We start from the raw sequence: 112,112 nt of genomic DNA on the forward strand, positions 1-112,112 counted from the left end.
AATCGGCCACAACACCCACCACGAGGCGCCGCTCTCGATGACCGGGCTCAAGGCCCTCGGCTGGTATGGGCATCCGTTGCCATTACGGCTGGTACAACACCCAGCGCATCCAGAAGAAGCTCGGTTGGCGATCACCCGACGAGTACGAAGCCAGCTATCATCACCGGGTTCCTGCTGGAACCAGATAATCCGCTCTCCGGATTAGCGGGGGAACCTCACGCTGATAAGTGGCAACACCCCGAGGGTGGCATAGGCGTCATCGAAGGCGCGTTCGTAGACATCCATAGACACTGACCTGGCCAGGAATCAGCGGGGTGAACTCCCGCGAGCTTCGGGTGGCGGTGTCGAACAGGCGCAGCGTCACGGGCGGCGATGACTTGTCGGTCCAACGGATGTTCCGCGCGGACCGCGTATCAACGATGCTCGTTGTCGCAGTGAGGTTTTCGGGTGACCCACCTTCAATGAATTCGGCTCGGCCACCGCACAATCCAACACCACGCCACGATCTACCAGCACTACTCACCCGAGAGTCGTTGTAGTCCTAACTCAGCGATGCCAGCGCAATCAGGATGATCGGTCCCACAAGGATGACTGCGACGGCCAGCAGAAATTCGACACGTTGGAACAGCGGATTGCCCGGCTGCATGGGGGTGCGCGGTCCGCCAGGTATCGGCGGCGGCAGTTTGGTGAGCGTCGAGCGGGAGCCGAGATTCATCAGCATGGTAACGGGATTGATCGCGGCTGACAGGAAGCCCCACCAGCCGATCCACATGCTCTCGACCGTCATTCTGCGATAGGTCGCGAGTCCGCAATCGCGGCAGAACGGGCCGGGGGACTTCAGGAACTGCCGTTGGCGGTAGACGCGAAATAGCCCGATGCTTGTGGTGCCGACATGGATATTCCCCCGGTGCGATGATGTGGCCGTCCCCGGTCATGGTCCGACGGCAGTGTGCAGGCTAACGGCTGCGCGAGACCCAGGCGAACCGGTCACACGCACAGCTGGATGGGCCCGTCAGGCCAGAATTTCGCCGTGGCCGCAAGCCGGACGAACCGCCTCAGCGCTTGTCGGCGATGGCCGCCACGATGAGTTCCTCCCACACGGACAACTCGTGATCAGGTGAAACGATCGGTGCCGAACCATCAGCGACTTCGGGGTCCTGATTCCAGCGGGCTGCCGGGATCACGCCGGGTTCCCGCACGGCGAGATCGCCGAACAAGGCCGTGATCTCGTCGTCGGTGCGCCAGCGACCACGCCCGAATGTCGCCTGCAACTTCGCCTCGGCCTTGATGGTCTCGGCATTGTCACCGGAGCGGAAGTGGGAGATGAACACGCTGCTACCGATTGGCACCTGGTCAGCCCAGTACGCGACCACCGCCTGCGGGTCCTCGTCATCGTTGAGGTGGTGCAGGATCGCACTGAAGATCATCGCGATCGGCTTGTCGAAATCGATGAGCCGCGACACCTCGGGGTTGGCCCGGATGCTGGTGTAATCACGCACGTCGGCGTGGATGACGGTGGTGTTGTCGTTGGTCGCCAGCAGCGCACGCCCGTGCGCGAGCACGATCGGGTCGTTGTCGATGTAGACCACCCGTGCGTCGGGATTGATCCCCTGCGCGATCTGATGCACATTGTCGGCGGTGGGCAGGCCACTGCCGAAATCGAGGAACTGGGTCAGTCCGGCTTCGGCCATGGTGCGCACGGCGCGGATCAGAGCCTGGCGGTTGGTGAACGCGATGGCCACCGATCCGGGCAGATCAACCTTGAAGTGGTCACCGATCGCGCGGTCCACTTCGTAGTTGTCCTTGCCGCCGAGAAGGTAGTCGTAGACCCGGGCAATGCTCGGCTTCGACTGATCGATCACATTCGCGTTGTCGCCCATCGTCATCGACCCCTCATCCCGTGCTGGTATCTGCCGCCGTCCATCGTAGGAGAACTCCGGCGTGTCGGCGCGGCTTCGGTGCGCGGCACATGCGAAATCGTCTCGGGGCGTGGCGGTTTCAGAGGTGTTGATCTGCGAGGAGAACACAGGCCCCGCTGCCATCTTGCTGCAGACATGACGCCCGACGATCAACCGTAAGAGACGTTTGGGGTGTGCTCATGCACGCTGACCTCAGTCACGGCGAGTGCACGATAGTGCCGCGATCGACGCCAATCCCCTCCTCAGGTGCTGTCGCCGAGGTCGCGGTTCGGACGATTCCTCACCGCTGCTGCGCGCTACTCGCTGATGACGACAGCTTTCCGACATCGCCCTCCACGGCGGGAGTGGCTCGAACGCCGTACTTCCGACCGACATTGCACACGTGGGTGCGCCGTTTTCTCACCGTGGACCAGGGTGGTGATGTCCTCGGCAAGGCGCGCTTGGACTCTCGTTGAGCGGATCGCTCCTGGCGAATTCCTCGAGCACCGCGATTTCGCCCTGGCTGCGAAAGGAAAATGAAGATCTCGAGGTAGTCGCCGGCCTTGGCGTCCTCGGCGTTGAGCCAGATTGCGCCACCTCAGGTTTTGCCGAACTTGGTGCCGTCTGGTTTGGCGATTATGGCCGGGCGGCCGGTGCGTTCGGCCGCATGACGTGTTTGTCCAAGACCACAGTGCACGGCCCTTATACGGTGAAGGCACTCGACTATGGGAGTCGCAATAATGACCGGATACATTGCCACCGCAGAGATCGATATCAGCACCTCCTCGACGCACGTGTGGGCCGTGATGACCGATCCCGAGCAGCTCCGCGAGCTCTGGTTCGGGGCCGAGGTGCTTACCGACTGGGAGGTGGGCGGCCCGATCGTCTGGAGGGGCGAGTTCAAGGGGCGGCAATACGAGGACAAGGGTGAGATCCTTGAATTCGAGCCCGGCCGATTGCTGAAGATGACCCACTTCAGCTCGCTCTCCGGCCAGCCGGACGTGCCGGAGAATTACCACACGCTCACCTACGAGCTGACCGAGAACGGCGCGACGACTCATCTGCTGCTGAGCCAGGACAACAATGCCGACGCGGACGAGGTGGAACACGCTCGCGGCATGTGGGAGAGCCAGGTCAGCGGTATCAAAAAGGCCGCCGAACACACCTGCTGACGCGTCCAGGAAGTTTGATGCTGTAACTGCGAACTGTCCCAGCTCGTGCGATGCAGTAAGTATCCGATCCGCACCGGACTGATTGGCCGACCTCGGTGCGCGGACACGCTGTGTCGATCAGTGCCCGAGCTCCAGCAGCGTCCGGCCCGGGCGGCCTCCGGACTCCGTCGGAGTCGGGGTGGGTATCGATCGGCATGGTGAAACGCTGGTTTAGCGCTGCTGACAACATGTGTTGCACGATTTCGTCCCCCAGTGGAGTGACTGAGCAGACCGCCCGGTTCAGACTTTCCTAACCACCGCCATGCAGCGATGCGCATCACATTCTCCAGTGATTGTGGTTCGCCTCACAGCAGCTGCGGGCTCGTGGATGATCAGATGGGACTTGCACATATGTTTGCAACGAAGCAACGAATTCGGCGGACTGCCATAGCCACTGCGATCGTCGCCGGGCTATCGGTCGCCGGACTCGCGCCTATATCGGCGAGTGCGGCGCCTGCCGCCTCGGACCTGCAGGCACTTGCCGATTCAGTTACTGCCGGCCTGATGCCTGCCGCTGACGGCCGACAACCCACAGCGATCGTTGACTCAGGGAGCGGCGCGGGCAGTGGAACAGGTGGCGGTTCCGGTGGCTCGTCGGGCAGCGGCACCGCATGGGGGCAGAGCACTGCGGCTGCCCCGACAGGCGAAGGTCCGGAATTGACTGCCCCTTTGGCCGCGTTCGCCTACGGGCTCGCCAATCCTGATGTCGCACCGGTCGGCGCCAACAAGTGGGATTGCAAGCCCAGCGCTGCCCACCCGCGCCCAGTAGTGCTGCTGCACGGCAGCTGGCTCAACGCTTTCGACACCTTCAGCGCCCTGTCACCGCAGCTGTCCCGCGCTGGCTTCTGCGTCTTCGCTCTCAACTTCGGACGCTCCGGGCTCATCGAAGGCGGGGGTCTTGCCGGCGTTCTCCCCGGTCGCTACGGCGTGGGCCCCATCGAGGACTCCTCGCGTCAGGTCGCCGACTTCATCGAGCGTGTTCGCACGACGACCGGGGCGAACCAGGTCGACATCGTGGGCCACTCGCAAGGTGGCACAGTCGCGAACCACTATTTGAAATTCGAAGGCGGCGCCGACAAAGTCGGCAAGCTGGTCACCTTCGGGGCAACCCACCACGGCACGACCCTTATGGGGATCGCTGCACTCGGCCGCGCCATCAACAACCTCGGAATCGACATCCTGGGCTTCTACGAACCGATCATCGGGATCTCCAACATCCAACAGGTTATCGGCTCCCCGTTCTACGCCACGCTCAATGCACAGGGCGATACGGTTCCCGGGGTCGACTACACAGCAGTCGGGTCTCGCTACGACGAGGTCACCAACCCCTACGACCTGACCTTCCTCAACGCTGGAGTGGGCGCCACCGTTCGCAACATCACCCTGCAAGAAGGGTGCGAACAGGACCTGTCCGACCACCTCACCATCATGTACTCGCCGCGCGCGGCATCGATCACTCTCAACGCCCTCGATTCCGTCAACCACCCGAAGCTGGACTGCACGTTCAACCCGTGGTTGATCGGTGGCACCGGCAAACTGTGAGACCGCGATGAGTCCCACACAGCTCGAGTCGCCCGCGAGTTCACCGCGGGCGACGCAGCACATCGTCGACGGGGTCCTCAGCGCCATCCCTGCTCGCAGTATCCAAGGCAATGTCTTGCGTGAGGAGATCCGAGCCGTTGTCGTGGAGTACCTCGAACATGCCGATGGTGCGCGCAAGCTCGATTCGCGAGCGGCTCTTTACCCCGCCGCTGCGCGTTGGGCAGCCACCGGGGTACCGATCGAAACCGTCCAACACCTCGTCCATACCGGGTTCCGACTTCATCTGGACGACCACGCCACGAAATTCTTGCGCCACAACAACATCAACCACGTCATGGACGCAATGCACACGGTGAACGCGACGGTCTCCAGGGCATATCTCGAGGTCGCATCCTCGGCGACTCAACGCAGCGGACACCAGGCCGTCGCCCGTGCGCTCCTCAGCGGACGCCACGCCATCAGCGTTGCCCGAGAATGCGGCATTGCACTCACCGACCATTACACCGTTCTCGCGGTGGCTGCTGATACTTCTGTCCGAGGCGCGGTCTCACCCGGCAGCTTCCTCGAGATGCTGGTCGGCCGTGTGGGACAACCGATGTCCGCACTGCACAGCGACCTCGGGGGCACAATCCTGATCCAAGGCTGTCCCGACACCGAGGAAATCGGTGATCTTGTCAGGCAGACAGCACTGGTTGTTGTGGCGATCGAGGTAGATCGAGACCGAATCCCATCCGCGACCGAAGACGGACACGAATTGCTCGACGTTGTACGCCGACTCCATCGACCGCCCGGCCTCTACCATTTCGACGACCTCGCTATCGAGTATCAGCTGACTCGACCCGGACCCGGTCGCGATCGCCTCGAAACCGCCCTCGACGCGGTGGCAGAAGATCCGGAACTGGTCGCAACCCTCCGTGCGCACATCAACAATGGTCTGAATCGTCGACTCACCGCACGGGAAATGCACATCCATCAGAATACTGTCGACTATCGACTGAAGCGGATCTACCGGCTCGCCCGCCTCGATTCCCACGATCCGGGGCTCATCTGGAAGTTGAGGGCAGCGCTGACTGTACGCGATTATCTCGGCCTGGAGAATAACGAGGAGGAAGCATCGCCTATCTGAGCAGCCGGTTCAGTGCGACTTGACCTAGAGCTTGTGGATGCCTCACTTAAAAGCATCGACTTTCTCGCGGCACACGTTCTATCGCTTTTCGCCGGCCGTCACGCAAGCCTGCACAGTATCTCGACGCACTTCTTTTGGCATAGCTGTCGAAGTCAATTCGCCCTCCTGCACTGCGAGAACCGGCCGACCGCACAGGATCACTGGCCGACGGCACCGGTCTCACAAATATTGCAGCCTAGGACTCGGGTTGATTTTGAGAGGATCCGAGCCGGTGTACGGTGAGCGCCGCTGCCAGCATGCGCGAATCCGTGGGTTCGGCCGGGTCGAGACCGGTGAGTTCAGCGATGCGGCGCAGCCGGTAGGTGAAGGTATTGGGATGGACGTGGATGCGGCGCGAGGCTGTTTTGCGGTCGGCCCCATGTCGTAGGTGGGCCTCCAATGCCTCGAGCAGATGAGGGCTGGCCAGTAGCGGAATCACGCGCTGCGCCAGCCGTTCTCGCGCCGGCCCCGGGCGGGTGAGCTGGTACTCCAGCAACAGATCATCGAGCCGGTAGCAGCCCCCGGGTTGACCGCAGAGACGCGCCAACTCGGTCAGTTCGCCCGCATCCTTGGCCGCCGCCGGAATCCCGTCGCGGCTTACTCCAGAGAATTCCGCGAGATACACCGTGACTCCGAACTGCTGCGACAGCCGGACGGCCAGCTCATCGAACCGCTCGGCGTCGATGATGTCGGACTCGGAGCTGTTGCCCACCAACGCGATCCCGCTCGCGCCGTCGAAAGTCGCGGGAGTGATGGCTCCGGTGAGCTCGTAGAGTGCGCGTTGCAGCAATCGAATCCGGCGCCGGGTCACCAGGTTGACCGCGCTGCCGGTGCGCGCCGGTTCGCTGACATGGATCGCCAGCACCGTGTACCGGTCAGCGAGGATGGTGTCCGCGCGCACGGCGAGTTCTTCGGCGGGCAGCCCGCGTACCAGCGCCGAGCACAGTTCGCGCCGGGCTTCCCGCTCGGCATGGTAGATCGACTGTTCGACCTCGGTGTAGGTCTCGACGACGGTCATATTGATGCGTCGCAGCAATTCGAGCAGTCGGTTGAACACCTGGACGAACTCATCCATCTGCGTGGGGTCAGCGACCGCCGCGGCTTCTGCGAGCACGGCCTGTGCTGATCGATGGATCGCGCTGATCAGCATCGACAGCGGCAGTCTGTCCTCGGCATGGCGCTCGGCGACCGGCGCCACGAACGCGGTGACCTCGGCACGGGTGAACTCACGGTCGGCGCCGATAGCTTCGAGGACAGCCCTGCCACAGGCATAGATCGTCGGCAAGACCTCGGCGGTGAAGTGACCGTCGGGCAGTTCGGCGGGTGCGGTGGCGTCCAGGCCCTCGGCCAGCATCCGCTCGGCGATCTGTGGCCAACGACTGAGCAATCGAGCTGTCAGCGGGGGCGAGGCAGAGACGGGTTGTTGCACGAGCATGGCTCCGATTGTGTCTTCACACAGCACGACAGGGAACAGTCTGGTGAATACAGCGAAGAACTTGGTTGCTAAGACAATCATAGGTGCGCTTTCTCGGTTCACGAGTGCAGGTAAAGACCGGGCAGCAGCTGCGACAGATTCGGTTTCGGCTTGCCATGCAGCCTGCGCTCACGGCTGTCGGCCAAGCGCTGGCATCGGCGCGGCTATATCGCCAGAGGTAGAAGACCGAGCTCAACGCATAGGTGTCGGCGAGGACTACGCCGCCCGTGGCGGCGAACGCATACACCGGGTTCGCCCCGAACGGGCCGGTCGAGTGGGCAAGGACTACCCCGATCGTCTCGTTGCTTAGCGCAAGTAATGTAATGTATAGTTGCATTCTGCAAGTAAATTTCGTCCGTCTGGGAGCAGCCATGGCAGTGTCACCCGATACGGCTCAGAGCCTGATCAGAGAGCTCTATTTCATAGGCCGGGCCATCCGCGCTGCCCTCTCCCACCCGGACGAAGGTGACCTGCTTCCCGGCGGCATCGGCGTGCTGGGCTCGCTCGAGGCCAGAGGTCCGTGCCGGCAGGTGGATCTCGCGGTGGACTTGTGCATCAGCCCATCGACACTGAGCAGGCATGTTGCCGAGCTGGTGCGATCGGGCAACATCGCCCGCCACGCCGATCCCGACGATGGCCGGGCCACGCTCATCCAGATCACCGACGAAGGAAGCGATCTGCTGCGGCGCGTCCGAATATCGCGGGCACGGGGATTGCAGACCGCTCTCGCCCATTGGAGCGAGGACGAAGCAGAACAGGCCACCTCGGTTGTTCTCAAGCTCAGGAATTCACTGGCCACGGTTGCGCCCCACAGCGCGGTGGGCGCGCGTCGGCCGGATTCGACAGGAAGTCAGGAAGCGGATGTCTAATTCAGTCGACGCGGGGACGGGGCGGACCCCGGTCGCGATGACCCATCGTCAAATCCTGGAAGCCATGACCGGGCTGCTGGCGGCGCTGTTCACAGCACTGCTCAGCACCACGATCGTGGCGACCGCGCTGCCCACGATCATCGGCGACCTGGCAGGGTCGCAGACCGCATACGCCTGGGTTATCACCACAGCATTGCTGGCCAACGCCGCGTCCACCCCGATCTGGGGCAAGTTCGCCGATCTGTTCAACAAGAAGCTGTTGGTCCAGTCGGCCATCGTCATCTTCGTCATCGGTTCGGTGATCGCGGGCGTGGCGGGCAATGTGCCCATGCTGTTGGCGGCACGAGTCATCCAGGGCATCGGCATGGGCGGATTGACCGCGCTCGTGGTCGCGATCATCGGTTCCATCGTCTCGCCGCGTGAACGCGGACGCTATTCCGGCTACATGGGTGCGGTGATGGCGGTGTCGATGTCGGGTGGACCCATCCTCGGCGGCGTCATCGTCGACAGTCCGCTCGGCTGGCGCTGGTGCTTCTTCGTCTGTGTGCCCCTGGCCGTGATCGCCCTGGTGCTGCTGCAGCGGACCCTGCGGCTGCCGACCGAACGCAAGGACGGGGTGTCGATCGACTGGCTCGGCGCCGCCCTGATGACGGCCGGTGTGTCGGTGCTGCTCATCTGGGTGTCGTTCGCGGGAAAGGCCGATTACTACGCGTGGTTCTCCCGCGAATCGGCCCTGTATGTCGGCGTGGGCGTAGTGCTGCTGCTCGCGACCCTGCTGGTCGAATCCCGAGCCAAGTCGCCGATCATCCCGCTGTCGATCGTCACCGAGCGCACCACCGGTCTGGCGATCATCGCCTCGATCGCCGTCGGAATCGGCATGTTCGGAGCGACCACCTTCCTCGGCCAGTACTTCCAGACCTCTCGCGGATACTCACCGACGGTGGCCGGAGTGCTGACCATCCCGATGGTCGCGGGCATGCTCGTCGCGTCGACCGGTTCGGGACAGCTGATCACTCGGTTCGGGAAATGGAAGGCGTTCGTCGTCACCGGCGGTGCGCTGTTGGTGGTCGGGTTCGGGCTGCTCTCGACGATCGATCACGCCACCAACCTGTGGCTGGTCGGCACCTACATCGCCGTTGTCGGGCTCGGTGTCGGCATGATGATGCAGAACCTGGTGCTGGCCGTGCAGAACACCGTGAGCGTGCACAATATCGGCGCGGCATCGAGCAGCGTCGCGTTCTTCCGCACGTTCGGTGGCGCGATCGGCGTCTCCGTACTGGGGTCGGTCCTGGCTACCCGTGTGAGCGAGCTGTCGACAGAAGGTTTCGCGAAGATCGGTGTGACAACCAGTTCCTCCGGCGGCAGCAATCTGAACCTCCACGGACTACCCGCACCGATCGCGACGATCGTGCGCGCCGCCTACGGCGATGCGACCGGTCGGATCTTCCTCATCGCCGCGGGGGCGGCGGTCGTCGCCCTCCTTGCGACCGCGTGGCTTCCGAACCGTCCGTTGCGTAGCACGATCGATATCGATCCGGCCCTCGACCCGACCGCGAAAGAGTCCGCGTCGCAGGACAATCCGACCGACGCCGACGCAATGGCGGCGCTGGATGCCGAATTGGCCGTACTCGCGGACTCGAGGTGGGAAGAAGACCGGGTCTGGGAAGGCGCTGAGCGAGTGCTGTCCGAGTCGGAGCTGGTGCCTGCCTCGGCCGGACGTGCACCGGTAGATCAGAACGGTCATCGGGCGTACCAGGTCGACGCGTCGGCGCAGTCCGCTCCGTCCACCCGCGAGTTGTCCGGGTCGGGCATCGGCGGTGGAGCGGTGGACGGTCACGTACGCCGCGAGGATGGTCATCCGTTGCCGGGCGCGGTGTTGACGTTGATCGATCAGCGTGGGCGTCAGGTCGCGCGAGCGAGCAGTGCCGCTGATGGTGGCTATGCGATCAGTGCGCCGGAGTCGGGTGCCCATGTGTTGATCGTGTCGGCGATGGGGCACCAGCCGACCGCGGTCAATGTGTCGGTGGGTCAGCGGACCCAGCCGATGGATCTGACCCTGGTGGGTTCCGGTGAGTTGTCGGGTGTCGTCCGTACCGCGGTCCAAGGGTCGCCGTTGTCGGGTGCGACCGTCACAGTGACCGATATGCGGGGTGAGGTGGTCGGGGCCGCGGTCACGGGCGGCGACGGCGCCTACCTGTGCCACGGTGTGGTGTCGGGTGTCTACACCTTGGTCGCGGCCGCTGAACACATGCGTCCCAGCGCGATCACATTGACGATGCCCGACAGTGGCGTCTTGCGTCATGACATCGAGTTGACCGCGATGGCGGTGCTCGCCGGATCGGCGCGGGCCGACGGCGATCGGGCGGTGCCGGACGTGCTGGTCACGGTGCTCGACTCTGCGGGTGAGGTGGCCGCATCGGTGCGCACCGATGAGAACGGTCGCTACGTCGTGACCGATCTTGTCGAGGGGCAATACACCGTGGTCGCTCGTGGTTATCCGCCGGTGACCGGGCAGGTCACCGTGACCGGTGGCGAGGCCGCCTACGACGTGCGGCTCGGTCACGAGCTCGGGGATCGTTGATGAGCGGGTTGACCGGTCGTGTTCGCACCGCGGAAGGGTGGCCGGTGCCGGACGCGGTGTTGACGGTGACGAATATGACAGGCCGCCAGATCGCCCGTGCGGTTGTCGACGAAACCGGAGCGGTGAGCACCAGCCTGCTGCCCGCGGGTATTCATACCGCGGTGCTCACCGCTGTCGGTTTCGAGCCGGTGGCGCGGATCGCGCAGATCTCTTCTACGGGGACGGGCACGCTCGGTGAGGTGGTGTTGGTGCCGGCGATAGGGGCAGTGGCGTTGCCCCCGCCGGGGCCATGGACGATCGATCCGGCACATTCGACGGTGATCGCCACCGCGCGTCATCTGGGAATCGCGAGTATCAAAGCCCGATTCGCCGACGTGAGTGGGCGACTCGATATCGCCGAGTCGTTCGAGCGGTCCACCGGGCACGCGGAGATCAAGGCAGCGGGTATCGATACCGGTATCTCGATGCGTGACAATCACCTGCGCTCGCCGGAGTTCTTGGACGTCGACAGGTATCCGATGATCACTTTCACCGCTCACGGGTTTCGTCGTACCGGGGGTGACACCTGGGTGATGCCCGGTGAGCTGGTTATGCACGGGCAGCGCCGCTCGGTCGATCTCGAGGTGGCCTTCGGTGGGTTCGGGCCAGATCCATGGGGTGGTGTACGCGCCGCGTTCCACGCCGAAACGCTGTTGCACCGCAATGACTTCGCCATCGATTACAACGCGGTTGTGCGCGCGGGAGTGGCCGCGGTCGGCACCACCGTCAAGATCGAACTCGACATCGAAGTCGTACAAGGCGAGCAGATACCCGCGATCTAGCGGCTCGCCCACACTGGGCCCCACCGCTCGAGTAGACGGCATCGTTGGACCGCTGGCTCCGACGAACACGCGTTTCTGCCGATGGCAGGTCGTGTCGACTCCCTCGAATAGAGGGAGGCCCACGACGATCTTCGATCAGGACTTGCCGTCGTCGACTGGCGTGGTGGGGTTGGGTCGGTTGGATTGATCGCCGAGGCGCGCGTGCAGCCGTTCGCGGACCTGGTCCGGGGTGTACGCGCGACGTTTGCGTTCGGCCCGGACGATGACCACCCCGGTCGCCGCGACACCCGCGGTCCCGGCCAGACCCAATATCTTCCACCAGCGCATGCGCCTAGGCTAGTCGCTGTGCCAGACGAAACGCCGATAAGTATCGGCTTGGATGAAGCGGTAGAGCTAACACGAACGGGGGATCTTTGGCTGTTTCGCGGGCATTCTCGCGCCGATCGCGCGATCCGGGGGTTGACCAACAGCCCGGTGAACCACGTCGGCATGGCAGTGGTCATCGATGACCTACCGGCGCTGATATGGCATGCCGAACTCGGTCGGGCACTGCCGGATATCTGGTCGGGTAGCCATCATCGCGGAGCACAGCTACACGATTTGCGGGCCGCGGTCATCCGATGGAGCCAGGAATACGGGCAACAGGCATGGCTGCGTCAGTTGGATCGGCCGGTGACCAGCGAGATGGAGGATGCAGCGCTGCGGGTGGTGGCCAGGCTGGACGGCATGCCCTTCCCCTCCACCGGCGCGCTCGCGGGGCGCTGGTTGCTGGGCCGGGTGCCGGTACCGAAGCGGTCGAAAGAGCGCCAATCCGATCAGGCCGGTCTGGAGAACGCCTACTGCGCGGAGATCGTCGCCATGACGTATGAGGCCATGGGCTTGTTGCCGAACAGACGTCCGAATTGGTATGACCCGGGCAGATTTTGGAGTGGGGACAATCTGCGATTGGCCGAGGGGTATCACCTCGGCGGGGAAATCACGGTACACATTCCCGACCACTGACCTCGGCGACTTCCGCAGCTTCGACACCGTCCTGCTACTCGGACCGCTGTACCTCCCCTGCCGGGTCGGTTCGTCGGCGATGGTCAGACGAATACACATCAAATCCGGCTTCTCACCTATGGAATTGCCCGATCCGGCTGCGTTGACTGGGCAACAACACCCCTCACTCTTCGGAAGGATCACGATGGGCACCGCACCACATTCGTTGACCGCCAAGGATATCGAGTTTCTCGAACGCCCCCTGTACGGGTTTCTGTCCGTAGCCGACGGACCGACACCGCCCCAACCCCGGCCGGTGTGGTTCGAGGTCACCACCGAGGGCACAATCCAACTGTTCACCGACCCGGACTCGGTGAAGGTCTCGCGATTGCGGCGCGACCCCCGCTCCTCCATCGTCGTCGCTGCCCCCGTAGGTGAACGCGAGCGCTGGGTTTCCGTCGCCGGCCACACCACCATCTCACCCGACGGAGCCCACGAGCTGCTCGCCCGCCTGGCGGCTCGCTACTGGGACCTCGACGACGAGAGTCGAGCCGACGAACTCAACAAGATGCTGGCCGACAAATGGTTGCTCATCACCATCGAGCCCGAAACCGTGAGTCGATTCTCGATATGACGGCTCTGTCAGATACCTCGACCGAGGATCATTGCGCCAACGTCGCGAGATCCTCTGTGGCGTCAGTGCAGTGAATCCGTAGCCGAATCCGCGCGGAACGGCCCAACCGCTGCCAGTGCGCTGGCACTGGACGCGCTCGACCGGCCTCCAGCTACTAGCATCCGTGTGAAACCTTCCGCACTCGAATGAAAAGGATTCCCATGGCTCGCAAAGTCGTTGTCAGCCTTATCGACGACTTCGACGGCACTTCCGACGCCGACGAGACTGTTACGTTCGCATTGGACGGACTCACCTACGAGATCGACCTGTCCGATACGAACGCCACCAAGCTGCGCGAAACGTTCGACCAGTGGCTCCCCTACGCCCGTCGAATCGGCCGCGCCAAGACTTCCGCCGGTCGTCTCGCCGGAAAGAAATCCGCGAGTGCAACCACCCCACGCAGCGATCTCACCGCCATTCGCTCGTGGGCCAGCGAAAACGGTCACACCGTCTCTACCCGCGGACGGATCGCCGCAGACGTCATCGCCGCGTATGACGCAGCGTCGGCATAGAATTGGTTCCTATTCCTCGCTTACGGCACGATTCGGCATGCGCCCGGTGATCGGCCCACAGCCGCGCTGACCAGCGAATGATCGCGTTCGGGATCGCCGAGCGCGGTTGCTCGATAAGGTCGGCTGAAAGATCGAGCGGGAGGTGGACGTGGGAGTCAAACAACGGGCTACGGTGCAGATGAGCGCGGAGGAGATCGCGCAGTTCCTCGACCGCAGCAGGGTGCTCACCTTGGCCACCCTCGATGCCGAGGGGAAACCGCACCTGACAGCGATGTGGTTCGGGCACATCGACGGCAAGATCTACTTCGAGACCAAGGCGAAGTCGCAGAAGGCGACCAACCTGCGCCGCAACCCGACCCTGACCTGCATGGCCGAGGCGGGCGACACCTACGACCAGCTGCGCGGCGTTTCGATCGAAGGAACAGCGCACCTGATCGAGGATCCCGAGGATGAGGAGTACTGGAACGCCGGAATCGACGTCTTCCGCCGCTACGTCGGTCCCTACACCGAGCAGGCTCGTCCCCTGGTCGAGTCCATGATGCACAAACGCATCGTCGTTCGGGTCGAGCCGACGCGGATCCGCTCCTGGGACCATCGCAAACTCGGTCTGCCCGCCATGCCGCTCGGCGGCAGTACAGCTGGCGTGCAACCCTGATCGGTGTTCATCGGGTCGGCCGAGGCGACCGACGGGTCGTCCCGGCTCCCTCGACGATGCCACCGTGCGGGCCTACAACGAGCCGATGGTCGACCCGAGCGGTACACCGACACCATGGGAGCCGGTGTACCGACAGCTCAGCGACTCCGTGGACTTCCGGTCACATTGCTTGCGCGGACCCGTAGCCGTAGGTCGAGCGGTCCTCGTCGCGGGCAACCAGTTTGCCGTTCACATAGATCGCGGCGAACACGTAATGGGCGTCGGTGTGACTTATCGCCGACCAGACGAACGACTTTTTAGGGAACAGCGCGTCGACGTTGCGGCACCACCGGTCACCCTCCATGGGCTCGGTCAGCGTGACGACCTCGTCGCGCTCGAGTTGTCCTCTCGAGAAACGATGCACCGGCGGAATCCTCCCGTCAGTAGCAGTCCGCACGATGTACACGCGTCGAGCGAACCGATCATTCAATCACACTGCGGCGCTTCTCTTTTCAGGGACCGCGGGCGCGGATGATCTGCCGACGCGGGGTACTCGACCTCCGCTCCTGGTCACCCTTCGGACTTCGCTGCGTCGGGAACGGTCATCCCTGCTCCGATCGGCAGGGCCCGGATCGCACATGCGGGGAGGGTGTCGCCGGGGAAGCCATGGCATGGGTGTACCTCGCAGCGCAGCATTTCGGCGCGAACGCAGGGTCTGCGGCCATGATCTCCGCCGCTTGCTCGGCCGACACAGTCATGATCGCGACACCGGCCACGGTGTCGGAGACGACCGGGCACAGGACAGCGATCACCCCCTCGGCGCGCAGCGACACCACGCGGCGCTGATGTTCGAATTCGATGGCGTCCGCTCCGTCCATCGACCGCTTGGGCCCCCAGTGCAGCAACACCACGCTGTAAGGTTTCGCGGTCGCGGCCAACGTCCGGATCTGCTCGTCGGTCACCGTCGAGCCCATGATGTCTCCTCAGTCCTGGATGCGCTCGGCCAGCGAGACGATGATCCCTTCGGGTCCGCGCACGTAGGCCATCCGCCACGCGCCCTCGTATTCGCCGATACCGCCCACCAGGCCGTAGCCGCCGGCTGCCGCGTGCTCGACCGCGGCCTGGAGGTCGGTTACTTCGAAGGCGACGTTGCGCAGCCCCAGTTCGTTGGCCGGTGCGACCGGCGAACCCGGAAGGTGATCTGGGCGTGTGAAACTCGACAGCTCCAGCGTTGTCCCGCCGCCGGGCAAGCGCAGCATGACGATCTCGGTGGCGGCACCGCTCATGCCGATCACGGTGTCCAGGAACTCACCTTCGACAGCCATCTTCTGATCGGCCTGCAGACCCAGGCTGACGAAGAACGCGAGATCGGCAACGGTGATGACGCTCACCGTAGTCGGCCACCGCACACCGTCAAGGAAAGACCCAGCGGCCCGGCCCCCGTGGCCGCGCACGAAAGGCCGTGGTCGTGGCGTTCAGCGACGAGATCGCGATTCGTCCAGTGGTGAAACACCATCCATGATCTCGGTCCACCACGTGTCGAGAGGGCTGGGTTCGGGCCACCGGACGACGGTGGTCTCGGTCTGCGTGGCCGGTTCTTGTCTGTCAGTGGCGTAGTCGGTAGGCATTGCTGTTCCTCGCAATAGGTCGAACTGCGTGCGCTCAGTGGCTGCGGGTTGCGCGAGCCCGCAGCAGCGATCGCACCCAACCCCCAGGTCGGGATGAGGCGATCGCGGTGTCAGTGCCGGACTCGTCATAGGTCAGTACTCGGCCGGCTTCGGGCCCACGACCGGTGTCGGTCACGGTGAAGATCACGCGCTGTCCGGCGTGCAGGTGCTTGTAGCCCGGGGTAGCGATGGCGGTGTAGTCACAGAACACCGCCGGTCCGCCCCGGTCGGAGCTCAAGAACCCGAACCCTTTCGCCGCGTCGAACCAGCTCACGCGACCGGGCTGCCAGTATCGGCATTCCGCTGCCTCGTGCTGGTGCGGGTCCAGATGCGTGCAGTGTTCAGCAGGCAAGACAGGACAGGTCATCGTCGGCATCGGGGACGCTCCAGGCTTGGTCGATACAGTCGGTCGGATCGGCGCGGCGCCCAGGCTCCTGGGCGTGCACGGCGGCGACGTCGGGGCCTGATTCGCGGTCCGAATCCGAGACGAAGGTCTCCTGTTCGACGCGATCGGCCTCGGAACCACTCGGTAAGACGGTCATCGGGTCCTCCTCGAATCGGCTCGCGGACGGGATGGAGGCGGTGGCCGGGTCCGCAGGCCCGGCCACCGGACTGCAGGGAGTCGAATTCAGCTCATTCGCAAGGGTTTCGGAGATCGTTCGAAACGCACCACATCGCCGACCTCTCCCATGGACTCAGGCGTTGATCACCTGAGGTTCGCGGTCGTGATCGCGGGCGATCTCGATCTTGCGGGGTTTGGCCTTCTCCGCGACCGGGATCGACAGGCGCAGCACACCGTTGCGGTAGTCGGCGCGGATCTGGTCGGTGTCGAGGCTCTCGCCGAGGAACAACTGACGGCTGAACACCCCACGCGGGCGCTCCGCGGCGATCATCGACCGATTCGCGTCGAGACCGGGCCGCGACGCGCGCACCGTCACCACATTGCGTTCGACGTCCAAATCCAGCGATTCCGGGTCGATTCCGGGCAGATCGAACTCGACCACGAACTCATCGCCGTCGCGCCAAGCATCCATCGGCATCGCCGCCGGCTGTGCCGCTGTGCCGAACATCTGCTGGGTCCACCGGTCCAGATCACGGAAAGGATCGGTGCGCATCAACATGGTCGCCACCTCCAACTCACTCCATTCTCACTAGTACGATGTTCAGATAACCTCTGTCATCTGACATAGATATTTTCTAGCACTCTACCTAGATGAGTGCAAGTACTGGAAACAAGTAATCTAGGAGAGAATCGTAGTAATCGAGAGGACGCCGATGGTCTCCCCGCACAACTCAGGGCCGTCACCAGCACAGGCGGTGTATGCGATCTCCGTTGCCGCGGAGCTGGCCGGCATCGGGGTCCAGACCCTGCGCCTGTACGAGCAGCACGGACTGGTCACGCCCGCGCGTAGCGCCGGCGGCACCCGCCGCTACAGCGGCGAGGACCTGACGCGCCTGCACCGCATCACCACCCTTACCGGCGACGGGGTCAATCTGACAGCGGTGGCTCGCATACTCGAGCTCGAAGACACCGTCGCTCGCCTACGCGCGGAACGCGATCGACTACGCGCCAAGTCGACCTAGCCCGCGTACACATCAGCCAGGCTGCGGCGTTCAGCCCTGCCACCTCGCCGTTCCGAACTGCTCGGTGCCGGCGACGCAGCCGAGTCGTCGCCGAGTCTTTCGCCGCAGCGGCCTCCGGTCATGCAGCGGCTGTGCGGATTACGCGGCGGCCCGCCTGCGCGGTCACGCCGAGAGTGATGCCCGTACCGACAGCGATGGCGAGCGAATACGGCAGCGGTGCCAGCGCTGCGAGTGGGTCGCCGGTCTTGGCGATCGCGAAAGGTACGGCGCCGGCGACAGCGCCGAGGCTGCCCGCGACGGCGCTGACAGTGATGGCTGCGACGGCTTCACCGATCAACATTCGTCGCGATTGCTCGACCGTTGCCCCGATCAGGTGCATCGAGGCGAACTCGGCATGGCGGCCACCAGATAGTTCACGGCGGCCATCAGTTGCCCGTCACCGCCCTCAGCGCCGTACCGGTTCTCGATGCCCTGCACGGAAAGTGTGCCCGCCGCGACGCCGATGAAGAGGGTCAGGAATGTGACTGCGGGGCGCACCCGCTCGGGCGCGGCGGCGAGAATGAGCGCCGCGAGGTGCCCGGCCGCGCCCGCGCACAGAGCTGGGACCTTTCCGAAGACGAACTCCGTCAAGGTGATCAGCTCCAGCGCGACCCGGCGGGTGCGGTTCGTGCGACCCCGCGCCCGCGTCTGCGATCGGGCTGAGGGCAGCGATCTCGCAGCTGCCGATCCAGGCGGCGGCGATACCGGCTCCGAGCATCAAGGCCGCCCGAGCAGGGGTAGGCCAGGATCATCTTCTTGCCCCTGCGCCGACTCGGCGGGCGATGGCCTGACCGACTCCACCGACGCGGCGGTAAGGACCTGTCTGCGTGTTCGACTACGATCTCCCCATCGACCACGAGCCCGGGTTCGGCCGGTGCCAGTGCGGCGAGTCGACTATCGGCCTGCGACGTCGTCGGTGAAACTACCGTGGAAACCAGGAAATACATGGCCGGTCATACGTGCGATCGCCAATGGCTCGCGTTCGATGTCGGTGGCATCCAGGACAACCAGCGCGGTGCAATGTTCGGCGGCTAGATAAGTTATAGCCAGAATCCATCCGTCGTCCTCTGCGGCAGTTTTCGACCGGGGAACAAATATCGGTTCGCCGGGGAACTCGCCCTCGAGGAAGACGTGACGACGTTCACGACCCGTCCGATGGTCGAATTTCACGATGGCGCCGGAAGTTTCAGGATGGTAGGCAGCGAAGTAGCTGAACCGATGTGGTCGCCCGGTACGTCGTTCATCATGCATGGGAAACTCCACCGACTCGAACTCACCGATGATCGTGCGCTCGACGTGCCCCGACTTGGTGATCCGCACGCGGGCCGGACGTCCGACGGGTGGCAGCCCGTCGCGGAAGGACTTCAACCCGCTGGTCAAGAATGCGAGCGAGTCGTGACACACGACGTCGAGGACGACATCGCCACCGTCGTCGTACGCGTTGTCGACGTGCACGTAAAGAAATGGGTCGCACTCAACGATCCGGTGACGGCCGCCATCACGCGGCACGAGCACGATCTGCATCCCCTTCTCCGGCCGATAGTCCGCTGCATCGCCATAGGTTCCCCGTCCGAGCACCGCCAGTCCGGCCCGCACCGGGTCGACGACCAGCGGCGCCAAGGCGAATACCAGGTAACGTTCGGTGATTGCGAAGTCATGCTGCACGACAACGTGATCGAGACCGATGGTGCCGATGCGATGCAGCCGACCCGATGGGTCTACCCGAAAACAACGCAGGCCGGCCGGAGTTCGGCGGCCGACTGTCACATCCAGACCGAAGTTGAACATTTCCCCCGTTGCCGGATCGATCTTCGGGTGCGCCGAGAACCGAGACGAGCGGGGCAGTTTCCCGCCGAAGTCGCACCGCCCCACAGTGCGCAGATCATCCAGATCGATCTCCCAGGGCCTTCCCACATCACTGAGTGCCAACAGGCGCTGCGCGTGCACCACCGCGTGGGTGTTGGCACTGTCGGCGGGCGGCCGTCCCGCATTCGCCAAGATGCCGGATGCCTGCGTGTACAAGCCTCGCACCCTCGCGCCTCGATCACGTTCCTCTGCAATGAATTTCGGCGTCCGCACGTACCGCGACCGGAACCGCACCTCGCCGCCGTCGATGACGAACTTCGAAACCAACCCGTCGCCGTCGAAGGCGTGCCCGGCCCAGAACCCCCCGGCCTCCCACCTACTCGGGCCATTGCGATACAGCGTGCCGCGCAAGCCATCCGGCATGTTCCCCGCGACGTTCAGCACGACTTCGTCGGGACACTCCACCGCGGCTTCGAACGCACGATTCAAGGAAATGGGGGTATCAGTAGTTGGCGCCATCGGCTTCCTCCACCGCGTCTCAGATTGAGTGAATGAGAGCTTGATACATTTATTCTCTCAGCATCCATCATCGGCGTCAATGGAGCGACGCGGTCTGGGGTCGGCCCAACATCGCTGAACACGGTCGGCACACGCCCCGGCCCGGGTAGGCAACGCACGCCACGACATGTTCGCCGCCAACGCCTTGGCACGAGCGCTCTACGCACCACTGCTCGCCGATGACCGTCGACCAGCCAACACCGCCCGCTTCGTCCACGTCGACCCCGCCTCCCAGGACTTCTTCGTCGATTGGGAACGCGCCGCCGACGACATCGCCGCCATGCTCCGCTCCGAGGCGGGCCACAACCCCACGACAAGCACCTCATCGAATTGATCGACGAATTGTTTACCCGCAGTGAGGAATTCCGTACCCGATGGGCGCGCACAATGTGCGCTTCCATCGCACCGACCACAAGTCCCTGCACCACCCCACCGTCGGCCGCCTCGATCTCGAATTCGAAGCGATGGAGTTCCCCGCCCGCCCCGGCCTCACAGTGCTCGTCTACACCGCACCCGCCGGTACCCCGCCGCGGACGGACTCAAACTACTCGCGAGCCTGGCCGCCACCACCGACCGGGCCGACGACGACTCCACCTCGAAACGACGAGCACTGACCTGGAAGTCCCTGCACTGCAAGACAACTCGCCATTCGCGCGGTTGGCGCGGTACACACCCGAAGTCGCGATCGCGATCCTCACCATCACGACTTTCCTGGACTCGACGGCGTGCTGATGGCTCCATGAATGGCGTTCAGGGACAGCAGGACTGCGGCGCGCGTAGCGACAAGGGTGCGCCGTTCGTCGGGTGGTATGCGGACACGAACGAGCGGGCGGCACCCAGTAGGGCGCGCACCCGCTCGATGGCAGCGACAGAACTATCGGTCAGCTGCGGAAAGCATCCTTGACCTTCTCACCCGCGGCCTTGAGATTGGACTTGACCTGGTCGCTCTTGCCCTCGTTCTCGAGGTGCTTGTCGTCGACCGCGCTGCCGAACTTCTCCTTCGCCTGACCGGCGAGTTCTTCAGCCTTGTTCTTGGCCTTGTCAGCTGTGCTCATTGTCTAACCCCTTCCAGTCGGGTCCGACCGCCCTGCTTCTGTCGGGCCAGTCACGTAACGGATAACCGGCCTGAGCCGAGACAAACAGCCGCAAGCACTCACCGGTGCCACCGGTAACCTCGGTCCGGTCTCTGAGCTGGGACTCAGGCGTGAAGTTCGAGTTGAAATCGCTCGGAGCGGATCCCAATGACACGTGGCCGCCAGCGTTAGTCGAGTGGACTTCGGTCACCTCTGGCGTGAATTCGCGTGGTGCGTGCTAATGCGCGAACGGACGCAGCCGGTCGAAGTATCCGTTGGGCTTGAGCGCGTCGAGGTGTCCGAGCGCGGTGGTCATGTCATCGCTCAACGCCCTGGCCATGTCCGCGGAGAACCCTTCCCGCACCACGATGCGTAATACGGCGATATCGGTGGCGTTGTCCGGCATGGTGTATGCGGGCACCTGCCAACCGTAGGCGCGCAACGCTTCCGAGACGTCGAACTCGGTGTAGCCGGGGTTGCCGGACAGCCGGAAGCTGATCACCGGGATCGCCGAGCCGTCGGTGATCACCTCGAAGTGCTCGCCCTTGCGCAACTGGTCGCCGAGCCATCGCGCGGTCTGTGAGAGGGAATGCATGACCTGGCCGTAGCCGGCGCGGCCGAGCCTCAGGAAGTTGTAGTACTGGCCGATGACCTGATTGCCGGGCCGGGAGAAATTTAGTGTGAAGGTCGGCATGTCGCCACCCAGATAGTTGACCCGGAAGACCAGGTCGTCTGGCAGGTACTCGGGGCTGCGCCACACCACGAACCCGATGCCGGGATAGGTCAGCCCGTATTTGTGACCACTGACATTGATCGACACCACGCGCGGCAACCGGAAGTCCCACTCCAGCTCGGGATGCACGAAGGGCACCACGAAGCCGCCGCTGGCCGCGTCGACGTGCACCGGGATGTCCGGTCCCCCGCCGGCGGCGAGCTGGTCGAGTGCCGCGCAGATCTCGCTGATCGGTTCGAGTTCGCCGGTGAATGTCGTGCCCAATATGGCCACGACGCCGATGGTGTCCTCGTCGACGTTCTCCAGCACCTGCTCGGGCGTGATGACGTAGCGGTCCTTCTCCATCGGCAGATACCTCGGCTCGACGTCGAAGTAGCGGCAGAACTTCTCCCACACCACCTGGACGTTAGAACCCATCACCATGTTGGGTGTGCGGCCCTTCCACCCGTCGCCGACCTTCTCGCGCCACAGCCACTTCATAGCCAGCCCGGCCAGCATCACCGCCTCGCTGGATCCGATTGTCGACACACCCGTGGCGCTGGACGGGTCGTCGTCGCGCAGACCCTCGGCGTGGAACAGGTCGGCGACCATGCACACACACCGCTGTTCGATCGCGGCGGTCGCGGGGTATTCGTCCTTGTCGATCATGTTCTTGTCGAACGTCTCAGCCATCAGCTTCTCGGCCTGGGGATCCATCCACGTCGACACGAAAGTAGCCAGGTTCAGTCGGCTGCTCCCGTCGAGCATCAGTTCGTCGTGGATGAATCGATAGGCGACATCGGGATCCATACTGTCCGCGGGCATTCGCAGCGCGGGTACCGGATTCATCGACAGCCGCCCGGTATAGGCCGGGGCGATCTGCGGAGCGTGCGTGCGTTTGCGCGACATGGAGATCCCTTCGGTTAGAGACCGGCGATGGCGGCTCGGACATGAGTCAGAACGCCGACGCGAACCTCGGCTCCTTCCAAGACGGCGACAACACCCAGGCGCCGGATGTGCTTCGAATGATGCCGTCGGCGAGTCCCGGCTGCTTCACCCGATTCGGATGAAATAGCGTGGGTGGCTCACCACGGAGCTACTCCCGGCCGACATTCGTCAGGTCGCGAGTATCAACCGATTGCGGGTAACGGCCGTTCGTGATCGGGCGTGGGCTCGGGTGCGAGGATCTCGGACAGAAACCGCAGTTGATCGCCGAGCGCCTGCAGGCATCCAGCCGGACTGGCGCGCTTCTACCGGGAACTGCTCGGCGGCACCGTCGAGGACACCGACGAGACATGGGCGGTCCTGACCGATTCGCACGGGCGGCGTCTCGCATTCCAGCTCGCACCCGAATACGAGCCGCCGCAATTCCCGGACCCACGGGGATCGCAACAATTCCACCTCGACATCGAGGTCGACGACATCCAGTCGGCGCAGCGAAATGTGCTGAGTCTCGGCGCTACTCGTGTGACCGACGCTGTCGGCGAAGACAACTTCCGGGTATTCCGCGACCCCGCAGGTCATACGTTCTGCCTCGTGTGGGGAATCACGGCAGCCGATAACTGAGCGATCGGGCAAACGGCCGCGGTTTCCGAGAGCGAGCTCCGTGCCGCAGGCATTCAAATCCCCAGGCCGCATTCCCATTGACGGTGCGTGCCACTTACCACCGAGGCCGTTCAGGTGCTGTGCGTCGGCCGTTCTGGATCTTCTTTCGCATGACTCGGCTTGCTATCGGGGTCGATCCTGTCCGCGCGCTCCCATTCTTTGTCCAGGTCGGCGCGCGATTCCGCGGCGTCGCTGTGGTGCGCCTGCGCCTGCTGGGCGAGCTGGTCGGCATGAGCAGCTTTGGCGTCGGCTTCGGCCTGTGCCGCACGGCTTCGCGCGGCGATCTCCTCCGCCCGCGCTTCCCGCTGTCCGACTTCGAATTCTTGTTCCGCCGCCCGATCGCGGATTTCCGCCGCGTCGACCCGCCGGTGTTCACGCCGACTGCGCATCAAAGCCACAATGACGGCAGCAAGCACAATGACGACTACGACTGCGACGACGATAGTCACGACTACACTGGCGGTGCTCATTCCGCTACTCCTCGCATCCCCCGTGCTGTCCTTACTCAATCGGAATACCCCCGATTGGAAAGACAAACGATGAGCACCTAACCGCTTCCATCCGACATCTCATCCCGAAATGTTGATGTGAAGGGGCGAGGCGCCTCAGGCCAGTGCTACATCGTCGGGGCCGACCAACTGATGCTGGGCCAGGACTCGGGTAGATGGATAGATCCATCGAGGATCAATCGCACCATATCTTCGTAGCCTTCGCGCATTTCGGCGAGATGGTTCCACGCTCGGTGCCGTTGATTGGTGTCCTGGGTGTTGTGTAGCGCCCAGTGAGCGCAGGCAGCGGCCTCGGCGACACGACCGATCACCCCGCCCACCGAATCGATGCCGCGCGGAACACCTGGGCGCGGACGCGGAAGCCGGGCGGTGATCCAGACGTCGATGTCGTGCACGACCTCGACGATCTGTTGGCCGACGCGAACAGCAGTGGGCTCGGCCAGCCAGTCCCGATACAACGATCCGAGAGTGCGAGCCCATCGCGCCAACGGCAGATCACAGTCGGTACGCCCATGGATCGCGGCCACCAACTCCTGTGGCGAGAGGAAGGGCCCGTGTTGGGATGAGATCGAATAGCGAGGAATCGGTGCACTCACCGGCGCGCACCCGACAGACCTGCTCCGGCATGACCGTCCGGGATCTGGACGAAATTCAGATTACCTTCACCGAACAAAGCAACTCCTGACCAGGCAGCACAGGTAGGCGCATGTCCGCCGGGCTCCGCACCGACGCGACGGGCTTTGACAGATTGCGACACACGCCACAACAAGCTACCAGCGGGTAGCCCATGGTGGCCGTGACCAGTCGGCACTCTCAGCAAACCCTTAAATCTGACGCCGGCCTGGGAACCTCTCCCGAATCCCAACCTTGACAGCTGCCGGTCGCAAACGGCCGGCAGCTCGAGATCACAGATCCGATGTCAGCGGGTTGCCCTCGGGGATCGTCCCGCAGCTCGACCCGGCGGACTCACCCGCGAAGCGGGCATCGATCCACGAGACAGCGCCGACGCTCCACACACCCAACGTCGGAATGTGGCTGAGCTCGTCGTACTGCCGGTATTCGACGAAAGGGTTTCCGTCCGCGCAATACTGTCGGGCGAGGCTGCGGACATCACCGGCGACCATGACACCGTCACCGGCGCCGACCGACGGCTTGCTCCCGTCCGTGCCTTCCAGACCTCCGTTGGCGCCCTGGGCGATATAGAGCGGGATGGTCGGTGTCGGCGCGTTCGCGAGGTTGACCTTGCCGACCGCTTCGACAAGGGGCGCAACGGTATTGGGGTCGAGGTACTCGGGCTTGACCATCTGCTGCCAGCTCAGGCCGGGGTACTGGAACAGCACGTTGGCGATCGATGCAGACCGGAGTGCGGCGACTACCTGTGCGCCGTAAGGGCTCAGGTAGGTCGAGAAATCGATGTCATAGGAGCGGGCGACACCGATGATCGCCATGGCGGCCACACCGGACCAGCCGACGCTGCCGCTGACGTAGCGCAGGTTGTGCGCGGGATTGACCAGCAGACCACCCTGGGTCGCGCCGACGAGGTTCGCGGTCACTTCCGGGGCGTATTCCGGTGCCAGCGCCGCGGCCCAGTCGGTCGCGATCGCGCCGCCGGAGTAGCCGACCAGGCCGATTCGCGTCTGAGCCGTGAGCCCAGTGGCCTCGGAACGGACTGCCGCCCGGATCGAGTCGAGTGTGTTCATGCCGTACTCGGGGCCCGCCGCGAAATTCGCCTGCTGCCCTTCGGTATCGGCGATGATCACCGTGTAACCGCGGGCGAGGATGTCGGCGATCACCGTGGCCTCCGAGGTGAGCACCATGCCACCGAAGCTGACATCACCGGCGATCGAACGCGAGGGACCGTGCTCCGGGTCGAGCGAGTCGTAGAAGGACTGGTAGGCGACCGCCCGTGTCGGGTCCACTCCACCGGGCGGGATCAAGATGGAGGTGACGTTGGCACTGGGTCGGTACCGGGCGTCGGTCGTCCGGTACAGCAATTGCACCGCGGTGATCGGCGTGGGGATGCCGGCGAGGTGATAGGTCGTGGTCCGGCTGTCCAGGACGGTGCCGGGCTCCACGTCGGCCAGCGACAAGCTGTCGCGGTAGCTGTAGAACGGGTCCGATACCGCATACACCGGTGGTGCGAACACTGTTGTCGAGGCGAACGCCACCGACAGCGCGGCAATCGCCGACATCATCGGGGCGATCGAGCGTGCATTCTTCAAGAATTTCCCCTGAAATCTGATACCTGACACCGGATGAAATCCAGCAGCCATTTCGAACGAGGCCGAGCGCGGGATCGACACGAATACTCGACCACAACCGGACACAGATATCCGGTTGCTGGAACGTATTCTTAACGCAATCGTCTCGCTAGTCAAGTACGCGAGTTCTAGTCACATAGGGCGCGCTGCAACAGTCCCCAACATTTGCGCGCCACCCATGCTCGTTCCGATTCCGGCGTTTTGTTCAGCAGCGCTCCCAGCATTCCCACGGCCAGGAAGATCTCCTCGGCCGTGACGCCACGGCGCACACTCCCGCGACGACTGTCGTCGGCGAGCTTCTCGTCGAGCAAGGCATACAGGCGGCCGATGATGCCCGCCAGGCGCGGGTCGCTGCTGTCCGCGAGACGAAACAGGTCGAACAGCACCGCGACCTCGACTATCTGGTCGACGATCTCGGCCAGCAGTTCGTCCAGAGTCGAGTCGACATTGGCGACCATCGACTCCAGCTGGCCGAGGTTCTCCTCGAAGACGGCGAGAATGATCGCCTCACGGCTCGGAAAGTGCCGGTACAGGCTGCCTTGACCCACCCCCGCCGTGCGCGCGATCAGGTTCAGCGGAGCGTCCAGCCCGTGCTCGGCGAACGTGGCCTTCGCCGCGACGAGCAGGGCGACGCGATTCTCCGCGGCAGCAGCAGGTCCCCTGTTGGCACGACGTGGCGAGCTCATCCGGGCAACGTTACCCACCAGCCGATCCAGTCCGGCACCGAACTGCGCCGCAAGTGTCGGCAATCTGCGCGCCCAGGTGCCCGACAACGCGGGCGGATCACCCCGACATCGAGCCGTTCACTCCCCCGGTCACCTACCGAAGTTCTATTCGAATACCGAGAATTGGCAGCCGACGAACTAATGTATTTCGAGTATCAAACAATTAAGCCGACGCCAGACGGATTCCGGGACGACGCTGTCCGGAGTATTTACGCCGCCCGGCGTTGACCGATTCGAATGTAGCAGCGACACCCTGACCTACCAACTGAATATTTCAAATTTGTTCGCCTTTCCAAGCACGAATGCACGATTCGTACGCCCCCACAATCCCTACCGTCGAACATCGCAGACCAGGAATTATCCGGACATGACAGTCCGGTTGCGCTAGGGTGCAACTATGCTGGTATCCGCTCCCTCCGACACCACATCCGCGCAGCCCGCACGGCCCGACTACCACCTGACCGTGCGGTGAAGACGGCGATCCCGCGCACGGAACGCCACGGTGGCGAGTCGACGCCCACCCCTGTGGCGAACAAGGCATCGGCGGTCGAATGGCTCGCGGCTTTCGCGCTGCGGATGCGGTCGGAGTCCGAGTCCGAACTGATCTTGTCCGCTGTCGACTCCGCGATCCAGGAGACGTTCCCGCACTACCTCGCCGATGTCGAGGTCCATCGGGAAGTCCGGGCAGCCACCAGAGCCCATTGGTTGGGCTTCCTCGCGGTGATAGGGCGCACGCAGTTCGAGGCACGTCCACCCACCGAGGCCATGGACGGCGCGCGGACCGTGGCGCGCCGCGGCTACGGCGTCGACATGCTGCTCAAGACCTACCGAGCCGCGCAGCGGGGGTTGTGGCGATACATCACCCAGGTGCTCCACCAGCAGATCCCCGATCCTGAGCTGCGCGGGGCCGTGCTGGTCATCTTCTGGGAACACAGCACGCAGTGGCTCGATACCTGCCTCGACGGCATCGTCGCCGCGTATATGAACGAGCGTGAGCACCACACCCGCAACTTCGACGCCCAGCGCACGGAGATCGTTCAGGCCATACTGCGCGGGGAGCCGGCGCCCTCAGCCGATTCGCCCGACTATCTCGGATACCCGATGGACAACTCCCATGTCGCGATCGTTCTCTGGACCGACCGCGAGGTGCCCGCTCGACACGCGACCGGTCTGCTTCGCGAGCACGCGTCCCATATCGCCTACGCCCTCGGGGCGCCACCGCCGCTGCTGATCAGCAGCGGCGTCCACGGCCTGTGGGCCTGGATGGCAACCTCGCATCTCCCGGACATCGCTGATGTACCGGTGCCGCCGATCGCGCACATTCATCTCGCGATCGGTACCCCGCGTTCCGGACTGGCGGGCTTTCGGCGCAGCCACCTGGAAGCCGGTGCCGCTCAGCGGATCGCGACCAGCGCGCGCAATACGAGCGCGGTCACCTTCTACCGGGACGTCGACCTGGTCTGCTTGCTCACCGGCGACGGAGATATCGACTCCGTGCGCGCGCTCATCGAGCGCGAACTCGGCCAACTCGCCGATCGGAGCGAGCCGACCGCCCGTCTTCGCGACACGGTGCTCGAATACCTGTGCGCCGGAGGCAATATCGACGCGACCGCGAGTCTGCTCGGAGTGCACGGCAACACCGTCCGGTATCGGCTCAGACAGGCGGAGCGCCGCCTGGGTCATACGATCGAGAGCCGACGGGTCCACATCGAGCTCGCGCTGCGCTGCCTCAGCGTCTACGGCGACGAACTACTCCCAGCGTTGTAGGCCGACAGGTGCCGGGCGGGCGGCGCCGTGCCGCTGTGCGACATGGTCGTCCCAGACGGCGCGACGTTGCTCGTCGCTCATCGCCAACAGCCTGGTCAGTCTCGCGCCCTGTACCTCGTCGACCGGAGTGAAGATCTGCACCCAGGCACCGTCGATCAGTGGCAGGGACAGGTTGGTGAGATGCAGGGTGATCGATCCGATGGCCAGGTGCCGGGCCTCTTTGATCAAGCTGATCGGCACCGCCACATCGTTGCTCACCCACAGCGTCGCGAAAGCGGGCCTGTCGGTACACAATCCGTGGACCAAGCCCTGCCATGCCGGGTCGTCGAAGTGCGCCGATCCCGGTATCCAGGTGGTACTGGTACCCGGATCGGCGTGGGCGCCGGTCGTCAGCGGGCGATGGCCAGGTACTGCACCTCCTGGTATTCCTCCAGCCCGGTGCTGCCGCCTTCTCGGCCCAGCCCGGAGGACTTCATCCCGCCGAAGGGTGCGGCCGGGTCGGAGATCGCGCCGGTGTTGACGCCGACCATGCCGGTCTGGAGTGCTTCGGCGAAATCGAGGGTGTCGCCGAAGTTTTCACCGAACACGTAACCGGCCAAGCCGGAATCGGTGTCGTTGGCCAGGTGCAGCGCTTCTGCCGGGTCGGTGAAGGTGCGGATCGCGGTGACGGGGCCGAATACCTCCGAATTCCACAGGCGGGTCCGGGTGTCGACGTCGGTCAGGACCGCGGGTCGGAGGAAGTGCCCGGATCCGTCGATCTCGGCGCCGACGGTGTGCAGGTGTGCGCCATGGCTGACCGCTTCCTCGATGAGCGCGGTGATCCGCCGCACCGCCGCGTCGTCGATCACGGGTCCGATGCGGGTGGATTCGTCGAGGCCCTCGCCCACCGGCAGCGCGGCGACGGCGGTGCGGAATCGTTCGGTGAACTCCGCTGCCAACGAGTGGTGAACCAGGAAGCGGTCGGCGGCGACGCAGGTCTGTCCGGCGTTGCGCAGTTTGGCGAGCACCGCGCCGTCGACGGCCTTGTCCAGATCGGCGGACTCCAGCACGACGAAGGGCGCGTTGCCGCCGAGTTCCATCGAGGCCCGCAGGACTCCTTGCGCGGCTTGTCCGAGCAGGGTGCGGCCGACGGCGGTGGAGCCGGTGAAGGTGACCTTGCGTAGCCGCCGGTCGGCCAGAATCGGCGCCGACACCAGCGGCGCGCGCGAGGTCGTCACACAGTTGACGACTCCCGGTGGCAGTCCTGCTTCGACTAGGATCCGCATGAATTCCAGTGCGGTGAGCGGGGTCTGGGGCGCGGGCTTGAGCACGACGGTGCAGCCCGCGGCGAGCGCGGGGGCCACCTTGCGGGTGACCATGGCCAGGGGGAAATTCCACGGTGTGATCGCGTAGACCGGGCCGACCGGCTGTTTCCGGACAGCGATGCGGCGGCCGCCGCTCGGTGCCGGGAAGTAGGCACCGCTGCCGCGGGTGGTCTCCTCGGCGAACCAGCGCAGGAACTCGGCGCCGTAGGCGACTTCGCCGCGTGCCTCGGCGAGCGGCTTGCCCATTTCCAGGGTGATCGTGCGCGCGATCCGCTCGGCGTCGGCATGGAGCAGGCGGAACGCGCGCAGGAGGATGTCGCTGCGGTGGCGCGCATCGGTGGCCGCCCAGTCCTGCTGCGCGGCGGCCGCGGCGTCCAACGCGGCCAGGGCTGTCACGTCGTCGCCGTCGGCGACGGTCGCGATCTGTGCGCCGGTGGCGGGGTTGTGCACGGGCATCGTCGTCGTGCTGTCCACCCAGTCGCCGCCGAGGAACTGCGCGACCGGGAGGTCGGAAAGAGTGGATGTCATCGGGTGGGCCTTTCCGGTGCGAAGACGATCACCTGGCGCACAGCCGCACCGTCGGCGAGCTGATCCATCGCCTCGTTGAGGTCGTCGAGTCCGATGCGGGCGGAGATCAGTTTCTCGACCGGCAGCCGACCTGCCCGCCACATCTGCTCGTAACGAGGGATGTCGCGCGCCGGTACGGCCGAGCCGAGGTAGCTTCCGACCACGGTGCGGGCCTCGGCGGTGAACATCAGCGGTGACAGTGTCACGGTGGCCGACGGGGCGGGCAGGCCGACGGTGACGGTGGTTCCACCGGCAGCGGTGGCCAGAAAGGCGGTTTCGAAAGCGGCAGGGTGACCGGCGCACTCGATCACGTAGCGCGCTCGAATTCCTTGCGCCGCAACCTGTTCGGGTGTGTACGTTTCGGTGGCGCCGAGGTCGCGGGCGGCCTCGAGCTTGGCGGGCAGGCGGTCGACCGCCACGATGCGCCGCACGCCGATCGCGGTCGCGGTGAGCAGCGCGGCCATTCCCACACCACCCAGCCCGACCACCATCAGGTCGTCCTCGGGGCCCGGGTCGGCGACATTGAGTACGGCGCCACCGCCGGTGAGCACGGCGCACCCCAACAGTGCCGCCACCTCCGGGGGCACATCAGCACCGACCGCGACGACCGAAGCCTGGTCGATCACGGCGTGCGTCGCGAATCCGGAGACGCCGAGGTGATGGCGCACCGGCTGTCCGGCCCTGGTCAGCCTGCCGGGGTGGTGCAGGAGTTCACCCGCGGTGTTGGCTCGGGTTCCTTCGGTGCAGGGCAGCGCCCCGCCGCGGGCGCACGCCGCACAGCGCTCGCAGCGCGGCAGAAACGACATGACCACCCGGTCGCCGACGGCCAGATCGTCGACCTGCTCGCCGAGAGTCACCACGATGCCCGCCGCTTCGTGACCGAGCAGCATGGGTAGCGGCCGCAACCGATTGCCGTCGACCACACTGAGATCGGAGTGGCACACACCGGCTGCTTCGATGCGGACCAGCACCTCGGTCGGACCCGGTTCATCGAGTTCGAGGTCGTAGACCCCGATCGGTCGCGACGACGCGAAGGGCCGCGGCCGGTCGGGGTGGTCCAGGACCGCGCCACGGATGCGCATCAGATCTCCGCCTTCTCGGGCTCGGCCAGCAGACCCGACAGGTAACGCAAGTGATCGCTGGTGTCGCCGAGGGTGTGCTCGATGGTGGTGAGCCTCGCGGTGTAGTGGCCGACCGGGTATTCGGCGGTCATGCCGATGCCGCCGTGCAGCTGGATCGCCTGTTGGCCGATGTGTTTGCCGGAGAGGTCGATCCGCCGCTTCGCGCGAGAGGCCACCGTCGGGTCGACTACTCCGTCCGCCAGGGACATCGCCGCGTACAGGCTCATGCTGCGGGCCAGTTCCAGCGAGACGTACATGTCCGCGGCTCGGTGAGTGAGGGCCTGGAAGGTGCGCAGTGCGACACCGAACTGCTTGCGGGTCTTCAGATATTCGGTGGTGAGGCGCAGCGCCTCGGCCATCGCACCCACCGCTTCGGCACCCAGTGCGGCTTGGGTGGTGATCACGGCTTCGTCGATGACGGCACCGGCGTCGAGGCTGGTGCCGAGCAGTTCGGCGGGCGCATTACGCAATTCGATATCGGCACCGCGACGCCCGTCGTAGGTGCGGTAGGCGGTGCGCACGACCGCCGGGTCACGGGCCTCGACCAGGAACAGTGCGGTCTCGCCGGTGGGCACCACGGCCGAGACGATCAGCCGGTCGGCCCGATCCCCATAGGACACAGGGCTTTTGCGCCCGGTCAGCGTCCACTGGGTTCCGCTGTCCAGTGCCAGGGTTTCCACCTGCGTGTACGGCCAACGGAGGCCGGGCTCGGCCTGGGCGAAGGCGAACAGCTGCTCGCCCTCGACGATGCCGGGCAGCAGGGCCGCGCGCTGGTCCGGGGTGCCTGCCCGGCCGATCAGGAGGGCTGGCAGCAGAGCACAGTCGAAGACCGGTTCCGGCGCCAGGGTGCGGCCCAGTTCCTCCAGGGCGAGCATGGTTTCGATGGGGCCGCCGCCGATGCCGCCGTCCTCGGCCGACACGGTCAGCCCGAGCAGTCCGATCTCGGCGAAGGCCGCCCACACCTTCGGATCCCAGCCGGGATCATCGGCGATCACCTCCGCGCGGCGTTCGTGGGTGTAGTGGCGGGTGAGCACGCTGCGCACGGTGTCGCGCAGCATGGTCTGTTCAGTGGTGAAGGTGAAATCCATGGCGAGTACTCACAGTCCGAGGATGGTCGAGGCGATGATGGTGCGCTGCACTTCGTTCGATCCTCCGTAGATGGAGGTCTTGCGGTAGTTGAGGTATCCGGCGATGGTGCGGCGCGCCCAGTCGTCGGTCTCGCCCACCCGGGCCACGGCGGCGGGGCCCGCGATGTCGACGAGCAGTTCGGTGACGGCCTGCTGCAGTTCGGTGCCGCGCAGTTTGAGAATCGAGGAGACGGGGTTGGGGGCACCGCCGCTCGAGCTCGCCGCGACCCTCAGCTGCACCAGCTCCAGCGCCAGCAGCTCGTTGTCGAGGTCGGCGATCCGGGCCGCGAAGGCCGCGTCGTCGAGGAGCGTGCCGGTGCCGAGCCTGGTCTGGGCGGCGTATTCCTTCGCCAACTCCAGGCGAACCTTGGTCTGCCCGACCGCGGCGATGCCGGTGCGTTCGTTGCCGAGCAGGAATTTGGCGTAGGTCCAGCCCTGGTTCTCCTGGCCGACCAGCTGGTCGGCCGGGACGCGCACGTTCTCCAGGAACACCTCGTTGACCTCGAAGCCACCGTCGATCAGCTCGATCGGCCGCACCGTCACCCCGGGGGTGTCCATGGCGAACAGCAGCATCGAGATGCCCGCCTGCTTCTTCGGTGCGGTGGGGTCGGTGCGGACCAGGCAGAACATCCAGTCCGCGCTCTGAGCGGCGGTGGTCCAGGTCTTCTGCCCGTTGACCACGTAGTCGTCGCCGTCGCGCACCGCGACGGTGCGCAGCGAGGCCAGGTCGGATCCGGCGTCGGGCTCGGAGAAGCCCTGGCACCACCAGATGTCGAGATTCGCCGTCGCGGGCAGGAATCGCTGCTTGAGCTCGGGCGAGCCGAACTCGGCGAGCACCGGTCCGATCATGTTGGCGTTGAAGGTGAGCGGCTCCGGCACCGAGGCGAGCTGCATTTCGTGATGCCAGATGTGGTGCTGCACCGCCGACCAGTCCCGCCCGCCCCATTCGACGGGCCAGTTCGGGACGGCCAGCCCGGCGCTGTTGAGGATGCGCTGGGTGCTGACGTAGTCGTTCTTGCTCAGCTCGTGCATGTGCCGGTTCCGCCGACGGATGTCCGCGGGAATCTCTCGGTCGAAGAAGGCACGCAGCTCGTCGCGGAAGGCGAGCTCGTCCTCGGTGAAGGCCAGTTGCATGGTCCAGTATGTTACATAGAGTTCCTCGTGTATCAAATGGAAGCAGGATCCGGCACATGAGCACTTCCTTCGCGACGGCCCGATCCGGCACCCGTCACAGCACCCAGCGCGGTCGGCTCGTCACGGCCGCGCGGGCGAGCTTCACCGCGCACGGCTATCACGGCACCACGATGGACACCGTGAGCGCTGTCGCCGACGTCACCAAACCCGTTCTCTACCGGTACTTCTCGACCAAGAGCGCGCTCTACCTCGCGGTGATTCTGGAGTACCTGGCCGAGCTCACCGACCGGCTGAGTGAGGTCCGCGACGCGGCGAGCTCCGACTTCGACCGGGTGTGGCGCACCGTGGAGGTCCTGTTCGACCTCGTCGAATCCGGCCCGCATTCCACACCGACGCTGGTCTTCAATTCCGGCGCTCTCGGCGACCACGCTGTCGAGGCCCGAATTGCCACGGCCCTGGCCGAATTCGTCGCCACGCTGGCCACTCATCTCCATCCCGACGACGTCGGTCGGCATCGGACCCGGCTGCTCGCCTACGGCCTCATCGGGGCGACACTGGCGGCGGCAGACGAATGGCACCGCACACGGCAACCGATACCGCGACGGTCGGCGCTGGACGCCATCGCCGGGTGGTACTGCGCGGGCGTGCGGGAGACGAGCAGCTACACCTAGGCCCGCAGCAGGGCGACCTGGACACGACTCAGTCGCTCCACGTCACCTTGGAAACCCGCCACGGCGTCGTTGTACAGGAACGCTTCCCACAGCCGGACCAGGGCGTACGCGAGGGTGGCGCGATCGATGGGCGGCTGATAGCCCTGCTCCTCGGCACGTTCGAGCAGACCCTCGACGATCGAGACCGCCGCCGGGTGCACCACCCCGTCGCTGCGGGTGATCACGCGCAATGCCGCCGTGGATTCCTGATCGAAGTAGGTGCGCAGCGAACCATCCTCGACCAGCCAGTGAATGGCGTTGTCGAGAATCTCGACGAGCCGTTCCCCGCCGGTGGCGGTGCTGCGCCGTTCGGCGTAGGCGACCATCCGCTCGAGCTGGCGCGCCAACGCCGCGCCGACCAGTCCGTCCCGGGAGCCGAACCACCGGTAGATACTGGTGCGGCCGAGACCGAGTTGGGCGGCAATGGCATTCGCGTCGACCCGCTTACCGGCCAGGAAGGCCTCGACGGCCGCGTCGAGCACGGCGTCACGGCTGGCCCCGGCCGGGCGGCCGGGCGCTCGAGTTCCTTCGGTGCGTGCCACGCCCGACAGCATAGGGCGCGCTGCGGCTATCCGATCTCAGCCCTCCGCCGACCCGGCCCGGATCGGCGTGACCGTCTAGGGTTTGCGGCCGACGCCGGCGACGATGCAGTTGCGAACGTCAGAGAGCGGGGTGAGGTGGGGGCCGTCGGACCACCAGTCGTCGCAGCGGACGAGGCCGGGTTCGATCATCTCGAGAGTGCCGAACATCGCCTGGATTTCGTCGCGGGTGCGGAAGCGCCCACTGCCCATCGGGCTGTGGATGAACTTCTCTTCCATCTTCTTGGCGAGCTCGCTGTACTCGGCGGTCTCCGGGTCGTGGAAGTGGGCGATCGCCACGAATGAACCCGAGGGCAGTGCGTCGATGTAGGTCTGCATCAGGGCGGGGCCGTCCTCGCCCAGGTAGTGGTGCAGCGTGCCGATGTGGAACAGGGCCAGCGGACGGGTGAAGTCGAGTTCGCGGCGCACCGTGGGGTTTCCGAGAACTTCCAGGGGCCGGAAGATGTCGGCTTCGGCGATGCGGGTGCGGCTGTTGCTCGCCAATAACGCCTGCGCATGCACGAGAACCGAGGGGTCGTTGTCGACGTAGACGACCTTGGACCCGGGGTTGACCCGCTGGACCACCTGGTGGGTGTTCTCCGCGGTGGGCAGACCCGATCCGAGATCGAGGAACTGGTCGATGCCCGCCCTGGCCAGGAACCGGCAGGCGCGGATGAGGAAATCACGGTTGGCCCAGGCCAGATCGTTGACCTGCGGGGCGACGGTGCGGACCTGTTCCAGCACTTGGCGATCCACGTCGAAGTTGTCTTTGCCGTTGAGCGCGGCGTCGTAGACACGCGCGATACTCGCACGGGTGGTGTCGACCCCGACCGGAACAGCGCTGGGGTAGGCGGCAGAAGAATGCGACATCGGTAGCGCCTTTCGAGCATCGGAGCCGAGGGAGACGATTTCAGCCTAGAGCATCGGTTGCGTTGGCAGACAAGCTATTCCGACCCGCGCCCGGCCCGGACGCGAAGCCGGGTACCCGGAGTACCCGTATCGGTGGGCTCCTATTCCTCCAGCACCTGCCGGTCCCACGATCAGAGCATGATCCAGATGCTCGAACCGGCCCCGGCGCCCGATTCGGTGGTGGGCAGGCGTTCGATCGCCGTGCTCGTCGTGATCCTCACCGGCCAATTCATGGCGGTGCTCGGCGGCTCCATCGTCAATGTCGCCATTCCGTCTATTCGCTCGAACCTCGATACCGGCGGGGCCGCACTGCAATTGATCGTCGCCGGCTATGTGATCGCCTACGCGGTGTTGCTGATCGGTGATGCGCGCCTGGGTGACCGGTTCACTCAGCGGCGCACCTTCATCGCGGGCCTGGTGGTGTTCACCCTGGCCTCACTCGCCTGCGGGTCGGCGTGGAACGAGCAGTCGCTCATCGTGTTCCGGTTCGCTCAGGGCATCGGCGCGGCCGGTATGGCGCCACAGGTGATGACGCTGATCCAGCGCACGTTCACCGGAGCGGCACGGGCCAGGGCGCCGAGCATCTATGCGGCGATCGTCTCCGGAGGCCTGCTGGCGGGCCAGATTCTGGGCGGGTTGATCGTCGACGCGAACCTGGGCGGCACTGGTTGGCGTGAGGTGTTCCTGGTGAATGTGCCGATCGGGCTCGCCCTGCTGGTGCTGGCGCCGCGCGTGCTTCCGGTGGCCGTCGCGCGCACCGACCGGACGATCGACGGGCTGGGTTCGGTGACGCTGACAGCCACCGTGCTGTTGTTGGTCGTGCCGCTGGTGCTCGGGCGAGAACTCGGGTTTCCACTGTGGTCGTGGCTGTGGCTCGGGGCGGGGCGTGCTGGGGCTGGTCGTGTTCGTGCTGGTCGAGCGGTCGGTCGCCAGGCGAGGTCGAGATCCGCTGTTCGCGCCGCAGGCGCTCGGCGCGCCCGGTCTGCTCGCGACGGCGGCGACCCTGCTCCTGGTGATGGGGGCCTTCGGCGGGTGGCTGTTCGTGAGCGCCATTCACATGCAGAGCGATCTCGGTTACGGCGCGCTGCGAGCGGGCGCGCAGTTCTTGCCGATGGGTGCCACGTTCGCGGTGGTCGGCCTGTCCTGGCATCGGGTCCCAGTCCGCCTGCACGCGAGGATGATTCTGTTCGGGCTGGTGGTGAGCGCGGCCTCACTGGGCTGGCTGGCGTGGTTGCTGGGCGACGGTGCGGGAATCGGATTCGTGGCATCGATCGCGTTCGCGCTGTTCGGCCTGGGTAACGGGCCTGCCTTCAGCCCCTTGATGACACGGGCCCTGGCCGCGGTGCCGGTGACGCTCGCCGCCGACGCCAGCGGCATTCTCGTCACCAGTGTGCAGCTGGGGACCGTGGTCGGAATCGCAGGCCTCGGGTCGGTGTTCTTCGAATTGGCCGGAACGAGCGCGTCATCTGCTGCCGATGCGGTCGCGGTCGTCTATCTGATCGGCGTCGCGATCACGCTTGTCGCTGCCGCTTCGGCCGCGCTCGCCGTGCGCAGGGTCACCCACTGAACGTGCCGATCGCGTGGTCACCGGTCCTGAGCTAGCGTGGCACCATGCACGAGCTCGGGCCCGGTGACGTCGTCGCCGGTTATCGCATCGAGCGGGTGCTCGGGTCGGGTGGGATGGGCAGCGTCTACGCCGCCCGGCATCCGCGCCTACCGCGACTGGTGGCGGTGAAACTGCTGCACTCCTCGTTCTCGGCGGATCCGGTGTTCCGTGGACGGTTCGAGCGCGAGGCCGATCTCGCGGGCCGCCTCGATCATCCCAACATCGTGGCGATTCACGATCGGGGCAGCGAGGACGGGCGGCTGTGGATCGCGATGCAGTATGTCGCGGGCAGCGATGCCGAATCAGCGCTGCGAACAGGGGCTTTGGCACCGGATCAGGCGTTGCGGATCGCGCGGGCGACGGCGGACGCGCTCGATTGCGCGCATGCGGCCGGTTTGCTGCATCGCGACGTCAAACCCGCAAATATTCTGCTGAGCGAGAGTGCCGGTGCCACCGGTGAGCGGGTACTGCTCACCGATTTCGGGATCGCGAAGGCCATCGATGAGTCCACCGCGCTGACCCGGACCGGGACGCTGGTGGCGACGCTGCGGTATGCGGCGCCCGAACAACTGGACGGACACACCGCGGGCCCGCGATCGGACCAGTATTCGTTGGCGTGCACACTGTTTCACCTGCTCGCGGGTCGGCCACCGTATAACGCCTCCAACGCGGGTGCGTTGGTCGGTGCGCACTTGATGCAACCGGTGCCGCGGATCAGCGCGCTGGTGCCGGGTCTGCCCGACGCGCTGGATGTGGTGTTCGCACGGGCACTGGCCAAGGATCCCGATCACCGATTCGCCAGTTGCGCGCAGATGGTCGCGGCGGCGACCACGGCGCTGACGACAGGACTCGCTCCGACGCGTCCGGTGACCGACTCCGCCGGAGTCCTCGGGCCTGACAATCGAGGTCCACAGGTCACCCCGATGAGCAGGCAACCAGTGGCGGAAGCCGGTGTCGCGGGCGGCCGAATGTTCGGTGCGGACAATCGGACCGGCTTCGACAGCGCCACCGAGGCGGGCACTGGTCGAAGCAATGCGATGTGGTGGACCGTAGGCGCGATCGGGTTGGTCACGGCGCTCGCGCTCGTGACGGCAGTCCTTCTGAGCCGAGGGTCCGGAAGCACCGGTGCGGGGCCGACGACAACCACCATCGCGCCGACCACCACCACGATCGATGCGTGGGCGGCGGCACGACCGACGATCGCGATGTTCCCCGATCTGCTGCCCGCAAGTCCCGACAGCGAGGGGTATCGGGGGTTGCGGTGCAGTTTCGCGACGAAGAGCCCACAGGCCGTGTGGGACACGGGGTTCGACTGCACCGATCGCGAGGCAGTGCAGCTGCAGGTGATGGCGCACTCCGACGCCGAGACCGTCGGGCGGTTCGTCGCGACCCTGCCCGCCGGGGCGACCCAGCAGCTGCGGTCGAGGTACGGCAGGTCGCTGACCGTGCACAGTTTCAACGGCTCCACCGGACCATGGCTGCTGGTGCGCTTCGACGCCGCGCCGTATTCGACTGTGCTGCTCCAGGTGTACTGGAAGGGCCACACCCATCAGGAGATGATCGACCAATGGTTGAGCACCGCACCCCTGTGACCGCGCGATTGGCTCTGGGCGCACTCGCGGTTCTGCTCGTCGGCTGCGGCACCGTCGACGGCACCGCCACTCCCAGCGAGATCGACGTCCGGTCCCTCGATGTGGGCAGCTATACGACGGTGCCCGCCGATATCGAGATCGGCCGAAAGCCTACGGACGGGCCGATTCTGGAAGGTCTGCGGATGGCGGGGGCGGTGGTGTTTCCGCACGAGGTCGATCCGGCGCTGACCCATAACTGGGGCACCGATGTCCTGGACACTCCGCGACGGGCCTCGGATGCCTCGGCGATCTCCACTGTCAATCTCGGTGTGCTGGAACGGCATCGGATGATCGTCGGCTTCGACATCGCCGAGGGCTCCCAGGCCTTCGACAAGGCGAAACCCGCGATCGAGACCGACGCGCGGATCACCAGGGTCGTGCTGTTGCGGTTTCCCGGCGCGAAGATCGCCGAAGAGGCGGCGCGCGAACTCGCGGCGACCGATTTCGGGGTCAGCCCGGACAACCGGCCGGTGCCGATTCCGGGTTACCCTGCCGCACACGCGCATTGGCGACCGGGCATCAAGACGATCGGAGCGACCTTCGCTCGCGGCGAGATCGTGGTGAGCCTGTTCCTGCAGCATCCGTCACCGGACATCGATGCGCTCGCCAAGCGCGTCGCGGTGGTCCTCGACGCCCAGGTACCCCTGCTCGACACGTTCGCCCCCACCGCACCCGATCGGATCGCCGACCTGCCCCGCGATCCCGATGATCTGTTGCGGCGCACCTTGATTCCCGGTCCGGCCAATCAGCAGATCGCCATCGCCTCGCGCGAGTTCGCGTCGTGGACGGGCCGCGCCGGCTTGCACTACCGCCCCACCGAACCCGCCGAACTCGGTGCGGCTTGGGATCGCGGTGGGGTGGACAGCGTGGCGCATTCCTACAGCACCACGCTGTTCCGGTTCCGTGACGATGCCGCGGCCATCGGGTTCGGTGGCACCTGGCAGGACACCCTCAGCGCGGCCGCGCACCCTGTCGCAGCGCCCGACGGCTTGCCGCAGGCGCGGTGTGTGGAGCGCCGGGCGGGCAGCGCGCCGGCGCTGACCCGCTGCTATGTGAGCTACCGCCGCTACGGCGCCTTCGTCAGCGGCGCCGAACCCGCGGGGGTTCGACGCCAGGCTGCGGCGCAGTACGCGCTGCTGGCGAACGCTCAGTAGTTCAGAGCTGGGCTTCGATCGCCTGGACGACCTCGGCGGCATCGGGGGTGGTGCGGGGGCGGAACCGGCCTGCGACCGTGCCGTCGCGACCGACGAGGAACTTCTCGAAGTTCCACTGCACATCGCCCGCCGCGCCCTCGGCATCGGCCGTCTCGACCAGTGCGGAGTAGAGCGGGTGCCGCTCGTCGCCGTTGACATCAGCCTTGGCCAGCAGCGGGAAGTCGACGCCGTAGGTGACCGAGCAGAATTCCTGGATCTCCTCGGCGCTGCCCGGCTCCTGGCCCATGAACTGGTTGCTCGGGAAGCCGATCACGGTGAAACCGCGCTCGCCGTAGGTCTTCTGCAGCTCCACCAAGGCGCTGTACTGCGGGGTCAGGCCGCACTTGGAAGCCACGTTGACCAGCAGCACTGCCCGCTCGCCCGCCAGCTCGCCCAGTGTGGTGTCCTCGCCCGCCAGGGTCTGCACCGCAATGTCTCGAATGTTCGCGCTCATCACATCACCACCAGATCTCGTCTATGTAGGTTCGATCGCCACCGTACCGGAGCCCGAGGGGCGCGCAAGTATCCCGCTGGGCGGGAGAATCTGTAACACGTTCTTGTTTTGTCGCGCTATTGGCGGCACCATTCCAGGGACGGGCGGTAACGCCCGCACCCCGAGCACCGGAGGAAGCCCGTGAGCAACCAGCCACATCGGATCGATACCGTCCGCCCGCTGCGTGCGAGCGAGGTGACGCACTGGGATTTCGAGGCCGATGTGGTGGTGGCCGGTTTCGGCATCGCGGGCGTGTGCGCGTCGATCGAAGCCGCGCGGGCCGGTGCGAAGGTGCTCATCCTGGAACGAACCGGCGGCTGGGGCGGCGCGGCGGCATTGGCGGGCGGATTCGTCTACCTCGGTGGCGGCACACCGCTGCAGAAGGCGCTCGGATTCGACGACACCCCGGAGAACATGGCGGCGTTCCTCACCGCGGCGCTCGGGCCCGGCGTCGACGAGGCCAAGATCAACGACTACTGCGCGGGCAGCGTCGAGCACTACAACTGGCTCGTCGACTGTGGTGTGCCGTTCAAGGAGTCGTTCTGGGGTGAGCCCGGCTGGGAGCCCCCGCACGACGAAGGTCTGATGTACTCCGGCGGCGAGAACTCCGCGCCGTTTCTCGACATCGCCGAACCCGCTCCGCGCGGCCATGTTCCGGAGCTGGCGGGCAAGAAGATCGGTGAGCGCAGCGGCGGCTACATGCTGATGAAGCCGCTGGCCGACACCGTCGCCGAGCTCGGCATCGACGTCGAGTACGACACCCGGATCCGTCGGCTCGTCGTCGACGAGCAGGACCGGGTGGTGGGCGTGCTCGCCACCACCTACGGCAAGCCCGTCGCCGTGCGGGCCGCGCGCGGTGTGGTGCTGGCGACCGGCAGCTTCGCCTACGACACCGAAATGATCGACCGCTACACCCCGCGGCTGAGCGGCAGGCCCGGTGCGGCCATCGAGGAACACGACGGCATCGGCATCCGGCTGGCCCAAGCGCTCGGCGCCGAACTCGCGCACATGGACGCCAGCGAGGTGGCCATCTTCGGCGATCCGCAGATGATGGCGCGCGGCATCCTCGTCAACGGACGCGGTCAGCGCTACGTCACCGAGGACACCTACCCCGGCCGGATCGGTCAGGCGACGCTGTTGCAGAACGACAACCAGGCGTTCCTGATCATCGACGAGACCTCGCTCGAGGAGGCGCTCGCGACCGAGAGCGCCACCCCGTTCTTCCGCTTCCAGCCGAAGTGGGTCGCCGAGACGGTCGCCGAACTCGAGGCCGAGATGGGGCTGCCCGCACAGACATTGCAGACCACCGTCGCCACCTACAACCAGCACGCCGAGCACGGCACCGATCCGGTGCTGGGCAAGAAGCCCGAGTGGGTGCGCCCGATCACGGGGTCGCTCGCCTGCTTCGATCTGCGCGGGTTCACCGCCGGGTTCACCCTCGGTGGACTGCGCACCGACCTGGATTCGCGGGTGCTGCACGTGAGCGGTGAGCCGATCGAGGGCCTGTTCGCGGCGGGTCGCTGTACCTCGGGACTGTGCGCCTACGGCTACGTCAGTGGCGCCTCGCTCGGCGACGGCAGCTTCTACGGTCGTCGCGCGGGCAAAGCCGCCGCAGCGGGCTGACCGACGCACAACCCACCATCGGCCTTCTGTCAGTACTCTGCTTGCAGCGTCACGCCAGACGACGAGTCCGGCTGGGCTCGCGGTCTTTTCACGCCCGTGAGCAGGCGCGCCGAACGACAGACGCAGTGCAGATCGGAGTTGGACAGTGCAAGCAGGTGGGACGTCCGCGGATTACGTGATCGTCGGCTCCGGATCCGCGGGGGCGGTGCTCGCGAATCGGCTCAGTGCCGACCCGAGCACCACGGTCGTTCTGTTGGAGGCCGGTCCGGCCGACGACGACAAATTCGCCCATATTCCGGCCGCGTTCTCGAAGCTGTTTCGCAGCGAGCGCGATTGGGACTATCTGACCGAGCCGCAGGCCGAGCTCGGCGACCGCCAGATCTACTGGCCGCGCGGCAAGACCTTCGGCGGCTCGTCGTCGATGAACGCGATGATGTGGGTGCGCGGTTTCCGCGCCGACTACGAGGAATGGGGGCTACTGGCAGGCGAGAAGTGGAACTTCGCCGCCGCGGTGGAACAGTTCCGCAAAATCGAGAACGTCCAGGACGCGCAGTTCCCCGACGAAGGTTCCAAGGGACCGCAGCACGTGCAGCGCCAGCGCAGCCCGCGCGCGTCGACGCACGCGTTCCTCGAGGCCGCGCGCCAGGCGGGCCACGACCTGGAATCGGCGAATCGGCCCGCGCCCGAGGGCTTTACCCAGACCATGGTGACCCAGCGTGACGGCAGGCGCTGGAGCACCGCCGACGGGTACCTGCGTCCTGCGATGAAGCGGCCGAACCTGACCGTGCTGGCCGAGTCGCTGGCCACCCGCGTGCTGTTCGAGGGCACCAAGGCCACCGGCGTGGAGTACCGCAACGGCGAGCAGACACTCACCGTGACGGCGAATCGCGAGGTCGTCCTGTGTGGTGGCGCGGTGAACAGTCCTCAACTGCTGCAGCTTTCGGGCATCGGCGATCAGGACGAGCTCAAGGAACACGGCATCGAACTGGTCGCTCACTCCCCCGAGGTCGGCGCGAACCTGCAGGACCACCTCATCTCGGCGCTGGGCTACAGCGTGGATTCGGACTCGCTGTTCACCGCGGAGAAGCCGCTCGAGCTGGTCAACTACCTGGTCCGCCACCGCGGCATGCTCACCTCCAATGTCGGTGAAGCCTACGGTTTCGTGCGCAGCGAACCCGACCTCGAGCACCCCGATCTGGAGCTGATCTACGCACCGGCGCCGTTCTACCACGAGGGTCTGGTCGAGCCCACCGAACACGGTGTGGTGCTCGGCGCGATCCTGCTCCGCCCGCGCAGCCGCGGCAAGATCAGGCTGGCCTCGGCCGATCCGACCGCCAAGCCGGTGATCGATCCGCGGTATCTGTCCGATCCCGACGGTGCCGACCGGGCCGCGCTGACCACCGGGCTTCGGGTGTGCGCCGGACTCGCCGGGCAGCCCGCGCTCAAGAGCGCGCTCGGCGCGCTGATCTACCCGCCCGAGGCACCCGAGGATCTCGAGGCCGTCATCGCGTTGACCATCGAACAGTTCTCGCACACCCTCTACCACCCGATCGGTACCTGCAGGATGGGCACCGACGCCGCCAGCGTCGTCACCCCGGACCTGAAGGTCCGCGGCGTCGAGGGGCTGCGCGTCGCCGACGCCTCGGTGATGCCGCTGATCATCCGCGGCCACACCAACGCCCCCGCCATCTTCATCGGCGAACAGGCCGCGGATTTCATCCTGGCCGAGGCCTGACCCAGGTGGTGGTGGCGTGCCCACGACGGCGCGCCACCACGTGCCTCATGCCGCCGCGAGGCCCAGCGAAGCGGCCGCGAGCAGCAGATACGGCAGCGGGTAGCCCAGATCCGAGTACCGGCCCGAGCGTGCGACCGTGAATTCGGCGGCCACGAAATACAGCACTAGCCCGGCCGCGGCAGCCACCGCCAGCGGCCGATAGGCCAGGCCGGCGAGCAGAGCGAGCCCACCCACCGCCTTGATCAGGGCCAACGGCGTGAGCGTCCACGGGGCGATGCCGTAGTGGCGCATGTTCTCGCGCACCCAGTCGGCACGAACGACGTCGATCAGCGCGGCTGCCAAGGCAGCCACCGCGGCGAGCACGGTGACGACAACATAGGTGGTGTGCATCGAATCAGGTCCTCCGGTTTCGGGTGATCGGCTGCCTCTGCCATCGTGGAGACAGCCGCCGTGATCGGACAGCGAGTGCCGTCCATTCGATAGACGACCGGCGTGAGCGAAAGGTGACCGATGCGCGCGGACCGGAACCGAGTGTCGGCGGACGCGTTCGAACAACGGCGCGATCGCCTGCGCGGTGTCGCCTTTCGAATGCTGGGTTCCGGGGCCGAAGCCGAGGACGCGGTCCAGGACGCATGGTTGCGGTTGGCCGCGACCGACGCCGAGATCGCCGATCTCGACGGCTGGCTCACCACGGTGGTGTCGCGGATCTGTCTCGATATGCTGCGCATTCGTGCTCGCCGCGCCGAGGTCGCGACACCGAACGCGCCCGCGCGGGCGGCGACCGGCGCGGGCATCGACCCCGAGGCCGAAGCACTGCGGGCCGATTCCGTCGGACGGGCGCTGCTGGTGGTTCTCGACGCGCTCGGGCCAGAGGAACGGGTCGCCTTCGTTTTGCACGATCTGTTCGCCGTGCCGTTCGCCGAAATCGCGCCGATGCTCGGACGCACACCCGCCACCACCAAGAAGCTCGCCAGTCGTGCGCGGCTGCGGGTGCACGCGCCCGCCCGGATCGAGCCGATGGAACTGCTCGCGCATCAGGCCGCGGTGACAGCCTTCGTGCGGGCGGCTCGCGGGGGCGATCTCGGCGGACTGCTGGCGGTGCTCGCGCCGGATGTGGTGCGCACCGCCGACCCGGCGGCGCTCTCGCCCGGGATGGCCGTCGTCGTGCGCGGGGCCCGGGCCGTGGCGGAGGGCGCCCTCGCCCTGCGCCGCCGGTCGCTCGAGGCGGTGCTGGTCCTCGTCGACGGCAGGCCCGGCCTGGTGGTGGCGGGTGCGGGCGGCCCGGTGTTCGCGGTGACGTTCCTGGTGCGCGACGGGCAGATCGCGGCTTACGACGTGGTGGCCTCGCCGCAACGTTTGGCCGCGCTCACGCTGTCGCTGCTGCCGTGATCAGGGCCGCGAGAATGACCGAATCACGGCCATTGTGGCAGTCGATGCAATGATGCGGCCGATGCAGATTCGTCCCGGTCAGAGGGCGGGGACGCGGGCGAATCCCAACGGCGGGGTCGGTACGCGGCCGGACCGCAGATCGTGCCGGAAATCGGGCAGCAGCGGAAGCACGTCGACATTGCGGGCGGCATAGCAACGCACCATCGGCAGTGCGCGCGAGACCTCGGCGCGTTCGACCGGCTCGGCATCCACGAACGCGAGGGCGTCGAGGCCGAGGCCGAGGGTGCCTGCGACCCGGACGATCGAGGCGGACTTGCGACCCCAGCCGACCTCGACCGCGGAGAACATCTCGTACAGACCGTGGCGATAGAGCGTGCGCATGGTTCTGGCTCGGTCACCGCGTGCGGCGACAGCATGCAGTACACCGCGCTCGCTCAGTTTCGTCAGCGTGCGCAGTGCCGGTGGGCGCGGCGTGGTGCCGGTCTCGTCGTGGACGACACCCTCCCACAGGGTCTCGTCCAGTTCCCAGACCAGACAACGGACGGCAGGTCGCATGGCGCTGAACTCTACAACCACTCATAGCGAAGAACCAGACTTGTGACCGGTCACTACGCCGACCTCCAGTCGTGGGCCCCCTACCCAGAACCTGACAATCCATTCCGGTTTCCTTTGTAGTTCGTTAGGGTGAGGTTCGCTGGACAGCGGGGGGGGTACAGCCGAAACTGGCGAAGGGAAATAGATGTCCGTCCACAATCCACCCCGACCGTCGTTGACCGTCTCGGGCAGGCCGATGTCGTTGCCACTCAAGGACGTTCGCGCACTGTCGCGTCAAATGGTCGGCCATTTCGTCGCCAACGTCGCGCCGTGCGGCACGCTACCGGGTGACGCCATCTCCGGTGATGTGACCACGATCACCCGGATCTGCCTGGAATTCGCGGTCGGCATGCTCGATGGGCGCGATGTCCCCAGTCAGCTGCAGCGTCTGCAGGACGCGGCCAGCGCGTGGGCCCGTGAGGGCGTGCCGATCGACACGATCCACCACTCGATTGCCGAGGGCTTCAAAATGGGCCTCGACCTGGTGGTATCGAGTGCCTCCGGGAAGGACTTCGACAGTCTTGTCGGCGGCGTCAAGGTCGTGATGGAACTGCTCGACACGATCACCGCCCAGATCTCGATGGCCTACGTTCGTGAGCTCCGCGGCGTGGTCAGCGAACACCACACCGCCGTGCACACCCTCACCTCGGCGCTGCTCGGCGGCCACAGCACCTCGACGATGGCCCGCGAATGCGGCATCACGATCGCCGAGACCTACGCGGTCTTCGCCCTGGCGATCCCCCAGCACCGCGAGGAAGCCAATCCGGCGCTGGATTCGAAGGTCGTCGCCCGCCGCAAGCTGCGCCGGGTGCAGGCCGAGCTGGCCAAGCGTTGCGGCGACTCGGCGTTGTCGCTGCTCAGCGTCGACGGCGGAACCGTGCTCATCCCGGCCGAGACCTTCGACCGCGAGGGTCTGACCGCACTGGTCGCCCAGCTTTCCCAGGCCGCACAGGTCGGCATCACCGCCGCGATGGTCGAAACGACCACCACCGGGGTCCCCGATGCCGCCGACCAGGCCCACGAACTGCTGGACATGGTGCAGCGGCTCGAGGTGACCTCGGGTCTGTACCGCTTCGACGAGCTCGCCCTGGAATACCAGCTGACCCGCCCCGGCCCCGGCCGCGAATTCCTCGGCTCGCTGCTGGATCCGCTCGATCAATACCCCGAGCTGCTCGAAACCCTGCAGCGCCATATCGCCAACAACCTCAACCGCCAGCGCACCGCTCGCGTCCTGCACGTGCACACCAATACCGTCGACTATCGGCTCAAGCGGATCGGCCAGCTCACCGGGTTCGATCCCACCCAGCCTTCGGGGCTGTGGTACCTGCGCTCGGCACTCGTCGCGCGCAGCTACCGTTCCGTCCCTGCCTGATCCCGAACACGACGAAGGCGCTGTCCACATCACGTGGACAGCGCCTTCGTCGTTGTCAGCGCGAGCGGGTCAGATCGAACCGCCGCCACCGACGAGCCACGGGTTGAACGCGCAGGTCAACTGCGGGTTCTGGACCGGGTCGAGCGCACGAAGCGCGATCGACAGGGCGCGCGGGGAGTACATCATCGTCAGGTGATCGGAGATGTCCTGCTCGCAGCCGTCCTGCAGGGTGATGTTGGTGACGTGCGCCCCCGGGCCAGCCTTGATGAAGGTGAGCTCGTAGGGGTTGGTGACCTCGTCGTACCGGGTGCCGACCACGGTGTAGTCGACGCCGGCGACGGTGTCACCGTTGGCATTGAGGTTGTTGACGAAATCCGAGCCGATGGTCTGCTGGATACCCGCGTGCCCGACGAAGATCTCGATCGGACCCAAGATATCGATACCCAGGTTGTTGATCATGCGACCCAGCGCGCCGATGCCGTCGAGGCTGGTGCCGTGGTGGGTGGCGCCGAAGGTGATCAGCTTGTTCACCTTGGCCGCACCGCCCTCGAACTTGGTGTAGTAGTTCGCCATCGCCCCGCCCTGCGAGTGGGCGACGATGTCGACCTCGTCGGTGCCGGTGGCCGCGAGGACCCGGTCGACGAACGCGGCGGTCTGCTCGGCCGAATCCTCGATGTAACCGGTGCCCATCACGCCGGGCAGAAACGAACCGACGCCGCCGCCTTCCATGATGTTCGAGCGACCGTAGTTGAACGTGAACGTGCAGTAACCGGCGTCCTTGATCGGCTGACCCATGTAGGCGTAGCCGTTGTAGGCGTTCATCCAGGTGCCGTGCAGCAGCACGACCGGGCGGGGGTGCTCTGCGGTCGGCTTGCAGTTCCAGTCGTTCGTCCCGGGCGCGGCGGCATCGGGGTTGTTGAGGCCGTAGGCGAACGCGGCGAGGAACGCCGTCGACTCCGGTCCGTACGCGCCGGGATCGGAGGAATAGCCGCCCGAGGAACCCGAGCTGGAACCCGAACCGCCGTAGCAGTCACCGGACCCGTTACCGGAGCCGGCGCCACTGCCGGAGGTGCACGCCGAACCGGATCCGGCGACCTGTCGGCCTTCCGAGACGATAGTGGCGAGATCCTGCTCGGTCGGCGCCGCGGCAGGAGCCGCGCTCGCCCCCGGCCCGGTGAAAACCATGGAGAGGGCGCCGACTCCGGCGAAGACCGCCGTGTGCAGCGTGCGCCTGCGACTGGGAGATTTCATGTGTTGACTTATCTTCCTGTGCGATTCGAATATTCGTCGCCCTTTTCCTGCCGGGAGAACGAATGGCTTGTCGAAACCGCCCAAAACATAAGCCGCGGAATTCCTTACGAGACGTCAGTCACGTCCGGTCTGGGCAGGTCACCACGGCTTCTCGAAAACTGCCATGACGAGGCACAGGAAAATGTTCAGCTCTCCGACATCCCACGAATTCGAGCCACGAATGCCTTGCTGTGTCCGACCATCACGTTCCGCGAAATGCTCTGTGAAATATCATCTAGCCGTTCAGCATTCGCTCCGCGCGGCGACTCCGAGGAGTCGTTCGTCGAGCCACACCATAGCTTCCGGATAGCCGGTCGCCGCACCGATGATGTGTTCACCGAGCACACCGCGATATACCGCGTTCGCCCCGAGTTCGCACTGTTCGGTGTAGAGATTGTGAGCGCCCTCCGCGGGGATCCAGAATTCCTGGTCACCGTTGTAGATGTAGAGCGGAGTAGCCGACCGAAGACCTCGCATCCGGGTGATCTCGTAGATATCGGTGGCCAGTTCCGACCGCAGCGGGTCGGCGATATTGGCGCCGACGTCGATCGGCAGGTGCAGAATCCCTGGCACCGCGAACACGCTGGCGCACGTATCTTTCATGAACGAGGTCGTGACCCACCGCCCGAGATTGTTCATCGCGGCGAGGATTTCGGGGCGCTCGCGGCCGATCGCGAAGGTCGCGGCCATAAATATTCCGGAGGCGAGGTTGGCATTCATACTGCGCGACAGGATTTCGAAGTCGGCCGGTACGCCGCCCAGTGCCGCGCCGACGATCACGTCGGCGAGTTCCGGTGCGTAGGAGTCGATCAGCTTGGCCGCACCGTGGGTGGCGATCGCGCCGCCGGAGTAACCGGTCATCGCGAAGCGGCTCCGGCCGTAGGACACCGGGTCGATACCGCGCACCGCTCTGATCGAGTCGAGCACCGCGTGCCCGGCGACATACGGTTCGGCATAGGCCATCCACGGGCCCTCGTGGTCGGGCACCAGGACCGCGTATCCGCGCAGGACCGCCAGCTGGGTGGTGGGCGGAAGGAATTCCGTCGCACTCGACTGCGATGTCAGACCGTGCGTCAGTGAGTATCCCGGGGTGCACTTGCGGCCGAGCGCATCGATAGGAAGGTTGTTCACCAGCACAGGGCGGTCCCCCGGCCCGGTCCACTCGGTGGCGGGCACGATCAGGGTCGCGGTGGCGTAGGACGGCCGGTTCTGCGCGTCTTCGGTGCGGAACTTCAGCAGCGTCGCCGAGCGGATGGGCACCACCGTCAACCAGGCCGCGGTCGCGGTGATGTCGCGCGATTCGATCAGATCACCGGGCGACAACTCGTCCAGCCCGACAGGCCACTGGTCGAAGATCGGATCGCCTACCGCCGAGGGCAGCACCGCCGCGTGCAGCGCCGCGAGCTCGGCGGCCGGATCGGCGGCGTCGGGCTGGATCGGCGAGGGCAGCACCTGGTCGATCCAACGCTGTAGATCAGGCAGGAAGCCGGGTGTGCCCACCTGTGGCACCGGAAATTCGTGAGTCGGCGGCGGATCCGCGGCGGCGGTGCCTGCCGCGAGCGAGAAGAGCAGCAGCATCGAACCGACAAGTACTCGAACAGATCTCATGGCACACACGCCTTCGGGTGGCAACGGATTCGTCGATGACGTGCCACCATGCGGTGCTTCGACTCCCGCCGAAACTCCCCCACCGCGCCGTCGTCAGAGCAATTACGCTACGTGCAGGCACTCTCCGACTTCGGCGTTGTGCCCGAGTCGTGTGCGCAATGCCGCTGTATCGCAACAAGAATCGACCCGTCGCACCACGAAACGGTCCGGATCCGCTTCGGGGCGCGCGGATCCGGACCGATCGAAACCGGACTCAGCAGGTGCTGGGCGCCGGTTCCCCCTGCAGCCGTGCATCGAGCCAACTCAGCGCGGAAGGCAGTCCGAGCACAGCTGCGGTCAGGTGGTCCGGGGTGGGTGTCTGCTGGCTGACGACCTTGGTCCCCGCAGTGCACCACCGATGCGTCGTCGAGGTGATCGCGTCGACCGGGATGAGGCCGTCGATCGGCGAATGCCATTCGAAGACAGGCATTGTCGGCGCACCGGGATAGAGCTCGAGGCTGTTCTCCTCCACCACGGCGCGCGCCTGGGGATCCCCCACCAGCGAGGTGGTGGCCGCGAAGTCCAGAATGCCGCGCCCCGCGCCCGCGCCGAGAATGTCGTTGGTGCAGGCGTCCCGGATCGACGCGCGGGCCGCCAGGCCGCTGGCATTCATCTGATCGCTGATCGGAAACCGTTGCGGGTATTCACGTTCCAGGCCGATCCCCGCGGCCAGCGCGAGTCCGAACACCGGATGCGAACCGAAACCGAGCCCCTCGAGCATCGACACCAGGTTCATCGGCACCCCGCCCATCGCCGCCCCTGCGATCTCGAGCTCGGGTGCGTACTCCGGCTGCAGGGCCGCCGCCCACGCCGTCGCCATGCCGCCACCGGAGTACCCGGCCATCGCCACCCGGCTGCCGCCGACGCGCAGCTGCTCGACCTGGCGCACCGCCCGGATGCCGTCGAGGGTCACCTGACCACCTAGTTTCGCCGCGCCATAAGCGAAATTGGGCCCGAGGTGGTCGGGCACAGCCATCGTCCAACCGCGCTTCAGCGCGTAGTTCCAGGCCACCGCCTCGCGCACCATCAGGTCCGGATCGTCGGTGTAGAGGACTTTGGAGACCGAGCACCGCGTGCCGAGCCCGTTGATGATGTGCTGATAGGACAGCACGGGGGCATCGGTGCGGTGATTGTTCGGCTGCAGCACCGTGGTCGTCGCGGCGATCGGGTCGCCCGCGGAGTTGGTGGATCGGAACTGGATCAGGGTGATCGTGGTGTCGGGGAACATCGCCAGCAGCGGCATCGGCCGCACGCCGAGCACGTCTCCGGGCTGATGATCGTCGAGGTCGTCGAGCTGGCTGTAGAAGGGGTCGGGGTCGGCAGTCGGGTACAGGGGTGTGGCGTGGCCTGCCGCGGCGGAGGCGAGGGTGAGCACCGCCGCCGCCAGGCAGACCGACAGTGTCCTGCGTGGCCGAGCGCGTCCCCAGATCATGCGGCTGTCCCTCCCGTGTCGCTGCTGTCAAAAGCGATCCTCGCCGGTACCGTGGCTCCCCGTCGACGGGTCGCCGCGAACATCGGCGGAGCTCACAACCTGCTTGCCACAGGGTTGTGACCGGAGGCAGCGCGCCCATATGGGGGGCGCACCGCCGCGGCGACAGGTGGATTGTGAGATCTCCAAGCGAAATCGGAACGTGTTCCTCTCGATGGTGCAGGCCCTACCGTCGAGTAGGAAGGCGCTCATCAGTGCCGGGGCGAAAGGAGCACGCCATGATTCCCACCGACGAGAACATCGCCGCCACCCTCCACCGCATCGACCCGAACGAGATACCGACCCGGCGGATCACGGTGTACTTCGACGGCCCGACACCCGAGCAGGCACTGGTCCTCGAATATGCCGCGACCCAGGCCGAGGCGTGGGAGTTCACCTCGGCGGCCGCGCACTCCGGCCTGCAGGTCACCGTCGACGGCCAGGTCGCCCCCGGACTGCGCCGGTTGCCCTGCCGGTCCCTGTGGCACTGACGATCGCGACGCCTCCGCACCGACCGCATTAGGCTGTCCGGGCAGGCGCTCATCGGCCCGCTATGACAGAAAGGGCGTTCGTGACACGGTGGCAGCTCCCGCTCGTACTCGCCGCGGCGGCCGTGCTCACCGGTTGCGGCTCGGCCGACACCGCGCAGGTCGCGACCCCGGCCGCCACCGCCGCTCCGACGACGACCACCAAGCGGGTGCCCGCCACCATCGCACCGCCCACCGCGACGGTCGACCCTTATGCCGGCCTGCCTCTCATCGATCACGTGAGCTGGACCGAGAACATCGACGGCCCCCGCTTGCTCGTCGTCCCTACCCAGGCGGGTCGCAAAACGGCCGCTCCGGGCACCGACGAGCTGGCATGGCAGGAAGTGCGCGCGCTCGACGCCGATGCCGACGCCCCGGGCATGCGCGACCAGTTCCTGTGCCACTGGGTCTGGGCGAGGATGGTCGCGCCCGACAAACCGAGCTGGAATCTCGAGCCGTGGCGCCCCGACGTCGGCTATCAGGCTACGGTGGCGGCGAACTGCAATCCCGGAGGACCCGAACGCTGATAGGAGCACCATGCGCATCGTCATCGCCGGTGGACACGGCAAAATCGCCCTCCTGCTCGCCCAGTCGCTGACCCGGCGCGGTGACCACGTCCACGCGCTCATCCGCGACCCGGACCAGGCCGCCGATATCGCCGCGACCGGCGGCGTCCCGGTGATCTACGACATGGAACGCGACACCCCGGCCGACCTCGCGGCCGCCGTCGCGGGCGCGGACGCGGTGGTGTTCGCCGCGGGTGCGGGCGCGGGCAGCGGCGCCGCGCGCAAATACACCGTCGACCTCAACGGTTCGGTACAACTCGCCGACGCCGCCGAACAGACCGGCGTGGCGCGGTTCGTGCAGATTTCGACGATGGGCGCGGGCAGCCCACCCGCTGCGGGAACCGACGAGGTGTGGGCTGCCTATATCGACGCCAAGACCCGCGCCGAAGAAGATCTGCGGACCCGCGATCTGGACTGGACGATCCTGCGTCCCGGTCGGCTCACCGACACCGAAGGCAACGGTCTGATCACGCTCGGACCGCCGCCGATTCCGCGCGATTCGGTGCCGCGCGCCGACGTCGCCGCGACGCTCGCATCGATCTTGGTCGCGGACAACACTTTTCGCCATACTCTCGAGCTGGTCTCCGGATCGCAGCCCATTGATTCGGCCGTCGCGGCCATTTGATAGCCAGAAATTAACTATCACAGCATATTTCGCCCGGCGGACATGATCGTCATTCCTCGGGGACACCGCGTCGCCACCCGACGGACACCGCGAACCGCCGGTCACGCCACTATTCGAGCAGCACTCCCGGCGGAGGCGGTGCCGCCACCCCCGATTCGCCGCTCAGAAGCCGGGAAATACGCTGCATCGAGACGGAATCGATAGTGCAGATGTGCTTGCATCTGAAAGTGTCGCCGTCCTAAACTCAGGGCCGCAACACAATTGAGGGGATAGTCAGGGGAGGCCGCGAGCGGCACACCCGGGGTCAGGATTGCCTTGGGTTTGCCACTGCCTGAGAAGCACAGGGGCATTTATCATGAACAACACCAAGGGCCGGTCCGGCCTCGCTGATCGCGCAGCGGCCACCCACGCCGAGACCACCCAGTGGTCGAGGGAAAGCGCGGTCGCCTTCGTCATCGACGCCGTGGAATCCACCGGCGCGGCGACCCGCAATGATTTCGATATCGACCGGATCGTGACCACCGCGCACGACCTGGCCGACGATTGGGATCTGCAGATGCTGACCCCGGATACTTTCTGGCGAATCGCCGCCGGCTGTATCCGATACTGACTACAGAGTCGGTGCCCGACGATCGACTGCGCGATATTCAGTGCGGTCCGATCCAGTTCTCGGTGCCGAATCCGCTCGGCCGTCGATCTTGTTCGGCCGTCACTCCCGCTCGGCGTAGGACAACAGGATCTCGCGCGAGCGGTCCGGCCGTTCGGCCTGGACGCTGAGCTGATCCATCACCGTCAGATACATCGCGAGGTCCTGGCGACGCTCGAGGTAGAGCGCGCTGGTGAGTTGCTCGAGGTAGACGATGTCGGGCAGTTCCGGCTCGCCGAAGCGCAGAATGCTGAACGAGCTGCCCGCCGCCGCGTGCCCGCCCGCCGCATACGGCAACACCTGCACCGTCACGTTCGGCAGCAGCGACAGTTCGGCCAGATGACGCAGCTGGGCCCGGTGCACCTCGCGCCCACCGATCGGACGATGCAGCACGGCCTCGTCGATCACCGCCCACACCACCGGCGGGTCGATCCGGCGTAGGACATCCTGGCGCAACTGCCGAACCTGGACCCGACGGTCGGTTTCGGCGTCGTCGAAACCGAGGCTGACAATCGCCCTGGTGTACTCCGGTGTCTGCAGCAGGCCCGGCACCAGCTGTGCCTCATAGGTGCGGATCTGGCTGGCCGCCTGCTCGAGCCCGAGATAGGTACTGAACCACGACGGCAGCAGATCGCTGTAGCGGTGCCACCAACCAGGTTCACTTGCCTGCCTGGCCAATTCGAAGAACGAGGTACGTTCCACCGGATCGTGCACGCCGTAGAGCGTGAGCAGATCCCGGATATCGCGTTCCTTGAAACCGGTGCGACCCAACTCGAGTCGACTGATCTTGGCGTGCGAGCCACGGATCGCATCACCCGCGGCCTCGCGGGTGATGCCTTTGCTCTCGCGTAGCTTGCGCAACTGGCCACCGAGCGCAATGCGCAACACCGTGGGGCCGCGGTCCACCACAGGTTGCACGCGACCGATCTCGTCGGGTTCAGCCGTCATGGACCCAGATCCTACCGATTACCCGGTGAGGTAGTCGAACTCTCCGGCCTTCGCGCCGCGGATGAACGCGTCGATTTCGGGCCGGGTGTAGAAAATTACCGAGCCCTGCGGGTCGCGCGAGTTGCGCACGGCGACCGAGCCGTCGGCGGCTTCGGCAACCTCGACGCAATTGCCGCTGGGGTTGCTGTAGGTGCTCTTGCGCCACGCACCGTCTCCCGGGCGTTCACGCTGATCATGCTGCATTCCGGACATACCGCACTCCTCCTTCTCGAATGATGCCCATCGGTACGAAATTTGCAGATGCACGCACAAACGTTCTTGCATCTGCTTGCGCGAGGGGGACATTAACACGCTCGAGGCCACCGCGCACCGGTCGGTACTTACCCGATGTCATGACCCTGGAACACGCTCGGATAGAGCCGTCCAGTCCCCTGAATTCGTAAGCGCCGCAACCCCATCGCGAGCCGACACGGCCGAAACGAACGTGCAGATGTGCTTGCATTCGAAAACAGCCCGCCCGTAGACTCAGGCCGCAAGATCATCGGAAGGTTCCACGGCTCCACCCTGCCGGGCAAACCTTCCGTCGCCGGATGGGAGGGGACTTCGATGAGTAGTCCGTTTCAGCGTCACGTCGGTGCCGCGGTCGTATCGCCCACCGCGTGTAGCGACGAGCCGAACGGGCTGACCTACCGTCAGGCGCGCGAGATGCTGCGCCAGCACGATATCCACGGCCCACAGTGTCGCCAGTGGCTGGCCGCCGCCGCGTATCTGTCCGCGGGGCTGGACGACGAATAGTCCGGTCGTAACGTCTTCGTGCTGGTCAGGTCGGTTCCGACAGGTCATGCTGGTGGGCGACGATCGATCCGGACAGGTGGTGCGTGTATGCGGATAGCGGAGATCCTGCGCAACAAGGGCACGGCGGTCACCACGGTGACACCGCAGACCACGGTGCGCGATTTGCTGACGGCGCTGGCCGAGCACAATATCGGCGCGGTGGTCGTCTCCCCCGATGGCGTGGTGATCGCGGGCATCGTCTCCGAACGCGACGTGGTGCGTCATCTACACGCCCACGGGGCCGCGCTGCTCGATCGGCCGGTCAACGACATCATGACCGCCCGGGTTCGCACCTGTGGGCCCGATGAAGACGTGTCCTCGCTGCGAGATGTGATGACCGAGCACCGGATCCGGCACATGCCGGTGGTGGAGTCGGACCGACTCGTCGGCATCGTCAGCATCGGTGACGTGGTGAAGAGCGAGATCACCGAACTCGCCGCCGAGCGTGAACACCTCGTCGAGTACCTCCAGGGCAACTACTGAGTCCGGCAACGCCCCGCGCTGCCGAAAAGCCTTGCGGCTGAGAATTCTTCGCGAGCCGCGCCACAAACGTGCGTATCGTTGAGCACGTGTACCCCGCCCGGCCCGAGCTCGCCGCCGCCTCGGTGATCCGGCACGCGCCCACGCCGGTGCCCGCCTCGATTCGCGCGCGGTTCCCCGCCCTGGCCGACCCCTCGGTGGTCTATCTGGACAGTGCCGCGACGACACAGAAGCCCGACACGGTCATCGCGGCCGTCACCGACTACCACCGCGAGCACACCGCCAACGCGGGTCGCGGCACCTACGGCTGGGCCACCTCGCTGTCCGCCCGGATCGACGCTGTCCGTACCCGAGCGGCCGGTTTCCTCGGCGCGCGGCACCGCGACGAAATCGTGTTCACCGGCGGAGCCACCGCCGCGCTCGGCGCGATCGCGCACAGTTGGGGCCTGGCCGAGTTGAACGACGGCGACGAGATCGTCTACAACCCCGCCGATCACGCCGCCAATGTGCTGCCGTGGCATCACCTGCGTGACACCCTCGCCCGGTTCGGCCGGCGCATCGTGTTGCGCCCCTATCGCAGCACCGCGACCGGCGAGGCCGATATCGAGGACCTCCTCACGCAGGTCGGTCCGCGCACCAGGCTGATCACCACCAGCCACCTGCATCACGTGTACGGCGGGCTCACCACCCTCGAGGAATTGCACGGCCGCATCGACCCGGAGATCCTGCTGTGCTTCGACTGCTCGCAGAGCGGTGGGCACCTGCCGGTCGACGTGAGCGCTCTGCGTGCCGATTTCGCGGTCTTCGCGGGGCACAAGATGTTCGGTGCGCCCGGTACCGGGCTGCTGTACTGCCATCGCCGGGTACACGACAGGCTGCGGCCCTTCCTGCCCGGCGGGCACTCCGGGGTGACGATCACCGACGCCGGTCTGGTCGGCACCGGGATGCCCGAACTGCTCGAGGGCGGCACCCACAATCTTCCCGGCATCCTCTCCCTGGCACCGGCTTTCGATCTGCTGGACGAACTCGACCGATTCGCTGTCGCCGCGCACAACCGGGTGCTCACCCTGCGGCTGATCGATGGTCTGCGTGAGGTTCCCGGGCTGGATTTTCTCCCCGGGCCCGCGCACGCCGCGTGCGCGGTCGGCTACGGCATCGTCTCGTTCACCCTCGACACACTCACCGCCGCCGACCTCGGGTTCGTGCTGGCCGATGCCGGGTTCCTGGTCCGAACCGGGGCGCACTGTGTGCCCTCGGCCGATGCCGGAAGCGGTTCGGTGCGGGTGAGTACCCACCTCTACAACACCCTCGACGAGATCGACCGATTCGTCGCCTGTGTGTCCGGCATCGCCGGGCACGGGCGCTGACCCGAGCTGTCCACCAAGCCCCCGACGCCGAGGAGGAACGATGGGCACGCCCACCGTGCAGCACTACGATCGTCGCGCCGCGTCCCGGATACTGGCCCGACTGGCCGCCCCCGGACTCTTCGCCTCGACCGCCCCGCCGGCTCCGGTGCGAATCACCTTCCGTACCCGCGCATTACAACCCGAACCCGGCGCCGCGCTGACGCAGTCCCAGCGGATGTATCTGGAACGGTTCATGCGACCGTGTCGCCCCGACCAGGTGACCAGCGCGACCCACCGCCTCACCTGGACCGACAGCGCGGGCATCCCCAACACCGGGTACTTCCACACCGCGGGATCGGGCCCTGAACTCGCGGTGATCGCGCGTGAAACCGTTCTCGCACTGTGGCATTCGCTGGCGGAATCCGGTCTCCCGGCGCGGGCCGCTGCCCTGCTCGCCCACGATCGCGGTGTCCTCGCCGCGACCACCACCGATCACGATCCGCACGAGATCTTCCGGGTCGGCGTCGAAGCGACGGGACGCGCGCTGGTCCAACACGGACTGATCGCCGCCGACACCCCCTATCGCGGCATCGTCGAATTCGCCAGGGGGATCCACGATTCCGGCATATTCACCGCCGTCGCGACCCGCTGGTTCTGGGAATTGCAGGCCTCGACCTTCCGGCGCGGGATGATCCCGGTGCGCTTGGCCGCCCAGCCCGATGGGTCCGTGCGCTATACCGCCGATTCGATCGCCGTCCTGCGCACGATGAAGGACGCCACCATCGCCGACGCGCACGCGGTGATGGCGCGCGCGACCACCGAGGAGGGTCTCGAGACCGAGGCGGCCGTCGCGAAGTATCACGACGACCTGGACCTGATCTCCCGGCAGTACGCGCTGCTGCCGGCCGACACCAGGCCCACCTGCCTCGCGGCTACCCAGCACGATATCGACGGTGTCGGCATGCATGTGCTCACTACTGTGGCGGACCGGTTCGTCGAGACGTTCGCCGCGCTGGCGGGCTCGGTGGAGGTGGTCGAGGACCTGACCGAGCAGCGCCCCGGCACCGCCCCGACAGGTGACGACGGTGTCTTCTATGTGCCCGATATGAGCTGCCGACACTGCGTGCGCACGATCACCGCGCTGCTCGAGTCGATGGACATCCCCGTCGTCGAGATCGACCTGGAATCCAAGCGCGTGATCGCCCGAATCCGAAGTCCGCGCAACCGGTTCCGCGTGTTCGAGGCGTTGCGAGACGGCGGGTACAACCCGGTCGACGACGTGCCGGCGCAGGTGCCCGGCGCGTCGGTGGGATGATCCCGCCCGCCGTCCCCGCCGCGCTGCATCCGCTCGTCGCCGCGTTCCTCACCGACCGCGACGGTGTGCGTGCGGCGCTGCGCCGCTACGGCTCCCCCCTGCATCTGGTGTTCCCCCAGGTCTTCACCGCCAACCTCGCGGCGCTGCGTACCGTGCTCGACGCGGACGCCGTCCGACATCGACTCTGCTACGCGCACAAGGTGAATCGTTCGGCGGCGTTCGCCCGTACCGCCGCACACGCGGGGATCGCAGTCGATGTGGCGTCGGCGCAGGAGCTGGGTTCGGCACTGTCTGCTGGATTTCCCGCCGACCGCGTGGAGGTGACCGGGCCCAAGGGCTCCGCGATGCTGCGGGCCGCACTGGCCGCGGGGGTGACGGTCAATGTGGACAATCTCTGGGAACTCGCGACGCTGGCCGAGCTGACGCCGCCGGAGCAGCCGGTGCAAGTGTTGCTGCGCGTTTCGGGGTTCTCCGGTAGCTCGCCGAGCCGGTTCGGCATCGATCTCGCCGATGTGGACACGGCGCTGGAGCTGCTGGTGGGGCACCGAGATCGGGTGCGGCTACTCGGGTTCGCCTTCCACCTCGATACCGCGGCCACCACGGAGCGGGTCAACGCGGTCGGCGACTGTCTCGAACTGATCGAACGCGCCTACGCGCACGAACTCGCGCCGACCGTGCTCGACATCGGGGGCGGGCTGCGCCAGGTCTTCACCGCCGACGCCGCGGGTTACGACGCCTACGACCATGTCCTACGGGCGGGCCTGCTCGGACGAGGCCCCGCGATGCACTGGGGCAACAACACTTTCGGCTACCACCTCGCCGAGGGAATGGTGCACGGCGGGCCGGTGTTCCACAAATACGCCAATACCGAATCCGCTGCCGGCATGCTCGCTGAACTACTCGCCGCCGCGCTGCCCGGACACGGTGGACGGGCATTGGGGACGGTGCTCACCGACAATCTCCTCGACCTGTGGCTGGAACCGGGCAAAGCGCTGGTCGATCACGCCGGAATCACCGTGGCCCAGGTGGAATTCGTCAAGCAGGCGGGTAACGGCGCCACGCTGGTCCATCTGGATCTCAGCCGCGACACCGTCACCGCCGCCGACCAGGAGGTGCTCATCGATCCGATCGTGCTGTCCGAAGAGGTCGAATCGCGGCCTGTCGGAGTGTATTTCGCCGGACATCTGTGCCTCGAGCGCGACCTGGTCACCCAGCGGCAGGTGCGGGTCGCGCAGCTGCCCTCCCCCGGTGATCCGGTGGTATTCGCCAATACCGCCGCCTACCATATGGATCTGTCGGCCGCACAGGCCAGCATGCATCCCGTTCCGGCGAAAATCGCTGTGCTGCATAGCGACGGACGGTTCGAGCTCTGCCCCGACGCCGACTATCGCCCCGGGGACCGGTGATGGTCTACACCCACATCACCGAGCTGATCGGCAACACTCCCCTGCTACGTCTCGACCCCGCCGTGCACGGGTTACCCGACGTCGACCTGTACGCGAAGCTGGAGTCGCACAATCCTTTCGGTTCGGTGAAGGACCGTGTCGCCTGGGCGATGATCCGCGACGACCTCGAGCACATCGCCGCTGACGGGCAGTCGTTCATCGAGGCGTCGAGCGGCAACACCGCCAAAGCGCTGCGGGTACTCGGCGCACTGCACGGCATCCCGCTGCGCGCGGTCACCAACCGGATCAGAGTGAGCGAGGTCCGCCAGCTGCTGCAATTGCTCGGCACCGAGATCGTGGAGCTTCCGGGCCTGTCCGAGTGCCCCGATCCCCATGCGGCCGATGATGTTTCGGCCGTCATCGAGCAGACCATCAGCCAGGGGCAGGGCCGCTGGTATCACCCCTCGCAGTACACGAACGAGCGCAATGTCGCCGCCCATCACGACGGCACCGGCGCCGAGATCGCCACCGACCTCGCGGACGCGGGCATCGACCATCTCGACTATCTGATCGGCGGCCTCGGCACCACCGGATCCACCCGTGGCACCGCGACCGCACTGCTCGCCCATCATCCCGGCCTGCGCACGATCGGGGTGGTGTCGGACCGTTTCGATTTCATCCCCGGTATCCGCTCCGAGCGCGAGATGTGGGAAGTCGGCCTGTTCCGGCCGGATTTCTACGACGAGATCGTCACCGTCGACGCCGCCGCCGCTATCGAGGCGACCCTCGACCTGGTTCGCGGCTACGGCGTCCTCGCCGGACCGACCAGCGGCGCGGGCTATTACGCCGCCCTGCACGCCCTGGCCGCGGCGCCGCGGCCCGAGGGCAGACCGCTGGTGGCGGTGTTGATCGTGTGTGACCGAATGGAACCGTATCTGTCTTATTTCGCCAAACGTCGGCCCGACCTGTTCGGCAAGCCCACCGCACCGGCGCCTCCGAGCCCCGACGACACCGCGCCGATGCTCTCACCCGCCGAACTCGCCGACCTCGACCGCACCGCCAGACCCACTGTCGTCGATACCCGGGGCGCGATGGCCTACCGGGTCGGGCATGTCCCCGGCGCGCTCAATATCCGTGACGACCAACTCGACGAGATGCTCACCCAGGGTGTGCCGTTTCCGCGGTCACGGCCGGTGGTGTTCGTGTGCCCGGTCGGGGAGACCTCGCTGCGCTTCGCCGCACTGGCCCACCGCGCGGGCTATGCGGCGTTCAGCCTCGAGGGCGGCATCGTCGCGTGGCGCGATGCCGGATATGCCATGGAGCGCGGCGGCTGATCAGACGAGCACCCTGGTCGCACGTCGAGCGGTGCTCAGCGAACGACCTCGACCGGCCGCCGCCAGCAACGGCGCCAGCGGGCCGCGATACCCCTGCGCGAGCAGCCCGACGACCGCGCCGAAGCGCGCGACGAAGTGCTGTGCGGTCGCCTCGTCGAATCGGGCGATCGGATAGATGAACGACCCGTCGATACCGGCGGGCGCACTGAGCGGATCGTAGTGATCGGTGAGCCCGAACTCGAGATCATGCTTTGCCCTGACGACGCCGGTCGGTATCTCGGTGATCGAAAGACCCTGCGCCGGTGGTGGTTCAGTGGCAGTGCGCGGCGCTTCTGCTCGCTGCAGGATGAGCGTCGCCTGAAACAACGGGAGCGCCGCGTCCTCCAGCAGGCAACGCTTGAGGCGGGTGTCGGGGGTGTCGGGGTGGGCGTACGCGGCGAGCGCGACGCGGCGGACCTGATCGATGAGCTCCTCGACGTCGCCCGCGCGGTCGAGGCGGACCCGCATCAGCACGTCATCGGAGAAGTTGCCGACGAGATCGTCGAGCAGGCGGTGCTCGCGTCCCGAAACCGCCGTGGCGACAGTGACATCGGAGCTGCGCGCGAAGGCGCCGACGGTGAGGGCGAACGCGGCCTGCAACACCATGAACAGGCTCGCCCGACCGTCGTGCGCCAAGCGCAGCAGCCCGGCGTGGGTCGCGGCATCGAACGAAATCGGCAGCAGCGCACCGGCGACGGGGTCGATCGGCGGGGCGGACTGTTCGCGGGCGGGCAGGGCGAGCCGGGCGGGACGGCCCGCCAGCGCATTGGCCCAGTACCGCAGCTGATGGGTGGCCCGGCTCCACTCGTCGGTGAACTCGCCGAGCTGCTCGTGCTTCCACAGGGTGTAGTCGATGTAGCTGATCGGCAGCGGCCGCCACTGCGGGGAAGTGCCGGCCCGGCAAGCCAGATAGGCGGTGACCAGATCGCGGATCAGCGGACCCATCGAGCGGCCGTCGACCGAGATGTGGTGCACGACAAGGGCCAGCACCACATCGTCGGGGCCGAGTACGAACAGCCGTGCCCGCACCGGCAGTTCACCGGCGAGGTCGAAGGGCCGCTCGGCCAGCTCGGCGACCGCGGGGCCGAGTTCGGCTGCGCTGACCGCGCATTCGGCCACATCGAGGACGGCGTCGCCGGGCTCGATTACCCGCTGCGCCGGGCCGAGCTCGGTTGCCGGGTATCGGGTTCGCAGCGGATCATGGCGGGCGACAAGGAGTTTCAGCGCTTCGCGTAGCGCCGCCACATCGACGGCCGCGCCGCGCAAGCGCATGGCCCGCGCGACATTCCAGTCCGCCGACCGGCCCAGCCGCGCGGCCTGCCACATCCGCTCCTGGGCGGGCGCGAGCGGCACGTGCGCCGGACACGGGCGCGGAGCGAGTACCGGTGGCGTGGCGGGCCGCGAACGCCCCGGAGCACTTCCAGTGCGCACCGTCGCCGACAACACGCCGCGATCGGCCTCGAATCCCCCCGACCTCATCCCCACGCCGGGGTCCAACACGCGTCTACAACCTCCACACCGTTCCGACAGGTGAGCCACGCTAATGACTGGATGTGAACGCGCAGTTACCGGATCGTGACCATGCTCGGTCGGTCGAACACATCGCGACTCCGAAGATTTCGCCGACTATCCACTTTCCGGGGGAAATCGCCCAAAAGCCGCGTTAGAGTAGCGACGGGAAGCTGAGCGAGGAGTTGGTTGGTGTCCATCGGGAAATTGGTGTCGTTCGACGGTTCACGGGGTTTCGGGTTCATCCGGCCAGATGACGGCGGGCCCGATGTGTTCGTCCACGTCAACGACATCGGCCTCGACGAGGACGAGCTCCGTCAGGGTCGTCTGTTCGAATTCGATGTGACCGAAGGTGATCGGGGACCCAAGGCGATCAACCTGACCGGGGTCGGCCATGCCCCCGCGGCTCCGAAGACGCGCAAGAGCGGCGACCAGTTGGGTCCCGAGGAACTGCGTCAGCAGATCACCGAACTGCTGCTGGAAGCCTCCCCCGCGCTCACCGCGGCCGAGATCATCACCATCCGCGACCGGTTCACCACCTTCGCCGACGAACACGGTTGGCTCGACAGCTGACCTCGCGCCCGCGCTCTGCGCCGCGCCGCACTCCACGCGGACAGTCGACCGCGACAGGCGCCCGATGTCCGCGCACGTGTCGGTACCCCGTCCTACGATCGCCTCACACACCGATGAATCGGGCGTGCTCGCATCGTCGATACGGGTGAACACACCCGCGAGGAGGATCGGATGGATCTACCGGTGATGCCGCCAGTGCGCCCCATGCTGGCCAAGTCGACGCCGTCGTTGCCGCGCGAACCCGGACTCAGCTATGAGCCGAAGTGGGACGGCTTCCGCTGCATCGTGTTCCGCGACGGTGACGAGATCGAACTCGGCTCCCGCAACGATCGCCCGCTCACCCGGTATTTCCCCGAGTTGGCCGAACTGTTGAAGGCGGCACTGCCGCCGCGCTGTGTCGTCGACGGTGAGATCGTGGTGGTCACCGACCAGGGCCTCGATTTCGATACCTTGCAGCAGCGGTTGCATCCGGCGGCCTCGCGGGTCAACAAGCTCGCGGCCGAGACACCGGCCAGTTTCGTCGCCTTCGATCTGCTCGCCCTCGGCGATCGCGATCTCACCACCGAGCCGTTCGCGCAGCGGCGCCGCGAGCTCGAATCGTTGCTCGACGCCGCGCCCGGCCGGATCCACCTCACACCGATCACCCAGGATCCCGACGTGGCCCAGGACTGGTTCACCCGGTTCGAAGGCGCGGGCTTCGACGGCGTGATGGCCAAGTCCGACGAGCTGACCTACCTGCAGGACAAGCGCGTGATGCTCAAGATCAAGCACGAACGCACCGCCGACTGTGTGGTCGCCGGGTACCGGATGCACAAGGACGGCGAGGGCGTCGGTTCGCTGCTGCTGGGTCTGTTCGACGACGAGGGCAATCTGCATCATGTCGGGGTGGCGTCGAGTTTCACCGCGGCCCGGCGCCGCGAACTGCTCGGTGAGCTGGCGCCGTTGCGCGAGAACGCCCTCGACGATCATCCGTGGCGCAACTGGGCCGACGCCGTCGCGCAGGCGAACGCCGACGGCAAGATGCCGGGCGGGGTGAGTCGATGGAGCGGCGGCAAGGACCTGTCGTGGGAGCCGTTACGGCCCGAGTTGGTGGCCGAGGTGCGCTACGAGCACGTGCAGTCGGGACGGTTCCGCCACGGCGGGCGGCTGGCCCGGTTCCGGGCCGATCGCACCCCGGAGTCGTGTACCTACGCCCAACTCGACGAAGTGGCGCCCGCCGAGCTCGACGCGATCTTCGGGGTCGGCCGATGAGCGCCGCGGTGGAACTCGACGTCGACGGCCGCGCGCTGACGATCAGCAATCCCGACAAGGTCTACTTCACCAAACGCGGGGAGACCAAACTCGACCTGGTCAACTACTACCGGGCTGTCGCCGATCCGCTGCTCGGCGTGATCGGGGGTCGTCCACTGTTGCTGGAACGCTATCCCGACGGAGCTTCGGGCAAATCGTGGTTCCAGAAACGGGTGCCGAAGTCGGCGCCGGACTGGTTGCAGACGGTGGAGGTGTCCACCCCGAACGGCACCACCAGCGACGCGCTGGTGGCCCACGATCTCGCGCACATCCTGTGGGCGGTGAATCAGGGCTGCCTGGGCTTTCACGTGTGGCCCAATCACGTTCCCGATCTGCGGATCGCCGACGAACTGCGCATCGACCTCGATCCCTCACCCGGCATCGGATTCGACGATCTGCGCCGCGCCGCGGTGCGTACGCGCGAACTGCTGGCCGAACTCGGCATCGACTCCTCCATCAAGACCTCGGGTTCGCGTGGTCTGCACATCTACGCGGCGCTGGAACCGAGGTGGGACGGCTACGAGGTGCGGGCGGCCGCGGTGGCGCTGGCCAGGGAGCTGGAACGTAGGCACCCCGAGGAGATCACCGCCCAGTGGTGGAAAGAGGAGCGCGGCTCGCGGGTGTTCATCGACTTCAATCAGAACGCGCCGCACAAGACCGTGTTCGGCGCCTGGTCGGTGCGGCCGAAGGTCGGCGGTCAGGTGTCGACGCCGATCACCTGGGCCGAACTCGACACCGTCGTCCCCGACGAACTCACCCTCGCGACAGTGCCCGCTCACCTCGCCGAGTCCGGTGATCCGTGGGCGAACCGGGCAGCGCAGTCGATCGAGCCGCTGCTGGAGATGTCGGAGCGCGACATGGCAGCGGGACTGATGGACGCGCCGTGGCCACCCCAGTATCCGAAGATGCCGAACGAGCCACCGCGTGTGCAACCGAGCCGGGCCAAGAAAGACTGAGGTCTACTCCCCCGATCCGAGCCCCGGACATGGAAGCTGCCCCCGCCGGCCACTGAGCTCTACTCGGTGGTCCACGGCGACCAGACCGCGGCGCTGCCCTTGCCCTCGCACACGAGCGCGTGGTTGTCGGTGGTGCGGCCCGACTTGTCCACCGAGGGATCACATTTCGCCCCCGCGGTGTAGTAGGACCCCGACACCCGGAACGGCCCCGACCAGGTGTAACCGCCTGCTCCGCGCAGACAGAGCAACGTCGCACCGTCTGCGGCGACACCGAGTAGACCGGCCTTCTCGGCGGCGCACTCGGTGCCCTTCTCGACCACGCTGCCCTTCTCACTGCCGGCGGCGGGGCTCGTCACCGGGACGGCCTCGGTGGTCGTCGGCGTCGCGGGGGAGGTCACCGACACCGGCCTCGGTGTCGTGGTCGACGACCCGGCGAGCGTCGGAACGGACACATCCAACCCACCGAAAACAGCCAGTCCGATCGCCACCGCCACCGCCACCTCGGTGATGCCGAGCAGCAACGCCAGCAACGCGATTCCCCGCCCGCGCGGATGCCCGAACGACAGCAGCCCGAACACGATCGCGATCGGAAACAGCAGCACCAGCGCGGCAGCGAGCGCCACCATCGCATACGGATTCACGCGCGGCTGATCATTGCGGCGCCCACCGCCCACACCCTCCGATGACACCTGCGGCCAGCGCTGGCCGTCCCAACGTCGATCATCGGACTCCTGCTCGGGGTCGTCGTCCCATTCCTCGTACCGTGCCATCAACCCCGGGTCCCTCTCCGATCTCCCCGGGCGCACAACGAAACAGGTATGGCGCCGGGTTACGCGACGAGAATAAGGACTCCGAGCCCGATAGCACAGCTCAAACGCAAAATAGGGTCACAGTGACATAACGTGTGATTCTGCGGAAACCCGCTTGGTAACGAACCGGCTACCACCTTTGCTTCGCAGGACCGAACAGGTTCATGCTGGTCATCAAGTGCACCATTGCCCGCACCCCTCAGCTCGCGAGGAGGACTCATGTCCGGCAGCACGCCTTCGGCAGACCCGCCCTGGCATGCCCAAGCCGGTGACCTCCTGGCCGACGACTACAACGTCCCCGGCATCATCATGTGCGCGATCGGGGTGGTCGGGCTCGCCTGCACCCTCGTCGCGGCAGGCACCGAGCACACCGGGTGGGCCGTGCTGGCCGGAATAGCGACGGTGCTCTTCCTCGGCGGCGGCGTCGGCGCGCTGATGTTCGAACATCACCGCGAGCAGAAGATCGAACAGGCGCTGGGCCGCACCGGCCACGCACCCGGCCACGCCGGACCACAGCGCTACAGTGCGGAGGTCGCGATGCCACCGTCGCGGCGTGCGCTCGATCCCTAACCTTCGCCGGGTTGCACGCTCGGCGTCGGCTCGGTGCGCAGGACGCTGGGGATCGTCTCGTTGATGATCGTGAGCAAGGTGTCCGCCAGCAGTTGATGCATCTGGGCCCTGGTCAGCGTGCCGCGGGTAATCCATTCGCGCCCGGCGACTTTCACCAGGCCCGCGTAGGCGAGCACCAGCGCGCGCAACGATGCACTGTCTGCCAGATCGGCGCGTCCGATCATCACCAGCATGCGTTCGGCGGCGGCGTCGTCGGCCTGGTCGAGGATCTGCTGCACCTCGGGGTCGTCACCGACGCCCTCGTGGCTGGTGACCTTCACCCAGGTGGTGCCGTGCTCGGCGATGGTGTCGAGCAGCCAGCCCACGATCGCGTCGACCCGCTCGCCCGCCGTGCCGTCGGGAATGGACACCCTGTCCTGCCGCGGCAGGGTCACCATGCGACGCACCACCGCCAGATACAGGTCGCGCTTGTTGCCGAAGTAGTGGTTGATCAGGCCGCGCGCCACCCCCGCGCGCTGGGCTAGCTCCGCGGTCGACACCGCCGCGTAGGGCCGCTCACCGAACATGTCGATGGCACAGGCCAGGATCTGCGCGCGTCGCTCGTCGGGTTCGAGCCTGCGCCTGCGCGGCGCGTCTGCGGTATCGGTGTCCAGCGGGGAAATCGGGCTGCTCCGTCGGGTTCGTATCGTCGTCGCGCGGTTGCGGCGACGGCCCATCACGATACCCAGCGGGTCGCTCGCGCGGCCAATGCGACAATAGATGTCGTCCACCGCTCCCGCACGAAGGAATGTCGCACTCCCCGATGACCGAGAACATGATCGATCCGGATGAGTTGGCGACCTGTCTGCGGGTACTGGAACGCGCCGGGCAGTTGGAGAAGGAACATCCCGATTCCATCGCCGTGCAGCGCGCCGTCGGGCACATGTTCAAAAAGCTCAAGCACCGCCGCCGCATCGAGGCCAGGGAGCAGATCTCCTCGAACGACCGCGCGGTCATCGCCGCTACCGCCACCGGTTCCCCCCAGCGCATCGATGACGAGACCGCGGGCATCCCGATCAGCTCGGCCACCTCGGGTGCGAGCGCGGGCACCCTGCTCAAGGCGCGGCCCTGCTACATCTGCAAGCAGAAATACACCCAGGTCGACGCGTTCTACCACCAGCTGTGCCCCGAGTGCGCGGCCTCGAGCCACACCAAGCGCGACGCCCGCACCGATCTGTCCGGCAAGCGCGCCCTGCTCACCGGTGGCCGGGCCAAGATCGGCATGTACATCGCGTTGCGCCTGCTGCGCGACGGCGCGCACACCACCATCACCACCCGATTCCCCAACGACGCGATCCGCCGCTTCGCCGCCATGGAGGACAGCGCCGACTGGCTGCACCGGCTGCGCATCGTCGGCATCGACCTGCGTGACCCCGCCCAGGTCGTCGCCCTGGCCGACGACGTCGCCGCCCAGGGCCCCCTCGACATCCTGATCAACAACGCCGCCCAGACCGTGCGCCGCTCCGCTGGTGCCTACAGCGCGCTGGTCGACGCCGAGAACTCCCCGCTGCCCGCGGGCGTGCTGCCGGAGATGGTCACCTTCGGCAAGACCATGCAGGCTCACCCGACCGCGCTCACCGCCTCGCTCACGCCGTCACTGTCGGCCACCGATGTCGCCGAACTCGCGCTGGTCGCAGGCTCGGCCACCCCGGAACGGATCGCGGCGGGCGTGGCCATCGACGCAGGAGGCCTCGTCCCCGATCTCGCGCACACCAACAGTTGGGTGCAGACCGTCGGCGAGGTGGAGGCCACCGAACTGCTCGAGGTGCAGCTGTGCAACTCGGTCGCGCCGTTCATCCTGGTGTCGCGGTTGCGTCCGGCGCTGGCCGCCGCGGCGGGCAGGCGTAAGTATGTGGTCAATGTCTCCGCGATGGAAGGCCAGTTCGGCCGCGGTTACAAGGGTCCGGGGCACCCCCACACGAATATGGCCAAGGCCGCGCTGAACATGCTCACCCGGACCAGCGCGCTCGAGATGTTCGAGGCCGACTCGATCCTGATGACCGCCGTCGACACCGGCTGGATCACCGATGAGCGCCCGCACTTCACGAAGGTCCGGCTGGCCGAAGAGGGCTTCCACGCTCCGCTCGATCTCGTCGACGGCGCCGCCCGCGTCTACGACCCGATCGTGCAGGGCGAGGACGGCGTCGACCTGTACGGCTGCTTCCTGAAGGACTACCGGCCTTCGCCCTGGTGATCCAAGCGATGCCGAACCGGAATGATGATCATGATTCCGACCGGCGAGCGGGTACATATTCTGAATAGGTGTCGTTTCGGGTGTTGGCCGACGTTCTCGCTGTCACCCACGTCGCGTTCATCGCGTACGTGGTCGCCGGCGGATTCCTCGCGTGGCGATGGCCTCGCACCATCGGCCTGCACGCGATGGCCGTGGCATGGGGTTTCGGCATCATCCTGATCGGCTTCCACTGCCCGCTGACCTACGCCGAGAACTGGGCGCGCAGGCGCGCCGGGGTGAGCGAGTTGCCCGAGGCGGGATTCATCGACCACTACCTGACCGGGGTGATCTACCCCGACAGCGCGCTCGGCCTGGTCCGCGCGCTCGCGGCGGTGGCGGTGCTCGTCTCCTGGCTCGGCTACGCGCGCCTGTACCAGCGCCGACTCAGTTCACGTGCCGTGTGATCTCCTGCGCCACCGCGGCGTGTTGTGCGTCGAGATAGAAGTGCCCACCACCGAAGGTGCGCAGGCTGAACGGCCCGGAGGTGACCGCACGCCACTGCTCGGCCTGGGCCACGGTGGTCGTGGGGTCCTCGGTGCTGACGAGCGCGACGACCGGACAGCTCAGTAGCGGTCCCGGCCGATGCCGATAGGTCTCGACCGCCTGGTAGTCGGCCCGAACGGCGGGCAGTACCAGATCGGCGAGTCCCGGTTCTGTACGCAGCAGTCGCACCGGGGCCGGGTCGTTCGCCAGCCGCTCCAGATCCTCGATGAGCGCGGCATCCGATGCCTGGTGCAGCCGGGCAGTTTCGACGAACTCCGGCGCGGGACGGCCGGAGACGACGAGGGCGCGAACGGGTTGTCCGGCAGCGGCCAGTCGCAGCGCGGTCTCGTAGGCCACGGTGGCGCCCATGCTGTGCCCGAACAGCGACCGCGTCGCTGCCGGTCGACGCACGATGTCGGCGGCGATCCGGTCGGCGAGCAGATGCAGGTCGGTGATCATCGGATCGCCCAGGCGGTCCTGTCTGCCCGGATACTGCACCGCTGTCACGTCGACGTCCTGGCCGATGTGTCGCGCCAACTCCCGATAGAAGGTCGCCGACCCACCGCCCGGCGGAAAGCACGTCAATCGACCACCCGTCGCGGTACCCGGTCGCAGTACTCGAACCCACTCCGTCGCAGCCGTATTCACGCCCACATCACACTCCTCACCGTCGGCACCGCAACTAGGCTGGTCGATGTGACCACCGCGCAGCAGCTCGTCCACGCCTACGAGACGGGACTGGGACTCCCACCGTCCGGCGACGCCGACGTGCCCGACCCCGGTGCGCGGTTGGCGGCCACCCTACCGGTGTGGGCGCTCGCGGCGGGTTCGGTCGCGGTGGCGAGCGCGGCCGCCAACCGCGTGCGGGCGGCGCACAGTCTGCCCGTCGGTCCGGTTCGCCTCGACGCCGACCGGGTGACCGGGGCGTTCAGCAGCGAACGACTGTTCCGTCGAGGGGGCAGCGCACCCGAGTTCTTCGCGCAGCTGTCGGGCTTCTTCCGCACCGCCGACGGCTGGGTCCGCACCCACGCGAACTACCCACATCACCGTGAACGACTGCTGCGAGCGCTCGAACTCGCGGCAGACAGTGACGCCGCCCAGCTCACCGCCAGGGTGGGCGCGATGAAAGGCGCGGAGGTCGAAGACGCCGCCGCGGCCGCCGGTGCCATCGCCGCGCGAGTCCGCACCGAGAGCGAATGGGCGGACAGTCCGATGGGCCGCGCCGCTGCGACAGGTCCGTTGGTCGCCGTGGAGACACGTGACGCTCGCACGTCCACCGCACCGTGGCCGAGAGCCGCAGCTACCCCTGCTTCACTCGATCGACACGCGGTCGCTCGACTCGGCACCGCCTCCGCTTCGCCGACCGTCGAGCGACCGCTGACCGGCGTTCGCGTCCTGGACCTCACCCGTGTCCTCGCAGGCCCGGTCGCCACCCGAACGCTGGCCCTGCTCGGCGCCGACGTGCTCCGCATCGACCCACCGCAGCTGCCCGAGATCGACTGGCAGTTCTCCGATACCTGCCAGGGCAAACGCTCCACGCTGCTCGACCTGGGCACCGACCTCGCGACCTTCGACGATCTTCTCGGCGCGGCGGACGTGCTGGTCACCGGTTACCGCCCGGGCGCGCTCGCCGCGGCCGGGGTCCACGCGGCCCGACATCCAGGCTTGATCGAGGCATCCGTGTGCGCCTGGGGTACGAACGGACCGTGGGGTGCGCGACGGGGGTTCGACAGCATCGTTCAAGCGGCATCGGGCATCTCGCTTCTCGAGGGCACACCGGGTCGTCCCGGCGCGCTACCCGCCCAGGCGCTCGACCACGGTTCGGGCTATCTGCTGGCCGCCGGTGTCATGGACGCCCTGCTGGCTCGCGCCGACGACGGGCTCGCCCGGACCGTTCGGGTTTCCTTGGCCCGCACCGCGTCCTGGCTCCTGAACGCGGACGACCGCTCCCCCGACCACACCGCCGCCACACCGCCCGACGAGGCAGCGACCGTCACCCACGGCGAACTGGTCACGGCCGCACCGGTCTTCGCCGAGTACGACGACTTCCGCTGGCCCGCACCACCGTACGGTTCGGCGCAGCCGTTCTGGGTCGAAGCGACCGACCACTACCACCCCGCGTGACGCCTCGCCCCGGTCATTTTCCGGCCAGCGCCGAGACCGCGGCCGTCAGCTGATCACCGTTGGCGACCACTTCGCCCGGATTCAGCAGCCACAGCACTCCGAGTCCTTGGACGAGCGCGAAGTACATCCGCCCGATAGCCGCGGCCTGGGCGGCGTCGAGTTCGGGGTGTGCCGCCTGAACGTTCGCGGCGAGGTCGTCGAACGCGCCGGATAGCTGGTCGCCGAGTTGGCCCCGCGCATCATCGGAGCGCACGATCCGCACGATGTTCTCCAGACTGGCCAGCATCGCCTCATGGTTGTCGGCGAAGACCGCGGGCATTCCGTTCCAGAGCTGAGCGAGCCCTTCCAGTGGCGTTTTCCCCGCGCCGGCGGCGATCAGCCCTTCCATCGCGTCACCGATGGAGTTGCCGAGCGCCTCGCTCAACGCCTCGGTGACCAGGCGGTCCTTCGACCCGAAGTGGTAGCCGATCGCGGCCAGGCTCACCCCCGCCGCGGCGGCGATATCGCGCGCGGTCGCCTTCGCGACGCCGCGCTCCAGAATCACTTTGCGCGCCCCAGCCAGTAGATCTTCCCTGTTGCCCATGCTCAGCAGCCTACCCGATCGTCTTAGACGTTTGTTCTAGACAGGCGTGCAAATCTCTGTTAGACATATGTCTAAGACATTCGTACATCAGACGGGAAACACCATCATGACCATCACCAGCCCCCTGCACGTTCTCGTCTCCGGCGGCGGCATCGCGGGCAACGCGGTCGCACTCCAGTTGCTGCGCAACGGCATTCGCACCACCGTCGTCGAACGCGCCGCGGCCCCCCGCCCCGGCGGCCAAGCCGTCGATCTGCGCGGCCCGAGCAAGGAGGCCGCACAGCGGATGGGCCTGATGGCGGGCATCGCCGAGTACCAGCTCGACGAGCGCGGGATGTCCTACATCGACGGCGACGGCAAGATCTACGCCAGGATGGCGATGGAGGACTTCGACGGCCAAGGCGCCGTCGCCGAAATCGAGATCACCCGTGGCGATCTCAATCAGGTACTCCTCGACGCGCTGGCCACCGCCGACAACGGCCGGCTCGACTACCGCTACGGCGAATGGATCGACAAGATCGTCCAGGACGACGCCGGCGTGGACGTCACCTTCGCCTCCGGGTCCACCGAGCGATTCGACCTGGTCATCGGCGCCGACGGTATCCACTCGGCGACCCGCCGGCTCGTCTTCGGACCCGAGGAGAAGTTCAGCACCAACCTCGGCGGGTACGGCGCCTTCTTCACCATGCCGAAGCCGGCCGATGTGGAGCCCGGTTGGTTCAGCATGCGCCTGGTGCCCGGCGCCATGCTCGGCATCCGCCCCGACGGCGACCCGGCCACCGCCAAGGCGATCATCACCATGCGCACCGAGGTGGACCCTGCGCTGCGCCGCGATACCGACGCCCAGCGCGCACTCATCGCCGAGACGATCGGCGACGCGGGCTGGCACGCCCCGGCGGTCCTCGCCGCGATGGAATCCACACCCGACTTCTACTTCGACGAGATCGCCCGCGTCGACGTGCCCGAGCTGTCCATCGGCCGGGTGACGCTGATCGGCGACGCGGGCTACTGCGGCTCCCCGCTGAGCGGCATGGGCACCGCGATGGCCATCGTCGGCGCGTATGTGCTGGCCGCCGAAATCGCCGCCTCACCAGACGATCTGGCAGGCGCGCAGCAGCGCTACCAGGACAAGATCTCGCCGTTCCTGGACAAGGCCAAGGAGATCCCCGGCGGCGGTATGGCGATGATGATCCCCAAGTCCCCGCTGTTGACCCGGCTCGCCAAGGCGAACGTGCGACTCATGATGTCGCGCCCGATGCGTCCGCTGACCAAGAAGATCTTCTTCGGCCACACCGAAGAATTCGCCCTGCCGACCTACTGAGCCCACCCACAGACTGGCCGCGGGCCCGGTGAGGTCCGCGGCTACTCTCGATGACGTGCCGCAGAAGATCATCCTCGACGTCGATACCGGGATCGACGACTCCCTCGCCATTCTCTACCTGCTGGCCTGCGACGACGCCGAGATCATCGGCATCGCCGCCACCGCGGGCAACGTGGACGGGGCACAGGTCGCGGCGAACACCCTGGCGATGCTCGACCTGGGCCGGGCACCCGAGATCGAGGTGGCGCTCGGCGCGGCCGAACCGCTGGCCGTCCCCTTGCGCACCACCGAGGACACCCACGGTCCACAGGGCCTCGGGTACGCCGAACTGCCCGTCTCGCCGCGCTCGCTGTCGTCGCGGTCGGCGGCCCAACTCTGGGTCGACCTGGTTCGCGCCGATCCCGGCGAGGTGACCGGTCTGTGCACCGGGCCGTTGACCAATCTGGCACTGGCCCTGCGCATCGAGTCCGAACTGCCGCGCCTGCTGCACCGTCTGGTCATCATGGGCGGCGCGTTCAACCATCCGGGCAACACGACCCCGACCAACGAGTGGAACATCCACGTCGACCCCGAAGCAGCCAAAGAGGTGTTCGACGCCTTCTCGGCGGCACCGCCGGACCGTAGACCGCTGGTCTGCGCACTGGACATCACCGAGTCCATCGAGATGGTCCCCGAACACCTCGAACTGCTGGCGCGGGCCGCACACAGCGCACCGATCGAGCACGTCGGCGCGGGCGATCCCCCCGAATTCCGTTCGGCGGCGAGCAATCCGATCATCCGCTATCTCACCGACGCGGTGCGGTTCTATTTCGACTTCCACCACCAGTACGACCTGGGCTACCTGGCGCACATGCACGACCCGTTCGCCGCCGCGGTGGCACTCGACCCGACCCTGGCGACCACTCGCCCGGCCACCGTCGACGTGGAACTGGCGGGCACCATCACCCGCGCCACCACCGTCGCCGACTGGGCGGGCATGTGGGGCCGAGAACCCAACGCCGACATCGCGATCCGCACCGACCCCGCCGTCTTCTTCGAACGCCTCGTCACTCGCGTCGGCGCACTTGCCCGCCGCCTCTACCCGGAGCAGTCATGACCGTAGACACTGTTGCCTATCTCGCCGACTTCCGCGCCCGCTACCACCTGCCCGCGATCGTCGATGTCCACACCCACTTCATGCCCGATCAGGTGATGCGCAAGGTCTGGGCCTATTTCGACACCGCCGGGCCGCTGACCGGTCGACCGTGGCCGATCACCTATCGCGACGACGAACAGGTGCGCCTGAAAACCTTGCGCGACTTCGGCGTCCGCGCGTTCACCTCACTGGTGTACCCGCACAAGCCGGAGATGGGCGCCTGGCTCAACGACTGGACCGCAGAGTTCGCCGCCCGCACCCCCGAGTGCCTGCACACGGCCACCTTCTACCCCGAGCCGGACGCGCCACGCTACGTCCGCGAGGCGATCGACAACGGCGCGCGAGTGTTCAAGGTGCACATCCAGGTCGGCGCGTTCTCGCCTTTGGACCCCCTGCTCGACCCGGTGTGGGCGATCCTCGCCGAATCCGGCACGCCCGTTCTCATCCACTGCGGATCCGGTCCCGCCCCCGGCGAATTCACCGGACCCGCCCCCATCGCCGAACTCCTGCGGCGCTTCCCGACCCTGCGCTTGATCATCGCGCACATGGGAACCCCCGAATACAGCGAGTTCCTCGATCTGGCCGAGCAGTACCCGCTGCTCTATCTCGACACCACCATGGTGTGGACCGACTTCAGCGAAGGCGGTGCGCCCTTCCCGCCCGCCGAACGAGAACGCCTGCGCCGCTTCGCCGATCGCATCCTGTTCGGCAGTGACTTCCCCAACATCCCGTATCCCTACGCCGAGGCGGTGGCCGCGCTGGAGCGCCTCGACCTCGGTCCGGACTGGCTGCGCAAGGTCTGCCACGACAACGCCGTGCGGTTGTTCGAGCTCGACTGATCAGGCGGGGATACCCATCCCGTCGGCCAGCAGCGGCCACGAGTTCTTGAAGGCCTTCTGCCAGTAGCCCCAGGAGTGAGTGCCCTGGGTCGACACGTCGAAGGTCGCGGGGATGTCGAGTTCGTCCAGCCGCCGCTGCAGGTTCTTGGTGCACCACTGGGTGGTGGCCTCGATGACGCCGCCGATGACGATCTGGTTGGCCAATCCGACCGGCCCCCAGGTGACCAGGTGCGAGTCGCCGGGCTTGTCGAATTCGCCGGGCAGGCCGTTGCCGTTGGACACGTAGAGCTTCGTCCCGCGCAGACCTTCGGCGTTCACGACGGGATCGTTGGCTGCCCAGGCCGGATCACCGGGAGGTCCGTACATGTTCGACGCGTCACCGCCGCCGGTCCCGACGACGACATTGACGAACTGCCTGCCCACCGGGTCACTGATCTGGGCGCAGCCGCTGTAGGCGGCGACCGAGCGGAACAGTCCCGGCTTGGCGATCGCGAGTTGCAGGACGGAGGTGGCCGTCATCGAGTTCGCCGCGATCGCGTTCTTGCCGGTCGTCGCGAACATCGTGTCGACGACGGTGGGCAGTTCGTCGAGGAAGAAGGTGCGCCACTTGTTCACGCCCAGCATGGGATCGGGCTCGCGCCAATCGGTGTAGTAGCTCCACGCACCGCCCACGGGCATCACCACGTTGACGTCCTTGCCTGCCAGGAAGTCCACCACGTCGGTGTTCTGCTCCCAGGTGGCGGTGTCCTCACCGCCGCCCGCGCCGTTCACCAGATACAGCGACGGTCGCGGTACCGACGTGTCGGCGGGCCGTTGCACTTTGACGGAGACTTCGCGCCCCATGGCCGCGGAGTGGATCAGCACCGTCACCTGCCGACCGTCGACAGCGGTGACCTCGGCCCGCGACCCTTCGCTCGTCACGACTGGATTCACCACCGCCACAGCGGCTTCCGGACCCTGTGCGTGCACCTCGCCCGCGCTCATCATCGTCGAGCACACCGCGACGAGCACCGCCGAGACCGCACTGCGGCACTTCATCGATCCAACCTCCACACCTAAACAGACCGCTCAGTGCGGTCGATCACAGTATCGGGCTAGATCACATCGCTGTTACCGTCCTCATACCATTTCGTCACCAACAACCCGCTGTGATTGGTCACCGTCACAATGCTGCCCGGGCGATCAGCCGGTGATCTTGGACGCGTAGACAGCGAGCCGAATGCGGTTGTCGGTGCCCGTTTTGTCGAGCAGGTTGGCGACGTGGCTCTTCACGGTGCTCACGCCGAGATGGAGCTGGTCGGCGATCGCCTGATTGCCGTGCCCGGCGCCGACCAGGCGCAGAACGTCGAGTTCACGAGGCGTGAGATCGGCAGGCAGGGATGGCGTTTCAGGGGCCGATTGCGCTGCGAGAGCCCGTCCGACCAGTCGACGCAGGAGCACGGGCGAGAACAGCAGATCACCGTCCACCGTGCGCCGGATCGCGTCGAGCAGCACAGCGGGCTCGGTGTCTTTGACGAAATAGCCCGCGGCCCCGGCCGATAGCGCGGGGAACAGGTGTTCGTCGTCGTCGAAGGTGGTGAGCACGAGCACTTTCGCGCGCGGTGACGAGGCGAGGATCTGCCGGGTCGCCGCGACACCGTCCAGTCCGGGCATGCGCAGATCCATGACGACCAGGTCGGGGGTCAGCTCGGCGTACAGTCGCACCGCTTCGACGCCGTCGGCCGCCTCCCCGACGACGACGAGATCGGTGGTGTCCTCGATGAGCATCCGCAGGCCCGCGCGGACGAGACGCTGATCGTCCACCAGCAAGACTGTGATCACGACGCCTCCACTCCCCTTCTACTGTCCGGCAGCCAGGCGCGCACTGTCCAACTCTCGTCGTCGGCGCCCGTGCCGACCGTGAGGGTGCCACCCGCGAGTTCGGCGCGCTCGCGCATCCCGACGATGCCGTGTCCCGCGACGGCAGTCGCTTCGCGAGCGCCGCTGACGACCTCGATGGTGATCCCGTCGTCGTGTCTGCCGATCCGGAATCGCACCGGCACACCATGATCGGCGTGCTTCATCACGTTGGTCAGTGATTCCTGTACCAGCCGTAGCAGGGTGAGCCTGCTGATCGCGTCGAGCCGGCCGAGGTCGGCATCGACTTCGGCCTCCACGGCGAACCCGGCGGCACGAGCCCGGGTGAGCGCGGCGTCGATTTCGGTCGCCACCGCCTCGGTATCGACCAGGGCGACGGTGCCCAGGGCCGGATCACGCAGGGCGGCGAGCAGCCTGCGGATGTCGGCGAGCGCGTCGGCCGCGGTGCCACGGACGTCGTCGAGGACAGCGATGATGCGCGGATCGGCTTCTCGCACAACATGTCCGGCTACCGAGATCCGCAGGATGATCGAGGCCATGTGGTGTGCGACCACGTCGTGGAGTTCTCTGGCCAGTGCGGCGCGCTCGTCGAGACGGGTGCGCGCTTGCGCCTCGACAGCGCGCAGTCGCAGATTCCGCGCCAGGTCACGCTGTCCGCGCAGGTACAGCCCGAGCAGCAACGGCAGTCCCACATACGCCGCGGCCTCGACGAGGGTGGACGCCCGCCCGATCGAGTTGTCGTGCAGACCGACCCGCCCGAGCGTCACGGCGGCTGCCCATCCCGCGGTCGCCACCGCCACGATCGACCACCGGTGCGTGCGCGCCACCACATCGACCAGGGCCACCGCGCCGAGGTAGGGCACCAGGCCGGATACGCCCCAGGCCTCCGTGCGCAGCATCGGTACGGCCAGCGCCGACAGCACCAGCGAGACCGCGAGCGGCCATCGTGATCCGGCCGCGAACACCACGGCCGCCGTCATCGCCAGCAGCCAGTAGTGCGCGGGCACGCGGTACTGGTCCGGGTAGGTGCTGGCCAGCAGCAACACCGGGATCAGCGCCAGCGGCAGCCACCGCAGCAGCCCGCGCAGGTCGCGGCGGGCACGGATGTCGATCACGCCCCCACGGTAGGCGACCGAGCGGTTCGGACCGCACCAGCAGGCGGTCGGCGCGTCCGCGCGGGAGAGGACCGAGCGGCTCGGCTTACCACGTGACCGGCATGTCCGCAAGGGCCGTGCGGGCGGAATCCGGTGGGCCCGATCCGGCTGTTCGGCGGAGTCGCTGCCGCCGTCATCGCACCAAGCTGGAGGTTCCCGCACAGAAGGAGCGCATGTGGTCTCGCGACGAGGATTTCTCACCGGTCTGGCCCTCACACCGGTGGTGTTCGCGGCCGGGTGTTCGATTCGCCCGTCGACACCTGGTCCGGGCGCCGGCTCGACCCGCCCGCTGCCCATCCCGCCGCTGGCCGCCGCGACCGTCGGAGCGGACGGCGTCCGCCGGTTCACGCTGCGGGCGCAGGCGGGCACCACCGAGATGACCCAGGGCAAGCGGACCCCCACTTGGGGCTACAGCGGGTCGGTTCTCGGGCCGACGGTGCGTGCTCGACGTGGCGAGAAGGTCGCCTTCACCATCACCAACGATCTGCCCGAGCCCACCTCGGTGCACTGGCACGGCATGCACCTGCCCGCGAAGTTCGACGGTGGTCCCCACCAGATGATCGGGCCGGGCGCGGTGTGGGCGCCGACGTGGACGGTGCAGCAGCAGGCCGCGACGCTCTGGTACCACCCACATCCACACGGCGCGACCGAAAAGCATGTCCACCGTGGGCTTTCCGGCTTCTTCCTGATCGACGACGATCCGGCGGACGCGCTGGACCTGCCGAAAGACTATGGCGTCGACGACATTCCATTGGTGATCCAGGATCGCCGGTTCACCGCGGACGGCGCGCTCGACGAATCCGACGCCACCGATGTCGGCCTGCTCGGCGACACGATCGTCACCAACGGCATCGCCGACGCTCACCTGTCGGTCACCACCGACCGGGTCCGGTTGCGAATCCTCAACGGCTCGTCGGGCCGCCTCTACAACCTCGCCTTCGGCGACGGCAGAGCGTTCCAGCTCATCGCCACCGACGGCGGCCTGCTCCCGAAACCAGTTTCCGCGAACCGGATTCAGCTGAGTCCCGGTGAACGTGTCGAAATGGTGGTCACCGTTGGTGCGGGCGAGAACGTCACGTTACGGTCCCTGCCGATCAGCGAGCGAGCGGGCATCGACCGCGCCACCGAGTTCGGCTTCGACGACACCTTCGACATCCTGACACTGCGTGCCGCCGAATCCCTGCGACCTTCCGCCGCGCTGCCCACGACGCTGATCCCGATGCGTGCCCTCGCCGCCGCGACCACCTCACCGACCCGCTCGTTCGACCTGCAATGGTTCATGATCAACAACCGCCGCATGGATATGAACCGCATCGACATGAGCATTCCCGTCGACACCACCGAAGTCTGGACGGTTCGCAACAAGGACAACTGGCCGCACAACTTCCACGTCCACGACGTCCAATTCCAGATCCTCGCCGTCGACGGAACACCGCCTCCCCCAGCCCTTTCCGGCTGGAAGGACACCGTCTACACCGCCCCCGACTCCACCTACACCCTTGCCATGCACTTCGCCGACCACACCGATCCCACCTATCCGTACATGTACCACTGCCACCTCCTCCACCACGAAGACCAGGGCATGATGGGCCAGTTCCTGGTCCTCGCCCCTGGTCAGCAAGCCGCTCCCATGCAGATGGACATGGGCGCGATGGGCCACGGCTGAGGCCGCGTTTCGATGCGTCATCGCTTCACCGATCGCTGATCGTGGCTACAGTCGAGTCATGGGCATCGAGTGTTCTGGCATCGTCGCAACACCCCGGGCCGACGTCTTCGCCTGGTTCGCTCGTCGCGGTGCGTTCACGCGATTGGCTCCGCCGTGGCAACCGGTCACCCTGCTCGACGAGGCCGATTCGCTGGCCACCGGGCGTGCGGTGCTCGGTCTTCCCGGCGGGCTGCGCTGGGTCGCCGCGCACGACCCCGAGCAGTATCGCCCGCCGGAGCGGTTCGCCGACGCCGTCGCGGCGGACGGGCTGGCCTCGTTGCCGGTCTCGCGACTGCTGCCGTGGCGACACGTTCACGAGTTCGCCGAGATCGATGACGCGCATACCCGGGTCATCGATCGGGTGCAGACCCCGATTCCGGAGTCGGTCTTGCGGCCGATGTTCGACTACCGCTACCGCCAGCTGACCAACGATCTGGCCGCCCACCTGCGCGCGAGCCAGTCCGGCTGGCGACCGTCGACGATCGCGATGACCGGCGCGTCGGGGCTGGTCGGCTCCGCGTTGAGCGCCTTCCTCAGCACCGGCGGGCATCGCGTGGTGCGGTTGGTCCGCCATGACGCGCGTCATCCCGACGAACGACAGTGGGACCCCGCCGCGCCCGCCGCCGACCTGCTCGCCGACGTCGACGCCGTGGTTCACCTGGCCGGGGCATCCATCGCGGGACGGTTCACCGCCGAGCACCGGCGCGCGGTGGCCGACAGCCGCATCGAGCCGACCCGGCGGCTCGCCGAACTCGCCGCCGCCTCGGGGGTCGACACCTTCGTCAGCGCTTCGGCCATCGGCTACTACGGATACGACCGCGGCGAGCAGACGCTGACCGAGCAGTCCGAGCGCGGTGACGGGTTTCTGGCCGATGTGGTCGAGCAGTGGGAGGACGCCTGCGAGCCCGCCGCGGTGGGCGGAGTCCGCGTCGTACGGGTGCGCACCGGCATCGTGCAGTCTCCGCGTGGCGGCACCCTGCGGTTGCTGCGACCGTTGTTCAGCGCCGGGCTCGGTGGGCGGATCGGGGACGGCCGACAGTGGTTGTCGTGGATCGGTATCGACGATCTCGTCGACGTCTACCATCGCGCGCTGTGGGACGACACCCTGCGCGGACCGGTCAATGCTGTTGCGCCGCAGGCAGTTCGCAACAGCGACTACACCCGGGTGTTGGCACGAGTGCTCCATCGTCCCGCGCTGCTGCCGGTTCCGAGTTTCGGTCCGGCCATCCTTCTCGGCAGACAGGGATCGCGAGAACTCGCCGAGGCCAACCAGCGGGTGACTCCGACCCGACTGACGGAGGCAGGGCACACCTTCCGCACGGAAGGGCTGGAGGAGACGCTGCGGCATCTACTCGGGCGAACCGCGAGCTGACAGAGTCCGGCGCCCAGTCGTCAGCATCGAGCGACTGCAGTCGGCGGGGTCCGACCACCACCGGCCAGCTGGTTCTACACCGGTCGCGCCCCGTGCCGCCTCGAACGCGCATCGACTGCGCATCGTTGGCCCGTCGCACCGAGCCGAACGCGGCAGATCCGGCACTATTCAGCGCAGGGCATCGACCGCGAGCGCGAGTCCGCCGATCCGCTCGACCGTCTCGGGCAGCATCACGACCTCCCACCCCGGCCCACCGACGAGCACTCGCGCGCCTGCCCCCGCACAGGCCAGCACCGCCGAGGTCAACGCGGTCGACTCCCGTTGCGACCACAGCAGCACCGAGGCCCCGCTCGGATGCCTGGCGAGCGCGTCGGACAGCGCGACCGTCGGCACGTCGGCACCCAGCATGCGCGCACCGACACCGGCCTGAGCCAGGGCGGCACGCAGCACATCGAGCGGGAGCGAATGCGTTTCACCGCTGGTGCACGCGAGCAGCACGGGCGCGCTGCTCTGCGCCGGTTTCACCTGCTGCATGACTGCCGCGATCGACCACGACAGCAGGTGCTCGACGTCGATGCAGCCCTCACCGCCGCCCTGCCGCGCGACGACATCAGCGAAGGCGGGGCGGCACAGGGTCTCCCAGGTCTGGACAACGCCGTGCGCCCGCACGTGCGCGTCCAGATGCGCGCACACGGAGGTGGTATCCAGTGCGAACGCCGCGTCGAGCAGGCCGGCGCGGTCACCGAGCACCGGCGCGGGCCCACGAGCCGCCGCCGCGGCCCCGGCCGGACTCGCGCCGCCGCCGATGAGCTCGAGCATGTGCTCGAGCACGGCGATATCGGTGTCGGAGTAGAGGCGATGGCGGCCGGGCCGATCCTGGGCGGGACCGATGCCGTAGCGGCGGTTCCAGCTCCGCAGGGTGGCGGTCGGGATGCCGAGACGATCGGCCACCGCGCGCACCGTGAATCCGGCCGCGGCGGATTCGGGAGCAAAACCGGCGGACATCGCTTCATTCTGCCCGCAATGGCATGACCGGCGCGTCACGACCCGTCCTCCGCGCGTCGGCGGCGTACGCTGCCCGCCGAATCGACCTCCCACCGAACCGACCATTTCATGCATCAATAATGCATCGTTTGCTGCTAGCATAGTGAGAACACCACCTACCCGCGAGGAGTTCCTGTGCGCACCCGTCTCGGCCCGTGGACCACCACCCTGCTGATCGCCGTCGGCCTGTCCGTCACGGGCGCCGCCACCGCGGTCGCCCAACCGCCCGCGCCGGTACCCCGTCTCGAGCTCGACCGCTATCTCGGCGAATGGAATCAGCTCGCGGCGGTGCCGCAGCCGTTCAACCTCAATTGCGCGCGTGACACCACCGCGACCTACACCCTCGACCCGAACGGCGACGTCGGCGTGTTCAACCGCTGCCGCACCTGGACCGGCGGCGTCGACGAGATCCGTGGCACCGCGACGGTGAACGACCCGGCCACCAACGCTCAACTGCACGTGAGCTTTCCGGGCGTGCCCGGCCAGGACGGGCGCGTGGGAGACACCAACTACATCGTGACCGCACTCGCCCCGGACTATTCGTGGGCGCTGGTCACCTCGCCGAGCAGGCTGTCCGGTTTCGTCCTCTCCCGCACTCCGGCACTCGACGATGCCACCTGGCAGCAGATCGACGAGGCGATCAGGATCGCCGGTCAGGACCCGTGCATCTATCTCACCTCACCCACGACCGGTGGACGCGAGGGCGTGGCGCCCCTCTGCGCACGATGAGCGTCGCCATCGCCCTGTTCACCCGCGACCTGCGCGTGCACGACAACCCGGTGCTCACCGCGGCCGCGCGCGCTGCCGACCAGGTGGTGCCGCTGTTCGTCGTCGACGAGGCGCTGGTGCCCGATCGCTGCCCACCCAATCGCGCGCACTTCCTCGCCGCCGCACTGGCCGAACTCGACAAGGAACTGCGCGCACTCGGCGGCACGCTCGTCGTGCGCCGGGGCACGGTGATCGACGAAGTCGAGCGAGTGGTGAAGGAGACCGGCGCCGCGAGCGTGCACCTGGCCGAGGACGTCAGCCGCTACAGCGGCAAGCGCGAGAAGGCGCTGCGCCAGATCCCCGACATCACCGTGGTGTGCCATTCCGGTTCCGTCACAGCCACTTCCGCCGAGTTGGTCCCGTCGACGGGACGCGATCATTTCGCGGTTTTCACCCCGTACTTCCGGCGCTGGAGCGCGGCACATCACCGCACCCCGCTGGCGGCGCCGCGATCACTGGCGGTGCCGACGATCCGGAGTGAGGCGCTGCCAGAAGCGCAGAATCTGAGTTCGGGAGAGCCGTCGCCCCGGTTGCAGGTCGGTGGGGAGTCCACCGGGCGTGCCCTGCTGCAGGACTGGCTCGACGGCCCGATCGTCGACTATGCCCGCGACAACGACTTTCTCGCCGCCGATGCCACCTCCCGGTTGTCGCCGTATATCCACTTCGGCTGCGTCTCGCCCACCGAGGTGGTGAGCCGGGTCGATACGTCGACCGAAGGCGGACTCGCCTTCGCCCGACAGCTGGCCTGGCGCGACTTCCACCACCAGGTGCTCGCCGCCCGCCCCGATGCCGCCTGGTCGGACTATCGCACACGCGTGAGCGCCGGCCCCGACGACGAAAAAGCCGTCGCCGCTTGGCGAGACGGGCGCACGGGCTACCCGATCGTCGACGCGGGCATGCGGCAACTGCGCGCCGAGGGCTGGATGCCGGGGCGAGCGCGGTTGATCGCGGCCAGCTTCCTCGCCAAGTCGCTCCACCAGGACTGGCGGGTCGGCGCGGCACATTTCCTGCGCTGGCTCGTCGACGCCGACCTCGCGAACAACCAGCTCAACTGGCAGTGGGTCGCGGGCACCGGCACCGACACCCGGCCCAACCGGGTACTCAACCCCCTGCGCCAGGCCGACCGCTACGACCCCGACGGCATCTACGTGCGGCGCTGGCTGCCCGAGTTGGCGCATCTGCCCGGCGCGAGCATTCACCGTCCGTGGCGCGAGAACGTCGATGCGGCAGACTATCCCGCGCCGATCATCGACTGTGTCGGCAGCTAGCGCGATGTCGAGGAAATCACTTCTGCTCGCGACCAGTCCGAGCCACCGAGCCTGCCGAACTCCGTTGCGTCCAGAACCTGTGCGGCACTTCGCCGCCTCGACGGAAGTGACGGAAACACCATGCGATCTCTGCCAAGAACTCTCGTTGCGGCGATGCTCCTCGGCTCGGCGCTCGGCCTCGCGGCCTGTTCCGACGACAACTCGAGCACCACCGCCTCCTCGTCCTCCGCCGCGCCGATGACGTCGGCACCGGCCGCGACCACCGGCGCCTCCGCAGCCGCCGCGGACCTGGTCGGGCCCGGGTGCGCGGCATACGCCGCCCAGGTTCCCAGTGGACCCGGCTCGGTCAGCGGGATGGCCCAGGAACCGGTCGCCGTCGCCGCGTCCAACAACCCGATGCTCACCACCCTGGTTTCAGCGGTCTCGGGCAAGCTCAATCCCGAGGTCAACCTGGTGGATACGCTCAACGGCGGCCAGTTCACCGTTTTCGCGCCCGTCGACTCGGCGTTCGCGAAGATCGATCCGGCCACGATCGAGTCGTTGAAGACCGATTCGGCCACGCTCACCTCGATCCTCACCTATCACGTGGTGCCGGGCCAGATCGCGCCGCAGAACATCGCGGGCACACACAAGACGGTCCAGGGCGCCGACGTCACGGTCAGCGGCTCGGGTAACACGATCAAGGTCGCCGACGCGAACGTCATCTGCGGTGGCGTCCGCACCGCCAACGCCACCGTGTACATGATCGACAGCGTGCTCATGCCGCCAGCGGCATGATGTCGACGATGGTCGCGCCGGCGCTCAGTCCAGCGTCACTGCAGAAATATCTCGGCGACGCCCATCCGAACCCGAAGGCAGGCCGAAATCCCTCTCATGCTGATTCAAGCAGGGACCACACGATGACGGCCCGGCCCGGCTCCTCACCGATCCGCCTGCGATCGGTGACCGAGCCGGCTCCGGCCTGCCCGGCGGGCGCCCAGCGCGACTATGCCGTGCAAGCGCGGCTGGTCACCTTGCTCGACGATGTCGCGGCAGGTGACCGGTCGGCCTTCGCCGAGTTCTACCGGGCCACCAGCCCTCGGGTGTTCGGGCTCGCGCTCCGTGTGGTGCGCAACCACGGCGCCGCCGAGGACATCGCCCAGGAGGTGTTCCTCCAGGTCTGGTCGCTGGCCGGGCAGTACGACGCGGCCAAGGCCAGCCCGATCGGCTGGCTGATGATGCTGACTCACCGGCGCGCGGTCGACCGGGTGCGGGCCGAGCAGTCGGCCACCCGTCGCGACATCGTGTTCGGTCACGCCCACCTCGGCTGCGACCACGACATCGTGGCCGAGGAGGTCACTCAGCGACTCGACGAGCAGTCGGTGCTGGACTGTCTCGAGACCATGACCGAGCTCCAACGCGAAGCGGTGGCGCTGGCGTACTACGGCGGCCGCACCTACGTCGAGGTCTCCGAAACCCTGGCGGTGCCGTTGCCGACAGTGAAGAGCCGGATCAAAGACGGCTTGAAGCGGCTCGAGAATTGTTTGACCGGAGGTGGTTCCCGATGAGCGAGACCGATCGGCGAACGCCCTGGTCGTGGATCGACGAGGCCTACCCGTATGCCATCGACGCGCTGGATCCCGCGCAGCGACAGGCGCTCGACGATTGGCTGGAGGCCGCCGGACCCGACCGGGCGGCCGAATTCCACACCCTCGTGCGGCGCATCCAGGAGACCATGGCGGAGCTGACCGTGTTCGACTCGGTCCCGCCACCGGCACGACTCGAATCCGCGCTGATGCGGGCACTGGACCGCCACGACCCCCAGATACATCCGCTCGCGCGGCATCGCGCGCTCGGCAAGCGGTGGCAGCTGCGGTGGTTGACCGTCGCCGCCGCGGCGATCGTGGCGGTCGGCGCCGGCGTCGGCATCGCGGTGGTGATGGAGCGCGCGGACGACAGCACGGGAGCCGTCACCGCACAGCAGGTGCTCGACCAGCCCGACAGCGTGGAGTCCTCGGTCGCCGTACCCGGCGGCGGCGCGATGACGGTGTATCAGTCGAAGTCCCTCGGTGCCGCCGCTGTGTCGTTCGACGATATGCCCGCGCTGCCCGCCGATCGCAGCTACCAACTGTGGCGGCTGACAGGCGAGAGCGACCCGCCGACATCGGTGGCGGTGATGGACGGACCGACCTCGGTCGTCACCGCTGTCGACCTCGCCGACACCCTCGCGGTCACCGTCGAGCCCGCCGGTGGTTCGCCCGGGCCGACCACCTCCCCGATCGTCAGCATGATCGTCGGCTGACCCGCTTCGGCGGGCCGTGCCGACACTCGAAACACCAGGAGTGACAGCATGGTTCGCCGACTAGGTTTCACCCATCGTCATCCGGGCCGTCTCGCCGCGGCAGCCGCCGCGGCGGCCGCGGCAGCGCTCGTCCTCGGGGTCGGACACCTCGTCGCCGTGTTCGTCGATCCGGCCTCTTCCCCCTTCTTCGTCCTCGGCGCCACCGTGGTCGATCACACACCGAAGTGGTTGAAAGACAACGCCATCCGCTGGTTCGGGGCCAACGACAAGTTGGCTCTGGCCGTCACGATGGGCCTGGTGATGGCGGTCGCTGCCGCGATGATCGGTCTGGTGGCCCGCCGCAGCCTGGCCTCGGCGGCGGGCCTGCTGGGCGCGCTCGGTGTGGTTGTGGCGGGCTTGGCCCTGCTCCGCCCTACTGCCACACCGCTTTTCGTTGTCCCGTCGATAGTCGGGGCGCTGGCCGGGATCGCGGCGCTGTGCACGCTGTTCCTCGTGCCGTCGGAGGGCGCCCAGCAGGCGGGGCCGACGCGGCGCGGCTTCCTGCTCGCGCTGACGGCGGTGGCCGCAGGAGCCGCGGCGGCGGGTGCGGCGGGGCGGGTCATCGGTACCCGACTGCGCGACATCACTGCCGACCGGGCGGCTTTCGTCCTCCCCCGGGTCGCGGATCCGGCCCCGCCGGTCACCGCCGAGATGGACCGAGCGATTCCCGGACTCACCCGATTCATCACCCTCGCAACGAATTTCTACCGGGTCGACACCGCGCTACAGCTCCCGTCGTTGACCCGCGCGCAATGGCGGCTACGCATCCACGGGATGGTGGACCGCGAAATACGTCTCGACTTCGACGAATTGAGCGCCAGGCGCGCCGTCGAGTCGCTCATCACGCTCACCTGCGTGTCCAACGAGGTCGGTGGTGATCTCGCAGGCACCGCGCTGTGGACCGGATATCGCCTGTCCGATCTGCTGGCCGAGGCGGGCCCTTCCGCCGACGCCGACATGATCCTGTCGCGCAGTATCGACGGATTCACTGCGGGAACACCACTGGCCGCCGTGCGCGGCAACCCCGACGCCCTGCTCGCCGTCGCGATGAACGGCGAAGCGCTGCCCGTCGCCCATGGCTACCCGGCCCGCATGATCGTGCCCGGCCTCTACGGCTACGTCTCGGCCACCAAATGGGTTGTCGACCTGGAACTCACCCGATTCGACCGCGCCGAGGCGTACTGGACCCAACGCGACTGGGCGCCGCGGGCACCGGTCAAGACCGCGTCCCGGATCGACGTCCCGGCGGCCTTCGCCCACCTCGACGCCGGAACCGTGACCGTGGCGGGCGTCGCCTGGGCCCAAGGCCGCGGGATCAGCGCCGTGGAGATCCAGGTCGACGACGGCCCGTGGCAGCCCACCACACTCGCCACGGCCTACTCCCTCGATACCTGGCGCCAATGGACCTGGACCTGGGATGCCTCGCCGGGCACCCACTCTCTTCGCGTGCGCGCGGTCGATGCCACCGGCGAGGTCCAGACCGATGCCAGAGCCACCCCGTTCCCCGACGGCGCGACAGGCAGGCATTCGCGCGTTGTCATGGTGCGGTGAGATAGTTCACCAGGGCGTCGACGAGACCGAGGGTGCCTTCCTCACGCTGGGCGCCGGTGTCGAATCCGTCCAGGTGGGCGCCGAATTCGACGAGAGTGAGCGTGGTGCCGGTGGTGGTGGGTTCGAATTCCCAGGTGGCCACCGAGGTGGAGATATGGGAACCGTTCAGCCACATGTCGTAGGTGTAGACGAGGCGTTCGTTGTCGACGATGTCGGTGTAGGTGGCGACGAAGCGGGAGGTCATTCCGTGGAAGGTGCCTTCGTTGATCTCGCGGCCGCCTACCGCGAAGTCGACCGAGACCTCGCCCTGCTCCCAGCCTTCCTCGCCGCCGAACCACTTCGCCTTGACGGCGGGGTCGGCGAAGGCCTGGAAGACGACGGCGGGCGCGACGGGCACCTCACGTTCGATGGTGAACTGGGCGTGGTTGATGGAGCGGGTCACCGTGTCGGTCATTGTTCTTCTCCTTCTGAGGTTGTGGTCGATTCCACGAGCAGTGCCGTGAGCCGGTCCACCTGGCGCTGCGCCGGTGGGCGTTGGCGGTGCAGCCAGTCCATCGCGGTCCCGAACGCGTCCGGCACCAGTTGGTAGGTGCGCACGCGCCCGATCTTCGCCGAACTGACGAGCCGACCCGCTTCCAGCGCTTTCAGGTGCTGCACGATCGTCGGGAGCGCGACGTCGAACGGTGCGGCGAGATCCGACACCGATGCGGGCCCACGCGCCAGCCGTTCGACGATCGCGCGACGAGTCGGATCGGCCAAGGCCCGAAAGACACTGTCGAGCCCTCCGTCCGGTTCGTCGCTCGAATACTTAGGCACATACCTAAGTATTCACATGTGTGGCGGTCTGCGCAACCCCTTGGTTCGGTTGCGTCCGCGTCGGCCACCGTGGGATGCTGCGCAACGATCGAAGAGAGCGAGGTGCAACGATGGTCGACGACCTTCACGTCTCATCGGCTCACCTCGCGGCCCGGCGCAGTATCGGGGCCGTTGTATCAGGTTCTCCGCTGCTGTCGCGCGGTAGACGCCGGGTGCAAGCCGTCCCCAAACCCTCGGTCCCGACCGCGCGCGCCATCATCGACTGCGCCGCCTACGTCGACGGCAACCGTCTGCCCGGCCGATTCACCCCCGAGACCGCCCTGGCCGAAATCCGCGCGCGCGGTACGGGTTTCGTGTGGATCGGCCTGTTCGAGCCGGACCTGCGGCAGATGGGCGAGGTCGCCGAGACATTCGGCCTGCACGAACTCGCCGTCGAGGACGCCGTCACCGGCAGGCAGCGCCCGAAGTTCGAACGCTACGACGACACCATGGTCACTGTGATGCGCACCGTCGCCTATGTCGAGCACGATATGCACATCGTCAGCGAGATCGTGCAGACCGGCGAGATCATGGTCTTCCTCGGCGCCGATTTCGTCGTCGCGGTCCGCCACGGCGAACACAACGAACTCACCGCGGTCCGGCACCGGCTCGAGACCGAACCCGATCGCCTCGCACTCGGCCCCGGCGTGGTGCTGCACGCGATCACCGACCACGTCGTCGACACCTACATCGATGTCACCCAGGCGGTCGAGTTCGATGTCGAGTCCATGGAAGAGGAGCTGTTCAGCCCGCGCAGCAAACTCCCCATCGAGGCGATCTACCAGCTCAAACGCGAAATCGTCGAGCTGCGTCGCGCCGTGCGCCCCCTCGCGGCCCCGCTGCAAACCCTCACCGCGCCGCGCACGCCCCTGCCCAAGGAAGTGCGGCGCTACCTGCGCGATGTCGCCGACCACCACAGCGGTGTCGCCGAACGCATCAACGACCTCGACGAAACCCTCACCACCCTCGTCGGCGCCGCCGTGGCCAAGATCGCGGTCCAGCAGAACACCGATATGCGCAAGATCTCCGCCTACATCGCCATCCTGGCCGTCCCCACGATGATCGCCGGCATCTACGGCATGAACTTCGATCACATGCCCGAGCTCAGACAAACCTGGGGCTACCCCGCCACGGTGATCGTCATGCTCGCCATCTGCACCGCCCTGATCGTCGTCTTCCGACGTATCCGCTGGCTGTGAGAGTCCGACCCGGTCATGCGAGTCGACCCCATCGGGTCGCCACGAACCCGCAGAGCGCGATGGTGGTGATCATCCGCTTCCAGAGTCGCACCATCGCGAGCTCGAGGATGATGCCGATGCGGTCGGCGCAGGTGGTGGCCTCCGCCAGCGCCATCCGGTCATAGACCAGGGCTGGGTCGCTGAGGATCTCGTCCAGCCTCAGACCTGATATCGCCTGATCGGACGTCAAGCCGAGTTCCGGCAGCCAGGTGAGCCGCCAACGACCGTCGCCCCCGAGAATCGCCCGCTCGGGCGTCCTGTCGCTGCTCATCATCCGATTCGTACGGAAGATCGTCATCACTGCCTCCTCGGCCGTCAGCTCTCGACGTCCACTTCCGAGGATCCTTGAAAATCGGCCCAGACAACAGCTGGCAAAGCAATCGGAATCAGACTATGATCCACAAACTCCCACGTGAAAGCCAAAATTTCGGGCGATCGCCCTAGGGGCGACTCGATGACGCCACCAACAGCTACCGGTGGGCACCGTTGCAGGTGCCTCAACTCCGGTCGAAGGCCGTGAGGATCTGTTCGGCGGCGAGAGCGGGGGTGAGCGTTCCAGCACGGACAGCCGATTCCACCTGCGCGCGAACATCTTTCACGTTCGGATTGTCGGCCAGGCGGCGCAGGATCTGGTCGTGAACCATGGTCCAGGTCCAGTCGACCTGCTGGCGGCGGCGCTTCTCGGCGAATTCGCCCGCGTCGGTGAGCACCCGCCGGTGATCGAGGACCGTGCCCCAGAACTTGTCCAGGCCAATGCCTTCCAGGCCGCTCATGGTGAGCACCGGCGGCTTCCACAGGGCGTCGTGCGGGTGGATCAGGCGCAGCGCCCCCGCCAGTTCGCGGGCCGCGCCTTTGGCCTCGATCTCGTGTTTGCCGTCGGCCTTGTTGACCGCGACGAGTTCGGCCAGTTCCAGCACGCCCTTCTTGATGCCCTGCAACTGATCTCCGGTGCGAGCCAGGGTGAGGAAGCAGAACACGTCGACCATATTGGCGACGGTCACCTCGGACTGGCCGACGCCGACGGTCTCCACGAGGATCACGTCGTATCCGGCGGCCTCGAGCAGCACGATCGTTTCGCGGGTCGCCTTGGCGACGCCGCCGAGGGTGCCCGCGGTCGGGGACGGCCGGATGAACGCGTCGGCTTCCAGCGACAGCCGGGCCATGCGGGTCTTGTCACCGAGGATCGACCCGCCGGTGCGGGTCGAGGACGGGTCGACCGCGAGGACCGCGACTCGATGTCCCTTGGCCAGCAAGTACATACCGAGCGCGTCGATGAACGTGGACTTGCCGACGCCGGGAACACCGGTGATGCCGACCCGGTTCGAGACGACGCTGCCCGGTTCCGCCGCCACCCGCAGCAGCAGCTGCTGCGCGAGTTCCCGGTGATCGGAGCGGGTGGATTCGACCAGCGTGATCGCGCGGGCCAGCGCCGAGCGCTGCCCCGCCTTGACCTCCTCGGCGAGCGCGTCCACATCGATCATCCGGCGAACGCCCACGGCGGTGCGCCCCTCGTTCCGTGGCGAGCCGACGCCCGCGGTGGTCCCGAGCCGAGGGTGCGCGTCGGCACCCCCGGCTACGTGTGCGGCGTCGCTCATTCGCCTGTGCCGCCGCCGATCTCGTGCCCGAGTGCGGCGCCCAGCTTCTTCAGCAGGTCGATGGCCGCGTCGGCGATGACGGTGCCCGGCGGGAAGATCGCCGCGGCACCGGCCTCGTAGAGCTCGTCGAAGTCACCGGGCGGAATCACGCCGCCGACGATGACCATGATGTCGGGACGACCGACATCGGCCAGTGCCTGCCGCAGTGCGGGCACCAGCGTGAGGTGACCAGCGGCCAGCGAGGACACACCGACGATGTGCACGTCGTTGTCGGCTGCCTGGCGCGCCACCTCTTCGGGCGTCTGGAACAGCGGGCCCACGTCGACGTCCATGCCGAGGTCGGCGAACGCCGTCGCGATCACCTTCTGGCCGCGGTCGTGGCCGTCCTGGCCCATCTTGGCGACCAGGATGCGGGGACGACGCCCCTCGGCCTCGCCGAATTCCTCGACCAGCGCGATGGCGGCGCCGATGTTGGTGGCCTTGCCTGCTTCGTCACGGTACACACCGGACAGGGTACGGATTTCGGCCTGATGGCGGCCGTAGACCTTCTCCAGCGCGTCGGAGATCTCACCGACGGTGGCCTTGGCGCGCGCCGCGTCGATGGCGAGCGCGAGCAGGTTGTTCTCCATGCCGCCTTCGGTCGCCGAAGCCGCACGGGTCAATTCGGCCAGTGCCTGCTCCACGGCGACCGAATCACGTTCGGCGCGAAGCCGTTCCAGCTTCTCGATCTGCTCGGCACGCACCCGCGAGTTCTCGACCTTGAGGACCTCGACCGCGTGGTCCTCTTCGACCTGGTACTTGTTCACGCCGATCACCGGCTGCTGGCCGGTGTCGATGCGCGCCTGGGTCCGCGCGGCGGCCTCTTCGATGCGCAGCTTCGGAATACCTTCCGAAATCGCCTGTGCCATACCGCCGTGCGCCTCGACCTCGGCGATATGGGCGCGAGCCCGCTCGGCGAGCTGGTGGGTGAGCCACTCGACGTAGTACGAGCCACCCCACGGGTCGATCGGGCGGGTGGTGTTGGATTCCTGCTGGATGAGCAGCTGGGTGTTGCGGGCAATGCGGGCGGAGAAGTCCGTCGGCAGGGCCAGGGCCTCGTCGAGCGCGTTGGTGTGCAGCGACTGGGTGTGCCCCTGGGTCGCAGCCATCGCCTCGATGCAGGTGCGCGCCACGTTGTTGTAGGCGTCCTGCGCGGTCAGCGACCAGCCCGAGGTCTGCGAATGTGTCCGCAGCGACAGCGATTTCGCGCTCTTGGGTTCGAACTTCGACACCAGCTCGCTCCACAGCAGACGCCCCGCGCGCAGCTTGGCGACCTCCATGAAGAAGTTCATGCCGATGGCCCAGAAGAACGACAGGCGCGGTGCGAACTTGTCGACATCCATGCCCGCGGCGATGCCGGCGCGGATGTACTCCACACCGTCGGCGAGGGTGTAGGCCAGCTCCAGATCGGCGGTCGCACCGGCCTCTTGGATGTGGTAGCCCGAGATGGAGATGGAGTTGAACTTCGGCATCTTCGCGCTGGTGAAGGCGAAGATGTCGGAGATGATCCGCATCGAGGGCTTGGGCGGGTAGATGTAGGTGTTGCGGACCATGAACTCTTTCAGAATGTCGTTCTGAATGGTTCCGGCCAGCTGCTCGGGCGTGACGCCCTGCTCTTCGGCGGCGACGACGTAGAGCGCAAGGATCGGCAGCACCGCGCCGTTCATGGTCATCGACACCGACACCTGATCCAGGGGGATCTGGTCGAAGAGCTGGCGCATGTCCAGGATCGAGTCGATCGCGACACCGGCCATACCGACGTCACCTTGGACGCGGGGGTGGTCGGAGTCGTAGCCACGGTGGGTGGCGAGGTCGAAGGCGACCGAGAGGCCCTTCTGGCCCGCCTGCAAGTTGCGGCGGTAGAAGGCGTTGGAGTCCGCGGCGGTGGAGAACCCGGCGTACTGGCGGATCGTCCACGGCTGGTTCACGTACATGGTCGGGTACGGGCCGCGAAGGAACGGCGCGACGCCGGGCACGGTGTCGAGGGGATAACCCTGTGCGACAACAGCATCCCGGTCGGCCTTGGTGAACACCGGCGGAACGTCGATGCCCTCGGGGGTCGACCAGACCAACTGCTCGGCAGTGGTGTGGTTGGCCGTCGCGGCATCGGCCACGAACGTGCGCACCTGCTCGGCGTCGACGTCGGCGGGCGCGGGCGTGTGGTCGGTCAGCGGCACCTCGGCGAAGCTGCCGATGACGTGCTCGATATCGGATGTGGTCATCAGGCTCCCACCTTCTCCAGCAGCTGCGACAGGACCGCGACCGCGTCGATACGCAGGGCCAGGTATCCGTCGGGACGCTGCGTCCCGCTGAATTGCTCGACCGCCTTCTCGGGTCCGGCCAGCAGCACGGTCTCGATTCCGGCGGCGCGCAGGGCGTCGGTGGCGGCTCCCGCCTGCTCGCCGTAGCGCTTGTCCGCACCACACAGCACCGCGATGCGCGCACCGGAATCGGTGGCGGCGGCGGCGATCGCGTCGACCGTGAGCGGACCGGGGTTCACCGACTCGATGCCGCCCGAGGCGAGCACGTTCGCGGTGAAGATGGTGCGCGCGTTGTGTTCGGCGACCAAGCCGAGCGGCACGATCAGCGCCTTCGGACGAACGCCGTTGGCAGCCAGGTAGGCATCGGAGCGGTTGCGCAGCGCTTCGAAGGCTGCGCCGTAGCGCGCGTTCGGGCCCGGCTCCCGGGCCTGCTCCGACAGCGGGGTCTCGGCGAGGTTGGGGAACTCGTTGACACCGGTGACCGCGGTCCGGCGATGGGCCACGTCGGCGGCGCGCGTGGCGGCGGTCTCGGCGATCCGGGCCGCGAGCACGCCGGCGTCCAGCGCGGCGAGGTAGCCGCCTGCGGACTCGAGCTCCTGCATGAATTCCCAGGCCTTGGCGGCGAGTTCGTCGGTCAACTTGTCGACGTACCAGGAACCGGCGGCCGGGTCCTGCACGTGCCCGAGACGGGATTCCTCGAGCAGCAGCAGCTGGGTGTTGCGAGCCAGGCGCTGGGAGAACGTCGTCGATACGCCGAGTTCGCCCGCGGGCAGCGCCGCGTCGAAGGGCAGCACGGTCACCGAGTCCGCGCCACCGACACCGGCGCCGAACGCGGCGAGCGTGGTGCGCAACAGGTTCACCCAGGGGTCGCGCTGGGTCATCATGGCGGCCGAGGTGATCGCGTGCTGCGGTGCGGCGCCGAAGGCGGGAGCACCGGAGACCTGGGCGACTCGGGCCCACAGCCGTCGTGCCGCCCGGAACTTCACGATGGTGGCGAATTGATCGTCGGTGGCCGCGAAGCGGAACTCGAGCTGACCGAACGCGTCGGCGATGTCCACCCCGGCGGCGGTCAGCAGACGCAGGTAGGCCAGACCGGCCGCGACGGCGGCGCCCACTTCCTGTGCGTCGGCGGCACCGGCGTTGTGGAAGGCGATGCCGTCCACCGTGATCGCGCGGACCGTCTCTGGCCGGGCGATCGCCTGCACGGCGAGTGCGACAGTCCCTGCTTGGTCGAGGTCTTCGGCACCGGTGAAGGCACTCGTCAGCGGGGCCACGCCGAGGCCGACGCGGATCTGCGCGCGATCGGCGATCGAATACGCGTCGAGCAGTTCGTACACCTGCTCGGCGGCGGCGCCGACAGCCGCACCGGCCACCAGCGTCAGCGGAGCCAGCTCGAACAGCACGCCACGCAGTGCGACAGGGATGTCGTCGACGGGGACACCGTAGGTGCCCGCTCCGAGCGCGATCGCGCTCACGCCGTTCTCCAGACCGGTCAGGATCGCCCGGTTGGTGGCCTCGGCGTCGTCCGCACCGGCGAACGCGCCGACGAACCAGCCGCGCTGCGGATCACGCGTGGCGTCGCCACCGCGCACATACGGGAAGGCGCCGGGTAGCGGCTGCTCGGGCAGCTCGTCGCGGCGGGTATAGAGCGGGGCGATCGTCAGCCCGTCATAGGTGGTCTCATCGAGCAGATGTTCCGGTTCGGCGGGGAGCTCGGAAGCCTCGACCCGTCGCGCTTTCGCCAGCACACCCGCCACACCCTTGCGCCACGCGGCGTACTCGGGCACCGGATCCGGTGCGAGCCCCGCCCCGGACTCTGAACCAATCGGCATAGCTGCTGTTCTCTCTTCCGTTCGACGACCGCACCCCGGTGTGCTGCCGGTCCGTGAAATCCCACAAACGGGCCCACAGCGAACCAGGATGTATCCGGTTCCCCGATGATGCTATCTGTGACAGCGTGTCCACCCACTCGGGCCATCCCCTACCGGCCGGTACGCTTACCCGGGTGTCTCGACTGATCCGCTCCCCGCGCCTGCTCATCGCCATGGCCGGGCTCGCCGCGCTGTTCGTGGTGGCGATGCTGGTTCCGTTGCCGGGCCCGCAGCAGATCCGAGACTGGGCCGGCGGCGCCGGGCCGCTGTTGCCGTTGCTGTTCTTCCTCTTCTACGCGGTGGTCGCCGTAGCCCCCGTTCCGCGCACCGTGCTCACCGTGACCAGTGGCGTGCTGTTCGGTCCGATCCTCGGTTCGGTGATCGCTCTCGGCGCGACAGCGGTCAGCGCGACCTCGGCTCTGCTCGGCGTCCGCGCGGTGGGCCGCGACCGAGTCGCCCGACACCTGACACATCCGGCGGTGCGCACGATCGATGAGCGGCTGGCTCGGCGCGGCTGGCTCGCGGTGGCCGCGCTGCGGATGATCCCGATGGCGCCGTTCTCGATCGTCAACTACTGCTGCGGCCTGTCCTCGGTGCGGGTCCGGCCCTATCTCGTTGCGACACTGGTCGGTTCGGCGCCGGGCACGATCGCGACGGTGGTGCTCGCCGGTTCGCTGGCCGGCGGCACCCACCCGATCGCGATCACCGTCTCGGCGATCTGCCTGTCGCTCGGCCTGATCGGGCTGATCGTCGACGCCCGGTTGCCGGTACACCCCTCCCCGATCGACGCGGACGCCGAACCGGTCGCTGTTACCCGTTGATCGGCGCGCCTCCCGGGCCGCGTAGCGATTCGACCGGATAATCGCTGGTCATGGCGATGACAGTGGGCCGACGATCTGCACTCGCGCTACTCGCCGGGCTGCCACTGCTCGCCGCGGGAACGGCCAGGGCACAATCCTCGCTCGGCCCCGGCGTCGGCATCGACCCGCCACGCACCCCGATCCGCTACACGATGACGGCTTTTCGCGCCGACAGCGACACCACACTCGCGGTGTACGAATCGAGCGACGGTACCGATTTCGCTCCGGTCAGCGAGCACGCGTTCACCCCACCCACCGGCCTGGTCCGCGATCCCAGCGTGCTGTTGCATACCGACGGCGCCTATTACCTCACCTATACGATCGCCGGTGACGCCACCGCGATCGGGCTGGCACGCAGTCGAGACCGGATCACGTGGACGTTCCTCGCCAACGTCCCGATCCTCGTGCCGGGACGACTCGAGGGTGCGTGGGCGCCGGAGTGGTACGCCGACGCAGCAGGCCGCGTCGGCATCATCGTCTCGCTCACCTGGGGTCGCGGTTTCACTCCACATCTGCTCATCCCCCTCGACGCCGGACTCACGACATGGGCGCCGCCGTTGCCGCTGCTGGGCCTCGGTCCGAGCGGGCCCGGCTCGCTGGGATACATCGACACCACACTGCAACGACTGGACGGGCGACTTTTCGCGTTCGTGAAGAACGAGGACTCCAAGCTGATCGAATTGGCCGTCGCCGATCGCCCGCTCGGCCCCTTCACTTTCGTGGCCACGGGCGACTGGGCGGGCTGGGGCGGTCCACGCGAAGGACAGTCGGTGGTCCCCCTCCCCGGCGGCGGCCATCGCATCTACCTCGACGCCTACACCGATGGTCGGTACTACTTCAGCGACAGCTACGACGGGTTCCGCACCTGGTCGACGCCGACCGAGCTGCCCGGCCTGTCCGGGGTCGTGCGGCACGGCACGGTGCTCCCCGAATTCGGGCCGCCCACCGACTGATCGGGACAGTGTCGACCAAACGTCCATTACCTGAAGACATCTGTTTCATGTCGGAAAATCGACACGAAATGAAAGTGATATTGTTCACATCACCTATTAGTGACTAAGTAATATTTCACAAATCTATACAGTTATAAGCTGTAGACTCGCGGATAACCCAGGGTTCGCCGGAAGCATCCGGTGCGGTATCCAGAGCAACATCGGTGACGCTTCTGCGGTCACCCAGTCCCTGTTCGTTCGTGCCGTTCTCGGCCTGTTTTTCCCCCTTGAGGTGACCCGGTATGGAATACACACATCTGTCCGAATTCCGGATTCGCTCCGGCGATCTGTCGATCTGGACTCCCGCCACCATCACTGCCGATACCTGGACCGACGACCAGCGTCCGCTGGCCAGCGTGCACGAGCAGTATCTCGGCTTCATCGACCCCGAAGACCCCCGTCCGGGCCGCGGTCGTTGGATCGGCACCATCTTCGAAATGGATGCCCCACTCGACGAGCAGGCGTGGGCGACCACCTTGCAACTGTGGCACGATCGCCACGAGGGCTTCCGGACCACTGTCGCCCCCACCGGCGACGGCGGCTACCACCGGGTGACCACCGCCCCGGGCACCGTCCGAGTCACCGGCGTTCCGGTCGCCGATCCGACCGACGGTGACGAGATCAACGAATACCTTTGCGAGCTACTGGAACTGCGCCTGTCGCCGCTGGTCTGGCCGCATCTGCTGGTCGCCACCGTCGCCCACGAGACCGACGACTTCACCGTGTTGGTCGGCGCCGATCACTCGGTCCTCGACGCCTACTCCCAGGCGGTGCTCATCCTCGAGCTGCGCACCATCTACGCCGCGGTCACCACCGGCGGCGAGATCCGCGACTCGGCCACCTTCGGCAGTCCCGCCGACTATGCCGTGATCGAGCGAGCCGCGGCCGAGGAACTGACCCCCGACTCGCCCGCGGTCGCACTGTGGCGCGAATTCCTTGGCATCCCAGGCTCTCCCATGCCCCGCTTCGCCGCCGACCGGGTCGCCGTGTTGGACGGTGAACACGCCCAGCCCAGTGTGTCGCGCACGCTCCTTACCCTCGCGCAGCTCGAAGAGGTCGAGGAAGCGTTGGAACGAGTCAAACACCGGCTCTCGGTGACCGTGTTCGCCGCACTGGCCATCGCCACTCGTGAGACCTTCGGCGAGAACCGATTCCGCACCGTGATGCCGATCGTGACCCGACCCGACCTGACCTGGCTCGAGTCGATGGGCTGGTTCGTCAATGTCGTGCCGGTCGATGTCACCCTGCCCGCCGGTGCCGACATGGCCGTGGCGCTGGACGAGACCCGCACCGCGCTCAAGCGCTCCCGCCACTGCAACGACGCCTCCTGGGGCCGCTCGCTGGCGATGGTCGGCGCGACGGAAGGCCCGACCTACGGCGCCTCGTTCCTCGACATCCGCATCCTGCCGGACTACGAATTGGTCGCTGACCTGCGCGGACGCACGCTGCGCGCGGTGTCGTACTCCACCGACGAGGTGTACTTCTGGATCGTGCGCGGTCCCGACGGCCTCTACGTGTCCACCCGCTACCCCGCGGGCCTGCCCGCCGAGGTGATGGACACCTTCCTCGCCGAGTTCGCCAGGGCCATCTACGCGGTGACCACGATCGCGGCGCCGGTCGCGACCGCGCCTGCCATCGATACCGCGGCAGCGGCGGCGCTGAGCGCGGGCTGACAATGCGCGCACTGCTGGCCTTCACCGGAAGCCGCGGCGATGCTCAACCCGGCATCCTGCTGGCCCGCGAGCTGCTGGCTCGCGGGCACTCGGTGACACTCGCGCTCTCGCCCAATCTCGTCGAATTCGCCGCCACCCACGGCATTCCCGCGGTCGGCTTCGGCCGCGACAGTGCCGAATTGCTGTACACCCAGCACAGCGATCAGCGGTTCCGCAGTCCGGACCCGCGCCAACGAGTGCGCGCGGTGCTGGCCCTGCAGCGGCGCGGGGTGGCCCGCGCGCTGCGGGAACTCCACGTCCTCGCGCCCGGTCACGATGTGCTGGTCACCGGGATGGCGGGCGAGGAGACGGCGGAGAAGGTCGCGCGAAGAGTCGGCTTGCCGTTGGCCGCGGTGCACTTCTTCCCGATCCACCCCAATCGCTCGGTCCCGGTGATACCTACCGAGTGGGGGGCCCGGATTCCCGGTGCGCTCAACCGTCGCATCTGGTCGGCGCTGAGGTGGGCGCGTGACGCCGCGCTCGCCTTGCCCTTCTCCGAGTTCGGAGTCGTGGAACATCCACTGCCGGAACGGGTCTCGATCCAGGCATACGACGTCGACCTGTTTCCCGGGTTGGCGGCCGAACTGCCGGATCGGCACCCGATCGTCGGGTTCGCCGTCGACGTCGACGGATACCTCGGCGGTCCGGTCGACGCCGAGCTCGACGCGTGGCTCGACGCCGGGCCCGCGCCGGTGTATGTCGGCTTCGGCTCGATGGCGGTCGGCGATCCGGCGGCGCTGATGGCCGTGCTGCGTGCGGTGTGCGCGCGGCGTGGGCAGCGCCTGCTGCTCGCCGCCGGATGGGCGGGCATCGAACCCGTCCTCACGCCGGAGGTGGCGATCGTCGAACAGCTCGACCATGCCACGGTGTTCCCGCGCTGCGTCGCCGCGGTCCATCACGGCGGCGCCGGAACGACAGCCGCCGCGCTGCGAGCCGGTGTGCCGCAAGTGATCTGCGCGATCCAGGCCGATCAACCGTACTGGGGTCGCGCGCTGGCTCGGCTCGGCCTGGCGGGCACCATGCGCGCCGCCGAGCTCAGCGAGCGGCGGCTCACCGCGCTGCTGGACCTGGTGGCCGCACCGCATGTGGTGTCGCGGGTGGCCGACTATGCGAGCCGGTTCTCCGGCGACGGCGTGCCCAGGGCCGCCGATGAGGTGGAATCCCTGGTCCGCCAACCATTTCCGACAGCACCCCTCGACCACGCCGGGAGGCTCGGATGAGCACCGAAATCGCCGTCCGCACCAGCGGACTCGGCAAGTCCTACGGCGACTTCACCGCGGTCGGCAGCGTCGATCTCGAGATCGCGGCCGGCTCGGTGTTCGCGATGCTCGGCCCCAACGGGGCGGGCAAGACCACCACGGTGCGAATGTTGGCGACACTGCTGCGACCGGATCGTGGCACCGCCGAGGTGTTCGGCTACGACGTCGTCTCCGAGGCCACGGCCGTGCGGTCGATGATCGGGCTCACCGGTCAATACGCCTCGGTCGACGAAACCCTCACCGCCGGTGAGAATCTACGCCTGTTCGGTCGCCTGCTCGGGCTGTCACGCAAGGACGCGGCCGGGCGCTGCGACGAACTGCTCGAGCAGTTCGAGCTCTCGTCGGTGGCACGCCGTAGTGTCAGCGCGTTCTCCGGCGGCATGCGGCGACGACTCGACCTGGCGGCGACCCTGATCACCGTGCCACCGCTGATCTTCCTCGACGAGCCGACCACGGGCCTGGACCCGCACACCCGAGAACGCATGTGGGGCATCGTGCGTGGCCTGGTCGAGCGGGGGGCCACGGTACTGCTGACCACTCAGTACCTCGACGAGGCCGACGCGCTCGCCGACCGGATCGCGGTCATCGACCGGGGCAACCTCGTCGCCGAGGGCACCCCGTCCGAGCTGAAATCCTCGATCGGTGACCAGGTTCTGCGCCTGGACATCCCCGACACCGCGGACCTGCGACGCGCCGAGTCGCTGATCCAGGACATCACCGGCGAGGTCCCCGACGGGTCGTCGACCGGCACCTTGACCGTCGCCCTGTCCGAGGTCGCCATCGCCGCCGACATCGTCGCGGCCTGCCGCGACGCGGGCATCGCCCTGCGCGGCTTCGCGGTGGACCGACCCGATCTCAACGAGGTGTTCCTGGCGTTGACCGGACACACCCACACCGCCGACCGAGCCGACGTGGCGTGAGCGCCCTACGCGAGAAATCGAGGCCCGCAATGACTCTCGCCGTCGAGACCGCCCCGACTCCCACGCAAGTCGTGCGCGCGCCGCGCGTGACCCGCGTCAGCCCCTTTGCCGCGCTCCAGCATTCGCTGATGATGGCGTGGCGCGGACTGCTGACGTTCCGGCACAGCCCACAGCTGCTCTACGACGCCATCTTGCTGCCGATCGTCGGGCCGGTGCTCTTCGGCAGCATCTTCGGCACCGCCATCGCGGGCAGTACGGCGGCCTATCTGCCGATCATGATTCCGGGCGTGCTGGTCCAGATCGTGCTCACCTCCTCGGTCGCGACCGGCGTGCAACTCTCCGAGGACATCCACTCGGGTGTTTTCGATCGCTTCGTCGCCATGCCGATCGCCCGCTCAGCGCCGGTAGCTGGAACGTTGCTGGCGGGCGCGGTGCGCTATCTCATCGCCGCCACAACGGTCGTGATCGTCGGATTCTGCATGGGCTATCGACCCGAGCACACCGCCGGATTTCTGGCCGGTGCCGTTTTGGTCGTAGTCGCCACAACCGCTATCAGTTGGTTGTTCGCCTTCATCGGCGCCACGATCGCCCGCCCGGCCGCCGTGCAGGGCATGTCGATGCTGGTTCTGACCTTCCTCGGCTTCGCCTCCAACGCGCTGGTGCCCGAGGAAGCCATGCCGACCTGGATGCGCCACGTGTCCGACCTGAATCCGGTGTCCTACCTGGTCTCCGCGGTGCGCACGCTGGCTGCCGAGGGCACCGTCGGCGCCGACGCCCTGTGGTCACTGGTCGCCTCGGTAGTCGTGGTCGCCGTTTTCGCGCCGTTGACCGTGCGCACCCTCCGTTCCCGATGAGGAGTACCCGATGACCGTCACTTCCCCTTCCGTTACTTCCGCCGCAGCGGTAGCCGCGGGTCCCACCGGCCTCAACCGGATCACCGCCGACGACGACCTGTTCTTCAAACTGCACAGCCTCTACCCCAACGCCCTGGTCAATCAGCTGGCCTACCGTTTCGACGCCCCGCTGGGGCGCGATCTGCTCGAACGGTGGCACGCACACCTGGCGACCGGTTTCATCGCCCGCCGGGTCCGCACCACCCGGTTCCCGATCGCCCGCGCGCACTGGGAGCCCGCCACCGAATCCCTGCCGCTGCGCTGGTCGGATACGCCGATCTCCGACGACGGGGTACTCGACTGGTTCCTGGAGCAGGCCGCTGTCGAATTCGACCCGGAACGCGGACTGGTGTGGCAACTGGCCGGCGCGCCGACCGAATCCGGTGGCACCGTGGTCACCCTGGTCGCCTCCCATGTCGCGTGTGACGGTGGCGGCATGATGCACGCGATCGTCGATTCGCTGGACCGGCTCAACCGTGGCGAGTCACCCGACCGCGCGGCCAGTGCGGGCAGACTCGTCGGCCCGGTCGCGAGCAGGGGTCGTTTCGCCGCCGACCTCACCGATGCCCGCGGTCAGTTGCGTGCCGTGGCTCGCGGAGTGCGCGCGGCTCGCCGGTCCCGCGGCGTCAGCGAACCGGCCCGCAATCCCCGGCCGGCCGCCCCGCGCCTACCGCATGCCGACACCTGGCAGGCCGCCGAGTCGATCGTCCAGCTCGATCTCGCCGAATGGGACGCCGTCGCCGCCGCACACGGCGGGACAACCAACGGTCTGCTGATCGGCGTCGCAGTCGGCTTGCTCGGCCGCAGTGGCCGGATCGCCGACGGCGCCGAGGTCCGCGTCGACATTCCGCATTCGATGCGCGAGGCCGACGACCGCCGGGCCAATGCCACCACCGGACTACCGATCAGTGTCGGCTACCGCGTCGGCGAACGCGCCGATCTGCCCGCCGTCCGCGCCGCGCTCAAGGCTGCGGGCCTGGCCTACCGCGATCCCACGACCATCCCGCCCATCCAGCACTTGCAACCGGTGCAGATGCTGCTGCCGAAGGTGGTGCTGCACAAGTTCGCCCGCACCGCGAAGGCGCCGGAGTGCCTGTGCACCAACATGGGTCGTACGGCGCAGAACATCGCGGTCCTCGGCACGCACCGTGCGCGCGACGTCATCATGCGTCCGGTGGTCAATCCCGGCCCGGTCGAGTTGTTCCGTCAGGTGGAGGTCGGCGTCAATCTCGCCTTCTCCTGCGATGACGACACCGTGACGCTGGTGGTCACCGGCGGCGACCCCGACCGTTTCCCGACCCGTGCGGCTCTGCGCGAGCTATTGGCCGCGGAGTTCGCCGACTGGGGGCTGACTCCGCGCTTCTGGTGAGCGACTAGGAGGCCTCCTCGGCGAATTCGGCAGCGGCATCGATGTTGTCGACGCGCAGGGCGAACCGGAACCCGCACGTCGCCTCCAGGGAGGCAGAACCTCGCTGCGGACGGTTGCGCACCTCGATCCGCACATCGATGTCGTCGAAGCCGACATGGAATCGCTCCGCCATCCACAACTGCGTGTGCCAAGCCGTCTGGCCGGCCAGGACGTCACCCGCGCCGGGACGGAACTCACTGCGCCGCACACAGATCGGCGTGTACCCATCGGTATCGGGCGCGAGGTACAGCACCACCGGGCCGTGCATCTCGAGCAGCAGTCGCAGCACGCGCAGCGCGTCATCGCTGGCCTCGACCGCACGGTGGCGATGATCTACTTTGCGGCCGTTGGGATGTCGAACCATGGTGCACTCCTCGCAGTTTTCTCGCCGGTGATCGCGCTCGGGGCACACTATGGTTGCGAAAGGTTGGTCCAGGGTTGGTACCGATCTAAACCTGCGAAGATCACCCGCGCGTGTCACCGCCACGGAATCGCCGCGCGTCGTCGACGTTGACTACTGATATGGCACTCGAATCGGTTCGCTTCTCTATCCTGGACCGCTCGCGCGTGCGGCGCGGGCAGGACCACGCCGCCGCCCTGCGCGAGACAGTCGCGTTCGCGGCGCTGGCCGAGCAGTGGGGCTATCACCGGTTCTGGGTCGCCGAGCATCACAGCGTTCCCGGTGTCGCCGGAACCGCGCCGACCGTGCTCGCCGCCGCGGTCGCGGCGGCCACCGCACGAATCCGCGTCGGCACCGGCGGGGTGATGCTGCCCAATCATCAACCACTCGTCGTCGCCGAGCAGTTCGGCGTGCTCGCATCACTGTTCCCCGGACGTATCGACATGGGCCTCGGTCGTTCGGTCGGATTCACCGACGGTGTACGCCGCGCACTCGGCCACGATCTCGACGATGCCGACGATTTCGACGCGCGCCTGATCGAGGTCCTCGACTACTTCGAGGCGGGCAGGCAGGGCGTGCACGCCGTCTCCGCGGAAGGCGCCCACGTGCCGACGTTCCTCCTCGCCACCGGTGCCGGGGCCGAGCGCGCGGCGCGGTTCGGGCTGCCGCTGGTGATCGCCCCGATCGCGGGCACGCGGTCCATGGTGGAGGCGATCGAGCGGTACCGCACTCTGTTCCAGCCCTCCGCCCAGGTGCCACGACCGTATGTCGTCGTCTCCGCGGCGGTGGTGATCGCCGACTCGACCGAACAGGCACACCGACTCCTGCTCCCCGAGGCGTGGTCGAGTGCCTACTCGCGCACGCACGGCGAGTTCCCGGCGCTGATCCCACCCGAGGAGATCGACCCGGCGACGATGACCGACCGGCAGCGCCATCACTTCGAGCAGGCGCTCGGCAATCAGATCCACGGCACCGAGGACCAGGTGGCAGAAGCGTTGGAGAACCTGGTCGGCCGCACCGACGCCGACGAAATCCTCGTCCACACCAGCACTTTCGATCGTGCGGCGCGGCTGGATTCGCACCGGCGGCTGGCTCGCGTCGTCGGCTCGGGAAGTTAGTCCGGCAGACAAGCTTCGCGCGGACACTTGTGCTCCGAAGACAAGGCCGCTGCGCGCGCAATTTATTCGACGGTGTAAACAATCGTGAGGTCACTCACTGCGCGAGCACCGTTCTGCAGCACCGCACGGCCGCGTCGACGACCCGAGTGATCGATAGCCCAACCATTGCCGATACGCGCACGAAGTCACCTGCCCTGGCAGTATGTGCGCATTTCCCGGATTGCCGTAGTATCCGTAACATGTTGTCGCACACAATAAATCGTGCCGTCCGGTGTGCTGGATCACTGCTCGCAGCGCGTGTCCGGGACCGGTAGGGTTCGGTTCCACCGGCGATCAGAAATCGTCCGGGACACCATTCTTCGACCGCATCCGGGAGCTCACGTGTCGCATTCGCGTTTCGAATCCATCGGGGCATATCTTCCGTCGAACATATTGTCCACCACCGAATTGATCTCCCGGCTGAAAACGCCGCCGGCATTCGATCTGGAGCGCATCACCGGCGTGAAAGAACGGCGCGTGCGCGACACCCGACCGGAATCGGTCGAGGATTCGTTCACCCTCGCCGTCAACGCCGCGCAGGACTGCCTGGCCCGCTCGCGCTACGCCCCGGGCGAGCTGGAGGTGATCATCTCCTGTTCGATCACCCGCAGCAACGACGGCACCCGCATGTACATGGAGCCCTCGTTCGCCTCGACGATCGCCAAGTCCCTCGGCGCCGAGCGGGCCATCACCTTCGACGTCTCCAACGCTTGCGCCGGAATGCTCACCGGCACATACATTCTCGATCGGATGATCCGCTCGGGCGTGGTGCGCAACGGCATGGTGGTCAGCGGCGAGGCGATCACCCCCATCGCCGAGACCGCGGTGAACGAGATCTCGGAGAAATACGACCTGCAGTTCGCCTCGCTGTCGGTGGGCGATTCCGGGTGCGCGGTCGTGCTCGACCGGGCGGTCGATGACGCCGACAAGATCCACTACGTCGAATTGTTCACTGCCGCGGAACATTCGCACCTGTGCCTCGGCATGCCGAGCGACAAGTCCTCGGGCGTCGCGCTCTACACCGACAACCGCAAGATGCACAACGAAGCGCGGTTTCTGCTCTGGCCCGACGCCCAGGGCACCTTCCTCGAACAGCAGGGCCGCGACTTCGCCGGTGAGCAGTTCGACTACATCATCCATCACCAGTTCGGCGCTTCCGCGGTGCCATACATCAACGCGGTGGCCGCCCGCGAGTTCGGCGCCGAGATGCCGCCGGATCTGAATGTGATCGAGAAGTACGGAAACACCTCGACCACCTCGCATTTCATCGTTCTGCACGATCAGCTGGCCGACGAGAACATCGCGGCGGGATCGAAACTGCTCATGGTTCCGGCCGCGTCCGGCGTAGTAGCGGGCTTCCTGTCCACCACCATCTCCTCCCTGAAGGTCTGAGGTTTTCGCCATGGGCATCCGTATCCGTTCCACCGGAACCAGCAGATCCACCGACACCCACAGCGTCGTAGAACACAGCGGCCGCGCCGCCCGGCAGTGCCTCGAACAGGGCGGCGTCCGCCCCGACCAGGTCGGCGTGCTGATCAATACCGGCATCTTCCGCGACTCGAACACCGTCGAACCGGCGGTGGCCGCGCTGATCCAGAAGGCAGCGGGCGTCGGGCTCGACTACACCAGGTCCGATCCGCGGACATTCTCCTTCGACCTGATGAACGGCGCGGTCGGCGTCGTCAATGCCGTGCAGGTGGCGGGCTCGGTGTTGGCGACCGGCAGTACCGAGCACGTCCTGATCGTCGCGGGCGACACCCATCCCTCGATGACGAGGTCGAGCGCCGATGCCGAATTCCCCTACGCCACCGCAGGTGCGGCGCTGCTGCTCGAGCAGGTGGACGGCCCCGAGGGCTTCGGTCCGGTCCACACCGCCACCGCGCCCGGTACTCCCGCGGGACAGGCCTATGTCGATACCACCGCCATGGGCACCGTCGGCCGCGCACTGATGACCGTAGAACGCGAACCCGACTTCGAGGACCGAATCCTCATGGTCGCCACCGATGTCGCCCGGTCCGCGCTCGCCGATTTCGAGGGCGCCTTCGTCGCGTTGATCGCCTCCACCCCGAGCCCGCATTTCCCCAAGCGGCTCGCCGACGCGCTCGGCATCGACCAGGACGCGGTGCGGGTACCCGACCTGTCCGACGGCGACCCACACACCGCCGCGCTGCCGCTGGCCTACGCGCGCGCGAGCGCCGAGGGCACGCTCGTCGGCTACACCCATGTGCTGTTCGTCGCGGCGGGCGCGGGCCCGTCCGCGGCCGCGACGCTGTACCGACTTCCCGCGGACACCACCGCGTGAGGACGGCCACCTACTGGCAGACCATCGACCGATTCCGGGAACTCGCCCGCGAGGAGCCCTACCGCGAGGCGGTCATCCATCCCGACGGCTCGACCGCCGACGGGCTGCCCGAGTACCGCAGCATCACCTACCGCGACCTCGATCGCTGGTCCGACGCCATCGCCGAACATCTCACCGACTCCGGGGTCGGCAGCGGCACCCGCACGATCGTGCTCGTGCTGCCGAGCCCGGAGCTGTACGCGATCCTGTTCGCACTGTTGAAGATCGGCGCCGTACCGGTGGTGATCGATCCGGGCATGGGCGTGCGTCGCATGGTGCACTGCCTGCGTGCGGTCGAAGCGGAAGCGTTCATCGGCATCCCGCAGGCGCACGCTCTGCGGGTGCTGTTTCCGCGCAGCTTCCGGCGGGTGCGCACCACCCTCACCGTGGGGCGCCGCTGGTTCTGGGGTGGACCCACGCTGGCCTCGTACCGCCGCACCCCGACCGGCGCTCTGCCCGAACGGGTGCCCGCCGATCCGGACGAGTTGCTGATCATCGGCTTCACCACGGGCAGTACCGGTCCCGCCAAAGCCGTCGAGCTGACCCACGGCAATCTCGCCGCCATGGTGGAACAGGTACACGCTGCCCGCGGGCACACACCACCGGACACCTCCCTGGTGACACTGCCACTGGTCGGCGTCCTCGACCTGCTCCTCGGATCGCGATGCGTGTTGCCACCGCTGATTCCGAGCAAGGTCGGCTCGACCGATCCGGCGCACGTGATCGATGCGATCCAGCGCTTCGGCGTGCGCACCATGTTCGCCTCGCCCGCGGTGCTCATTCCCTTGCTGGAACGGCTGCGCGCGCATCCGGTCGACGTGAAGTCGCTGGCCAGCATCTTCTCCGGTGGTGCGCCCGTTCCGCACTGGTGTGTCGCGGGCTTGCGGGAAGTCTTGCGCCCCGATGTCGAGATCTACGCCGGATACGGCTCGACCGAGGCCTTGCCCATGTCGACCATCGAATCGCGGGAGTTGCTCGCCGGTCTGGTCGAGCGAGCCAAGAGCGGCGAGGGCACCTGCATCGGTCGACCCACCGATCGAGTACGGGTCCGGCTACTCGCCATCACCGATGATCCGGTCGAGACCTGGGACGACACCGAACAACTCGGCCCGCGGGAGGTCGGCGAGATCGTGGTCGCCGGCCCGAATGTGAGCACACGCTACTACTGGCCCGCGCACGCCAACACCGCGGGCAAGATCACCGACGGCGAGCAGATCTGGCATCGCACCGGCGATCTGGGATGGCTCGACGGGCAGGGGCGAATCTGGTTCTGCGGGCGCAAGAGCCAGCGGATCATCACCGCGCGCGGCCCGATGTTCACCGTGCAGGTCGAACAGGTTTTCAACGCGGTGACGGGAGTCGCACGCACGGCCCTGGTCGGCGTCGGCACCCCCGGCAGCCAGCGACCGGTGCTCTGTGCAGAGCTCGAACCCGGCGCCGACGCAGCGGCCGCACTCACCCGCTTGCGCACGCGCGCCGCCGAATTCGACACGCTCGTCCCGATCCGCGAATTCCTCGTGCACCCGCGCTTCCCGGTCGATATCCGGCACAACGCCAAGATCGGCCGCGAACAACTCGCCCGCTGGGCCACGAAGAAACTGGACTCGCGACGATGAAGATCCTGGTCACCGGCGCGTCCGGATTCCTCGGCGGCGCCATCGTGCGCGCGCTGATCGCCGAGGGCACCCACGATGTCTCGATCCTGGTCCGGCGCAGCAGCATTCTCGACGATCTCGGCTCCGCCGCGGCGCGCGTCACGCTCGTCTACGGCGATCTCGCCGACGCGGCCTCGCTGAGCAGAGCCACCAGCGGGATGGACGTGGTGATCCACAGCGCCGCGCGGGTCGACGAACGCGGCACCAGGGCCCGCTTCTGGACCGAGAACGTCCGTGCCACCGAACTGCTGCTCGACGCGGCACGACGTGGTGGCGCGGGCCGGTTCGTCTTCATCTCGAGTCCGAGTGCTCTGATGGAGCGAAAGGGCGGCGATCAGGTCGACGTCGACGAATCGCTGCCATATCCGAGCCGCTACCTCAACCACTACTCCGAAACCAAGGCTGCGGCCGAGCGAGCCGTACTCGCCGCTGACACACCCGAATTCACGACGGTGGCGCTGCGCCCGAGAGCGATCTGGGGCGCCGGGGACCGATCGGGACCGATCGTTCGGCTGCTCGACCGGACGGCCGCGGGCTCGCTGCCCGACCTGTCCTACGGTCGCACCATCGAGGCCTCGCTGTGCCACGTGGACAATATCGTGCACGCCTGCCTACTGGCGCTGACCTCGGACGCGGTGGGCGGTAAGGCCTACTTCGTCGCCGATGCCGAGAAAACCGATGTCTGGGGATTCCTCGGCGAAGTCGCTACCCGGCTGGGGTATCAGCCGCCTTCCCGCCGACCGAACCCTCGCGTACTGGCAGCGGTGGTCGCGGCCATCGAAACCGTCTGGCGCATACCGGCGGTGGCGAATCGCTGGTCGCCTCCCCTGTCGCGCTATGCGGTCGCCTTGATGACGCGCACCGCCACCTACGACACCGGAGCGGCTCGCCGCGATCTCGGCTACACGCCTGTCGTGGATCGCGACACCGGTCTCACCGATTTCCTCATG

Annotated in this window: 114 protein-coding genes and 3 pseudogenes (1 of these 117 running past the window's edge); 66 read left to right on the forward strand and 51 right to left on the reverse strand. The window is 67.1% G+C overall.

Translation table 11 applies throughout. The features are described 5' to 3' along the window. The coding region (locus tag ASD42_RS35290) for a hypothetical protein (RefSeq protein ID WP_235569593.1) at positions 1–205 on the forward strand (205 nt) is incomplete at its 5' end. 336 nt (positions 206–541) lie between these two features. On the opposite strand, the gene ASD42_RS15770 is transcribed toward ASD42_RS35290, so the two are convergent. Beyond that, complete coding sequence (locus tag ASD42_RS15770) at positions 542–787, reverse strand: hypothetical protein (RefSeq protein WP_056817366.1); 246 nt, start codon at positions 785–787, stop codon at positions 542–544. Positions 788–1,055: 268 nt separating this feature from the next. Further along, a complete protein-coding gene (locus tag ASD42_RS15775) occupies positions 1,056–1,886 on the reverse strand; it encodes an SAM-dependent methyltransferase (protein ID WP_235569595.1) in 831 nt (276 codons plus the stop codon). Between the two features lie 752 nt (positions 1,887–2,638). Here ASD42_RS15775 and ASD42_RS15780 point away from each other — a divergent pair. From ASD42_RS15780 to ASD42_RS15790, 3 genes are all read left to right on the forward strand, one after another. After that, positions 2,639–3,070, forward strand: coding sequence for an SRPBCC domain-containing protein (locus ASD42_RS15780; protein ID WP_056817370.1), 432 nt, complete (start codon positions 2,639–2,641; stop codon positions 3,068–3,070). 390 nt (positions 3,071–3,460) lie between these two features. Next, positions 3,461–4,651 (forward strand): esterase/lipase family protein, encoded by a 1,191-nt coding sequence (locus tag ASD42_RS15785; protein WP_056817373.1) that lies wholly within the window; start codon positions 3,461–3,463, stop codon positions 4,649–4,651. 115 nt (positions 4,652–4,766) lie between these two features. After that, complete coding sequence (locus ASD42_RS15790) at positions 4,767–5,777, forward strand: PucR family transcriptional regulator (protein WP_162256209.1); 1,011 nt, start codon at positions 4,767–4,769, stop codon at positions 5,775–5,777. 235 nt (positions 5,778–6,012) lie between these two features. Here the strand turns inward: ASD42_RS15790 and ASD42_RS15795 are convergent, their stop codons facing one another. Next, entirely contained in the window at positions 6,013–7,251 is a 1,239-nt protein-coding gene (locus ASD42_RS15795; RefSeq protein WP_056817378.1) for a PucR family transcriptional regulator, read from the reverse strand. Positions 7,252–7,661: 410 nt separating this feature from the next. Here ASD42_RS15795 and ASD42_RS15800 point away from each other — a divergent pair, with 410 nt between their 5' ends. Genes ASD42_RS15800 through ASD42_RS15810 form a run of 3 tightly spaced genes read left to right on the forward strand, consistent with a single transcriptional unit; the run spans position 7,662 to position 11,561 of the window. Next, positions 7,662–8,159 (forward strand): MarR family winged helix-turn-helix transcriptional regulator, encoded by a 498-nt coding sequence (locus ASD42_RS15800; RefSeq protein WP_056817381.1) that lies wholly within the window; start codon positions 7,662–7,664, stop codon positions 8,157–8,159. A 37-nt stretch (positions 8,160–8,196) separates the two neighbouring features. Then, a complete protein-coding gene (locus ASD42_RS35710) occupies positions 8,197–10,740 on the forward strand; it encodes an MFS transporter (protein ID WP_084787166.1) in 2,544 nt (847 codons plus the stop codon). Then, complete coding sequence (locus ASD42_RS15810) at positions 10,740–11,561, forward strand: YceI family protein (protein WP_056817384.1); 822 nt, start codon at positions 10,740–10,742, stop codon at positions 11,559–11,561. The genes ASD42_RS35710 and ASD42_RS15810 overlap by 1 nt, the downstream gene beginning before the upstream one ends. Before the next feature lie 135 nt (positions 11,562–11,696). On the opposite strand, the gene ASD42_RS15815 is transcribed toward ASD42_RS15810, so the two are convergent. After that, positions 11,697–11,888 (reverse strand): hypothetical protein, encoded by a 192-nt coding sequence (locus ASD42_RS15815; protein ID WP_056817388.1) that lies wholly within the window; start codon positions 11,886–11,888, stop codon positions 11,697–11,699. A gap of 18 nt (positions 11,889–11,906) precedes the next feature. On the opposite strand from ASD42_RS15815, the gene ASD42_RS15820 reads away from it, so the two are divergent. The 4 genes from ASD42_RS15820 to ASD42_RS15835 all read left to right on the forward strand — a co-directional run bounded on the left by ASD42_RS15820 (position 11,907) and on the right by ASD42_RS15835 (position 14,382). Then, positions 11,907–12,563, forward strand: a complete 657-nt coding sequence (locus ASD42_RS15820) for a hypothetical protein (RefSeq protein ID WP_200950466.1) — start codon at positions 11,907–11,909, stop codon at positions 12,561–12,563. A gap of 184 nt (positions 12,564–12,747) precedes the next feature. Next, the gene (locus ASD42_RS15825) at positions 12,748–13,176 is read left to right on the forward strand and encodes a pyridoxamine 5'-phosphate oxidase family protein (protein WP_056817391.1); all 429 of its coding nucleotides are present in this window, start codon (positions 12,748–12,750) and stop codon (positions 13,174–13,176) included. Between the two features lie 200 nt (positions 13,177–13,376). After that, the gene (locus ASD42_RS15830; RefSeq protein WP_056817393.1) at positions 13,377–13,727 is read left to right on the forward strand and encodes a histone-like nucleoid-structuring protein Lsr2; all 351 of its coding nucleotides are present in this window, start codon (positions 13,377–13,379) and stop codon (positions 13,725–13,727) included. 148 nt (positions 13,728–13,875) lie between these two features. Then, a complete protein-coding gene (locus ASD42_RS15835; protein WP_056817699.1) occupies positions 13,876–14,382 on the forward strand; it encodes a pyridoxamine 5'-phosphate oxidase family protein in 507 nt (168 codons plus the stop codon). A gap of 160 nt (positions 14,383–14,542) precedes the next feature. Here ASD42_RS15835 and ASD42_RS15840 read toward each other — a convergent pair whose 3' ends face one another. From ASD42_RS15840 to ASD42_RS15865, 6 genes are all read right to left on the reverse strand, one after another. Beyond that, positions 14,543–14,785 carry a hypothetical protein gene (locus ASD42_RS15840; RefSeq protein ID WP_156677483.1) on the reverse strand — a complete coding sequence of 81 codons (243 nt, stop codon included), beginning with the start codon at positions 14,783–14,785 and terminating at the stop codon, positions 14,543–14,545. A 178-nt stretch (positions 14,786–14,963) separates the two neighbouring features. Further along, positions 14,964–15,335 (reverse strand): hypothetical protein, encoded by a 372-nt coding sequence (locus ASD42_RS15845; protein ID WP_200950467.1) that lies wholly within the window; start codon positions 15,333–15,335, stop codon positions 14,964–14,966. Positions 15,336–15,344: 9 nt separating this feature from the next. Next, positions 15,345–15,752, reverse strand: a complete 408-nt coding sequence (locus ASD42_RS15850; RefSeq protein WP_235569597.1) for a VOC family protein — start codon at positions 15,750–15,752, stop codon at positions 15,345–15,347. Between the two features lie 271 nt (positions 15,753–16,023). Then, positions 16,024–16,395, reverse strand: coding sequence for a cold-shock protein (locus tag ASD42_RS35855; RefSeq protein ID WP_082843703.1), 372 nt, complete (start codon positions 16,393–16,395; stop codon positions 16,024–16,026). After that, entirely contained in the window at positions 16,370–16,570 is a 201-nt protein-coding gene (locus tag ASD42_RS15860) for a hypothetical protein (protein WP_156677484.1), read from the reverse strand. Before ASD42_RS15860 ends, ASD42_RS35855 begins: the two co-directional genes overlap by 26 nt. A 153-nt stretch (positions 16,571–16,723) precedes the next feature. After that, positions 16,724–17,149 (reverse strand): Hsp20/alpha crystallin family protein, encoded by a 426-nt coding sequence (locus tag ASD42_RS15865; protein ID WP_084787175.1) that lies wholly within the window; start codon positions 17,147–17,149, stop codon positions 16,724–16,726. 154 nt (positions 17,150–17,303) lie between these two features. Between ASD42_RS15865 and ASD42_RS15870 the strand changes: the two genes are divergently transcribed. Then, positions 17,304–17,612 carry a MerR family transcriptional regulator gene (locus ASD42_RS15870; protein WP_056817405.1) on the forward strand — a complete coding sequence of 103 codons (309 nt, stop codon included), beginning with the start codon at positions 17,304–17,306 and terminating at the stop codon, positions 17,610–17,612. 118 nt (positions 17,613–17,730) lie between these two features. Here ASD42_RS15870 and ASD42_RS15875 read toward each other — a convergent pair whose 3' ends face one another. The 3 genes from ASD42_RS15875 to ASD42_RS15885 all read right to left on the reverse strand — a co-directional run bounded on the left by ASD42_RS15875 (position 17,731) and on the right by ASD42_RS15885 (position 19,976). After that, positions 17,731–17,952 (reverse strand): hypothetical protein, encoded by a 222-nt coding sequence (locus tag ASD42_RS15875; protein WP_063054963.1) that lies wholly within the window; start codon positions 17,950–17,952, stop codon positions 17,731–17,733. 29 nt (positions 17,953–17,981) lie between these two features. Continuing rightward, positions 17,982–18,242 (reverse strand): hypothetical protein, encoded by a 261-nt coding sequence (locus ASD42_RS15880; RefSeq protein ID WP_056817410.1) that lies wholly within the window; start codon positions 18,240–18,242, stop codon positions 17,982–17,984. Positions 18,243–18,545: 303 nt separating this feature from the next. Continuing rightward, positions 18,546–19,976 carry a carotenoid oxygenase family protein gene (locus ASD42_RS15885; protein WP_063893656.1) on the reverse strand — a complete coding sequence of 477 codons (1,431 nt, stop codon included), beginning with the start codon at positions 19,974–19,976 and terminating at the stop codon, positions 18,546–18,548. A gap of 139 nt (positions 19,977–20,115) precedes the next feature. On the opposite strand from ASD42_RS15885, the pseudogene ASD42_RS35620 reads away from it, so the two are divergent. Beyond that, positions 20,116–20,349, forward strand: a pseudogene (locus tag ASD42_RS35620) (MmyB family transcriptional regulator); the annotation flags it as partial. A gap of 40 nt (positions 20,350–20,389) precedes the next feature. Then, positions 20,390–20,629, forward strand: coding sequence for an MmyB family transcriptional regulator (locus tag ASD42_RS35625; protein ID WP_268793526.1), 240 nt, complete (start codon positions 20,390–20,392; stop codon positions 20,627–20,629). 267 nt (positions 20,630–20,896) lie between these two features. Here the strand turns inward: ASD42_RS35625 and ASD42_RS15895 are convergent, their stop codons facing one another. Next, positions 20,897–21,070 carry a CsbD family protein gene (locus tag ASD42_RS15895; RefSeq protein ID WP_056817415.1) on the reverse strand — a complete coding sequence of 58 codons (174 nt, stop codon included), beginning with the start codon at positions 21,068–21,070 and terminating at the stop codon, positions 20,897–20,899. A gap of 256 nt (positions 21,071–21,326) precedes the next feature. After that, complete coding sequence (locus tag ASD42_RS15900) at positions 21,327–22,709, reverse strand: glutamate decarboxylase (protein ID WP_056817418.1); 1,383 nt, start codon at positions 22,707–22,709, stop codon at positions 21,327–21,329. A 324-nt stretch (positions 22,710–23,033) separates the two neighbouring features. On the opposite strand from ASD42_RS15900, the pseudogene ASD42_RS33855 reads away from it, so the two are divergent. After that, positions 23,034–23,366 (forward strand): annotated as a pseudogene (locus tag ASD42_RS33855) (VOC family protein); the annotation flags it as partial. Positions 23,367–23,476: 110 nt separating this feature from the next. Here ASD42_RS33855 and ASD42_RS15905 read toward each other — a convergent pair. The 4 genes from ASD42_RS15905 to ASD42_RS15920 all read right to left on the reverse strand — a co-directional run bounded on the left by ASD42_RS15905 (position 23,477) and on the right by ASD42_RS15920 (position 26,861). Beyond that, positions 23,477–23,875, reverse strand: coding sequence for a hypothetical protein (locus ASD42_RS15905; RefSeq protein ID WP_063893657.1), 399 nt, complete (start codon positions 23,873–23,875; stop codon positions 23,477–23,479). A gap of 146 nt (positions 23,876–24,021) precedes the next feature. Further along, positions 24,022–24,441, reverse strand: coding sequence for a hypothetical protein (locus ASD42_RS15910; RefSeq protein ID WP_056817422.1), 420 nt, complete (start codon positions 24,439–24,441; stop codon positions 24,022–24,024). Between the two features lie 378 nt (positions 24,442–24,819). Further along, a complete protein-coding gene (locus ASD42_RS15915; RefSeq protein WP_235569599.1) occupies positions 24,820–26,136 on the reverse strand; it encodes a lipase family protein in 1,317 nt (438 codons plus the stop codon). Between the two features lie 167 nt (positions 26,137–26,303). After that, positions 26,304–26,861, reverse strand: a complete 558-nt coding sequence (locus tag ASD42_RS15920; protein WP_056817424.1) for a TetR/AcrR family transcriptional regulator — start codon at positions 26,859–26,861, stop codon at positions 26,304–26,306. A gap of 507 nt (positions 26,862–27,368) precedes the next feature. Here ASD42_RS15920 and ASD42_RS15925 point away from each other — a divergent pair. Next, on the forward strand, positions 27,369–28,667 hold the full coding sequence (locus ASD42_RS15925) for a PucR family transcriptional regulator (RefSeq protein WP_131816475.1): 1,299 nt from the start codon (positions 27,369–27,371) through the stop codon (positions 28,665–28,667). Here the strand turns inward: ASD42_RS15925 and ASD42_RS15930 are convergent. From ASD42_RS15930 to ASD42_RS15950, 5 genes are read right to left on the reverse strand one after another with little or no spacing between them, the layout of a single operon-like run. After that, the gene (locus ASD42_RS15930) at positions 28,650–29,093 is read right to left on the reverse strand and encodes an MmyB family transcriptional regulator (RefSeq protein WP_327152911.1); all 444 of its coding nucleotides are present in this window, start codon (positions 29,091–29,093) and stop codon (positions 28,650–28,652) included. The two genes, ASD42_RS15925 and ASD42_RS15930, sit on opposite strands and share 18 nt — an antisense overlap. After that, positions 29,057–30,499, reverse strand: a complete 1,443-nt coding sequence (locus tag ASD42_RS15935) for an NAD-dependent succinate-semialdehyde dehydrogenase (RefSeq protein ID WP_056817430.1) — start codon at positions 30,497–30,499, stop codon at positions 29,057–29,059. The genes ASD42_RS15930 and ASD42_RS15935 overlap by 37 nt, the downstream gene beginning before the upstream one ends. After that, the gene (locus ASD42_RS15940) at positions 30,496–31,620 is read right to left on the reverse strand and encodes an alcohol dehydrogenase catalytic domain-containing protein (RefSeq protein WP_056817432.1); all 1,125 of its coding nucleotides are present in this window, start codon (positions 31,618–31,620) and stop codon (positions 30,496–30,498) included. Before ASD42_RS15940 ends, ASD42_RS15935 begins: the two co-directional genes overlap by 4 nt. Next, positions 31,620–32,747 (reverse strand): acyl-CoA dehydrogenase family protein, encoded by a 1,128-nt coding sequence (locus ASD42_RS15945; RefSeq protein ID WP_056817434.1) that lies wholly within the window; start codon positions 32,745–32,747, stop codon positions 31,620–31,622. The genes ASD42_RS15940 and ASD42_RS15945 overlap by 1 nt, the downstream gene beginning before the upstream one ends. Positions 32,748–32,756: 9 nt before the next feature. After that, positions 32,757–33,920, reverse strand: a complete 1,164-nt coding sequence (locus tag ASD42_RS15950) for an acyl-CoA dehydrogenase family protein (protein WP_056817436.1) — start codon at positions 33,918–33,920, stop codon at positions 32,757–32,759. A gap of 56 nt (positions 33,921–33,976) precedes the next feature. Here ASD42_RS15950 and ASD42_RS15955 point away from each other — a divergent pair, with 56 nt between their 5' ends. Continuing rightward, on the forward strand, positions 33,977–34,591 hold the full coding sequence (locus ASD42_RS15955; protein WP_056817437.1) for a TetR/AcrR family transcriptional regulator: 615 nt from the start codon (positions 33,977–33,979) through the stop codon (positions 34,589–34,591). Here ASD42_RS15955 and ASD42_RS15960 read toward each other — a convergent pair. The 3 genes from ASD42_RS15960 to ASD42_RS35315 form a co-directional block, all read right to left on the reverse strand. Further along, entirely contained in the window at positions 34,588–35,172 is a 585-nt protein-coding gene (locus ASD42_RS15960; protein ID WP_235569603.1) for a QsdR family transcriptional regulator, read from the reverse strand. The two genes, ASD42_RS15955 and ASD42_RS15960, sit on opposite strands and share 4 nt — an antisense overlap. Positions 35,173–35,247: 75 nt before the next feature. Next, entirely contained in the window at positions 35,248–36,078 is an 831-nt protein-coding gene (locus ASD42_RS15965; RefSeq protein ID WP_056817442.1) for an SAM-dependent methyltransferase, read from the reverse strand. A 170-nt stretch (positions 36,079–36,248) separates the two neighbouring features. Beyond that, on the reverse strand, positions 36,249–36,386 hold the full coding sequence (locus ASD42_RS35315; RefSeq protein ID WP_235569628.1) for a hypothetical protein: 138 nt from the start codon (positions 36,384–36,386) through the stop codon (positions 36,249–36,251). On the opposite strand from ASD42_RS35315, the pseudogene ASD42_RS35320 reads away from it, so the two are divergent. The 4 genes and pseudogenes from ASD42_RS35320 to ASD42_RS15980 form a co-directional block, all read left to right on the forward strand. Then, positions 36,349–36,840: pseudogene (locus tag ASD42_RS35320) on the forward strand (MFS transporter); the annotation flags it as partial. The gene ASD42_RS35315 and the pseudogene ASD42_RS35320 sit on opposite strands and share 38 nt — an antisense overlap. Positions 36,841–37,003: 163 nt before the next feature. Then, positions 37,004–37,684, forward strand: coding sequence for a hypothetical protein (locus ASD42_RS35325; protein WP_056817443.1), 681 nt, complete (start codon positions 37,004–37,006; stop codon positions 37,682–37,684). A gap of 44 nt (positions 37,685–37,728) precedes the next feature. After that, positions 37,729–39,315 carry a serine/threonine-protein kinase gene (locus ASD42_RS34930; RefSeq protein WP_056817446.1) on the forward strand — a complete coding sequence of 529 codons (1,587 nt, stop codon included), beginning with the start codon at positions 37,729–37,731 and terminating at the stop codon, positions 39,313–39,315. Next, entirely contained in the window at positions 39,291–40,508 is a 1,218-nt protein-coding gene (locus tag ASD42_RS15980) for a DUF7373 family lipoprotein (RefSeq protein ID WP_131816476.1), read from the forward strand. The genes ASD42_RS34930 and ASD42_RS15980 overlap by 25 nt, the downstream gene beginning before the upstream one ends. Position 40,509: 1 nt before the next feature. Here ASD42_RS15980 and ASD42_RS15985 read toward each other — a convergent pair whose 3' ends face one another. Further along, a complete protein-coding gene (locus ASD42_RS15985; RefSeq protein WP_056817451.1) occupies positions 40,510–41,001 on the reverse strand; it encodes a glutathione peroxidase in 492 nt (163 codons plus the stop codon). 180 nt (positions 41,002–41,181) lie between these two features. On the opposite strand from ASD42_RS15985, the gene ASD42_RS15990 reads away from it, so the two are divergent. After that, entirely contained in the window at positions 41,182–42,663 is a 1,482-nt protein-coding gene (locus ASD42_RS15990) for an FAD-dependent oxidoreductase (protein ID WP_235569604.1), read from the forward strand. A 145-nt stretch (positions 42,664–42,808) separates the two neighbouring features. Next, positions 42,809–44,398 carry a GMC family oxidoreductase gene (locus tag ASD42_RS15995; protein WP_056817453.1) on the forward strand — a complete coding sequence of 530 codons (1,590 nt, stop codon included), beginning with the start codon at positions 42,809–42,811 and terminating at the stop codon, positions 44,396–44,398. 45 nt (positions 44,399–44,443) lie between these two features. On the opposite strand, the gene ASD42_RS16000 is transcribed toward ASD42_RS15995, so the two are convergent. Next, a complete protein-coding gene (locus tag ASD42_RS16000) occupies positions 44,444–44,788 on the reverse strand; it encodes a DoxX family protein (RefSeq protein WP_056817455.1) in 345 nt (114 codons plus the stop codon). Positions 44,789–44,908: 120 nt separating this feature from the next. Here ASD42_RS16000 and ASD42_RS16005 point away from each other — a divergent pair, with 120 nt between their 5' ends. Beyond that, the gene (locus ASD42_RS16005; protein ID WP_056817458.1) at positions 44,909–45,787 is read left to right on the forward strand and encodes a sigma-70 family RNA polymerase sigma factor; all 879 of its coding nucleotides are present in this window, start codon (positions 44,909–44,911) and stop codon (positions 45,785–45,787) included. A gap of 78 nt (positions 45,788–45,865) precedes the next feature. Here the strand turns inward: ASD42_RS16005 and ASD42_RS16010 are convergent, their stop codons facing one another. Then, positions 45,866–46,342, reverse strand: a complete 477-nt coding sequence (locus ASD42_RS16010) for an HAD-IIIC family phosphatase (protein ID WP_056817461.1) — start codon at positions 46,340–46,342, stop codon at positions 45,866–45,868. Between the two features lie 184 nt (positions 46,343–46,526). On the opposite strand from ASD42_RS16010, the gene ASD42_RS16015 reads away from it, so the two are divergent. Then, positions 46,527–47,753, forward strand: a complete 1,227-nt coding sequence (locus ASD42_RS16015; RefSeq protein ID WP_056817464.1) for a PucR family transcriptional regulator — start codon at positions 46,527–46,529, stop codon at positions 47,751–47,753. A 69-nt stretch (positions 47,754–47,822) separates the two neighbouring features. On the opposite strand, the gene ASD42_RS16020 is transcribed toward ASD42_RS16015, so the two are convergent. The 3 genes from ASD42_RS16020 to ASD42_RS16030 all read right to left on the reverse strand — a co-directional run bounded on the left by ASD42_RS16020 (position 47,823) and on the right by ASD42_RS16030 (position 52,122). Further along, complete coding sequence (locus tag ASD42_RS16020; RefSeq protein ID WP_056817466.1) at positions 47,823–49,004, reverse strand: esterase/lipase family protein; 1,182 nt, start codon at positions 49,002–49,004, stop codon at positions 47,823–47,825. Positions 49,005–49,286: 282 nt separating this feature from the next. Then, the gene (locus tag ASD42_RS16025) at positions 49,287–50,651 is read right to left on the reverse strand and encodes a lipase family protein (protein WP_056817468.1); all 1,365 of its coding nucleotides are present in this window, start codon (positions 50,649–50,651) and stop codon (positions 49,287–49,289) included. Positions 50,652–50,904: 253 nt separating this feature from the next. Beyond that, on the reverse strand, positions 50,905–52,122 hold the full coding sequence (locus ASD42_RS16030) for a lipase family protein (RefSeq protein WP_056817472.1): 1,218 nt from the start codon (positions 52,120–52,122) through the stop codon (positions 50,905–50,907). A 275-nt stretch (positions 52,123–52,397) separates the two neighbouring features. Between ASD42_RS16030 and ASD42_RS16035 the strand changes: the two genes are divergently transcribed. The 4 genes from ASD42_RS16035 to ASD42_RS16050 all read left to right on the forward strand — a co-directional run bounded on the left by ASD42_RS16035 (position 52,398) and on the right by ASD42_RS16050 (position 54,486). Next, entirely contained in the window at positions 52,398–52,649 is a 252-nt protein-coding gene (locus ASD42_RS16035) for a hypothetical protein (protein ID WP_056817475.1), read from the forward strand. An 80-nt stretch (positions 52,650–52,729) separates the two neighbouring features. Next, positions 52,730–53,212, forward strand: coding sequence for a DUF2599 domain-containing protein (locus tag ASD42_RS16040; protein ID WP_235569607.1), 483 nt, complete (start codon positions 52,730–52,732; stop codon positions 53,210–53,212). Between the two features lie 10 nt (positions 53,213–53,222). Beyond that, entirely contained in the window at positions 53,223–53,876 is a 654-nt protein-coding gene (locus ASD42_RS16045) for an NAD(P)H-binding protein (RefSeq protein ID WP_056817481.1), read from the forward strand. A 355-nt stretch (positions 53,877–54,231) separates the two neighbouring features. Next, the gene (locus ASD42_RS16050; RefSeq protein ID WP_056817483.1) at positions 54,232–54,486 is read left to right on the forward strand and encodes a hypothetical protein; all 255 of its coding nucleotides are present in this window, start codon (positions 54,232–54,234) and stop codon (positions 54,484–54,486) included. 99 nt (positions 54,487–54,585) lie between these two features. Here the strand turns inward: ASD42_RS16050 and ASD42_RS16055 are convergent, their stop codons facing one another. Next, positions 54,586–55,470, reverse strand: coding sequence for a helix-turn-helix domain-containing protein (locus tag ASD42_RS16055; protein ID WP_056817487.1), 885 nt, complete (start codon positions 55,468–55,470; stop codon positions 54,586–54,588). A gap of 18 nt (positions 55,471–55,488) precedes the next feature. Beyond that, a complete protein-coding gene (locus ASD42_RS16060; RefSeq protein WP_056817490.1) occupies positions 55,489–55,722 on the reverse strand; it encodes a DUF397 domain-containing protein in 234 nt (77 codons plus the stop codon). Between the two features lie 354 nt (positions 55,723–56,076). On the opposite strand from ASD42_RS16060, the gene ASD42_RS16065 reads away from it, so the two are divergent. From ASD42_RS16065 to ASD42_RS16090, 6 genes are all read left to right on the forward strand, one after another. Further along, positions 56,077–56,265 carry a hypothetical protein gene (locus tag ASD42_RS16065; RefSeq protein ID WP_056817493.1) on the forward strand — a complete coding sequence of 63 codons (189 nt, stop codon included), beginning with the start codon at positions 56,077–56,079 and terminating at the stop codon, positions 56,263–56,265. Between the two features lie 87 nt (positions 56,266–56,352). Then, entirely contained in the window at positions 56,353–56,787 is a 435-nt protein-coding gene (locus ASD42_RS16070; protein ID WP_056817496.1) for a CBS domain-containing protein, read from the forward strand. 86 nt (positions 56,788–56,873) lie between these two features. Then, entirely contained in the window at positions 56,874–58,151 is a 1,278-nt protein-coding gene (locus ASD42_RS16075; RefSeq protein ID WP_084787169.1) for an aminotransferase class V-fold PLP-dependent enzyme, read from the forward strand. A gap of 40 nt (positions 58,152–58,191) precedes the next feature. Next, positions 58,192–59,445 (forward strand): heavy-metal-associated domain-containing protein, encoded by a 1,254-nt coding sequence (locus tag ASD42_RS16080; RefSeq protein ID WP_056817508.1) that lies wholly within the window; start codon positions 58,192–58,194, stop codon positions 59,443–59,445. After that, complete coding sequence (locus ASD42_RS16085) at positions 59,442–60,851, forward strand: alanine racemase (RefSeq protein ID WP_056817510.1); 1,410 nt, start codon at positions 59,442–59,444, stop codon at positions 60,849–60,851. The genes ASD42_RS16080 and ASD42_RS16085 overlap by 4 nt, the downstream gene beginning before the upstream one ends. Next, entirely contained in the window at positions 60,851–62,164 is a 1,314-nt protein-coding gene (locus ASD42_RS16090) for a pyridoxal-phosphate dependent enzyme (RefSeq protein WP_056817514.1), read from the forward strand. Before ASD42_RS16085 ends, ASD42_RS16090 begins: the two co-directional genes overlap by 1 nt. On the opposite strand, the gene ASD42_RS16095 is transcribed toward ASD42_RS16090, so the two are convergent. Next, a complete protein-coding gene (locus ASD42_RS16095) occupies positions 62,165–63,703 on the reverse strand; it encodes a condensation domain-containing protein (protein WP_056817517.1) in 1,539 nt (512 codons plus the stop codon). Positions 63,704–63,901: 198 nt separating this feature from the next. On the opposite strand from ASD42_RS16095, the gene ASD42_RS16100 reads away from it, so the two are divergent. From ASD42_RS16100 to ligD, 3 genes are all read left to right on the forward strand, one after another. Continuing rightward, on the forward strand, positions 63,902–64,285 hold the full coding sequence (locus tag ASD42_RS16100; RefSeq protein WP_056817521.1) for a cold shock domain-containing protein: 384 nt from the start codon (positions 63,902–63,904) through the stop codon (positions 64,283–64,285). A gap of 171 nt (positions 64,286–64,456) precedes the next feature. Continuing rightward, positions 64,457–65,536 carry an ATP-dependent DNA ligase gene (locus tag ASD42_RS16105; protein WP_200950468.1) on the forward strand — a complete coding sequence of 360 codons (1,080 nt, stop codon included), beginning with the start codon at positions 64,457–64,459 and terminating at the stop codon, positions 65,534–65,536. Then, a complete protein-coding gene (gene ligD, locus ASD42_RS16110; RefSeq protein ID WP_056817523.1) occupies positions 65,533–66,531 on the forward strand; it encodes a non-homologous end-joining DNA ligase in 999 nt (332 codons plus the stop codon). The genes ASD42_RS16105 and ligD overlap by 4 nt, the downstream gene beginning before the upstream one ends. A gap of 59 nt (positions 66,532–66,590) precedes the next feature. On the opposite strand, the gene ASD42_RS16115 is transcribed toward ligD, so the two are convergent. After that, complete coding sequence (locus ASD42_RS16115) at positions 66,591–67,301, reverse strand: hypothetical protein (RefSeq protein ID WP_056817524.1); 711 nt, start codon at positions 67,299–67,301, stop codon at positions 66,591–66,593. Between the two features lie 258 nt (positions 67,302–67,559). Between ASD42_RS16115 and ASD42_RS16120 the strand changes: the two genes are divergently transcribed. After that, a complete protein-coding gene (locus ASD42_RS16120; RefSeq protein WP_056817525.1) occupies positions 67,560–67,910 on the forward strand; it encodes a hypothetical protein in 351 nt (116 codons plus the stop codon). Here ASD42_RS16120 and ASD42_RS16125 read toward each other — a convergent pair. Then, positions 67,907–68,629, reverse strand: coding sequence for a TetR/AcrR family transcriptional regulator (locus ASD42_RS16125; protein ID WP_084787177.1), 723 nt, complete (start codon positions 68,627–68,629; stop codon positions 67,907–67,909). The genes ASD42_RS16120 and ASD42_RS16125 overlap by 4 nt on opposite strands. An 83-nt stretch (positions 68,630–68,712) precedes the next feature. Between ASD42_RS16125 and ASD42_RS16130 the strand changes: the two genes are divergently transcribed. Both ASD42_RS16130 and ASD42_RS16135 read left to right on the forward strand, forming a co-directional pair. Next, positions 68,713–70,143 (forward strand): SDR family NAD(P)-dependent oxidoreductase, encoded by a 1,431-nt coding sequence (locus ASD42_RS16130; RefSeq protein ID WP_056817706.1) that lies wholly within the window; start codon positions 68,713–68,715, stop codon positions 70,141–70,143. Between the two features lie 68 nt (positions 70,144–70,211). Then, positions 70,212–70,586, forward strand: a complete 375-nt coding sequence (locus tag ASD42_RS16135; RefSeq protein WP_056817526.1) for a DUF2784 domain-containing protein — start codon at positions 70,212–70,214, stop codon at positions 70,584–70,586. Here ASD42_RS16135 and ASD42_RS16140 read toward each other — a convergent pair. After that, complete coding sequence (locus ASD42_RS16140) at positions 70,567–71,319, reverse strand: thioesterase II family protein (RefSeq protein WP_056817707.1); 753 nt, start codon at positions 71,317–71,319, stop codon at positions 70,567–70,569. The two genes, ASD42_RS16135 and ASD42_RS16140, sit on opposite strands and share 20 nt — an antisense overlap. A 42-nt stretch (positions 71,320–71,361) precedes the next feature. Between ASD42_RS16140 and ASD42_RS16145 the strand changes: the two genes are divergently transcribed. Continuing rightward, the gene (locus tag ASD42_RS16145) at positions 71,362–72,789 is read left to right on the forward strand and encodes a CoA transferase (protein WP_084787170.1); all 1,428 of its coding nucleotides are present in this window, start codon (positions 71,362–71,364) and stop codon (positions 72,787–72,789) included. A 13-nt stretch (positions 72,790–72,802) separates the two neighbouring features. Here the strand turns inward: ASD42_RS16145 and ASD42_RS16150 are convergent, their stop codons facing one another. Continuing rightward, a complete protein-coding gene (locus tag ASD42_RS16150; RefSeq protein ID WP_056817527.1) occupies positions 72,803–73,372 on the reverse strand; it encodes a TetR/AcrR family transcriptional regulator in 570 nt (189 codons plus the stop codon). Positions 73,373–73,478: 106 nt separating this feature from the next. On the opposite strand from ASD42_RS16150, the gene ASD42_RS16155 reads away from it, so the two are divergent. The 3 genes from ASD42_RS16155 to ASD42_RS16165 are packed head-to-tail and all read left to right on the forward strand — an operon-like array spanning position 73,479 to position 76,667. Continuing rightward, positions 73,479–74,693 (forward strand): FAD-dependent monooxygenase, encoded by a 1,215-nt coding sequence (locus tag ASD42_RS16155; protein ID WP_056817528.1) that lies wholly within the window; start codon positions 73,479–73,481, stop codon positions 74,691–74,693. Positions 74,694–74,748: 55 nt separating this feature from the next. Further along, positions 74,749–75,789: a nucleoside hydrolase gene (locus ASD42_RS16160; protein WP_056817529.1), complete on the forward strand. Its 1,041-nt coding sequence runs from the start codon at positions 74,749–74,751 to the stop codon at positions 75,787–75,789. Beyond that, on the forward strand, positions 75,786–76,667 hold the full coding sequence (locus tag ASD42_RS16165) for an amidohydrolase family protein (RefSeq protein WP_056817531.1): 882 nt from the start codon (positions 75,786–75,788) through the stop codon (positions 76,665–76,667). Before ASD42_RS16160 ends, ASD42_RS16165 begins: the two co-directional genes overlap by 4 nt. On the opposite strand, the gene ASD42_RS16170 is transcribed toward ASD42_RS16165, so the two are convergent. From ASD42_RS16170 to ASD42_RS16180, 3 genes are all read right to left on the reverse strand, one after another. Beyond that, positions 76,668–77,705: an alpha/beta hydrolase gene (locus ASD42_RS16170; RefSeq protein WP_056817710.1), complete on the reverse strand. Its 1,038-nt coding sequence runs from the start codon at positions 77,703–77,705 to the stop codon at positions 76,668–76,670. It abuts the gene before it with no gap. Positions 77,706–77,849: 144 nt separating this feature from the next. Then, positions 77,850–78,488 carry a response regulator gene (locus ASD42_RS16175; protein WP_056817533.1) on the reverse strand — a complete coding sequence of 213 codons (639 nt, stop codon included), beginning with the start codon at positions 78,486–78,488 and terminating at the stop codon, positions 77,850–77,852. After that, on the reverse strand, positions 78,485–79,639 hold the full coding sequence (locus ASD42_RS16180) for a sensor histidine kinase (protein WP_056817534.1): 1,155 nt from the start codon (positions 79,637–79,639) through the stop codon (positions 78,485–78,487). Before ASD42_RS16180 ends, ASD42_RS16175 begins: the two co-directional genes overlap by 4 nt. A 214-nt stretch (positions 79,640–79,853) precedes the next feature. Between ASD42_RS16180 and ASD42_RS16185 the strand changes: the two genes are divergently transcribed. Then, a complete protein-coding gene (locus tag ASD42_RS16185; RefSeq protein WP_056817535.1) occupies positions 79,854–81,344 on the forward strand; it encodes a multicopper oxidase family protein in 1,491 nt (496 codons plus the stop codon). A gap of 58 nt (positions 81,345–81,402) precedes the next feature. After that, on the forward strand, positions 81,403–82,755 hold the full coding sequence (locus ASD42_RS16190; RefSeq protein WP_056817536.1) for a TIGR01777 family oxidoreductase: 1,353 nt from the start codon (positions 81,403–81,405) through the stop codon (positions 82,753–82,755). Positions 82,756–82,923: 168 nt separating this feature from the next. Here the strand turns inward: ASD42_RS16190 and ASD42_RS16195 are convergent, their stop codons facing one another. After that, positions 82,924–83,760 (reverse strand): MerR family transcriptional regulator, encoded by an 837-nt coding sequence (locus ASD42_RS16195; protein WP_056817537.1) that lies wholly within the window; start codon positions 83,758–83,760, stop codon positions 82,924–82,926. Positions 83,761–83,934: 174 nt separating this feature from the next. Here ASD42_RS16195 and ASD42_RS16200 point away from each other — a divergent pair, with 174 nt between their 5' ends. From ASD42_RS16200 to ASD42_RS16225, 6 genes are all read left to right on the forward strand, one after another. After that, the gene (locus tag ASD42_RS16200) at positions 83,935–84,528 is read left to right on the forward strand and encodes a lipocalin family protein (protein ID WP_056817538.1); all 594 of its coding nucleotides are present in this window, start codon (positions 83,935–83,937) and stop codon (positions 84,526–84,528) included. After that, positions 84,525–85,835 (forward strand): cryptochrome/photolyase family protein, encoded by a 1,311-nt coding sequence (locus tag ASD42_RS16205; RefSeq protein ID WP_056817540.1) that lies wholly within the window; start codon positions 84,525–84,527, stop codon positions 85,833–85,835. The genes ASD42_RS16200 and ASD42_RS16205 overlap by 4 nt, the downstream gene beginning before the upstream one ends. A 120-nt stretch (positions 85,836–85,955) precedes the next feature. Continuing rightward, a complete protein-coding gene (locus tag ASD42_RS16210; protein ID WP_056817541.1) occupies positions 85,956–86,612 on the forward strand; it encodes a fasciclin domain-containing protein in 657 nt (218 codons plus the stop codon). A 122-nt stretch (positions 86,613–86,734) separates the two neighbouring features. Beyond that, positions 86,735–87,382: an ECF RNA polymerase sigma factor SigK gene (gene sigK / locus ASD42_RS16215; protein ID WP_056817712.1), complete on the forward strand. Its 648-nt coding sequence runs from the start codon at positions 86,735–86,737 to the stop codon at positions 87,380–87,382. Then, positions 87,379–88,116, forward strand: a complete 738-nt coding sequence (locus ASD42_RS16220) for an anti-sigma factor (RefSeq protein ID WP_056817542.1) — start codon at positions 87,379–87,381, stop codon at positions 88,114–88,116. Before sigK ends, ASD42_RS16220 begins: the two co-directional genes overlap by 4 nt. A 48-nt stretch (positions 88,117–88,164) precedes the next feature. After that, on the forward strand, positions 88,165–89,706 hold the full coding sequence (locus ASD42_RS16225; RefSeq protein ID WP_056817543.1) for a molybdopterin-dependent oxidoreductase: 1,542 nt from the start codon (positions 88,165–88,167) through the stop codon (positions 89,704–89,706). On the opposite strand, the gene ASD42_RS16230 is transcribed toward ASD42_RS16225, so the two are convergent. Both ASD42_RS16230 and ASD42_RS16235 read right to left on the reverse strand, forming a co-directional pair. Further along, positions 89,693–90,160: an SRPBCC domain-containing protein gene (locus ASD42_RS16230; protein WP_056817545.1), complete on the reverse strand. Its 468-nt coding sequence runs from the start codon at positions 90,158–90,160 to the stop codon at positions 89,693–89,695. The genes ASD42_RS16225 and ASD42_RS16230 overlap by 14 nt on opposite strands. Next, on the reverse strand, positions 90,157–90,522 hold the full coding sequence (locus ASD42_RS16235) for an ArsR/SmtB family transcription factor (protein ID WP_056817547.1): 366 nt from the start codon (positions 90,520–90,522) through the stop codon (positions 90,157–90,159). Before ASD42_RS16235 ends, ASD42_RS16230 begins: the two co-directional genes overlap by 4 nt. Positions 90,523–90,632: 110 nt before the next feature. On the opposite strand from ASD42_RS16235, the gene ASD42_RS16240 reads away from it, so the two are divergent. Further along, on the forward strand, positions 90,633–91,760 hold the full coding sequence (locus tag ASD42_RS16240; RefSeq protein WP_082843710.1) for a magnesium and cobalt transport protein CorA: 1,128 nt from the start codon (positions 90,633–90,635) through the stop codon (positions 91,758–91,760). A gap of 13 nt (positions 91,761–91,773) precedes the next feature. Here ASD42_RS16240 and ASD42_RS16245 read toward each other — a convergent pair whose 3' ends face one another. The 4 genes from ASD42_RS16245 to ASD42_RS16260 all read right to left on the reverse strand — a co-directional run bounded on the left by ASD42_RS16245 (position 91,774) and on the right by ASD42_RS16260 (position 97,526). After that, a complete protein-coding gene (locus tag ASD42_RS16245; protein WP_056817549.1) occupies positions 91,774–92,097 on the reverse strand; it encodes a hypothetical protein in 324 nt (107 codons plus the stop codon). Positions 92,098–92,296: 199 nt separating this feature from the next. Continuing rightward, positions 92,297–93,280: a methylmalonyl Co-A mutase-associated GTPase MeaB gene (meaB, locus tag ASD42_RS16250; protein WP_056817716.1), complete on the reverse strand. Its 984-nt coding sequence runs from the start codon at positions 93,278–93,280 to the stop codon at positions 92,297–92,299. Between the two features lie 110 nt (positions 93,281–93,390). Beyond that, the gene (gene scpA, locus ASD42_RS16255; protein ID WP_056817551.1) at positions 93,391–95,655 is read right to left on the reverse strand and encodes a methylmalonyl-CoA mutase; all 2,265 of its coding nucleotides are present in this window, start codon (positions 95,653–95,655) and stop codon (positions 93,391–93,393) included. Further along, positions 95,655–97,526, reverse strand: coding sequence for a methylmalonyl-CoA mutase family protein (locus ASD42_RS16260; protein ID WP_056817553.1), 1,872 nt, complete (start codon positions 97,524–97,526; stop codon positions 95,655–95,657). The genes scpA and ASD42_RS16260 overlap by 1 nt, the downstream gene beginning before the upstream one ends. 173 nt (positions 97,527–97,699) lie before the next feature. Here ASD42_RS16260 and ASD42_RS16265 point away from each other — a divergent pair, with 173 nt between their 5' ends. The 7 genes from ASD42_RS16265 to ASD42_RS16295 all read left to right on the forward strand — a co-directional run bounded on the left by ASD42_RS16265 (position 97,700) and on the right by ASD42_RS16295 (position 105,570). Next, a complete protein-coding gene (locus tag ASD42_RS16265; protein ID WP_156677486.1) occupies positions 97,700–98,386 on the forward strand; it encodes a TVP38/TMEM64 family protein in 687 nt (228 codons plus the stop codon). A gap of 50 nt (positions 98,387–98,436) precedes the next feature. Continuing rightward, positions 98,437–99,378 carry a hypothetical protein gene (locus tag ASD42_RS16270; RefSeq protein ID WP_056817555.1) on the forward strand — a complete coding sequence of 314 codons (942 nt, stop codon included), beginning with the start codon at positions 98,437–98,439 and terminating at the stop codon, positions 99,376–99,378. A gap of 281 nt (positions 99,379–99,659) precedes the next feature. Next, positions 99,660–101,090, forward strand: a complete 1,431-nt coding sequence (locus ASD42_RS16275) for a condensation domain-containing protein (protein ID WP_056817557.1) — start codon at positions 99,660–99,662, stop codon at positions 101,088–101,090. Between the two features lie 2 nt (positions 101,091–101,092). Then, positions 101,093–102,349 (forward strand): glycosyltransferase, encoded by a 1,257-nt coding sequence (locus ASD42_RS16280; protein ID WP_056817558.1) that lies wholly within the window; start codon positions 101,093–101,095, stop codon positions 102,347–102,349. Beyond that, positions 102,346–103,308, forward strand: coding sequence for an ATP-binding cassette domain-containing protein (locus ASD42_RS16285; protein ID WP_056817560.1), 963 nt, complete (start codon positions 102,346–102,348; stop codon positions 103,306–103,308). The genes ASD42_RS16280 and ASD42_RS16285 overlap by 4 nt, the downstream gene beginning before the upstream one ends. A 29-nt stretch (positions 103,309–103,337) precedes the next feature. Then, positions 103,338–104,162 carry an ABC transporter permease gene (locus ASD42_RS16290; protein ID WP_056817562.1) on the forward strand — a complete coding sequence of 275 codons (825 nt, stop codon included), beginning with the start codon at positions 103,338–103,340 and terminating at the stop codon, positions 104,160–104,162. Positions 104,163–104,172: 10 nt separating this feature from the next. After that, positions 104,173–105,570 (forward strand): hypothetical protein, encoded by a 1,398-nt coding sequence (locus ASD42_RS16295; RefSeq protein ID WP_056817564.1) that lies wholly within the window; start codon positions 104,173–104,175, stop codon positions 105,568–105,570. 4 nt (positions 105,571–105,574) lie between these two features. On the opposite strand, the gene ASD42_RS16300 is transcribed toward ASD42_RS16295, so the two are convergent. Beyond that, positions 105,575–105,973 carry a DUF779 domain-containing protein gene (locus tag ASD42_RS16300; RefSeq protein ID WP_056817566.1) on the reverse strand — a complete coding sequence of 133 codons (399 nt, stop codon included), beginning with the start codon at positions 105,971–105,973 and terminating at the stop codon, positions 105,575–105,577. A 158-nt stretch (positions 105,974–106,131) separates the two neighbouring features. On the opposite strand from ASD42_RS16300, the gene ASD42_RS16305 reads away from it, so the two are divergent. From ASD42_RS16305 to ASD42_RS16325, 5 genes are all read left to right on the forward strand, one after another. Further along, positions 106,132–107,127 (forward strand): MsnO8 family LLM class oxidoreductase, encoded by a 996-nt coding sequence (locus ASD42_RS16305; protein WP_056817568.1) that lies wholly within the window; start codon positions 106,132–106,134, stop codon positions 107,125–107,127. A 381-nt stretch (positions 107,128–107,508) separates the two neighbouring features. Next, positions 107,509–108,558 (forward strand): 3-oxoacyl-ACP synthase III family protein, encoded by a 1,050-nt coding sequence (locus ASD42_RS16310; RefSeq protein WP_056817570.1) that lies wholly within the window; start codon positions 107,509–107,511, stop codon positions 108,556–108,558. A gap of 10 nt (positions 108,559–108,568) precedes the next feature. Further along, on the forward strand, positions 108,569–109,468 hold the full coding sequence (locus ASD42_RS16315) for a hypothetical protein (protein WP_056817572.1): 900 nt from the start codon (positions 108,569–108,571) through the stop codon (positions 109,466–109,468). Then, positions 109,465–111,123: a fatty acid CoA ligase family protein gene (locus tag ASD42_RS16320; RefSeq protein WP_056817574.1), complete on the forward strand. Its 1,659-nt coding sequence runs from the start codon at positions 109,465–109,467 to the stop codon at positions 111,121–111,123. Before ASD42_RS16315 ends, ASD42_RS16320 begins: the two co-directional genes overlap by 4 nt. Further along, positions 111,120–112,112 carry the 5' portion of an NAD-dependent epimerase/dehydratase family protein gene (locus ASD42_RS16325; protein ID WP_056817576.1) on the forward strand. 51 nt of this gene lie beyond the right edge of the window, so only the first 993 of its 1,044 coding nucleotides appear in the window; the start codon lies at positions 111,120–111,122; its stop codon lies off the right edge, out of view. The genes ASD42_RS16320 and ASD42_RS16325 overlap by 4 nt, the downstream gene beginning before the upstream one ends.

Origin of the sequence: Nocardia sp. Root136 (assembly GCF_001427185.1) — a bacterium.
GTDB classification, from domain to species: domain Bacteria; phylum Actinomycetota; class Actinomycetes; order Mycobacteriales; family Mycobacteriaceae; genus Nocardia; species Nocardia salmonicida.

Bases quoted from the DNA above. Each gene is read 5' to 3' on its own strand.
- ASD42_RS15770 (WP_056817366.1), bottom strand. From the start codon at position 787: ATGACGGTCGAGAGCATGTGGATCGGCTGGTGGGGCTTCCTGTCAGCC.
- ASD42_RS15775 (WP_235569595.1), bottom strand. From the start codon at position 1,886: ATGACGATGGGCGACAACGCGAATGTGATCGATCAGTCGAAGCCGAGC.
- ASD42_RS15780 (WP_056817370.1), top strand. From the start codon at position 2,639: ATGACCGGATACATTGCCACCGCAGAGATCGATATCAGCACCTCCTCG.
- ASD42_RS15785 (WP_056817373.1), top strand. From the start codon at position 3,461: ATGTTTGCAACGAAGCAACGAATTCGGCGGACTGCCATAGCCACTGCG.
- ASD42_RS15795 (WP_056817378.1), bottom strand. From the start codon at position 7,251: ATGCTCGTGCAACAACCCGTCTCTGCCTCGCCCCCGCTGACAGCTCGA.
- ASD42_RS15800 (WP_056817381.1), top strand. From the start codon at position 7,662: ATGGCAGTGTCACCCGATACGGCTCAGAGCCTGATCAGAGAGCTCTAT.
- ASD42_RS35710 (WP_084787166.1), top strand. From the start codon at position 8,197: ATGACCCATCGTCAAATCCTGGAAGCCATGACCGGGCTGCTGGCGGCG.
- ASD42_RS15810 (WP_056817384.1), top strand. From the start codon at position 10,740: ATGAGCGGGTTGACCGGTCGTGTTCGCACCGCGGAAGGGTGGCCGGTG.
- ASD42_RS15815 (WP_056817388.1), bottom strand. From the start codon at position 11,888: ATGCGCTGGTGGAAGATATTGGGTCTGGCCGGGACCGCGGGTGTCGCG.
- ASD42_RS15825 (WP_056817391.1), top strand. From the start codon at position 12,748: ATGGGCACCGCACCACATTCGTTGACCGCCAAGGATATCGAGTTTCTC.
- ASD42_RS15830 (WP_056817393.1), top strand. From the start codon at position 13,377: ATGGCTCGCAAAGTCGTTGTCAGCCTTATCGACGACTTCGACGGCACT.
- ASD42_RS15845 (WP_200950467.1), bottom strand. From the start codon at position 15,335: ATGGGCTCGACGGTGACCGACGAGCAGATCCGGACGTTGGCCGCGACC.
- ASD42_RS35855 (WP_082843703.1), bottom strand. From the start codon at position 16,395: ATGACCTGTCCTGTCTTGCCTGCTGAACACTGCACGCATCTGGACCCG.
- ASD42_RS15860 (WP_156677484.1), bottom strand. From the start codon at position 16,570: ATGACCGTCTTACCGAGTGGTTCCGAGGCCGATCGCGTCGAACAGGAG.
- ASD42_RS15865 (WP_084787175.1), bottom strand. From the start codon at position 17,149: ATGTTGATGCGCACCGATCCTTTCCGTGATCTGGACCGGTGGACCCAG.
- ASD42_RS15870 (WP_056817405.1), top strand. From the start codon at position 17,304: ATGGTCTCCCCGCACAACTCAGGGCCGTCACCAGCACAGGCGGTGTAT.
- ASD42_RS15875 (WP_063054963.1), bottom strand. From the start codon at position 17,952: ATGTTGATCGGTGAAGCCGTCGCAGCCATCACTGTCAGCGCCGTCGCG.
- ASD42_RS15885 (WP_063893656.1), bottom strand. From the start codon at position 19,976: ATGGCGCCAACTACTGATACCCCCATTTCCTTGAATCGTGCGTTCGAA.
- ASD42_RS35625 (WP_268793526.1), top strand. From the start codon at position 20,390: ATGGGCGCGCACAATGTGCGCTTCCATCGCACCGACCACAAGTCCCTG.
- ASD42_RS15895 (WP_056817415.1), bottom strand. From the start codon at position 21,070: ATGAGCACAGCTGACAAGGCCAAGAACAAGGCTGAAGAACTCGCCGGT.
- ASD42_RS15900 (WP_056817418.1), bottom strand. From the start codon at position 22,709: ATGTCGCGCAAACGCACGCACGCTCCGCAGATCGCCCCGGCCTATACC.
- ASD42_RS15905 (WP_063893657.1), bottom strand. From the start codon at position 23,875: ATGAGCACCGCCAGTGTAGTCGTGACTATCGTCGTCGCAGTCGTAGTC.
- ASD42_RS15920 (WP_056817424.1), bottom strand. From the start codon at position 26,861: ATGAGCTCGCCACGTCGTGCCAACAGGGGACCTGCTGCTGCCGCGGAG.
- ASD42_RS15935 (WP_056817430.1), bottom strand. From the start codon at position 30,499: ATGACATCCACTCTTTCCGACCTCCCGGTCGCGCAGTTCCTCGGCGGC.
- ASD42_RS15940 (WP_056817432.1), bottom strand. From the start codon at position 31,620: ATGCGCATCCGTGGCGCGGTCCTGGACCACCCCGACCGGCCGCGGCCC.
- ASD42_RS15945 (WP_056817434.1), bottom strand. From the start codon at position 32,747: ATGGATTTCACCTTCACCACTGAACAGACCATGCTGCGCGACACCGTG.
- ASD42_RS15950 (WP_056817436.1), bottom strand. From the start codon at position 33,920: ATGCAACTGGCCTTCACCGAGGACGAGCTCGCCTTCCGCGACGAGCTG.
- ASD42_RS15955 (WP_056817437.1), top strand. From the start codon at position 33,977: ATGAGCACTTCCTTCGCGACGGCCCGATCCGGCACCCGTCACAGCACC.
- ASD42_RS15965 (WP_056817442.1), bottom strand. From the start codon at position 36,078: ATGTCGCATTCTTCTGCCGCCTACCCCAGCGCTGTTCCGGTCGGGGTC.
- ASD42_RS35315 (WP_235569628.1), bottom strand. From the start codon at position 36,386: ATGGCGACATTGACGATGGAGCCGCCGAGCACCGCCATGAATTGGCCG.
- ASD42_RS34930 (WP_056817446.1), top strand. From the start codon at position 37,729: ATGCACGAGCTCGGGCCCGGTGACGTCGTCGCCGGTTATCGCATCGAG.
- ASD42_RS15980 (WP_131816476.1), top strand. From the start codon at position 39,291: ATGGTTGAGCACCGCACCCCTGTGACCGCGCGATTGGCTCTGGGCGCA.
- ASD42_RS15985 (WP_056817451.1), bottom strand. From the start codon at position 41,001: ATGAGCGCGAACATTCGAGACATTGCGGTGCAGACCCTGGCGGGCGAG.
- ASD42_RS16000 (WP_056817455.1), bottom strand. From the start codon at position 44,788: ATGCACACCACCTATGTTGTCGTCACCGTGCTCGCCGCGGTGGCTGCC.
- ASD42_RS16005 (WP_056817458.1), top strand. From the start codon at position 44,909: ATGCGCGCGGACCGGAACCGAGTGTCGGCGGACGCGTTCGAACAACGG.
- ASD42_RS16010 (WP_056817461.1), bottom strand. From the start codon at position 46,342: ATGCGACCTGCCGTCCGTTGTCTGGTCTGGGAACTGGACGAGACCCTG.
- ASD42_RS16015 (WP_056817464.1), top strand. From the start codon at position 46,527: ATGTCCGTCCACAATCCACCCCGACCGTCGTTGACCGTCTCGGGCAGG.
- ASD42_RS16020 (WP_056817466.1), bottom strand. From the start codon at position 49,004: ATGAAATCTCCCAGTCGCAGGCGCACGCTGCACACGGCGGTCTTCGCC.
- ASD42_RS16025 (WP_056817468.1), bottom strand. From the start codon at position 50,651: ATGAGATCTGTTCGAGTACTTGTCGGTTCGATGCTGCTGCTCTTCTCG.
- ASD42_RS16030 (WP_056817472.1), bottom strand. From the start codon at position 52,122: ATGATCTGGGGACGCGCTCGGCCACGCAGGACACTGTCGGTCTGCCTG.
- ASD42_RS16035 (WP_056817475.1), top strand. From the start codon at position 52,398: ATGATTCCCACCGACGAGAACATCGCCGCCACCCTCCACCGCATCGAC.
- ASD42_RS16045 (WP_056817481.1), top strand. From the start codon at position 53,223: ATGCGCATCGTCATCGCCGGTGGACACGGCAAAATCGCCCTCCTGCTC.
- ASD42_RS16050 (WP_056817483.1), top strand. From the start codon at position 54,232: ATGAACAACACCAAGGGCCGGTCCGGCCTCGCTGATCGCGCAGCGGCC.
- ASD42_RS16055 (WP_056817487.1), bottom strand. From the start codon at position 55,470: ATGACGGCTGAACCCGACGAGATCGGTCGCGTGCAACCTGTGGTGGAC.
- ASD42_RS16060 (WP_056817490.1), bottom strand. From the start codon at position 55,722: ATGTCCGGAATGCAGCATGATCAGCGTGAACGCCCGGGAGACGGTGCG.
- ASD42_RS16065 (WP_056817493.1), top strand. From the start codon at position 56,077: ATGAGTAGTCCGTTTCAGCGTCACGTCGGTGCCGCGGTCGTATCGCCC.
- ASD42_RS16070 (WP_056817496.1), top strand. From the start codon at position 56,353: ATGCGGATAGCGGAGATCCTGCGCAACAAGGGCACGGCGGTCACCACG.
- ASD42_RS16080 (WP_056817508.1), top strand. From the start codon at position 58,192: ATGGGCACGCCCACCGTGCAGCACTACGATCGTCGCGCCGCGTCCCGG.
- ASD42_RS16085 (WP_056817510.1), top strand. From the start codon at position 59,442: ATGATCCCGCCCGCCGTCCCCGCCGCGCTGCATCCGCTCGTCGCCGCG.
- ASD42_RS16090 (WP_056817514.1), top strand. From the start codon at position 60,851: ATGGTCTACACCCACATCACCGAGCTGATCGGCAACACTCCCCTGCTA.
- ASD42_RS16105 (WP_200950468.1), top strand. From the start codon at position 64,457: ATGGATCTACCGGTGATGCCGCCAGTGCGCCCCATGCTGGCCAAGTCG.
- ligD (WP_056817523.1), top strand. From the start codon at position 65,533: ATGAGCGCCGCGGTGGAACTCGACGTCGACGGCCGCGCGCTGACGATC.
- ASD42_RS16115 (WP_056817524.1), bottom strand. From the start codon at position 67,301: ATGGCACGGTACGAGGAATGGGACGACGACCCCGAGCAGGAGTCCGAT.
- ASD42_RS16120 (WP_056817525.1), top strand. From the start codon at position 67,560: ATGTCCGGCAGCACGCCTTCGGCAGACCCGCCCTGGCATGCCCAAGCC.
- ASD42_RS16130 (WP_056817706.1), top strand. From the start codon at position 68,713: ATGACCGAGAACATGATCGATCCGGATGAGTTGGCGACCTGTCTGCGG.
- ASD42_RS16150 (WP_056817527.1), bottom strand. From the start codon at position 73,372: ATGGGCAACAGGGAAGATCTACTGGCTGGGGCGCGCAAAGTGATTCTG.
- ASD42_RS16155 (WP_056817528.1), top strand. From the start codon at position 73,479: ATGACCATCACCAGCCCCCTGCACGTTCTCGTCTCCGGCGGCGGCATC.
- ASD42_RS16165 (WP_056817531.1), top strand. From the start codon at position 75,786: ATGACCGTAGACACTGTTGCCTATCTCGCCGACTTCCGCGCCCGCTAC.
- ASD42_RS16170 (WP_056817710.1), bottom strand. From the start codon at position 77,705: ATGAAGTGCCGCAGTGCGGTCTCGGCGGTGCTCGTCGCGGTGTGCTCG.
- ASD42_RS16190 (WP_056817536.1), top strand. From the start codon at position 81,403: ATGGGCATCGAGTGTTCTGGCATCGTCGCAACACCCCGGGCCGACGTC.
- ASD42_RS16195 (WP_056817537.1), bottom strand. From the start codon at position 83,760: ATGTCCGCCGGTTTTGCTCCCGAATCCGCCGCGGCCGGATTCACGGTG.
- ASD42_RS16205 (WP_056817540.1), top strand. From the start codon at position 84,525: ATGAGCGTCGCCATCGCCCTGTTCACCCGCGACCTGCGCGTGCACGAC.
- ASD42_RS16210 (WP_056817541.1), top strand. From the start codon at position 85,956: ATGCGATCTCTGCCAAGAACTCTCGTTGCGGCGATGCTCCTCGGCTCG.
- sigK (WP_056817712.1), top strand. From the start codon at position 86,735: ATGACGGCCCGGCCCGGCTCCTCACCGATCCGCCTGCGATCGGTGACC.
- ASD42_RS16220 (WP_056817542.1), top strand. From the start codon at position 87,379: ATGAGCGAGACCGATCGGCGAACGCCCTGGTCGTGGATCGACGAGGCC.
- ASD42_RS16225 (WP_056817543.1), top strand. From the start codon at position 88,165: ATGGTTCGCCGACTAGGTTTCACCCATCGTCATCCGGGCCGTCTCGCC.
- ASD42_RS16230 (WP_056817545.1), bottom strand. From the start codon at position 90,160: ATGACCGACACGGTGACCCGCTCCATCAACCACGCCCAGTTCACCATC.
- ASD42_RS16240 (WP_082843710.1), top strand. From the start codon at position 90,633: ATGGTCGACGACCTTCACGTCTCATCGGCTCACCTCGCGGCCCGGCGC.
- ASD42_RS16245 (WP_056817549.1), bottom strand. From the start codon at position 92,097: ATGACGATCTTCCGTACGAATCGGATGATGAGCAGCGACAGGACGCCC.
- meaB (WP_056817716.1), bottom strand. From the start codon at position 93,280: ATGATCGATGTGGACGCGCTCGCCGAGGAGGTCAAGGCGGGGCAGCGC.
- scpA (WP_056817551.1), bottom strand. From the start codon at position 95,655: ATGACCACATCCGATATCGAGCACGTCATCGGCAGCTTCGCCGAGGTG.
- ASD42_RS16260 (WP_056817553.1), bottom strand. From the start codon at position 97,526: ATGCCGATTGGTTCAGAGTCCGGGGCGGGGCTCGCACCGGATCCGGTG.
- ASD42_RS16270 (WP_056817555.1), top strand. From the start codon at position 98,437: ATGGCGATGACAGTGGGCCGACGATCTGCACTCGCGCTACTCGCCGGG.
- ASD42_RS16275 (WP_056817557.1), top strand. From the start codon at position 99,660: ATGGAATACACACATCTGTCCGAATTCCGGATTCGCTCCGGCGATCTG.
- ASD42_RS16280 (WP_056817558.1), top strand. From the start codon at position 101,093: ATGCGCGCACTGCTGGCCTTCACCGGAAGCCGCGGCGATGCTCAACCC.
- ASD42_RS16285 (WP_056817560.1), top strand. From the start codon at position 102,346: ATGAGCACCGAAATCGCCGTCCGCACCAGCGGACTCGGCAAGTCCTAC.
- ASD42_RS16290 (WP_056817562.1), top strand. From the start codon at position 103,338: ATGACTCTCGCCGTCGAGACCGCCCCGACTCCCACGCAAGTCGTGCGC.
- ASD42_RS16295 (WP_056817564.1), top strand. From the start codon at position 104,173: ATGACCGTCACTTCCCCTTCCGTTACTTCCGCCGCAGCGGTAGCCGCG.
- ASD42_RS16300 (WP_056817566.1), bottom strand. From the start codon at position 105,973: ATGGTTCGACATCCCAACGGCCGCAAAGTAGATCATCGCCACCGTGCG.
- ASD42_RS16305 (WP_056817568.1), top strand. From the start codon at position 106,132: ATGGCACTCGAATCGGTTCGCTTCTCTATCCTGGACCGCTCGCGCGTG.
- ASD42_RS16315 (WP_056817572.1), top strand. From the start codon at position 108,569: ATGGGCATCCGTATCCGTTCCACCGGAACCAGCAGATCCACCGACACC.